The sequence below is a fragment of the Embleya sp. NBC_00888 genome (assembly GCF_045207655.1).
Taxonomy (GTDB): Bacteria; Actinomycetota; Actinomycetes; order Streptomycetales; family Streptomycetaceae; genus Embleya.
Window position 1 is genome coordinate 4,025,814 of record NZ_CP108784.1, and the last position, 115,343, is coordinate 4,141,156.

Sequence of the window (115,343 nt, forward strand, 5' to 3'; positions counted from 1 at the left end):
TCAGTTCCTCGTCGACCTCGGCCACGACGTCCATGTCGCCGGCCTTCCACTCCTTCTCCCGCTTCGCCTTGTCGGCGAGCAGCTTCTTCTCGCTGTCGCGCAGGGACGCGGCCTTCTCGAAGTCCTGCGCGTCGATCGCGGACTCCTTGTCCCGACGCACGTTGGCGATCTTCTCGTCGAACTCGCGCAGGTCCGGCGGTGCGGTCATGCGCCGGATGCGCATCCGCGAGCCAGCCTCGTCGATGAGGTCGATCGCCTTGTCCGGCAGGAACCGGTCGGAGATGTACCGGTCCGCGAGCGTCGCCGCGGCCACCAGGGCCTGGTCGGTGATCGACACGCGGTGGTGCGCCTCGTAGCGGTCGCGCAGACCCTTGAGGATCTCGATCGTGTGCGGCAGGGACGGTTCCGCGACCTGGATCGGCTGGAACCGGCGCTCCAGCGCCGCGTCCTTCTCCAGGTGCTTGCGGTACTCGTCGAGCGTGGTCGCGCCGATCGTCTGCAGCTCGCCTCGCGCCAGCATCGGCTTGAGGATGCTCGCCGCGTCGATCGCGCCTTCGGCGGCACCCGCGCCGACGAGCGTGTGCAGCTCGTCGATGAACAGGATGATGTCGCCTCGGGTGCGGATCTCCTTGAGCACCTTCTTCAGCCGCTCCTCGAAGTCGCCTCGGTAGCGGGAACCCGCCACCAGCGCGCCGAGGTCCAGCGTGTAGAGCTGCTTGTCCTTGAGCGTCTCGGGCACCTCGCCCTTGACGATCGCCTGGGCCAGGCCCTCGACGACGGCGGTCTTGCCGACGCCGGGCTCGCCGATCAGGACGGGGTTGTTCTTGGTGCGGCGGGACAGCACCTGCATGACCCGCTCGATTTCCTTCTCTCGCCCGATGACGGGGTCGAGCTTGCCCTCGCGCGCCGCCTGGGTCAGGTTGCGCCCGAACTGGTCGAGCACGAGGGACGTCGACGGAGTCCCCTCCTGGCCGCTTCCGCCCGGAGCGGCGGATTCCTTGCCGCTCGAGTAGCCGGAGAGCAGCTGGATGACCTGCTGGCGGACCCGGTTGAGGTCGGCGCCGAGCTTCACGAGGACCTGGGCGGCGACGCCCTCGCCCTCGCGGATCAGGCCCAGAAGGATGTGCTCCGTGCCGATGTAGTTGTGGCCGAGCTGGAGCGCCTCGCGAAGCGACAGCTCGAGGACCTTCTTCGCACGGGGCGTGAAGGGGATGTGACCGGACGGAGCCTGCTGGCCCTGGCCGATGATCTCCTCAACCTGCTGACGCACTGCCTCAAGCGAGATGCCGAGGCTCTCCAGGGCCTTCGCAGCGACGCCCTCACCCTCGTGGATGAGGCCGAGGAGGATGTGCTCAGTACCGATGTAGTTGTGGTTGAGCATCCGGGCCTCCTCCTGAGCCAGGACGACAACCCGCCGCGCGCGGTCGGTGAACCTCTCGAACATCGTTATCGCTCCTCAGAGCGGTCGTGCAGATCGGGGACGGTCCCCTCCCTGTCCTTCCGCATGCTAGTCCTGCACGCAGGACCGCTCGATTCGTCCGTGAAGACGTGCGACCCACGTGTTGCGGACCGCGTTGGACAACTAGTCAAACCCGATGGTGCGTGTCGGTGTTCCCGCCGGCCACGTCCTGAGGCCGATTCCGAGTACGCCAGAAGCGAACGCGGTATTTTCCGGCACCGGTCCGACCCGGCGCGAGCCCGGATTCCGCCTCCCCGCGTCCCCTCCATGTTCGGGTCATACCCCGGACGACACCTGCTGTATACCGGCAGGTCACGACCGGTGTACGGGCAACCACGCGGGCGCCGGGGAAGAGCCGGCGCGGCCACCCCTCGCATTGCGTCACTCATTGCGGTTGCCATATCACCTTTCGTAACCTCGCTGTCGTCCCGGAGTTGAACACGTTATGGCAGCCACGCTTGTTTTCGCGTCCCGTTCGGCGCCCGTCGTACCCGGCCCGTTGGACGAGGCCCTCTGGTACGCGCGCGCCCTCGGATGGCCGGCGGGTCCGGGATCGCTCGACCCGGCGCACGAGAGCGCGGCCGCGACCACCGATCCGCGCGTGCTCGCGGGCCACTGGGCGGCCGGCCCGTCGGCCCCGGTCCGGCTGGCCGCGGGGGTGCGGTTCGACGTCCTGGACGTGCCCGGCGCGGCCGGTGTCCGGGCCCTGGACCGGGCCGAGCGGCTCGGCGTCCCGATCGGGCCGGTGGCCGCGACCGGGACCGGCCGAATCCAGTTCTTCGTGGCCCCGGGGGTCGCGGGCGACCTGCCCGCGCTGCTGGACTGGCTGGACTGGGCCGATCTGGACCTCGATCTTCGCGCGTACGGCGAGGGCGACACGGTGGCCGCGCCGTCGCCGTGGCCCGCCACGTGGCGGGCACCGTGGCCGCGGTCGTGGGAGCACGCGCGCTGGTTGCGGCCACCGGTCGACCCGGGCCGGGTGTGCCCCGCCGGGGACCTCGCGGCCCTCGGCGCGGTGCTGCACGTGGACGTGCGTTTCCCGGACGTGACCCGACTGCTGAGCACGTTGGCGCACGCGTGCCAGCACGTACGGCTGTTCCCGAGGCCGCGGGCGACCGAGCCCAGGCCGCTGACCCACCACCGCCCGGCGCCGGCCTGAGGCCCGGCCGCGACGCCGGCGCCGACATCGGCGCCGGCTCCCGGAAAACGACATGAGCGGTGCCCTCCCCCGAACGAATCGGGGGAGGGCACCGCTCGATGATGGCGTCGACGATCAGGCGTGGGCCTTCTCGTAGGCGTCGCGAATGTTGCCCGGCACGCGACCGCGCTCGCTCACGTCGTAGCCGTTCTCCTTGGCCCAGGCGCGGATCTTGGCGGTGTCGCCGGAGGCGGCACCGCCCTTGACCACCTGGCGGACGCCGCGGCGAGCCGCGACCCGGCCACCGGTCTTACGGCCGGCCTCGACGTAGGTCGTCAGGGCCGCGCGGAGCTGCTCTGCGTGCGTGGCGCTCAGGTCGATCTCGTAGGAGACACCGTCGAGCGCGAACGTCACCGTCTCATCGGCCTTGCCGCCGTCGAGGTCGTCAACGAGAAGAATCTGGACCTTCTGTGCCACCAGGATTCCCTTTCATCGGGAGGGTTCACAACCAGCTCAAGAAAAGGAAACCGCTTTCTGCGGGAAAATACAAACCCACCCGCGCGGAACCCGTCGAGTCGGCAATACGTTACCGGGTTTGTGGTTGCGACTTCACCGCACACCACACCGTCACGGGCAAGAAGCGTCAAGAGGTTCGCCGGCGTGGGGCACGCGATCTCCACCACACTCGCCCGGTCTACGCGGATCGAGATCACTGCCAGAGATGGAGCAGCATCCGCGTGTTGCCAAGGGTGTTGGGTTTGACGCGTTCCAGATCCAAAAACTCGGCGACGCCCTCGTCGTACGAACGCATCAGTTCACTGTAGACATCGCCATCGATCGGTGTCTCCTCGATCTCGACGAAGCCGTGCTTCGCGAAGAAGTCGACCTCGAAGGTCAAGCAGAATATCCGCCGAACGCCGAGCCAACGCGCGGTCTCCAGGAGTTTGGTGAGCAAGAGGTGGCCCACTCCGGACCCGCGGCACACCGGATCCACCGCGAGAGTGCGTACCTCCGCCAGGTCTTCCCACATCACGTGCAGCGCCCCGCACGCGACCACCTCACTGTCCGCGTCCCGCTCCGCGACCCAAAACTCCTGTACATCCTCGAAGAGGGTGACAGTTGGTTTGTCGAGGAGGATACGCAGCCCCACGTACCCATCCACAAGGCGACGAATGGCCCGCACATCGGACGTTCTGGCACGTCGGATCGTCACTTCCATGGGCTGACGCTATCGCGATCACGATAGGCATCGCCGCTCCGCCCTGTTTACCACCGATCTGCCCGGGTGGCCGCGGAAACACCCGGACCGACAGCAGAGGTCCGGGCGGGGTTTCCCACCGCCCGGACCTCGGGTTCTTCATACATCCGGCACCGATACCGACGGACCCCGTCCACGGATCGTGGAGTGATCAGGCCGGATATGGGCGGATTCCCCCGGTCATTCCCGGGTCCCGGATTCGGCCACGCGCGTGCTCGCACAGGCCGCTTCGGCAGCGTCGCCGCACGGGTTGCCGATCACCGGCTTCGCGCCCGGTGCGCTGACGAAACTCGAACGAGCGGTCATCTCGGATCCGGCCGCGCCTTCCGGAACCTTGAACACGAGAATCAGGGTGATCGCGGAGCCGGGCTTGATCCGGCCGGTCTTCCACACTCCGGTCGCGGTGTCGAATTCACCCTGCGACGGCTTGGATTCCACCGGTTTCACGCCCGCGGGCAACGCGTTGCGCACGACCGCGGACTTCGTCTCGGCACCGCCGGAGTTCAGCACGGTCACCGTGTGGGTGACCGTGTCACCGGGCTTGGCCTGCGCGCGGTCGGCCGTGCGGCGCAGTTCCAGCCTCGCCGCCGAGGCCGGGTCGACCGGCGGGGCGGGCGGCTTGTCCGGCGTCACCGGCGGCGGATCCTTCGGGGCCTTCGGGACCGGCGGCTGGATCGGCTGCGTCACCGAGGTCGTGTCGATGCCGAGGTCGGCGAGGTCGGGCCGGCCCGGCAGGGTCACGCCCGGCGGCAGCGTCGTGCCCAGGGAACTCAGCAGGCCCGAGAGCGTGCTCTGCGGGCCCAGCCCGAGCGTCTCGCGCATCCGGTCGAGTCGGGCGCGCAGGTCGGCCATCGCGTCGTCGAGCGCGGTCGTCCCGGACGGCGGTGGCGGGGGCACCCGCGAGGACGACCACAGCGTCCACCCTTGGGATGTCCCGTACGACACGCCCGACGAGGTCGTGTACGAGGTGCCGTACGACGTCGCGACCGGTTGCGGCAGGGCTTGCGGCGCCGCGGTCGCCTGGCCGGCCGCGGCCAGGTTCGCGCCCATCGCGGCGGTCACGCCGACAGTGACCACCGCGAGGGCGTGCCTCGCCCGGGTTTTCGCTCGCACCATGTCGGTCCACTTTCCGTTCCGCTGTGCAGAAGTCCGCATTTCTCACGTAGATCATTAATACGATTACGCAGAGTTGCGCTCCACGGGCACCGCGGCTGCGCCGTACGAATTAACAAGGCCTCCGATCAGCCCAGGGAAGTCCCGAAGTCGCGGCCGATTCGACGCGGGCTCCACGCGGGTTCGACTCAGGGCAGCGCGACCCGCAACGCGTCGCGCAACGCCTCGATCTGTTCCGGCGTCATGCCCTCGACGAAGTGCACGAGAGCACCGGCACGACTGTCGCCCGCCACCCAGTCGGCGCGCATCAACTCGGCGGTATACGCGTCGCGCGAGCGCACGGCTTCGTACAGATAGGCCCGACCGGCCAACCGGCGGCGCAGCAGGCCCTTGCGGAAGAGTTTGTCGAGCACGGTCATCACGGTCGTATAAGCCGGTTCACGATCCGGCAGCAGCGCCTCCTGTACCTCGCGCACCGACGACGGGCGATTGAGCCACCAGACGCGGAGCATCACCTGGGTTTCGAGTTCACCGAGACGATTCATGGCGGGCCCTTCGTGAAACCTGGTCGCGCCGTGAACTGCGTCACGCTCGTCGCGCGATCTCCTATACGGCATCGTAGACACGGTTTCGTCCGGATTTGTCACAAAGCGATGATCCGCGCCGACCGGGAGTGGGCGGGGATTACTACGCGGCGTCGTAGTGTCCGCTCCATTACGACTTGGTCGATATGCGGCAGATTGCTACCACTGATCCCGGCCTTGTCGTCGAAACCCCGAGGTATTCGTGCCGCACTCCCCCGAAGCTCCGTCCACGACCACGCCCACGTCCGAGCCGATCGACCGCGTCGCGCGGCTCAAGGGCCTGCGCCCGAGTCGCTCGGTCACCGTGGTCTCGAGCCTCGCGCTGCCGGCCGTCGCGGTCACCACCGGCGTCCAGACCGCGGGTTCGGGGGCGGGCCGGGAGCACGCGGCCGGGTCGGCGAGCGCCGATCCCGGCACGGCACAGCGGCTCGCCGATCGTGGTGCGGACGTCGCGGCCCGTTCCCAGGAGCGCGCGGTGCTGAGCGCCACCGGGGAGCAGGCCAAGGAATCGGCGGCCTCGGACGCGGCCGCACGAGCGGAGGCGGAGCGGGCGCAGGAGTTCGAACGCGCACAGGAGGCCGAGCGGGAGACGGAGCGGGCCCGCGAGGCCGAGCAGGCCCAGGAGGCCGAGCGGCAGGCGGCGGCGCGGGCCGAGGCAGCGCAGGCCGAGGCCGAGCGCGCGAAGGCCGAGCGGGCCGCCGGATGGGTACTGCCGACCTCCGACTACACGCTGACCGGCCGCTTCGGCAACAGCGGCTCGCGCTGGGCGCACACGCACACCGGGCTGGACTTCGCGGCGCGCTCCGGTACGCCGATCAAGGCCGCCGCCGCCGGGCGGATAGCCTCCGCCGGCAGCGCGGGCGCGTTCGGCAACCGGATCGTGATCACCCACGCCGACGGCACCCGGACCTGGTACTGCCACCAGTCGCGATTCGCGAAGACCTCCGGCTCGGTGACGGCGGGCGAGGTGATCGGCTACGTCGGTACCACCGGCAACTCCACCGGCCCGCACCTGCACTTCGAGGTGCACCCCGGCGGCGGCGCCGCCGTGGACCCGGGTTCGTGGCCGGCGAAGAAGGGCGTCAAGCCCTGAGCACCGGTTCGGTCGGCCCGCTCAGTCCCTGCGGGCGAGCGAGTCCAACCAGTCCCACCAGCCGCCCTCGGCGATCAGCCCGGCGAGCTTGGCGTAGCCGACCGAGTCGCAGTGCGCCCCGTCGCCGTACGCCTCGATGCTCGCCCACCATTGCGGGTCCTCGCGCAGCACGCGCTGGAGCGGCACGAAGGTGATGCCGCGCGCGGCGCAGGTCTTCGCGTATGCCTCCTCCAGGGCGAGCGCGTCCTCGCCGTCGTTCGCCTCGCCGGGGACCGGGGGCGCGCCGACGACCAGGCAGGTCCAACGGGCGCCGGTGGCGGTGTCCAGTATCGCGTCGAGGTTGGCGACACTGTCGGCGTGCTTGACCCGGCGGCGGCCGTGCTCGACCTTGACGTCGTTGACGCCGAACGCGAACACCATGCCGGTGCCGTCGGCGTGCCGCATGCGCGGGACCGCCTCGCCGTACCAGCGCTCCGCGACGTCGGCCGAGGTCTCCAGTCGTACACCGAGGTTGTACGCGGTCAACTGGCGGCCCCGGCGACGGGACTCGGCCGCGAGGCGACCGACCCATCCGCCGCCGGAGAGGTCGCCGACGCCTTGCACGAACGAGTCGCCGGCGACGCAGATCCGCAGATCGGGGGCTGCTTCCATGCGGCCGACCCTATGCGTACGAACGGGTGACGCGCCCGGAAATGGGACAGGAGCCCCCTCGGGAGCGACGATCCGTCACCGAGAGGGCTCCGCCGCGCCGTCCGGCGGGTCAGTCGGTGGTCGGCTTCACCAGCGGGAACAGGATCGTCTCGCGGATGCCGCGGCCGGTGAAGGCCATGATCATCCGGTCGATGCCCAGGCCCAGACCGCCGCTCGGCGGCATCGCGAACTCCAGCGCGCGCAGGAAGTCCTCGTCGATCCGCATGGCCTCGACGTCACCGCCCGCCGCGAGCAGCGACTGCTCGGTGAGCCGCCGGCGCTGCTCGACCGGGTCGACCAACTCGGAGTAGGCCGTGCCCAGTTCCATGCCGAAGCCGATCAGGTCCCACTTCTCCGCGACGCCCGGCACACTGCGGTGCTGGCGGGTCAGCGGCGAGGTCTCGATCGGGAAGTCGCGCACGAAGGTCGGCTCGGCCAGGGTGTGCTCGACCAGCGCCTCGTAGATCTCCTGAACCAACTTGCCCTGGCCCCACGCCTTGTCGTACTCGATCTCGCGCGCGTCGGCGAGCTTGCGCACGGTCTCGATCGGCGTCTCGGGAGTGACCTCCTCGCCGACGGCCTCGGAGACCGAGCCGTAGACGGTGATCTCGCGCCACTCGCCGGAGATGTCCACCTCGCGGTCGCCGTAGCGGAAGGTGTGCGTCCCGAACACGGCCTGCGCGACGTGCTGGTAGACCTCGCGGGTGAGGGTCGCCATCGTGTTGTAGTCGCCGTACGCCTGGTAGGCCTCGAGCATGGTGAACTCGGGGTTGTGCGTCGAGTCCGCGCCCTCGTTGCGGAAGTTGCGGTTGATCTCGAAGACCTTCTCGGCGCCGCCGACGACCAGGCGCTTGAGGTACAGCTCCGGCGCGATGCGCAGGTAGAGGTCCATGTCGTAGGCATTGATGTGGGTGACGAACGGGCGCGCGGTGGCGCCGCCGTGCACCGGCTGCAACATCGGGGTCTCGACCTCCAGGAAGTCCCTGGTGTCGAACCACTCGCGGATCGAGCGCACGATCCGGCTGCGGGTGCGCAACATCGCGCGCGACTCGTCGTTGACGATCAGGTCGACGTAGCGCTGGCGGACCCGGGCCTCGGGGTCGGTCAGGCCCTTGTGCTTGTCCGGCAGCGGGCGCAGGCACTTGGACGTGATCGCCCACGTGTCGACCATGATCGACAGCTCGCCGCGGCGGGACGTGATCACCTGGCCCTCGACACCGACGTGGTCGCCCAGGTCGACATCGCTCTTCCAGGCGGCGAGCGACTCGGCGCCGACGCCGTCCAGCGAGACCATCACCTGGATGTCCCCGTCACCGTCGCGCAGTGTCGCGAAGCACAGCTTGCCGCCGGTGCGGTAGAGCACCACCCGGCCGGTGACGCCGACCCGGCGCCCGGTCTCCACATCCGCCTCGAGACCGTCGAACTCGGCACGCAGCGCGCCCACCGTCGTGCTGCGGGGGAACCCGACCGGGTACGGGTCGGTCCCCTCGGCCCGAAGCCGATCGAGCTTGTCGCGGCGAACCCGCATCTGCTCGGGAAGGTCGTCGATCTGCGGCTGCGCTGCGCTCTGCTCGGTCACGGGACAAGGCTACCCATGGCCAACCGACTCCCCGAACCGATATCCGCCCGGATGGGAAGTGGGGTCCCGGTCAGCCGGTGCCGGTCTGGAGGATCTCGGGGGCGGGGAGTTGGCCGAGGGGGCGACCCTGGCGGCGGTGCGGGATGACCGGCGAGAGGGCCTCGCGGATCGGGTCGACGTCCAGGGGCGGGACGGCGGCCGGCGCGGGATCGGGTGTGGGTGCGTCCGTCGCGTTCGAATTCCCGGCGTCGCGGTCGGTCGCGACCTCGGCGCCCTCGGGCTCGGGCGACGCGGGTGCGTCGGGTGCGGATCCGTGTTCGTGCTCGGCTTCGGGCTCGGCCTGGGGTTCGGGCTCGGCCTCGGGCGGGTCCTCGACGGCGCGACCGACGATCTCGTCGGTACCGTCCGTGACATCGGTACCGACAGCCGGATCCGCGCCGTTGGCGACATCCGTGCTGTCCATGGCGTCGTCCGTCGCCTCCGGACCGGTCGGGTCCGTGGCCTGCTCGACGGGTGCTTCGGCGAGGACCGGGCGGGGTTCGGGCTCGCTTGCCGGAACCGGCACCGGCACCGGTGTCGGCTCCGGGGTGCGGTCGCGCTTGTGCTCGGCCGGTGTCGGCGATGGCCGGGCGGGGCGGGGACGGGTGGGGATCAGGATGTCCAAGGGGTCGGTGCGGATGGCTCGGGTGGCTTCGGCGGTGGCTCGGCGGTGGGCTCGGGCGGCGAGACGGTGTTCGAGGTCGGCCTCGGCCAGGTGTGTGCAGCGGCGGAGCAGGGCCGCGCGGCTCGCGCGTTCGCGTTCGCCGCACGGAAGATCGAGGGTGGTGCGCAGGGCGGCCAGGTCCTCGGCCGAGGGGACGTGCGCGATCTCGTCCACCGCGTTGCGCAGGCAGGACAGGAAGCCGGCCGCGCTCCCGGGCAGCGCGGCCCGATAGCGCCGCAGTTCGGCCGTCATGAACGCGCGCAGCCGTTCGCGCTCGTCCTGCGCCTCGCCGATCGCCCGGCCGAGCAGCCAGAAGTCGACCGAGTCGCGCCCTCCGCGCAGCGCGACGGCCAGCGCGCGACGCAGCACCCGCACCTCGTGCGCGCTGAAGGCCATCCCCTGGTCACCATGTGGCGTCGGCATACCACGCACTGTATGCGGAGAGATGGACAATCCGGCTTATTTGATGCGTGTGTTTTTCCGACTTGGCGCCGACCGCGAGGCCGGCTCCGATCAGACCGCCGCGTTGCGCTCGTAGACCATCCGCAGGCCGATCAGGGTCAGCCACGGTTCGTGCACATCGATCACCGAGGCCTCCCCCAGCACCAGCGTCGCCAGTCCGCCGGTGGCCACCACGGTGACCGCGTCCGGGTCGTCCGGGGACAGTTCGGCCGCCATCCGCTTGACCACGCCGTCCACCTGGCCGGCGAAGCCGTACAGGATGCCCGCCTGCATCGCCTCGACCGTGCTCTTGCCGATCACGCTCCGCGGACGCATCAGCTCGATCTTGCGCAGTTGCGCGCCGCGCGCGCCCAGCGCGTCCACCGAGATCTCGATGCCGGGGGCGATCGCGCCGCCGACGTACTCGCCCTTGGTGCTGACCGCGTCGAAGGTGGTCGCGGTGCCGAAGTCGACCACCACGCACGGGCCGCCGTACAGCTTGACCGCCGCGAGCGCGTTGATGATCCGGTCGGTGCCGACCTCCTTGGGGTTGTCCATCAGGACCGGCACGCCGGTCTTGACCCCGGGCTCGACGACGACCGTGGGGATGTCGCCGTAGTAGCGCCGCACCATGTCGCGCATCTCGTGCAGCACGGACGGCACGGTGGAACAGATCGCGATGCCGTCGATGCCGTCGGCGCCGATCAGCGGGTGCTGGCCGAGCAATCCCGCGAGGACCACCGCGAGTTCGTCGGCGGTCCGCCGGGCCTCGGTCGAGATGCGCCAGTGCTCGACGATCTCGTCACCGTCGAACAGGCCGAGCACGGTATGCGAGTTACCGACGTCGATGGTGAGCAACATCGTGGGCGTCCTTGGTGTTCTGGCTCGGGCCGTGGGGGACGGAGCGCGGCTTCGGGAAGGAGAGGGGTGGCGAGCGGGGACGGCTGATCCGGTGAACGGTACCGGTCGCTCAGGCGCGCAGGTCCACGCCGACGTCCAGGATCGGGGCGGAGTGGGTGAGCGCGCCGACCGCGAGGTAGTCCACGCCGGTCTCGGCGACCACGCGGGCGGTCGCCAGGGTGAGGCCGCCGCTGGCTTCGAGTCGGGCCCGACCCGCGACCAAGGCCACCGCCTCGCGCATGCGTTCCGGCGTCATGTTGTCCAGCAGGATCAGGTCGGCGCCCGCGTCCAGCACCGGCGGGATCTGTTCGAGGTGGTCCACCTCGACCTCGACCGGCACGTTCGGGAAGGCCGCGCGCACCGCCTTGAACGCCTCCGCGACGCCGCCCGCGGCGACCACGTGGTTGTCCTTGACCATGGCCGCGTCGGACAGCGACATCCGGTGGTTGACCCCGCCGCCGCAGCGCACCGCGTACTTCTCCAGGGCGCGCAGGCCCGGCGTGGTCTTGCGGGTGTCGCGGACCGAGGCGCCGGTGCCCTCGATCGCGTCGGCCCACGCGCGGGTGGCGGTGGCCACGCCGGACAGCCGGGACAGCAGGTTGAGCGCGACCCGCTCGGCGGTGAGCAGCGCGCGGGTGCTCGCCTCGGCGGTGAACAACACCGTGCCGGGCGTCACCGTGTCGCCGTCCCGGACGTGCCGGGCGACCACCAGGTCGGCGCCGCAGACCAGTTCCAGGACCGCCTCGGCGACCGGGATGCCCGCGACCACGCCCGACCCGCGCGCGGCGAACTCGGCGTGGCCGCGCGCGTGCTCGGGCACGGTGGCCACCGAGGTGACATCCACCCCGCCGTCGAGGTCCTCGGCCACGGCGGCGGTCACCAGCGCGGCGACGGCGAGCGGGTCGAGCCCGGCCTCGGCCAGGCGCGACGTGAGATCGGCGGACAGCTCGACGGTGGTCACGGAGTCGACTCCTCGGGTTCGTAGGCCTGGTAGGCGACGTGCAGGGCGCCCTCGCGCAGCGACGTGACGAGATTTCCGCGCCACGCGGTGTCGTCGAGGTCGGGATGGTCCTCGCGCCAGTGGCAGCCGCGCGTCTCCTCGCGCAGCAGCGCGGCACGGGTGAGCGCGCTCGCGACCAGGTGCAGGTTGGTGGTCTCCCACGTCTGCGTGCACGGGTCGGTGCTGGTACGACCGGCCAACGCGGTCAGCTCGGCCTCGGCGCCGACCAGCCCGGCCGCGTCGCGCAGCACCCCGGCACCGGCGGTCATCGTCCGCTGCAGGGGCAGCCGCACCGCCTCGCCGAGCAGCCCGGTCGGACCGCCGGGCGCGACCGGCTCGGCGAACGGTGGCATGTCCCGGGCCAGGTCGGCCGCGATCCGCTCGGCGAAGACCAGGCCCTCCAGGAGCGAGTTGGACGCGAGCCGGTTGGCGCCGTGCACGCCGGTGCACGCCACCTCTCCGCACGCGTACAACCCCGGCACGCTGGTCCGTCCGTGCAGGTCGGTCCGTACGCCTCCACTCGCGTGGTGCGCGGCGGGCGCGACCGGAATCGGCTCGGTCACCGGGTCGATGCCGTGCGCGCGGCACGTGGCCAGGATGGTCGGGAAGCGGTGCTTCCACATGTCCGCGCCGAAGTGCCGACCGTCCAGGTACATGTGCTCGGCGCCGGTCTCGGCCATCCGGCGCAGGATGCCCTTGGCCACGACGTCGCGCGGGGCCAGTTCGCCCAGTGGATGGCGATCCGTCATGAACCGGATGCCGGCCGCGTCCACGAGATGGGCGCCCTCGCCGCGCACGGCCTCGGAGACCAGCGGCTGCTGGCCCTCGGCGCCCGCGCCGAGCCACAGCACGGTCGGGTGGAACTGGACGAACTCCAGGTCGGTGACCTCGGCCCCGCCGCGCAGCGCGAGCGCGACCCCGTCGCCGGTGGACACCGAGGGGTTCGTGGTGGACGAGAAGACCTGGCCCATACCGCCGGTGGCGAGCACGACGGCCCGCCCCACGGCGGCGCCGACCCCGTCCCGGGCGCCCTCGCCCATCACGTGCAGGGTGACCCCGCAGGCGCGCCCGGAGGCGTCCTTGAGCAGGTCGAGCACGAGCGCGTTCTCGATCACCTCGATGTCCGGCGTGGCCCGCACCGCGGCGACCAGCGCGCGCGATATCTCCGCGCCCGTCGCGTCGCCGCCCGCGTGCGCGATCCGGTTGCGCAGGTGGCCGCCCTCGCGGGTGAGCAGCACGTCCCCGTCCGGGCCCCGGTCGAATTCGGCGCCGGTGTCGATCAGTCGGCGCACCGCGTCCGGGCCCTCGGTGACCAGCACCCGGACCGCGTCCTCGGCGCACAATCCGGCACCGGCCACGAGCGTGTCGCGCAGGTGCTGTTCGGGGGTGTCGCCCTCGCCGAGCGCGGCCGCTATCCCGCCCTGCGCCCAGCGGGTGGAGCCCTCGTCGAGCTGCGCCTTGGTCACCAGCAGGACTCGGCCGGCCCGGCGCGCGCGCAGCGCGACGGTCAGGCCGGCCACCCCGGAACCGACCACGATCACATCCGCGCGCACGGTCCACCCGGGATCGGGTGCGGCCAGGCGCGCGGGCAGTACGGGCGTGTTCATTGCGCGGCCCGCGCGGGGACCACGCGGTCGCCGCGCACCGTCTCGCCGCCGGGCAGAACCTCGGCCGGGTCGTGTCCGGTGCCGGTGATCGTGTTGGCCGCGTCGACGAACACCACGCGCGGCTTCATCGCCCGCGCCTCGGCGTCGGTGACCTGCGCGTAGGCGATGACGATCACCAGGTCGCCGGTGTGCACCAGGCGTGCCGCGGCGCCGTTGATGCCGATCACGCCGGTGCCGCGCGGGCCGGCGATCGTGTACGTCTCCAGGCGCGCGCCGTTGTCGATGTCGACCACGTGCACCAGTTCGCCGGGGAGGATGTCGGCGGCTTCGAGCAGATCCTCGTCGATGGTGATCGAGCCGACGTAGTGGAGGTCCGCCTGCGTGATCGTCGCGCGGTGGATCTTGGACTTGAACATCGTGCGCATCATGACCGGGGGACTCCCGTGATCGTCAGGCGGGCGTTGTCGATGAGCCGGGTGGCGCCCACGCGGGCCGCGATCGCCAGGATCGCCGGGCCGGCGTGGTCGGCGGCCACCGGGGTGAAGTCGTCGATGTCGACCAACTCCACATAGTCGGGTTCCAGCACGGCGCGCAGCACGTCCTCGGCGGCGGCGCGCACGGCGCCCGCGCCCTCGCCGGCGCGCCGGGCGCCCGCGTCGAGCGCGCGGCTGAGCGAGAGCGCGTTCTCCCGTTCGGCCTCGGACAGGTAGCGGTTGCGGCTGGACCGGGCCAGCCCGTCGGGTTCGCGGACGGTGGGCACGCCCACGATCTCGACGGGGAAGTTCAGGTCGCGCACCATGCGCCGGATCAGCGCGAGTTGCTGGGCGTCCTTCTCGCCGAAGAAGGCGACCCTCGGCGCGGTCAGGTGCAGGAGCTTGGCGACCACGGTGAGCATGCCGTCGAAGTGGCCGGGGCGGGAGGCGCCTTCCAGGACCGCGCCGGTGGGGCCGGCAGTGATCCGCACCCGCGGCTCGCCGCCCGGGTACACCTCCTCCACCGACGGCGCGAACACCACGTCGGCGCCCGCCTCCCCGCTCAGCTCCAGGTCGGCGTCCAGGGTGCGCGGGTAGCGGTCCAGGTCCTCGCCCGCGCCGAACTGGAGCGGGTTGACGAACACGGTGACCACGACGTGGCCGCTCGGGCCGACGAACTCGCGCGCCGCGCGGATCAGCGCCGCGTGGCCCTGGTGCAGCGCGCCCATCGTCATCACCACGGCGCGCACCCCGTACGGCCGGGTGTCCTCGGTGAGTTCGACCGCGGTCCGGGCCAGGCGCACGGCGGTCACGGTCGGCCTCCCTCGGCCAGCACGCCCAGCAGCGCCTCGGCCGCCTCGGCCTTGAGCAGGCCGGCGTTCAGCGCGCGGTCGGCGGTCAGCCGGGCCATCGCCACGTAGGCGGCGAGCGCCTCCGGCGAGACCCGGCGCAGCTCGGCCACGTGCGCGGCCACCGTGCCCGCGTCGCCGCGCGCGACCGGGCCGGTCAGCGCGTGATCGCCGGATCGCAGCGCGTTGTCCAGGGCGGCGCCGAGCAGCGGTCCGAGCATCCGGCCCGGGGCCCGCACGCCGGCCGCGCCGAGCAGTTCGATCGACTGCGCGACCAGGGTGACCAGGTGGTTCGCGCCGTTGGCCAGGGCCACGTGGTAGAGCGCGCGGTCGCGCTCCTCGATCCACTCCGGCTCACCGCCCATCTCCACCACGAGCGCCTCGGCGACCGGGCGCAGTGGCTCGGGCGAGGTGACCCCGAAGGAGCAGCCGGCCAGTCGTTCGAGGTCGATCGTGCTGCCGGTGAAGGTCATCACCGGGTGCAGCGCGAGCGGCAGCGCGCCGGCGCGGGTGGCGGGCTCCAGGATGTCGACGCCGTAGCGGCCCGACGCGTGCACCAGGAGTTGGCCGGCCTTGATCGCGCCGGTCTCGGCCAGGCCGTGCACGAGCGCCTCCAGCGCGTCGTCGGGCACGGTCAGCAGGGTCAGGTCGGAGGCCGCGATCACCTCTTGCGGGGTGACCAGCGGGACGCCGGGGAGCAGGTCCTCGGCGCGGCGCCGGGAGGTCTCCGAGACCCCGGAGGCGGCCACCACCGAGTGCCCGGCGAGGGCGAGGGCGGCGGCGAGGGTCGGGCCGACACGGCCGGCGCCGACGACTCCCACGCGCAGCCGCGCGGGGCGGTCGGCGGGGTCGGGCGAGCGGCCGTGCGGATTCGGACGTGCGTTGATGTCGTTGTTCACGCGAGCGAGCCTTCCGTTCCAGTCCGCGGCGGGTACCGGACGAGTACTGGCCCGATCAGGGTACTCACGCGCCGGGCGGGCCGGTCCCCGGGTTGGTCGGCAGGCCGGTCCGCGGCACGCCGGGCGGCTGCCACCGATACCGGGAGGAGCCGGCCTGGTGGACGACCCGTCGCACGACCCGGTGGCGGATCAGCTCGGGGCCGCGCATGCCGATCGCGCCGAGCGCGGTCAGCACGAGGCCGGTCAACAACATCGTGCCGGTGACCACCCGGGCCACCCGGACGCTGCGTGGGCCGCCCTGGGTTTGCAGCGAGTAGGCGGAGGAGGACTGTCGGGCGTCGGGGGTGGTCGGTTGCGCCGACGTGGCGGCACTACTGCGCTCGGGTGACGGCGAGGAGGTGGAGCCGACGTCCAGGGCCCCGGCCGCCGCGACGATTCCGATCGCGGCGACCGCGAGCGCACAGCGTCGACCCGCGCGTATGACCAGTTGACGGCTTCCCATGGGGAGCCTCCCGGAGACCGGTGACGATTGACCAGGTGCGAGGGTTCGGCCCTCTTCTTTCCCTGAGTCGGTCGCTTATGTGTCCCCTTTTGACCGCGATCGCATGCCTCGCGGCCGGCGAAGGGTGCGAGAGCGGCCCCGTCGGACCGCTCGCGTGCCACCGCCGAGATCGGGCGCTCCGGCCGTCGGTGACCGTCGGTCACCACGAGTCACCATCCGTCCGGTCCGGCGGGTCGACTCCGCCCCCGGACCGGACCGGTCCCGGGTCCGGTACGGGTCCACACCGCCCCCGGACCGGACCCGGGACCTGGCCGGAAACCGGCCCTAGCCGAGCCGGACCGGCAATCGGGTGAGCGCGTTGTTGAGGTTCGAGCGCAACCGTTCGGGCTCGCCGGTCGCCTCGATCGTGGGATAGGTCGCGAGCAGTTCCTCGAAGAACACCCGGCCCTCCAGGCGCGCGATGTGCACGCCCAGACAGAAGTGCTCGGCGAAGCCGAACGACAGGTGCGGGTTGGGCCTGCGGGTGATGTCGAAGCGCTGCGGGTCGGCGAAGACCTCCTCGTCGCGGTTCGCCGAGGTGTAGTACATGGCCACCTTGTCGCCCGCCTTGATCGACACTCCGCGCAGCTCGGTGTCCCGGGTGGCGGTCCGGCGGAAGTAGTGCAGCGGGTTGGCCCAGCGCAGGATCTCCTCGACCGCGCCCGGCACCAGGGCCCGATCCGCGCGCAGCGCGGCGAGCTGGTCGGGATGGCTCAGCAGCGCGTGCAGTCCGGCGGACAGCATGGTCTTGGTGGTGTCGTTGCCGGCGGTGACCAGTTGCACGAAGAACTGGCCGAAGTCGAGGTCGGTCATCATCCGGCCACCGAACTCGGACTCCAGGATCAGCGAGGTGATGTCCTCGCGCGGCTCCTCGGCCCGGCGCCGCGCGGCGAAGCCGATCGCGTAGCGGGCCATCTCGATCGCCGCCCGGCCGCCCTCGCCCGCGGTGTTCCGCTCGGCCAGCTCGTGGATGTGGTCCCAGTCCGCCGCGGGCAGGCCCATCAGCTCGCCGATCACCTGGGTCGGCAGGCCGGAGGTGACGTCGTGCACGAACTCGACGTCGCCGGTGCCCACGCGCGCGAAGATCTCCCGGCAGATGGTCCGGATCCGGTCCTCCATGCCGCCGACCACCTTCGCGGTGAAGGACTTCACCAGCGGCTTGCGGTACGCGCGGTGGCGCGGCGGATCCATCGACAACAACGTGCCGCGCAGGGCTTCGAGCCGCTCGGGTTCGAGGTCCTCCAGGATGATCCCGCCGGCCTCGGCGGAGAAGATCGCCGGATTCTGCGACACGTACTCGACGTCGGCGTGCCTGAGCACGGCCCAGTAGCCCGGTTGCCCCGGGATGTCCTGCCAGTACACGGGATCGGTCCGGCGCAGCTCGGCGAACAGCGCGTGCGGCGGCCCGTCGAGATACCCCTCGGGGCTGTAGAGGTCGGGTCGGATCAGGTCGGGCGTGCTGGTCATGGCGTCTCCCTCGCAACCGCGGATCGCACGTCGTCAGCCCACGAGCACGTTCGGCCGACCGAAGCCCTGCGCCTCGCACAGGGCGTAGTAGGCGCGCAGCGTGCCGGCGCCGTCGGTGACCGAGGTGATGTTGCCCTCGGCGTCCAGGTTGAGGTTGGCGCCGTACATCTGGAACCACACTCGGGTGTCGGGCTCGACGCAGGTGAGCGTGTGCACCGAACCGGCGGGCTCGTACAGGAACGAGCCGGCCCGGTTGACGTAGTCGTACTCGGCGTACTTCCACGCGCCGGACGTGGTGTAGCCGTAGACCGGGCCGGTGTGGCGGTGCGTCTCGACGGCGAAGCCGGGCTGGAAGATGTTCTCCACGATCCAGAGGCCCTCGTCCTCCTTGACGCACAGCACCTTGAGCTTGTTGCCGTCGCCGATCTCGACGAACGGCAGGTCCTCGGCCCCGATGTGCACGGCGGGGCGGCCGGCTGCGGTGGTGGTCATGCGGGTTCCTCCCGGAGGCGATCACTGCTCCTGTAACGGCGTAACAGCATGCCTCAAGGATCGGGGAGTTTCGAGGGTCGCGTGGGATGGGCAACACCATCGATCGCACACGCGGGGGGATGGAGATGGGGAGCGGGAGATGGGACAGCTCGACGGGAAGGTCGCCGTGGTCACCGGCGGCGCCAACGGGATCGGCCGCGCGTGCTGCGAGCGGTTCGCCGAGGAGGGCGCCGACATCGTGGTCGCCGATCTTCTCGACGAAGCCGCGATGGACACCATCGAGGCGGTCGAGAAGCGTGGCCGGCGGGCCACCTACATGCACACCGACGCGAGCAGCCCGACGGACACCGGGACGGTGATGCAGCACGCGATCGACACGTTCGGCGCGATCGACGTCCTGGTCACCGCCGCGGGCATCAGTACGGCCGACTACGTCAGCGGGCGGCCGAGCAACCGGGCCGCGGTCGAACGGGACCCGATCAAACGATTCGTGGACAGCCCGCTCGCCGAGTGGCAGCGCGTGCTCGACGTGAACCTGACCGGCACGCTGCTGGCGGTCCAGGCCGCCGCGCGCTGGATGGTGGCCGGCGGCCGGCGCGGCTCGATCATCACCATCGCGTCGATCGCCGCGAAGCACCCCGAGGCCGGCTCGGCGGCCTATTCGGTGTCCAAGGCCGGCGTGTGGATGCTGACCAAGCAGGCCGCGCTCGCGCTCGGACCGGCCGGGATCCGGGTCAACGCGATCGGACCGGGCTTCATCGAGACCAACATGACGGCGGTCCTGCGCGGGATGCCCGAACTGGAGCAGCGCCTGCTCGGCAGCGTGCCGCTGGGCCGGATGGGCAGCGCCCGCGAAGTGGCCAACGCGGCGCTGTTCCTGGCGAGCGACCAGTCGTCCTACTTCACCGGCGAGATGTTGCACCCGGACGGCGGCTTCTACACCGACTGATCCACCGACACACCGACCGATCCACCGATCGACCGGCCGACGCGGGCCGGCCGGACACCGACGCGGGTCGGGCGATCGCCCGACCCGCGTTCACGATCCTGGACACCGGTGCTCGGAACAGGGCCTAGCGACCCCGGGCCTTGACCAGGCCCGTCTCGTACGCGAGCACCACGACCTGGACCCGGTCGCGCAGCCCGAGCTTCATCAGGATGCGGCCGACGTGGGTCTTGATGGTGGCCTCGGACAGGAACAGCCGCTGGGCGATCTCCGCGTTGGACAAGCCCTGGGCGACCAGCATCATCACCTCCAGCTCGCGCTCGGTGAGCGCGTCCACCACGTCCGGCCGGGGTTCGTGGTCGCTGGGCAGGATCGGCGCGAACCGGTCGAGCAGGCGCTTGGTGGTGCTCGGCGCGACCACCGCGTCACCGGAGGCCACCGCGCGGATCCCGGACAGCAGCTCCGGCGGCGGTACGTCCTTGAGCAGGAAGCCGCTGGCCCCGGCCTTGAGCGCGGCGAACGCGTACTCGTCCAGGTCGAAGGTGGTCAGCATGAGCACCTTGGGCCGGGCCCGGCCCTCCGGCAGCACCAGCGCGTTCTCACCACCCTCGGCACAGATCCGCCGACACGCCTCGACCCCGTCCATCCGGGGCATCCGCACGTCCATCAGGACCACGTCGACGTCCACGTGCCGAAGCTTGTCGAGCGCCTCGACGCCGTCGCCGGCCTCGGCGACCACGCTCATGTCCGGCTGCGCCTGCAACACCATGGTGAAGCCGGTCCGCAGCAATTCCTGGTCGTCGACCAGCATCACCTTGATGCTCACTGAGCTCCTTGAAGAGTCGTCCTGTTGGGCGTGCCGGAGGAGACGGACGAGGAGTCGGGGCGGCCCGCGTAGGGCAACATCGCGCTGACCGACCACCCGCCGCCGACGCTGGGCCCGGTCCGCAACCTGCCACCCAGCATCGCGACCCGCTCGCGCATACCGACCAGGCCGTGGCCCATCCCGTCGCCGGGAGCCGCGGCGCCCCGCCCGTCGTCGCTGATCTCCATCTCCAGTCCATCTTCCCCGTAGCCCACGCCGACCGTCGCGGTGGCATCGGGGCCGGCGTGTTTGCGGGTGTTGGTCAGCGCCTCCTGGACGATCCGGTACGCGGTCAGCGCGACGCTCTGCGGCAGTTCGACCGGTACCCCCTCGACCCGGAGCTCGACGTTGAGGCCGGTGGTGCGCACCTGCTCGACCAGTTCGCCGAGTTGGTCCACGCCCGGCTGAGGTACGTACGCGTCGGTCTCGGCCTGCGAGCGCAGCACGCCCAGCAGCCGACGCATCTCGGCCAGCGCCTCGCGCCCGGTCGCCGCGATCGTGCCCAGTGCCTCGCGGGCCCGGTCCGGCGACGAGTCGATCGCGTACGCCGCGCCGTCGGCCTGCACCACCATCACCGACACGTTGTGCGCGACCACGTCGTGCAGTTCGCGGGCGATCCGGGCCCGCTCGGCCGCCGCGGCGATCTGCGCCTGCTGGTCGCGCTCGAACTCCAGCCGGGTGGCCCGCTCCTCCAACTCGGCGTAGAACGCCCGCCGGGTGCGCATCGAATCGCCCAGCACCCACGCGATCGCGAGCAGCACCACGAGGAAGCCGAAACCGATGACGTTGTCGCGGAACGAGGAGTCGCTCGATTCCGGGAAGCGCCCGAGCAGGATCGCCGGCCCGAGCAGGACCATCGCGAGCCCGATGCGCGAGAGCCACCGCGGGCCGGACTTGGCAGCCGTGTACAGCGCGACGAGCATCGCGTAGTTGGCCGAGGTGAGCGTGCCGTCCCAGACCAACTGCATCAACCCGCCGACCACGACCATGGCGGTCGCGGTCAGGGGCCGCACCCGGTGCAGCGCCATGCCCAGGCTGAGCAGCATCACGATCACGAGCCACCACCAGCGCGGAGCGGGTGCGGTGGTGTCCTCGACGACCTGCAGCAGTGCGAGGCCGAGGATCGGAATCGTGCACACCGAGTCGACCCACAAGGGGTGCGCTCGCAGCCACGCGTAGATTCGTTGCACACTTCGACGCTACGCGGCACCGGGTCGTGCGCGCGTCAACCGACGTACCGAATCGGTCCTCCGCCACAAGTCGCACCCGGCAATGCGGCGAGCACACCCGGGGTGCCGTCCGGACGGCTCAGGCGCCCTCCCCCGGGCGTACCGGCAATCGGGCCCGAACCTGCCAGCCGCCGCCCGACCGGGGTCCGGTCTCCAGCCGACCGCCGAACAACGCGACCCGCTCGCCCATGCCGACCAGACCGTGGCCCATCCCGTCGCCCGGGGCCGCCGCGCCGCGGCCGTCGTCGCCCACGTCCAGTTCGACGTCCTCGCCCAGATAGCGCAGCCGCACCATCGCCTCGGCGTTCGGCCCACCGTGCTTGCGGGTGTTGGTCAGCGCCTCCTGGACGATTCGGTACACGGTCAACGCGACGCCCTGAGGCAGCTCGACCGGCACCCCCTCGACGGTCAGACCGACCGGCAGGCCCGCGCTGCGCACCCGCTCCAGCAGGTCCTCGAGCTGCTCGACGCCCGGTTGTGGAACGTACGCGTCGCCCTCGTTCTGCGAGCGCAGCACGCCCAGCAGTCGGCGCATCTCGGCGAGCGCCTCGCGCCCGGTGGCGGAGATCGTGCCGAGCGCCTCGCGGGTCAGCTCCGGCGCGCCGTCCAGCGCGTACGCCGCGCCGTCGGCCTGCACCACCATCACCGACACGTTGTGCGCCACCACGTCGTGCAGTTCGCGGGCGATCCGGGCCCGCTCGCTCGCCGCCGCGATCTGCGCCTGCTGGTCCCGCTCGCGCTCCAACCGGTCGGCCCGGTCCTCCAGCTCGATGTAGTACGCCCGCCGGGTGCGCATCGAGTCGCCCAGCACCCACGCGATCACGAAGGGGCCCATCAGCAGCAGCGTGAAGAAGACGATGCCGGTGGTCGGTATTTCCGGGTTGTCCCACCAGCGCAACATCGCCGCGATCGGCGCGAGCACCCCGCCCACGAGCGCCGTGCGCGAGGCCCAGCGCGGGCTGTACGCGGCGGCGCTGTAGGCGATCGCGGGCATCGCGAGGGCCTCCAGGCCCGGCGGTATGTCGTCGAAGAGCTGGAAGATCCCGATCGCGACGGTGACCACCAGCGCGAGGGTGGGATTGCGCCGACGGATCAGCAACACGATCGACATCGTGCCGAGCGCGATCAGATGCGGAACGTCGGGCGGCCCGGGCTGATCGATGATCACCTCGAACAGGCCGAACATGAGCAGCAGCAGCGCCCATGCTCCGTCCACGAGCAGGGGGCGTCCACGGAGCCAGGCGTACAGGTGATGCACACAGGCAGGGTAGACGGGCACATTCCTTCGCTCGCACTCCGGACGGACCGGCACAGAACCGACCTCGGTCGCACGGGCGCGATCCGGGGCCGGTACCGTCGGATGCGATGGAACGACGGCTGACCTGGAAGGAAGCCACCCGTCGGGCGTTGTACGGAGCCGAGGGCTTCTACCGCCGGGCCGAGGGCCCCGCCGGCCATTTCCGCACCTCGGTACACGCCTCCCCGCTGTTCGCCCGCGCGCTGGCCGACCTCGCCCGGACCGCGGGCCTGGACACCGTCGTGGACGTGGGCGCGGGGCGGGGTGAACTGCTGATCGCGCTGTGTCGGATCGCGCCGCACCTGGAGCTGATCGGCGTGGACGTCGCCGACCGGCCGGAGGCCCTGCCGCCGTCGATCGCCTGGGGGCCGGAGATCCCACCGGACCGGACCGCGCTGCTGATCGCCAACGAGTGGCTGGACAACGTGCCGGCCGACGTCGCGGAGGTGGACGGGCACGGCGTGCCCAGGCTGGTCGAGGTGGACGTGCGCTCGGGCCACGAGCGGCTCGGCGCGGCCACCGACGACCGGGACGCGCGCTGGCTGGACCGCTGGTGGCCGCTGGTCGGCGCGGAACCGGGCACGCGCGCGGAGATCGGCGACCCGCGGGACCTCGCGTGGGCGGGCGCGATCGAGCGGCTGGAGCGGGGGGTCGCGGTGGCGATCGACTATGGGCACCTGGCCGACGGGCGCCCGCCGTACGGCACACTCGCCGGGTATCGGCAGGGCCGGCAGGTGCCGCCGGTTCCGGACGGCACCTGCGATGTGACCTGCCATGTCGCGATGGACGCGGTGGCCGCGGCGGGCGAGGCGGCCGGGGCACGCGACACGCTCCTGACCACGCAGCGACACGCGCTGCGCGCGCTGGGCGTGGTCGGCCACCGACCGCCGTACGAACTGGCCCGCACCGATCCGGCCGGCTACCTCGCCGGCCTGCGCGACGCGGGCGAGGCCGGCGAACTCACCGCGAAGGGCGGCCTCGGCGACTTCCACTGGCTGGCCCAGGGCGTGGGCATGAGCGTCCCCACCCGCCTCCGCCCCTGACCGACCCGAGCCCGCCCGACTTCGACCCCGCCGACCCCTGAGCACCCACCGATCCAGCCCGACCGACACTGGAAACCAACCGCATTCAGCCCGACCGACGCTTGAGGCCACCCCTAAGCCCGGCCGGCGCTGGAAGCCAATCCCTCCAGCCCAGCCGGCGCTGGAAGCCAACCGAATCCAGCCCGGCCGGCGTTTGAGGCCACCCCTCAGCCCGGCCGGCGCTTGAGGCCAACCTCAGCTGTTCCCGAGCGCACCCGCCGCCCGAAGCTCGGCGATCCTGGCCTCGTCGTACCCGAGCAGGTCCGCCAGAACGGCCGCGCTGTGCTGCCCGACCGTCGGCGCCCGCTCCGGCACCGGCAGCGTCTCGCCGACGAACTTGAGCGGCGACGGAAGCTGCTCCGCGCCGAGCCGATCCTGGCCGATCCACGGGAACCGGTGCTGGAACTGCGGGTCCTCGGCGATCGTCTGCGGCGTGTTCACCGGCGCGATCGGCGTGTTCGCCTCGTTGCCGAACTCGATCCACTCACGCGCGGTGCGCGTCGCGAAGATGTCCCGCAGGATGCCTCGCAGCTCGACATTGCCGACCGCGTGGTCCGCGTACTTGGAGCCCGGCCAGCGCTCGAACAGGTCGGCCCGGTCCACCGCCTCGCAGAAGTTCTTCCACAACGACTGCTCGGACGCCATGAACAACACGTGCCGGTCGTCCTTGGTCGCGTAGATCTGGTAGCGCACGCCCTTCTCCATGCCCCCGGTGCCGGGCGCACGGCGCTCGTAGTCGTCCGACTTGTTGCCGGTCACCTCGGACTCCGGGCGCTCGTACGCCTTCCAGGTCTCGCTGCGCAGCCAGTCCATCGACGCGGCGGCGTCGGACTGGGCGATGTCGATCACGCTGCCCTCGCCGGTGGCCCGGGCCCGGATGATGCCCGCGAGCACACCGAGCGCGCCGAACATCGGACCGGCGTGGATGCCGATCGAGGCGTGCTCGGGCAGGTACGGGAAGCCGTCCTCGTCGATCGCGGGCTTCACGACGCCTGCCCAGGTGTCGTAGGCGACGCCGTGGCTGGGCATGTCCCGGTACGGACCGGTGGCGCCGTAGCCGGAGATCGTGCAGAACACGATCCTCGGGTTGATCTTCCTCAAGTCCTCGTAGCCGATCCCGCGCCGGGCCAGACCGCCCGGCCGCATCGCCTCGATCACCGCGTCGGCGTCCTTGACCAGGGCCTTGAACGTCTCGATCGCCTCGGGCTTGCGCAGATCCAGGACCAGGGACTTCTTGCCCCGGTTGACGTGGAGGTGCATCAGCGACGAGCCCTCCACGATCGGCCACGTCATGTCCCGGATGTAGTCGCCCTGCGGCGGCTCGATCTTGATCACCTCGGCGCCCAGGTCCACCAGCGACGAGGTGATCGCGGCCGGTCCCAGCATCGAACACTCGATGATGCGAACCCCCGCGAGCGGGGCTCCACCCTTCGACTCGACCTGACTCATCGCTGCCTCCCTGCGAATATGACGATGCGTCAGATATTAACCGGCGCCCTCTCCGAGGGAAGAGGCGGAACCTGACGAACTGTCAGATGCGTTGTGGATCCAGCGTTCCGCGCCCGCGCCGCGGCGTCCGATGCGCGAGCGCTCGGCCTGTTCGGCGACCATCGTGTGCGCCTCGGCCGCGTCCCGTCGGGCCGCCTTGACGTGCACCGGCCCCGGCGTGGAATCCAGGTGCACGGTGGCCAGGCCGAGCCGGCGCTCCCACGGCCCCTGGGTCCGCCGTACGCTCTGCACCTTCGCGTGCGGGATCACGTCCAGGATCCGGTGGAACCGACCGCTGCGGGCCACGAACACCTCGGTGTCCGCGCCGTAGGCGTACGCCGACCAGCCCACCGGGTCGTGCCAGCGGGCCCGGCGCGGGGCCGGGATCAGCTCGATCGCGTCGACGTGCACACCCGGCAGGACCTGCCCGAGCAGGCCGTGTGCGACCGCGCGCGGCGCGACCGGCAGCAGGATCGTCTCCTTGGCGTCGGCGTCCTTGCCGCCGTAGCCGGCCACGTTGATCTCGACCCGCACCCACCCGCGCAGCCGCCACAACCACGGCTGCACGATCCGCACCGCCTGGACCCGGCCCGGCGGGACCGTCTGGTGCCGCTGTTCGAGCAAGCCGTGCCGCAGCCGCAGGCCGTCCGGCGAACCGGCCACGGTGAAGTCGAAGTTCCGGATCACCCGTCCCGCGGTGAACTGCCACGCGGCCAGGAACAGCGGCACCGAGCCGAACACGAACGCGGGCGCGTGCAGCGCGAAGGCCAGCACGATCACCGCCACGCTGGGCGCGAGCGCGGCCCAGGTGCCCACCGACAGCAGCACCGAGCCGACCACCGCCGACAGCGGCACCGACACCAGCGTCTGTTCGGGCGCCTCCCCCACGTCCGGACGCACCCCCGCGGCGCGCGCGAGCAGTTCGGCGCGCAGCCGCTGCGCGTCCGCCTCGCCCAGGTAGGACAGGCTCGCCTCGGCCCGGTCCCCGCCGGCCACCTGGAGTTGCAGCTCGGCGAGACCGAACAGCCGGGCGGCCAGCGGCCGGACGATGTCGACCGCCTGGAGCCGGGACAACCGCACGTGCCGGGTGCGCCGGAACAACACGCCGGAGTCCAGCCGCAGGTCGTCGCCCTCGATCCGGAACGTGGTGAACCACCACGAGACGTATCCGTACCCGAACGCGAGCGGCACCACCACGCCCAGCCCGATCATCAGGCGGCTCGGGGTCGCCCACCCGGAGTTGACGTTGTGGACCACCACACCCAGGCAGGCCGCGATCACCACCCAACCGCGCGCGGGCGGGGTCAGCGGGTGCAGGCGGCGCGGTTCGCCGGGGCGCTCGACCGGCTGCTCGATCCCGGTGCTCACAACCCCGCCGATCGGGCTTCGCCGAGGGCCGCGAGCCGGTCGCGCAGCCGCGCGGCCTCGGCCGGCGGCAGGCCGCGCACGACCGCGTCCGAGGAGGCCGAGGCGGTGTGCAGGGTCACCGTGGCGATGCCGAACCGGCGCTCCAGCGGGCCCGCCGCGACGTCCACGAACTGCATCCGCCCGTATGGCACCACGACCAGGCGGCGAAACTGCACGCCATGCGCGATCAGCAGGTCGTCGGCCCGCTCCGCGTAGCGCCACGAGCGCTGGTTGCGCCGGATCGCCGGGAGACCCCAGGCCGCGGCCCCGACGCAGGCGAGCGCGAGCACCGCGCCGACCCACCACGCGACGAGCCACGCGAGCAGGCCGCCGACGAGGGCGAGCAGCGCGCAGGCGCCGACCAGCAGGGCGCGGCGCATCCGGTAGAGCTGTTCCGAGACGGCACGCCAGTCGAGATCGGGCGGAGCCGGGGCGTCATCGGCCGGTTTCATACGGGCAACCTTCCCAGGTGGGCATACAAGGGTGCGAAGGAGCACACCACTACTGGCAGACTCAGGGTCCATGACCGCCAGGACCGTGGGCGTGGGTATCGGCGCCGACCAGCTCGACACGACCGACATGGTGCTCAACATCGGGCCCCAACACCCCTCCACGCACGGCGTGCTGAGGCTGCGACTCGTACTCGACGGCGAGCGGATCGTCTCCGCCGAGCCGATCGTGGGCTACATGCATCGCGGCGCGGAGAAGCTCTTCGAGGTGCGCGACTACCGGCAGATCGTGATGTTGGCCAACCGGCACGACTGGTTGAGCGCGTTCGCGAACGAGCTGGGCGTGGTGCTCTCCGTGGAGCGCATGCTGGGCATGGAGGTGCCGCAGCGCGCGGTGTGGGCGCGAACCCTGCTCGCCGAGCTGAACCGGGTGCTCAATCATCTGATGTTCCTCGGTTCGTATCCGCTGGAGCTGGGCGCGATCACCCCGATCTTCCACGCGTTCCGCGAGCGTGAGGAGATCCAGGCGGTGATGGAGGAGATCTCCGGCGGCCGGATGCACTTCATGTTCAACCGGGTCGGCGGGCTCAAGGAGGATCTGCCGGCGGGCTGGACCGGGCGGGTACGGCACGCCGTGGCAACCGTGCGCACCCGGTTGGCGGGCCTGGACGCCCTGGTCTCCGGCAACGAGATCTTCCGCGCCCGCACCCGGGGCGTGGGCGTGTTGTCGCCCGCCCTGGTGGCGGCCTACGGGGTCAGCGGGCCGATCGCGCGGGCCTCCGGGGTCGACTTCGACCTGCGCCGGGACGAGCCGTACCTGGCCTACGGCGAGCTGGCCGACGTGCTGCGCGTGGTCACCCGCCGGGAGGGCGACTGTCTGGCCCGGTTCGAGTGCCTGCTGGAGCAGGTACACGTGAGCCTGGACCTGGCCGACGCGTGCTGCGACCGGCTCGACCGGCTCCCGCAGGGTCCGGTGAACCTGCGGCTGCCCAAGGTGCTCAAGGCGCCCGAGGGCCACACCTACGCGTGGACCGAGAACCCGCTCGGCCTCAACGGCTACTACCTGGTCTCCCGCGGCGAGAAGACCCCGTGGCGGCTCAAGCTGCGCTCGGCGTCCTACAACAACGTGCAGGTGCTGACCGAGCTGCTGCCGGGCTGCCTGATCGCGGACATGGTGGCGATCCTGGGGTCGCTCTTCTTCGTCGTGGGCGACATCGACAAGTGACGGCCGGGGCGCCGGTCGGCGCTCCCGGGGCCTGCCCCGGGAGCGCCGACCGGGTCAGGCGTGCTTGCGGATGTCGATCCGGGGGATCTCCTCGGTGTCGTCGTGCGCGGTGAGGTCCACCGGCAGCGGCTTGGGCCGCGGCACACCCGGACGGCTCGGGTCGGACTCGTCGGGCGCGAACCGTACGCCGTGACCGCGGTGCACCGGAGCCGGCTGTGTGGCGGGAGCCTCCTCGGCACGCACCGGGTCGGCGAGCCGATCCGCCTCGATGTCGTCCTCGACCGGGTCCGGGGCGAAGGTCGCCTCGGCCGCCTCGACCTCGTCCTCGTGCGGGCGGCCCGCGACGAGCGCGTCGTAGCGCGCGTCGGAGCCGAACAGCTCGTCGGTCAGGAAGCCGGTCGCCTCGGGCTCGGCCAGGGAGGCACGCGGCGCGAAGAAGTCGAACCGGCCGGACGCGCCGGAGTCGGCCACGCGGCGGGTCACCTCCAGCACCTTGTCCCGCACCATCCGGGTGACCTCGGCGGTCTCGGAGTCGGCCGACTCCGCCGCCTCGGCCGGCGCGGGCGCGGCGGCGACGGGCGACGCCTCGGGCACCTCGACGGCGGGTCCACTCGCCTCGGCGGGCGCGGGCGCCTCGGCCGATGCGGGCGCGGCGGCGACGGGCGAGCTCGCGGAACGGGTGGGGGCATCCTCCGTCGCGGGCGCCTCGGCGGCGACCTCGGATTCGGCCGGCGCCTCCAGCGTGCGCTCGGCGGTCCGGGTGAGCTCGGTGGGCGGCGCGATCGGCGAGGCGGGCCGCGTGACGGCGGCCGGCGCGGTCTCGGGCGCGAGGGGAGCGGAGGGGCGTACCGGGATGGGCTCCGGAGCCGCGGCGCCCGGGGCCGTCTCGATCGGCGCGACGGGGCGCACGGTCGGCACCGGCTCGCGTACCGTCGGCGCGGCCTCGCGCGGCGCCTCGGCGGCGCGCGTCGGGCTCGGCCGCACCTCGGGCGTGCGACCCTCCTCGGCGCGTACCGGCTCGTGTACCGGCGCCTGCGGCGCTTGTGGGGCCCGCGGCGGGTGCGTCGGCGCGGCGGGCCGCGGTCGCGCGGACGGGCCGAACACCGAGGCCGCGTAGGCCGGAACCAGGTCCGGCGAGGACACCGGTGGCCGGCGCACCGCCGGAACGATGGACGGAGCCGTCGGACGCGCCTCGCCCGCTCGGCGGTCCAGCAGGTCCAGGACCGCCGCACCGCGCGCGAGCAGGTCCGGGGTCAACGGCTGCGGACGCGACACCAGGTGGGCGGCGGCCGATGCGCCGGCCCGGTCCAGGGCGAGTTCGTGCTCGCCGACCCGCTCGATCGCCGCGCGTAGCTCGTCGGCCATGCGTTCCCGCTCCCGACGCCGCGCGATGGCCTCCTCGGCCGACCGCCGGTGGTGTGCGGTGCTTCCGCGAACCACCCACGCCAGGGCGCCGGCGGCGGAGGACACCCCGAGCAGCACGGCGATTCGAAGTGTGGTCGCACCTCCCGCGACGACCGCCAGGACGACGGCGACGAGCGCCGGCGCGCATATGGCGGCAAGCAGGGATATGCGTGTGGCGGTCGAGACCGAGCGATGGCGTCCACGTGGCATGCAGCAGACGTTAGCGCGCATACGGCGTTCATCTTGGTGCGGGGGTTGCCGTTGGTGCGGGTTTTTTGCTTTCCGTGGCGGGAACTTGGCCGGGTCGGCCTCGAACGCCGGTCGGGCCGAATGCACGCCGGCCTTCGGCCGAATCGACCCCAAACGCCGGCCGGGCTATTGAACTGCCCGGCCGGCGTGGAGTGTTGCGCCGATTCGCAGAATTCGCCGCGTGGATCAGATCAGGTTCTTGGACTTCAAGTAGGCCTTGGCCACATCCGCCGGCCTCTTGCGGTCCTCGTCGACCTGCTTGTTGAGTGCGGTCAGGTCCTCGGTGGTGAGGACGGGGGCGAGCTTGTCGACCAGCGGCAGGATCTTGTCGGCCTTGCCGGAATTGACCACCGAAATGACGTTGTCGGCGTTTTGCAGCTTCTTGTCGTCCGTGAGGACGACCAGGCCGAACCGGTCGAGCGTGGCGTCCGTCGAAGTGGTCAGGACCAGTTGGTCCTTGCCGTCCTTGACCGCCTGCTTGGCGGGGGTGGTGCCGACGCCGAGCGGGTCCACACCGGACACCTTGATGCCGTATGTCTTCTCCAGGCCCGGGGCGCAGAACGGGCGCGTCTTGCACTCCTCGCCCGCCGCGATCTTCACCTCGACACCGGCCCTGCCCAGATCGGAGAGGGTCTTCAGGTTGTGCTTGGCGGCGAAGTCCTTGGTCACCGCGAACGCGTTCTGGTCCACCGCCTGCGACGGCGTACCGGACTTGAGCCCGGCCGGGCCGGCCAGCGTGTTCAGCGCGGCCACCGTCGCCGCGACGTCCGGGGAGGCCACCGGCGCGGCGTCCGGGCCGTTCTTCTTCCGGTTCAGGAACTCCGCCATCGTCGCCGCGTACTCCGGCACGACCGCGATCTTGCCCTTCTCCAGCTCGGGTTCGTAGAGCTCACGGTTCTTGACCGTCTTTATGCTCGCCTTCACCCCGCCCTTGTCGAGCAACTGTTTGTACATCTGCGCCAGGATCTCGGACTCGGTGAATCCGGCCGAACCGACCACCGTCTTGTCGTCGTCCGAGGAGGAACACCCGGTCGCGCCCACCAGGAAGACCAGGGAAAGCCCCGCCGCCACGCCGACCGTCATGCCCGTCTTGCCGCGCCGCATAAGCATGCGATGCACCGCCCTTTCCGTTCTCACGAGGTCACACCGCCACGCGGCTTCCGGGCCGTGAACCGCTGCACGAGCGCGAACAGGCCCTCCACCACCAGAGCCAGCGCGGCCACGAGGATCGCCCCCGCCACCACTTGGCCGTTGTCCTGCAGGTCGAAACCGGCCGTGACGATGCGCCCGAGACCGCCCCCCGCGACCAGTGCCGCGAGTGTTGCCGTGGCGACAACCTGCACGGCACACATTCGAATTCCCGTCATGATCAACGGAAGTGCCAGGGGCAGCTCGACCCGGAACAACATCTGGCCGCCCGTCATGCCCATGCCGCGCGACGCCTCGACCACGTCCCGGTCCACCTGGCGCATACCGACGTACGCGTTGGTGAGCACCGGCGGAATCGCGAACAGCACGAGCGCGATGATCGTCGCGGTGTCGCCCATGCCGATCGGGCTCAACCCGAGCAGCACCAGCACCGCGAACGTCGGGATGGCGCGCCCGATGTTGGAGATGTTGATCGCCAGCGCGCCGCCCTTGCCCAGATGACCCAGCCACAGCGCGAACGGCAACGCGATCGCGACCGCGATCAGCACGCACACCACGGTGAGCACGATGTGCTCGGTGAGCCGATTCCACACCCCGCTCTCGCCGCTCCAGTTCGCGCCGTCGGCCAACCAGTCCCAGGCGTCCCCGAGTACGTTCACGCCGCCGCCCCCGTCCGCACATCGGCCTCGGCGGTCGGCGCGGACACGAGCGGCAGCCGCCGCTTGCGCCCACCCGCCCGCTCCCACGGGGTCAACAGCCGCTGTACGCCCAGCAACAGCAGGTCGGCCGCGATCGCCAGCGCGACGCACAACACCGACGCGGTCAGCACCTGTGCCTTGAAGAGCGTGTCGATGCCCGAATAGATCAGATTGCCCAACCCGCCCGAGCCCACGATCGCGCCGACCGTGGTGAGCGCGACGGTGGACACCGTGGCGATCCGTACGCCGGCCATGATCGCGGGGAGCGCGAGCGGCAGTTCGACCTGGAAGAGCAGGCGCCCGGGTCCGTACCCCATGCCCTTCGCCGACTCCACCACATCCGGCGGCACCGACCGCATACCGGCCAGCATGTTCCGCACCAGGATGGTCAGCGAGTACAACACCAGGCCGATGATGACCGTCGTCTCGGTCAGGCCGGTGAACGGCTGGAGGATCGCGAACATCGCGAGCGAGGGGATCGTGTACAAGATCGTGGTCGAGCCGAGCAGCACGCTGCCGGTCAGTCGCCACCGACGGGCCGCCAGCGCCATCGGGAACGCGACGAGCAGACCGATCGCCACCGAGACGACGGTCAGATAGACGTGTTCGCGCAACGCGGTGGTGATCTCCCCGGAGTACTCGTCGAGATACTTTCCGCAGACCCACGAGTTGCGCTTCAGGCAGTCACCGGAGGCCACAATCACGGGCGGACCCTACCCCAGCGCTCCGACGGGCATTCCCGTGACGGCGGACACACCCGGTGTGTGAGGGGAGGCGCCCGGGTACGTTGCCACCCCTGGGGGCCGGGAAACATCCGGGTCTCCGGACACCTGCCACGATCGCCTGCCATGCCCCCGGAGGGTCCCCATGATCCGGCTCGACCGCGTCACCAAGCGGTACCCCGACGGCACGGAGGCGGTCGCGGAACTGTCCCTTGAGGTCGCCACGGGCGAGCTGGTCACCCTGGTCGGCCCGTCCGGCTGCGGCAAGACCACCACGATGAAGATGGTCAACCGGCTGATCGAGCCCACGTCCGGGCAGATCTTCCTGGACGACGAGGACATCACCCATGCCGACCCGGTCAAGCTGCGTCGGCGGATGGGCTACGTGATCCAGTCCGGCGGCCTGTTCCCGCACCGCACCGTGCTGGAGAACACGGTCACCGTGCCGAGCCTGCTGGGCTGGGATCGCAGGAAGGCGCGGGCGCGCGGCCTCGAACTGCTCGAACTGGTCGGCCTGGACCCGGCCGGACTCGGCGACCGCTACCCGCATCAGCTCTCCGGTGGCCAGCGCCAGCGGGTCGGGGTGGCCCGCGCGCTCGCGGCCGATCCGCCCGTGCTGCTGATGGACGAGCCGTTCGGCGCGGTGGACCCGGTGGTCCGCGAACGCCTGCAGAGCGAGTTCCTCCGGCTCCAGGGCGAGTTGAAGAAGACGGTGTTGTTCGTCACGCACGACATCGAGGAGGCGGTTCGGCTCGGCGACCGGATGGCGGTCTTCTCGATGGGCGGCCACATCGAGCAGTTCGACACGCCCTCCAGCGTGCTGGGCGCGCCGGCCAACGACTACGTCGCCGACTTCGTCGGCGCCGACCGTGGGCTCAAGCGCCTGTCGGTGACCGAGATCACCCCCGAGGACCTCGAACTGCCGCCGGTCGTGCGCCTGGACGAGCCGATGTCACAGGCGCTCGCGAAGCTGCGCGCGGCCGACTCGCGCTGGGCCGTGGTGCTCGACGACGACGGCAACCTGCACGGCTGGGTCGACGATCGTGTGGTCGACGGCACGGTGCGCGACCGGGCCCGCCGGATGGAGGCCTGGGTGCCGGTGCGCGCGTCGCTCAAGCAGGCGTTCGGCGAGATGCTCCAGCACGACGCCGGGTGGATAGCGGTGGTGGACGGCGACCGATTCGTGGGCGTGCTCACGCCGGCGCGGCTGCACGAGGCGTTGCGGCGCTCGATCGGTGCCGAGGAGCGGGACATCCCGTTGGCCGACGTCGTGCTGGACACCATCGAGGGCTGACCCGGCCTTCGGCCGACGTCTCGCCCGCGCCCGCCGAGCGGGCGCGGGTTCACTTGTCCTCGGGGTCCTCGGGGACGCGCAGTATGCGCTCCAGGAACAGGCACCCGCCGACCAGCAGCACCCCCGCGCCCACCGCGAAGGCACAGCGCTGGGCCTGGGCCGAGCGCTCGGTGACCTCCAGGAAGCCGGTCAGGTAGAGCGCGTAGCCGCCGTACAGGCCCACCACCAGCGCGCCGACCAGCGAACCGGCCTTGGCGAAGACCACCGCCCGGGCGGCGACCAGCGGATCCACCGGACGCGCGGACGGCCGCCGCTCGCGCTGCGCCTTGAGCCGCGAGCGCAACGACAACGCGGTCGCCAACGCGATCGCGGCCAGGCACAGCAGCACGATCGGGGCCAGGATCGGGACCACGGGCGGCGTGCCGCGCGAGTCCCACAGGTCGATTCCGGCATACGCGATGCCGCCCGCCCCCAACGCGAGGGCGAGCAGGAGGAGCGGGCGCGTGGGCTTCATCGGTCTGCGGTCAGCTCCAGGTCGTCACGGCGATGCACCCCGTCGAGGCCCATCCGCGCGAGCAGTTCGGCGATCGGGCCGTGGCCCGGCAGGTCCGCCTCGGGGTCGATGTCGTACCACGGCGCGAGCACGAACGAACGCTCGTACGCGCGCGGATGCGGCAGGGTCAGCCGCGGGTCGTCCTGCACCACGTCCTCGAACCGGATCACGTCCACGTCCAGCGTGCGCGGCCCCCAGCGCTCGACCCGGACCCGCTGGAAGGCCTCCTCGATCGAGTTGGCCCGCTCCAGGATCAGGTCCGGGGTGAGCAGCGTGCGCACCTCGACGACGGCGTTGAAGTAGGTGCCCTGCTCGGGGCCGCCCACCGGATCGGTCTCGTAGACCGGGGACACCCGCAGCAGCGTCACACCCGGCGTGTCGGCGATCTCGTCGATGGCGCCCTGGAGAGTCTCCAGGCGATTGCCCAGGTTGCTGCCGAGGGCGAGCACGACCCGGCTCCAGGTGAGCCGCGCGCGCTGCGCGGTGGTCTCGGCGGGTGTTTCCGGGACCGGCTCGCGGACCGGTTCCCGGGCGGTGTCGGTCATCGATCCCGCCCCCGCACGATGGTCACGGTCACATCGTCGAACGGGACGGTGATCGGGGCGTCGGGCTTGTGCACGATCACTTCCACCTCCTGCACCAGCGGGCGGGCCAGGCACACGTCGGCGATCCGCTGCGCGAGCGTCTCGATCAGGTCGACCGGGTCGCCCTGCACGACGCCGACCACATCCTCGGCGACCTCGCCGTAGTGGACCGTGAGGGTGAGGTCGTCGGACCGCGCGGCCGGACGGGTGTCCACCCCGAGCACGATGTCGACCACGAAGGTCTGACCCTCTTCGCGTTCCTTCGCGAACACTCCATGGTTGCCGCGGGCCTTCAACCCCCGCAGCGAGACGCGGTCCAGCATCAGTCGCCTCCTCGGCGCGTATCCCATCCCTGCGCACCCCGAATGGTCGGTCGGACCTGTCGAGGGGCGGTCGCGCCGACGGCCGGACCACCTCTGTGCGGTACGAATGTACCCAGCGGTCCCGACAGGTTTCGTCGTCCGGGTGCCCCAAGCGGGCACGAACGACGCGCGAACGCGCCGAAGACCGGTCAGATCTCCTCTTCGGCGTCGACCTCCGCCATCACCGGGGAGGCGTGGTGCAGCCACAACCGCCAACCCGCGGGAGTGCGCCGGAAGACGTTGGTGACCACCGCGCGACCGCCCGCGAACCCGGTCTCGTCGCCGCCGTCCTCCTCGGCCATCCCGGTGAGCATGTTCGCGGTGCAGGACAACACCGCGACCTCGCCGGCCAGCTTGACCTCGACGTCGGTCAGGAAGAACTGCACGTACGCGGTGTTGGCCATGATCAGCGCGTACGAGCGCAGGATCTCCGCGCGTCCGTGCAGCGCGGGCCAGCCCGGGTGTACGCAGGTCACGCTCGGCGCGTCGGCGCCGTCGGCCCAGATCGCGCCGAGGGCGTCGATGTCGCCCTCCTCGACGGCCGTCCACAGCGCGAGGTTGACCTCGCGTACCGCGTCCGCCTCGGGCGACGTCTGGTCGTCAATCGGGTTCATCGGGCCTCCTGCCAGGCAGCCGCCACCTTGACCGCGTCGAGCGAAGCGGGCACCTCGTGCACACGGACGGCCCACGCGCCCGCGGCGGCGGCCAGCGCGGAGACCGCGGCCGTCGCGTCGTCGCGCCCGCGGGGCGGGCGCAGTGTGCCGTCCTCGGCGGCGAGCAGCCGCCCCAGGAAGGTCTTGCGGGACGCGGCCACCAGCAGCGGACGACCGAGTTCGTGCAGCGCGTCCAGGTGGGCGAGCAACGGCCAGTTGTGCTCGGCCGTCTTGGCGAAGCCCAGGCCCGGGTCGAGCACGATCGCGTCCGGGTGGACGCCGGCGGCGATCACCTTCTCCATCCGCTCGGCCAACTCGATGCGCACCTCGGCGACCACGTCGGCGTAGACCGCGCGCTGCTGCATCCCGCGCGAGTGCCCGCGCCAGTGCATGACCACCACGGGTACCCCGCTGTCGGCCACGTACGCGGCCATCGCCGGATCCGCGAGCCCGCCGCTGACGTCGTTGACCAGCCGCGCGCCCGCCTCGACGGCGGCGCTCGCCACCTCGACCCGGGTGGTGTCCACGCTGACCACCGCACCGGCCGCGGCCAACTCGCGCACCACCGGCACGACCCGGCGCAATTCCTCGTCCACATCCACCCGACCGGCCCCGGGCCGGGTCGACTCGCCGCCCACGTCGATCAGGTCGGCCCCCTGGTCCAGCAACGCGAGTCCGCGGGTGATCGCGGCCTTCGAGTCGAACCACAGGCCGCCGTCGGAGAACGAATCGGGAGTCACATTGACCACGCCCATGACCGCGCACCGGCCGAACTCGGGCAGGCCGCGCACCCCTGGTGGGCGGTCGGGAGCCCGATGTCGCGGGCCGGTCGTCGCTGTCATGGGGAACAGAGTAGGGGTTGACCGGGCGCTGCCCGGTCAACCCCCAAGTACTGCGTCGTGACTTGTTATCGGCGCCTCGCCGCCCCGCGACCGTGCGCCGTGGAAGCCGCTACCGGCTCAGGATCAGGCTCATCGCCTCGGCCCGTGTGGCGGCGTTCAGCAACTGGCCGCGCACGGCGGAGGTGAGGGTGCGCGCACCCGGCTTGCGTATGCCGCGCATCGTCATGCACAGGTGCTCGCACTCGACCACCACGATCACCCCGCGCGGGCGCAGGATGTTCACCAGCGCGTCGGCGATCTGGGTGGTCAGCCGCTCCTGCACCTGCGGACGCTTGGCGTAGACGTCCACCAGGCGCGCGAGCTTGGAGAGGCCGGTGATCTGACCGTCCTCCGACGGGATGTACCCCACGTGCGCCACCCCGTGGAAGGTCACGAGGTGGTGCTCGCACGTGCTGTAGACCTCGATGTCCTTGACCAGGACCATCTCGTCGTGGCCGAGGTCGAAGGTCGTGGTGAGCACGTCCTCGGGCTCCTGCCGCAGCCCCGCGAAGATCTCCTGATACGACCTGGCCACACGGGCCGGGGTGTCCTTGAGACCCTCGCGGTCGGGGTTCTCCCCGACCGCGAGCAACAGCTCCCGAACCGCGCGCTCGGCGCGATCCTGGTCGAACTCACCCACGGCACGACCGTCGAAGGTGACCGGGTCGATCGTCACGTTCAGTTCTCCGGAGAATCGGACGGCGGTTCGGGGTGCGCTACCGCCCCACCGGACCCCGTCGTGGTGCCCGTCGCAGAGGTCGAGCCACCGTTGAGAATCCCGTTGTCGCTGCCGCCACCGGAGAGCGTGAGCTCGCGGGGCGTCATCACGGGAGGACGGCTGGACGGCTGACGCCGACTGGAACCCGTCCACGCGGGACGGGCCGGGCGCTTGGTGACCGGTGCGAAGATCTCGGCGACCTGGGCCTTGTCCAGGGTCTCCTTCTCCAGCAGCTCCAGCACCAGGTTGTCCAGCACGTCACGGTTCTCGACGAGAATCTCCCACGCTTCGTTGTGGGCGGTCTCGATGAACCTCTTGACCTCTTCGTCGACGATAGCCGCGACCTCTTCGGAGTAGTCGCGCTGGTGACCCATTTCACGACCCAGGAACGGCTCGGCACCGTCGTTGCCGAACTTGATCGCACCCAGGCGCTCGGTCATGCCGTACTGCGTGACCATCGAGCGGGCCAGACCGGTGGCCTTCTCGATGTCGTTCGAGGCGCCCGTGGTCGGGTCGTGGAAGACCAGCTCCTCCGCCGCGCGCCCGCCCATCATGTAGGCGAGCTGGTCGAGCATCTCGTTGCGCGTGGTGGAGTACTTGTCCTCTTCGGGCAGCACCATCGTGTAGCCGAGCGCCCGGCCCCGGGACAGGATCGTGATCTTGTGCACCGGGTCGGTGTTCGGCAGCGCGTGCGCCACCAGGGCGTGGCCGCCCTCGTGGTACGCGGTGATCTTCTTTTCCTTGTCGCTCATGATCCGGGTGCGCTTCTGCGGCCCGGCCACGACCCGGTCGATCGCCTCGTCCATCGACTTCGCGTCGATCAGCTTGGCGTCCGAGCGGGCGGTCAGCAGCGCGGCCTCGTTGAGCACGTTCGCGAGGTCGGCGCCGGTGAACCCGGGGGTACGCCGGGCGACCGCCTTGAGGTCGATGTCGTCGGTGACCGGCTTGCCCTTGGCGTGCACCTTGAGGATGTCCCAGCGGCCCTGCATGTCGGGACGGTCGACCGCGATCTGCCGGTCGAAGCGGCCCGGGCGCAGCAGCGCCGGGTCCAGGATGTCCGGCCGGTTGGTCGCCGCGATCAGGATCACGCCGCCCTTGACGTCGAAGCCGTCCATCTCGACCAGGAGCTGGTTGAGCGTCTGCTCGCGTTCGTCGTGACCGCCGCCCATGCCCGCGCCGCGGTGCCGGCCGACCGCGTCGATCTCGTCGACGAAGACGATCGCCGGCGCGTTGGCCTTGGCCTGCTCGAACAGGTCGCGGACCCGGGAGGCGCCGACACCGACGAACATCTCGACGAAGTCCGAACCGGAGATCGAGTAGAACGGCACGCCGGCCTCACCCGCGACCGCGCGGGCGAGCAGGGTCTTGCCTGTTCCGGGCGGACCGTAGAGCAGCACGCCCTTGGGGATCTTCGCGCCGACCGCCTGGAACTTGGCCGGCTCCTGGAGGAACTCCTTGATCTCGTGGAGTTCCTCGACCGCCTCGTCCGCACCGGCCACGTCGGAGAAGGTCGTCTTCGGCGTGTCCTTGGAGATCAGCTTGGCCTTGGACTTCCCGAAGTTCATGACCCGGGAGCCGCCGCCCTGCATCTGATTCATCAGGAACAGGAAGACCACGACGATGAGCACGAACGGCAGCAGGGAGAACAGGATGCTGACGATCGTGCTCTGCTTGCTGAGCTTGACCGTGTAGGAGTCCTGGATCTTGCCCTGCTCGTACTTGGACTGGAGCAGGCGCTGGATCTCCACGCCCTGCTCGTCGATGTACGAGGTCTTGATCTTGTTGTGCTTGTCGATCTTCACCCCGGGGATCAGGGTGAGCTCAAGTGACTGGTCGTTACCGCCGATGAGCTTGGCTGACTTGACCTGGTCGTTTTGGATCGCCTGGATCGCCTTGCCGGTGTCGACACCCTTGAAGCCGCTCGAAGAGGAGACGAGCTGCATCAGGAGGATCACAGCAATGACGGCCAGCGCGATCCACATGACCGGCCCGCGGAAATAGCGCTTGACGTCCATCGATGCGGGGCAGCAGACGCCCCGTCCCTCCTGCCGACTTTTGACCCGGACGCCTTATGGCCCCCGGGTACGTTGCCTGTCCGGTATCGCCCGGCACGGTCGCCCGTGCTGATCGGATGTCACTGCGTTAGACGGTACACCGGGCGTCCGCACGTCAACGCGCCGCGCGTTCACTCACGTTGCGCGCCTTCGTGGATCGACCCCCGACGCATCCTCCAACGAGGGGAAACGTTCCCCTTGTTCCCGGATGCTGTTACAGGATGTCGATCGCGCAAACCCGAAGCCATGATCCATGCGCCCGAGCGGGTCAGGTCGGCTTCGAACCGCCGTACACGTGCTCGGCCAGTGTGCCCACGAACGGCAGGTTGCGGTAGCGCTCGGCGTAGTCGAGGCCGTAGCCCACCACGAACTCGTTGGGGATGTCGAAGCCCACGTACTTGACCGGGATGTCGACCTTGGCGGCCTCCGGCTTGCGGAAGAACGCGCACACCTCGAGCGAGGCGGGGCCTCGCGAGGTGAGGTTGGCGAGCATCCACGACAGGGTCAGGCCCGAGTCGATGATGTCCTCGACGACCAGGACGTGCCGACCGGCGATGTCCGCGTCGAGGTCCTTGAGGATGCGCACGACGCCCGAGGACTTGGTGCCGGAGCCGTAGGACGACACCGCCATCCAGTCCATCTTGACCGGCGAGTGCACCGCCCGGGCGAGGTCGGCCATGACCATGACGGCGCCCTTGAGCACGCCGACGAGCAGCAGGTCCTGACCCTGGTAGTCCTCGTCGATCCGCTCGGCGAGCTCGACGAGCTTCGCCTCGATCTCCTCCTGCGTGACGAGGACCCTTTCGAGGTCGGCGCCCATGTCCTTCTCGTCCACCACATGCCTTACTACGAAGTTTTCGACAGAGCCCCGCGGTCACCGGTCAGGATTGAGCCGGCCGGTGAAAGAGAAGCCTGCCACACCGCCTGCGTATCTCGACGCCCCCGGGCAGGTGGATGGGCCCCTGGCCGTGCCACGAGATGACCAGCTTCTCCACCGCCTCCACGTGCCGGGCGAACAACGCGCCGGGGGGACTGCCCGCGCCGACGGCGGTCCGGCGCAGCACCCGGCGGCGCACCGCCGCGGGCAGTTCGGCCAGCCCGGCGACCTCCAGCTCCCCGTCGTCGTGCGTGACGTCCGCCTGGGCCCGGTCGGCCCACTGGTCGAGTGCCTCGGCGTCGTCGCGGAACAGTCGCGCGGTGCGGGCCAGCGCCTCGGACACCCCGGGGCCCAGCGCCTTCTCCAGCACCGGGAGCACCTCGTGCCGCACCCGCGCCCTGGTGTACGCCGGGTCGGCGTTGTGCGGGTCCTCCCAGGGCAGCAGGTCCTGCGCGACGCACGCCTGGCGGGTGATGTCGCGGCCCAGCTCCAGGAACGGGCGCTGGTAGTGGCCGGTCAGCGGCGGCATGCCGGCGAGCGAGCGGGCGCCGGAGCCTCGGGCGAGCCCGAGCAGGACGGTCTCGGCCTGGTCCTCCAGGGTGTGTCCGAGCAGCACCAGCGCGGCGCCGTGCGTCTTGGCGGCGGTGTCCAGGGCGGTGTAGCGGGCCAGCCGCGCGGCGCCCTCGGGGCCGCCCCGGGTGCCGACCGTGACGCCGAGCGCGTCGACCGGGCCCAGGCCCAGGTCGCGCAGCCGGGCGACCAGGTCCACGGCTCGGCGGGTGGAGCCGGCCTGGAGACCGTGGTCGACGGTGATGGCTCCGGCGCGCAGACCCGCGCGGGGAGCCTCGAACGCGGTGGCCGCTGCGAGCGCCAACGAGTCCGCGCCACCACTGCAGGCCACCAGGACGAGATCACCCGGTTGCAGCTCGCGCAGGGTCTTGCGGACGGCCAGCCTGGTGGCGGCCACGGCGGGATGGGGTCCCACGGCTCGACGACACCTCCTTGCACGTCCGGTTCGGCCGGTTCGCGGAGGTCGCGGCCTCCGCGAGAAATGCCGAAGAGAATTGGTTTGCCCACGCTACGTCACCCGAAGCGCGCCGGGCCGCAGACACCACCGGATGTCGCCCGGATGAGGACGCGGGCGGGCCGGCGCCGGCCCGCCGCGGCCCGAGACGGCGCCGCGTCGGGTCTCGCGCGTCGGCTCACGCGGGGTCGGTGGGGCCCTCGGTCGGGGCGGGCCCGGTGCCGGCCTTGCCGTGCACCCGGTCCACCCACGTGCCCGGCTCGGCCACCTCGGCCTTGGTGGGCAGCGTGTTCGGGGAGGTCCACACCCGGTTGAAGCCCTCCATGCCGACCCGACCGACGACCTCGCGCACGAACCGCTCGCCGTCGCGGTACTGGCGCAGTTTGGCGTCCATGCCCAGCAGCTTGCGCAGTGCCTGGTCGAGTCGCCCGGTGCCCTGGGCGCGACGCTCGGCGAACTTCTCCCGGATCTCCGCCACGGTGGGGATCACCTGCGGCCCGACCCCGTCCATCACGAAGTCGGCGTGCCCCTCCAGGAGCGACATCACCGCGGTGATCCGGCCCAGGATCTCGCGCTGTTCCGGCGTCTGCACGAGTTCGACCAGCGAGCCGCCGTCACCGTCGCCCTCGCCGCCGCCCCGGCGCGCGCCGGCGAACGTGGAGACCGCCTCGCGCAGCCGGCCGAGCACCGCCGACGGGTCGACCTCGGTCTGCCCCAGGAAGCCGTGGATCTCCTGTTCGAGGTGGTCGCGCAGCCACGGCACGGCGGTGAACTGGGTCCGGTGGGTCTCCTCGTGCAGGCACACCCACAGCCGGAAGTCGTGCGGGTCCACCCCGAGCTCGCGCTCGACCTGGACGATGTTGGGCGCGACCAGGAGCAGCCGCCCGGGGCCGTGCCCGCTCGCGCCCGGGGTCTGCGGCGCGAAGGTCTCGTACTGGCCGAGCACGCGCGAGGACAGGAACGCGAGCAGCGTGCCCAGCTCCAGGCCGGTGACCTTGCCGCCCACGGTGCCCAGCGCGGCACCGCCCGGCATGTTCTCGCGGCGCTGTTCCACCTTGTCCAGGAGCGGGCGCAACACGTGCCGGAAGCCCTGCACGTTGGCGCGCGCCCAGCCCGGTCGGTCCACCACCAGGACCGGGGTGTCGTTGTCGCCCGAATCGAGTCCCGTGAACGCCCGTACGTGCCCCTCGGACGTCTTGGCGTGCGCGCGCAGCTCCGCCACGACCGCCCGCGCCTCGTCCCGTCCGACGTCGGGTCCCGGCCGCACGAGCCGGTTCGCCGTCGCCACGGCCAGGTCCCAATCGATCATGTCCGCACCGTTGCCGCTCGTCATACCGCCACGGTACGTGCTCGGCGCGGCCTCGAAAGAGGAACCGGGGCCCGCGACTTGTGCGGATCGCGGATTCGGCGGACCCGCGAGGCGGCTCGGCCCGCGGCGCGAACCGGGTCGAACGCCGGGAGCGGCACGCTTCAGCCGGCGCAGCCGCAGTCGGCCAGCGCGGCGGCCATCCGGTCGATCGCCGCACGGGCCGGGTCGGGGTCGCCGGTGAACCTGTCGGCCAGGATCGCGAACGCGAGCAGTCGGCCGTCCTTGTCCCGGACCAGCCCGGACAGCGTGCTGACCCCGGTCAGCGAGCCGGTCTTGGCGCGGACCACGCCGGCCGCGTCGGCGGAGCCGCTGGTGGCCCCGTACCGGTCGGTCAGGGTGCCGGTGAAGCCCGCGATGGGCAGGCCGGTGAGCGCCCAGCGCAGTTCGGGGTGCGCCGTGGACGCGGCCACCGCGAGGGTCCGCACGAGGGTCTGCGGGGTGAGCTTGTCCTCCTTGTCCAACCCGCTGCCGTCCTTGAGGTTGGACGCGCCGTAGGGGACGCCCAGGCCCTCCAGGACCTGGCGCGCCGCGACGGTGCCGCCCTGGAAGCTCGCGGGCTGCCCCTTGGCGATCGCGACCTGCCGCAGCAGCGCCTCGGCCAGGTCGTTGTCGCTGAACGTCAACATCTGCTCGACCATCGCGGACAGCGGCGGGGACTGCACGGAGGCGAGTTCGGGCGCGCCGGAGGCGGGCGCGGTGCCCGGGGCGGGCGTGCCGTCGACGGTGATGCCCGCGGTCTTGAGCTGGGCGGCGAACTTCTTCGCGGCGTCGATGCCCGGGGAGGCCACCCGGTTGCTCTCCTTGCCGACCACGCCCGGGTCCACCCGGCCCTCGTCGACCATCAGCGACACCACCGGCGCGATGTTCTCGTTGACGCCGATCGCGTGCAGGGCCGGACCGGTGTAGAGCGTGGTGTCGTACTGGAGTTTGACCTGAGTGGTGCCGCTCGCCTTGAGCGCGGCCGCCGTCGCCGTCGCCAGGTCGGACAGCCGGGCGGGTCGGTAGCCGGGGCCGAACTGCCCGCCGTCGAGGGCGGTCAGCGTCGGGTCCCCGCCGCCGACCAGCACGATGGTGCCGGGCGTCGCGCCGGGCACCACCCGGGTCGCGATCCGGTGGTTCGGGCCCGGCGCGGTGAGCGCGGCCACCGCCGTGGTGATCTTGGTGGTGGACGCCGGCGTCGCCGCGCGCTCCTGGTTGGCGCCGTACAGCGGGCGCCCGGTCAGCGCGTCGACCACGGCGACCGCGGGCGGTGCGCCGAGCGCGGTCGCCTTGGCCAACGGTTCCAGCGCGGCCCGGATGCCGGCCTCGGTCGGGGTGGCCCCGGTCGCATCGCCGGACACCGGCGCGAGCACCGGCGGCGCGGCGGCGCTCGCCACCCGCTTGGTGTCCTCGTCGGCTCGGGCCAGGCGTTCGCCCTTCCACGACCCGTGCACGAGCGTCACGAGCACGGCCAGCACGATGGCCGCCACCACCGCGGCGATCGCTTTGCTCCTGGTGCCGGCCACGCGAGACCATCCCCTTCCGCCGGACCACCGGCCATGCGAGACACTGAGACGAGATCAGGTTCTGTCCGGGACCTGTGCCGGGTTCGGCCTCGCGGACAGAACGACCCTAACGGTCCCGGCAACGGTCCCGGCGCAGCACTATGGAGGAGCCTTGGAGTTCGACGTCACCATCGAGATCCCCCGGGGATCGCGCAACAAGTACGAGGTGGACCACGAGACGGGCCGCATCCGGCTCGACCGGATGTTGTTCACGTCGACGCGCTACCCGGCGGACTACGGCTTCATCGAGGACACCCTCGGTGAGGACGGTGACCCGCTGGACGCGCTGGTGCTGCTGGACGAGCCGACCTTCCCGGGCGTGCAGGTCAAGTGCCGGGCGATCGGCATGTTCCGGATGACGGACGAGGCCGGCGGCGACGACAAGGTTCTGTGCGTGCCGGCCACGGACCCGCGCGTGGAGCACCTGCGTGACATCCACCACGTCTCGGAGTTCGACCGGCTCGAGATCCAGCACTTCTTCGAGGTCTACAAGGACCTGGAGCCGGGCAAGTCGGTCGAGGGCGCCAACTGGGTCGGCCGCGACGAGGCCGAGGCCGAGGTCGAGGCCTCGCGCAAGCGGCTCACCGAGCAGGGTCACCACTGACCCGGTAGCACGACACGCGAACGCCGGTCGGCGACGGGCACCCCACAACCGGGGTGGCCGCCGCCGACCGGCGTTCGTCGTCCCGGGCACCGGGGAGCCGATCCGCAGGGCTCGGGACGCGGTCAGGACGGGCGGGCGTAGTAGTCCGGGGTGCCCATGTAGAACATGTTGCTGATCTTGACCACGTCGCCGGTGCGCGGCGCGTGGATCATCCGGCCGCCGCCCAGGTACATCGCGACGTGGTGGATGTCGGACGCGTTCTTGGTCCCGCTCCAGAAGATCAGGTCGCCCGGACGCAGGTTCCGGTAGGACACGGGCGTGCTCTCGACGTACTGCGTGGCGGCGAAGTGGGTCATGTTCACGCCCGCCTCGCGCCACGCCCGCATCACCAGGCCCGAGCAGTCGTAGCCGCGCGGGCCCTCGCCGCCCCACACGTAGGGCTTGCCGAGTTGGGCCTTGGCGTAGGCGATCGCGGCGGACACGCCGGCGGCGGCCGGGGCCTTGCCCGAGGTGTCGGGCCGGGTCGCGGCGGCCGGGTCGGTGCCCTTGGCCGGCTTGGCGGGCTCGCTCGTACTGCCGGCCTTGCTCGCCGCCTGTTCGCGGGCTTCCCGGGCCTCCCGGGCCGCCTCGGCCTGCCGGTCGGCCTCCTGTCGGGCCTGTTCGCGGGCCGCTTCGGCCTCGGCCCGGGCGCGCGCCTCCTCCTCGGCGCGACGCTGAGCCTCGGCCGCCAGGTCGTCCCGACGCTGCGTCTCCAGGGCGACCGAGGTCTGCTTCAGCTCGGCCAGTTCGCTCAGCAGCGCGGTGCGCCGAGCCGCGATCTCGCCGACGCGGCGCTGCTGTGCCGCGAGTTCGGCCTCGACCCGGTCCTTGGCCGCGCGTACCGCCTCGGTCGCGCGGGCGGCAGCCTCCGCCGTGTGCACGGCGTCGGCCTTGGCGGTCGCCGCGTCGCGGACGGCGGTGGTGCCGCGCCGCACGGTGTCGTCGCCGTCCTGTGAGATCCGGCGCAGGCTCTCCGTCCGGGTGACCAGGTCGGCGGGCGAGTCGGCGCCCAGGACCGCCTGGAAGGTGCCGAGCCGGGCACCGCCGCCCATCCGGTAGGTCTGCGCGGCGAGCCGGCCGAGTTCGTCCCGGGCCAGGCCCAGTTGCGCGTCGGCCGCACGCAGGTGTCCGTCGGCGACGACGGCCCGGTCCCGGGTCTGCTCCCGCAGCACCACGGCCCCGTTGTACGCCTCGACGGCGACGCCGGCGCGGATGTCGAGCCGCTCGAGGTCGCTCGCCTCACGATCGAGTTCGGCCTCGATCAGGCCGACGTCCGAGACCTTGCCGGTGACCGCGTCCTGCGCCCGGCGGACCTGGTCGGTCCCCGGGTGGCCGGAGCCGGCCGGGTCGTCGGCGAAGGCCCCGGGGGTGATCGTGAGGACGAGGACGGCGGCGAGTCCGGCAGGGACTGCGGCATGGATGAACGATCGAGGCATGCGGTCTCCCTCCAAGCGGCGGGCACCGAGGGGAACCGGACGTTCCGATTCCGGGCAGGCCTTCTCACGCTAACGAGCCGTAGTCACAACCGCACCATAAGCCACATATTTCCCGCTAATGGGCTTATCCCTCAGCGGTCGACCCGAACACCGGTACGCACGCGGGTCCCGCCGACCACACACCCGCGCCCGGCCCCGTCGGGCCGGCGCTCGGTTCAGCCGGTCGCCATCGACTGCTCCAGGGACCACGTGCACACCGTGCCCGACTCCGAGTCGGCGGTGAGCCACACGCCGTCGGAGCGCACCACGAGCCATTCGCGCGGCGCGTCCTCGGGGTACTCGACCTCGGCGATCGCCCGCAGGTCCGGCACCGAGAACAGCACGTGCCGCTCGCCCGAGGAGGCGGCGAGCACCAGGTCGCGGCGGACGAAGCCCGCGTAGATGTCGAACACCTCGTCCTGGTCCGGGAAGACCTGCTCGCCCGGTCGGGCCGCTATCACCGCGCCGTCCGGGAAGCGCACCAGCCCCAGTGGACCGGCCTCGATCGGCGTGGTCAGCATCATCCGGCCGGAGCCGTGGATGTCGTTGAGCACCCGGCTGTCCCCCGGCGGCACCTGGGCGACCGTGCCCGGGGCGTCCGCGCGGAGCACGAAGATCCGGTACGCGTCGTCGGCGTGCGACGCGGCCAGGCCCACATGCACGCCGTCGGGATGCGGAAGCAGTTCGGAGCCGACGGTGGTCGGGTCCAGCGGCCAGGTCGCCAGCGCGGAGCCGTCCGCGCCGTCGAGCAGCACACACCGGTCCCCCTCCGCGGTCCGCACCACCGCCCAGACCCCGGCCGAGGTGACCGCGCTCGAGCCGGCCTCCTCGGCCTCCCACGGCACGTGCGGGTGTGCCCACACCTCGCGTCCGTCCGGATCCAGCACGACGACCCGATCCGGTGCCGAGGCGACGAAGTGCCCGAGGTCCGGGGTGACCGAGTGGCCGCCCCGCCAGTCCTCGGGCAGTCGTACCTCGCGCACGGTGGTCAGCGAGTCGTCGAGCACGACGAGCGAGCCGTCCACACCGTGCGCGAGCCAGGCCGCCGCGCCGGGGATGCGGTCGAGACTCCACAGGGACGGCAGGGTCGCCCGGGCCAGAAGTTGAGCGCGCATGGCGTGAACTCTATTGGCGCCCGGCACCGACCCGTACGGCTCAGCGCCGGCGATCCGTCTCCGCGTCCGGCCGGTCGTCGCCCGCGCGGTGCCGGCCCCGCCCCGGGACGGAGGACGGCTCCGGGTCCGCCTCGGCCCGCCTGCGCGACGCCGAGCGGGCGCGCAGGAGTTCGATCGCGACCGGGAGCACCGAGATCAGCACGATCCCGACCAGGATGAACTCGATGTTGTCCCGGACGAATTGCACCTGCCCCAGCGAGTGGCCGAGCAGCGTGACGCCCACCGCCCACAGGAACCCGCCGATCACGTTGTAGACCACGAACGTGCGGTACTTCATCCGGGCCACGCCCGCGACGATCGGCGTGAAGGTGCGCACGATCGGCACGAACCGGGCCAGCACGATCGAGCGCGGGCCGTACTTCTCGAAGAACGCGTGCGCCTTCTCCACGTTCTCCCGCTTGAACACCCGCGAATCGGGCCGGTTGAACAGGGACGGCCCCACCTTGCGGCCGAACAGGAAGCCGACCTGGTCGCCCACCACCGCCGCGACCCACAGGAGCAGGCACACCAGCCACAGCGGCTGCGAGAACTTGCCGTCCGAGACCAGCAGGCCGGTGGTGAACAGCAACGAGTCGCCCGGCAGGAAGAAACCGATCAACAGGCCCGACTCGGCGAAGACGATCACCAGGATGCCGATCAGGCCGAACGTGGAGATCAGCTTGTCGGGGTCCAGGAACGATGGACCCAGGGCGATGGTGTTCACGGCGCGAGCCTCCTGGAACGGGTGATGGCGGACGTCGGAAGTCCCCCGACCAGGTCATGATTAGGCAAAGAGAATTCCTTCCGAAGGTAACGTCCGCAGCGTGGGACCGGTTCCCCGGGGGTGCGGTGGAGGAATTCGCCGGATCGGGTCAGGCGCGCTCGGGCCGGGTCAGCGCGACCAGCGCGCCGTCCTCGTCCATGGTCAGTTCGATCGCCAGGGCGCGCAGTTCGCCGAGCCGGCCCAGGTGCGAACCGCCGCACGGGATGTGCGCGTCGCCGTCCGGCAGTCCGCAGTGCCAGACCCGGCGGGCGGTGAGCGCCGGGCCGGGCACCTCGATCCGCACCTCGGCGTCGGTTTTGAGCCATTGTTCGAGCAGCGCCTCGACCTCGTCGCGCACGCCGGGCAGGTCCTGGGCCAGGCCGTCCGCGGTGAAGCCCTTCTTCCGCAGCGACTTGCCGATCCGGTAGTCGTCGCGGCTGCCGCCCACGTCCATCCGGGACGAGGTGATCGCCAGGTTGTCGAAGTCCGGGCGGCCGAGGCTGTCGGTACGAACCTCCTTGCGCCAGCGCGGCGCGAGTACCGCGTTGAGCGCGAAGGCCAACAGGTGGCAGGAGGTGTGCGCGGCGCTCAGCGCGGCCCGGCGCTCGGCGTCCACGATCAGTTCGGCGCTCGCCCCGACCAGGTCGCCCGGATCGCCGAGAGCCTGCGCGAGCACGTGCAGCACCAGCCAGGACCAGTCCTCGTCGCCGCGCCGGACCGGGATCGCCTCGCCCACCGCGAACTCCCCGTCCGGGCCGACCGCGCCGGTCACGCAGTCCGCCACGGCCAACTCCGCGCCCGCCACCCGGATCACCCCGGTGTCGGCGGGCTGGTCCGGCCAGGTGTGGTCCAGCGGGTGGAACGGGGTGCGCGCGACCACCAGCGCGGTCCGCCCGTCCGGCAGCACGGGCGCGGCCAGGATCGGTGCGGTGCCGGTTCCGGCGCCCGCCGGGAAGGTCACCTCGGTGGAAGTCGTGGGGAGGGCCATGCGCGTCCTAACCTCGATTCGATCCGGTCGCCGTCGCACCGGTGCGGCGGTGGCGCCGTTCGGTCCATTCGATCATGGACAATCCTCCTCACACGGGAATCGCGAGCAGGGACGGGTCTGTGCACGACCAAGGCTGGATCTCGACCACGACGGGGCTGGCGGGCGACGCCGAGGCCGGGCCACACGGCGTCGGCTGGATGCTCGTCGCGTTCATCTTCACCTTCGCCGTGACGCGACTGATCACCCGGCTGATCCGGGCGGGCAAGGGCCCGTTCCGGAACATGGTGGTGGGCAGGGTGCACGTGCACCACCAGGTGTACGGGATCTTCCTGATGCTGATCGCGGGCGCGCTGGAGTTCGCCTACGAGCCGGGCGGCGCGCTGCGGCAGGTGCTCGCCGGGTTCTTCGGGATGGGCGCCGCACTCACGCTGGACGAGTTCGCGCTGCTCGTGCACCTGGACGACGTGTACTGGGCGGCGGACGGCCGCAAGTCGGTGGACGCGGTGCTGATCACCGCCGCGATGGGACTGCTGCTGTTCGTCGGCGCCAACCCGCTCGGCCTCGGCGACGGCGACAGCAAGCCGGTGGCCGCGACGGTGGTCGTGTTCAACCTGGCCTTCGCGCTGTGCGCGCTGGCCAAGGGGAAGGTGGCCACCGGTCTGATCGGTGTGTTCGTGCCGTTCGTCGCGATGGTGTCGGCGATGCGCATCGCCAAGCCCGAGTCGCCGTGGGCACGTTGGCGGTACAAGGAGGGTCCGGGGCGCACCTCGCCGCACGCGGACACCAAGCTGGCCCGCTCGTTGCGCCGCTTCCCGCCCGACCGCCGCACGTGGTGGGACCACACCAAGGACTTCGTGGCGGGCGCGCCGCACCGCTAGGGCGGGGCGGCCCGGCGGGCCGCCCCGACGCGTCACCGGTCCTACAGGTTGGGCAGCACCTCGTTCTCGAACAGGCGCAGGCTCTCCCACGCCAGCTCGGGCGGGATGCCGCCCATCATCGGGTGCAGGATCGCGAACGCCGCGTCGCCCTGGGCCTTGAGCTCGGCCACCAGGGTCTGTGGCGTGATCACCCGGTACTGGCCGCCCGCGCGCAGTTCGTCGGCGTCGGTGACGCTCGCGTAGCCGCCCACACCCGAGGTGCCCGCCTTCGCCATCGTCTCGCCGTAGGCGTTGACCTCGTGCAGCGCGTGCGGCGCGATCCTGTCCCAGTCCCGGTCGGGATCGTTCGAGAGGTGGAAGAAGCTGGTGTCGCCGCCGAAGTACGGGCCCGGGTCCTCCTCGCCGAGCTTGACCTTCTCGTCCCGGTAGAACTCCCAGATCGCCGGGTTCGAGGGCATGAACCCGTCGGCGATCCGCGCGGCGCGGCGCGCGGCGGCCTCGACGCTGCCGCCGAGGATGATCGGCGGTCCGCCCTTCTGGAACGGCTCCGGGGTCACCCGCACGGTCCGGCCGCGGAAGTCGAACTCCTCGCCCGTCCACGCCTTGCGCAGCGTCTCGACGGTCTCCACGGTGCGCTTGACCCGCTCGCGCATCGGCACGTCGTACATCGCGAACTCGGCGTCGACGTAGCCGTTGGTGAGCACCACGTTGACCCGGCCCTGGCTGAGCAGGTCGAGCACCGCGAGCTCCTCGGCCAGGTGCAGCGGGTCGTGCAGCGGCGCGGGGATCGCCGCGATGGTCACGCCCATGTTCCGGCTCCGCGCGGTGATCGCGGCGGCGAACTGGAGCGGGGCGGGCAGGTATCCGTCGGCGAAGCCGTGGTGCTCGGACAACGTCACCATGAAGAACCCGTGCCGGTCGGCCCACTCGACCATGTCGAGTGCCGCCGCGTAGCGCTCCCCCATGCTCGTCCCGGCGAAAGCCGGATTGCGGAAGTCGAAACGCAGCGCGAACACAGCCATGCCGTTCTCCTGTCCTCGGCGCCACCGCCGAGGTGATCGGCGCCGCACTCTCTGATGGGGCGTCAGGTTAGTCGCGCGGGTCGAGGAGAACCAGGGGCGGCGCGAACGAGCACCGGCGGCGATCGACCGATGCGGCCGGTCAGCCCCCGCGCAGCGCCCGGTCCAGCAGGACCCGCAGCGCGCGCCGGTCGGCGTCCGGCAGGCCGGTCAGCGGCGGGTCCTGGGCGAGGCCGGCGAACAGGCGCTCGCGCAGGTCGGCGCCGGCCGGGGTGAGCGCGATCAGCTTCGCGCGGCGGTCGCCGGGATGCGGTCGGCGCTCGACCAGGCCGCGCTCCGCCAGCCGGTCCACCACGAAGGTCACGTTGGGCGGCTCGCAGCACATCCGCCGACCCAGTTCGCGCATGCCCAGCGGTTCGGCGAGTTCGTGCACCGCGTTCGCCTGGGACGCGGTCAGGCCGACCGCGCCGGCACACGCGGCGAAGTGCGCGTCCAGCCGTGCGGTGGCCGCGTAGAGCAGCGCGGTCAGTCCCGGCAGCTCGCCTTCCCCCGTGGTCATGGCCACACTCTAGCCGAACTTCGTTACAGCTCGAATGATTCGAGGTGTAACGTCGACACGGAACTGACATGCCGTCAGTTCCCTTGGTCGCCCCGGGAGGACCCCGTCCATGTCCGCAATCCTGGCCGGCCGGATGGCCCTGGTCACCGGTGGCAGCGGCGGCATCGGCTCCGCGTGCGCGGCGCGGCTGTTGCGCGACGGCTGCTCGGTCACGCTCACCGCCCGCCGGGCCGACGCGCTCGCCGAGACCGCCGAACGACTGCGCGCGCAGGCCCCGGCCGGCACCGAGGTGCGCGTCGTCGCGGCGGACGTGTGCGGCACCGACGGGATCCGTACGGCGGTCCGCGCGGCGGGCCCCGAACTCGCCATCTGTGTGGCCACGGTGGGCGGCGGGAGCACCGCGCCGATCCTGGCCGTGGACGACGACGCGTTCCTGGCCGACCTGCGCCGCAACACGTACAGCGCGTTCCTGGCGATCAAGTACGCCGCGCCCGTGATCGCCGCGCGCGGCGGCGGCGCCATCGTGTGCGTGTCCTCGACCGCGGCCAAGCTGACCATGCCGTTCCTGAGCGGCTACGCGGCCGGGAAGGCGGGCCTGGAGGCCCTGGTCCGAGCCGCCGCGGACGAGCTGGGCGCGGCCGGCGTCCGGGTCAACGCGGTCCGCCCCGGCCTGGTGCGCTCGCAGGAGGACGCCCGGATCTTCCGCGACGAGGAGATGCTCGCGCGCTTCCTGGCGAACAAGCCGCTGGGCCGAACCGGCCTGCCCGAGGACATCGCCGAGACGGTCCGCCACCTGGCCGGCCCGGAATCGTCCTGGACCACCGGTCAGAGCCTGGCCGTGGACGGCGGCAACGAACTGCGCCGGGCGCCGTCCTTCGAGAAGTACGCCCGGGCCGCGCTCGGCGACGCGGTGATCGACGCGGCGATCGCGGGACGCGACCCGTACGTCGCTTCGCCCTGAACCATCCCCCGAAACCCCTGACCTGCCCCCGCCCCACTTCGAACGCGACGGAGCATCCGGATGACCATCGACGTGCAACTCTCCATCGGTCTGCCGAACTTCGGCACCTGGCCCGCCGACGACTGGCGCGGCTTCGTGGACGTCGGCCGGGCCGCCGACGACGCGGGCATCGACCGGATCGTCCTGGTCGACCACGTGGTGATGGGCCCCAACACGCAGAACTACACGTGGGGTCGCTTCCCCACGCCGCCCGAGGCGGCCTGGCCCGAACCGCTCACGCTGCTCGCCGCGATCGCCGCGGTCACCTCGAACGTGCGCCTGGCCACCGGCATTTTGGTCGCCCCCTTGCGCGGCGCGACGCTGCTCGCCAAGACGGCGGCGACGCTGGACCGAATCTCCGGCGGGCGGCTGGAACTGGGCGTGGCCACGGGGTGGCAGCGCGAGGAGTACGACGCGGCCGGGATCGACTGGGACGCCCGCGGACAACTGCTCACCGACACCCTCGCGGCGTGCAAGGCGCTGTGGACGAACCTGCCCGCGTCCTTCGCCTCCCCGACGGTGAACTTCACCGACGCCTACTGCGCGCCGCTGCCGGCGCAGCCCGGCGGTGTGCCGCTGTGGATCGGCGGCACACTGAACAAGCGCAACCTGGACCGCATCGTGCGCAGCGGCGACGGCTGGATTCCGATCATGGGCCTGTCCACCGCCGACATGGCCCGGGACGTGGTCCGGATCCGCGAGGCACTCGCCGCGGCCGGTCGCGACCCGCGGGCGCTGGGTGTGCAGGGCCCGCTGCCGATGGTCAAGGACGACGCGGGACGCTTCGACCTGGCCCGCACGATGGCCGGGGCTGCCGAGGTGATCGCCGCCGGCGCGACCGCCGTGCACCTGCCCATCCAGGTGTTCTGTACCGGACCCGAGGGCGCGCCCGCGTTCTTCGCCGAGGCCAGGGAGCTGTTCGACAAGGTGCTGTCCGGGCGCTGAGCCACCCGCGGATGGGGCCGACCACCTGGGGCTTTACCCCGGCTTGGGGAAAGTTCGAGGTTTGCGGAACGTCGTCGGTGGGAGGGTCGTTGCCCTGATCAGGGCGCGATACGGCGCCTTTGTCCAACGCGGGAGGGCCCTCCATGTCCGACGTCACGCTGCCCACCGGGGCCAACGCGCCCCTGACCGGCGACCGCGCCGAGGTCTCGATCGGGTGGGGCTCGGCCGACGTCGTGGACGTGTCCGCCGTGCTCCTGACCGACGCGCACAAGGTGCGCACCGACGAGGACCTGGTCTTCTTCAACAATCCCGTCGGCGGCGACGGGGCGGTGCGCACCGCGCCCGGGCCCTCGGGCACCACCCACGTCAGCGTCGAATTGGCCAAGCTGCCCGCCGAGATCGCCCGGGTGGTGGTCGTGGTCAGCTCGGACGCGGACCGCCCCGGGGCGACCCTGGGCCAGGTGCCGGGCCTGGGCGCGACCACCGTGTCCGGGGACGCGCGGATCGCCTACACGCCGGACGCCTTCGCCGGCGGCGAGACGGTCGCGGTCCTGGTCGAGTTGTACCGCCGCGGCGACGCGTGGAAGGTGCGCGCGGTGGGTCAGGGCTACGCGAGCGGACTCGCCGGGCTGGCCACCGACTTCGGCATCTCGGTCGAGGACGAGCCGGAGCCCGAGCCGGCCCCCGCACCCGCCGTGCCGGCCCACGTGATGGTCAAGGAGCCCGCCGCGGCTCCCGCGCCGGCCGCGCCCGCGCCGATCTCGATGGCCAAGGAGCCGCTCGGCCGGGTCGACCTGGCCAAGGGCGGCCGCGCGACGATCAGCATGGACAAGGGCGACCGCTCGGTCACCGTCACCGCGTCCCTGGTCTGGGACGGCGGCAACGACGCGCGCCGCAAGACGGGCGCAGACCTGGACCTGTACGCGCTGTTCGTGCCCAGGTCGAAGGTGGGCGCCAAGAAGGGCGGCGACGGGGTGATCTACTACCGCGAGCTCGGCAGCCTGACCTCGGCGCCGTACATCCAACTGGACGGCGACTCGCGCGTCCCCGGCCGCGAGACGGTCCGGATCACCCGGCCGGACGAGCAGGGCTACGTGCTCATCTGCGCGTACAGCGCGGTCGAGAACGGCTTCGGCAGCTTCAAGTCCTACGGCGCGCACGCCGAGGTCACCGACGGCCAGGGTTCGACGGTGAACGTGCCGCTGTTCAACAACAAGCGCGCGGTGTTCTGGGTGGCCATCGCGCTGGTCGACTTCACCGACCCCGACGGTGTGTCGATCCAGCACGTGGAGAAGTACTCGAAGCTGATGCAGGAGCGTCGCCCGATGCTCTACGCGGACGGCACCTTCGAAATGGGCGCGGGTCCGGCGGAGTTCAAGACGGTGCGCTCGCCGCGCGAGCGCTGATCCCGCACCCGGCGGCGCGCTACCGCTCGGTCGTCGTGGCCGAGCGGTAGTCGGACCGGCCGGGCATCGGGCCCCGGCCGGTCGTGCGGCCTACTTGGCCGAGCGGTAGACGATCACCTTGTCGCCGACGCGCGTCTCGTTGAACAGCCGCTGCACGAGACCCTTGTCCCGCACGTTCACGCAGCCGTGCGAGGCCCCGTTGTAGCCGTGGGCGGCGAAGTCGGCCGAGTAGTGCACGGCCTGGCCGCCGGAGAAGAACATCGCGAACGGCATCGGCGTGTGGTACAGCGTCGAAACGTGGTCGCGGCTCTTGAAGTTGATGCTGAACGCGCCCTCGCGGGTCGGCGTCTCGGCCGAGCCGAAGCGCACGTCGGTCGAGTACTGGGCCTTGCCGTCGATCACCCAGGTGAGGCGGTCGGTGCGCTTGTCGATGCAGATCGCCCGGCCGGTCAGGCACCGATCGTCCAGTCCGGCCTGCGGCTTGGGCGGGGCGGGCTTGGTGGTCGGCGGCTTGCTCGTCGGCGGCTTGGTGGTCGACGGCTTGCTGCTGGTGGTGGGCTTGGCCGTGCTCTGGCTCGCCGACGGCGTGGCGCTGCTCGGCGCGCTGCTCGTGGGCGGGGCCGAGGTCGGGGCGGTGCTCTCGGGCGCCGGCGTCACCGGTGCGGAGGAGGAGGTCACGGGCAGCGGCGACTGCGCACCGGCCTTCGCGGTCGAATCGCTCGACGAGCCGGAGTTGCAGGCCGACAAGGCCAGGATCGCGGTCACGGTGACCGCGAGGGATATACGAGTCTTCTTCATCGAGTGGTGCCTCTCCCGACCCAAACCCAAATGTGGAGTGTTCCCCGAGTCGTGCTCCCTTGTAGACGCGGATGGGGCCCCAGAGGTTGCGTCCCTAGTTTGACCCATTCGGGTGAATGTTCAGCCGGACATGTCCTGCCGTGACCACCTCGGGATCGACCGGACGCAGGTCCGCGGCCCACGCGTCCAACGCGGCGCCGATCTCGCCCCCGACCAGGGCCGCACCGATGCCCAGGCAACGCATCCCGGCCGCCTCGGCCGCCCGCACACCGCTCTCCGCGTCCTCCACCACCAGGCAGCGGTCCGGTCGTACGCCGAGCAGACCGGCCGCGCGCAGGTAGCCCTCCGGAGCCGGCTTGCCCTCGCGAACGTCCTCCGCGGTGACCATGTACACCGGTGCGGGCAGTTCCGCCGCGCGCAGTCGCCCACTCGCCACCTTGCGGGTGCCCGACGTGACGATGGCCCAGCGCGCCGCGGGCAGTGCGGCGAGCAGCCCGGCCGCACCGGGGATCGGGATGATGCCGGTGAATTCGCGCTCCTCGCGCTCGACGATCCACGCGGCCTCGACCTCGGCGTCCAGCGTGGGGGCGACCACGCGCACCAGGTCGATGTCGCGACGGCCGTACGACGCCGCGACCGCCGCGTCCGGGTCCACGCCGCGATCGGCCGCCCACGCCCGCAGGATGCGTTCGATCAGCGGATGGGAGTCCACCAACACACCGTCGAGATCGAACAGGATCGCGTCACAGTCGAGCGTGGTGCCGTCGTTCGCCATCCGAACAGGCTGTCAGGAACCGCGGCGGAGCGTCGATGCCTTCCCCGCTCATGAGCACGTTGGCTTGATCGATCACCCACATGGCTCAGCTATTGATCGAAATCGATCATCTTCGGACCTGGGTCAACGCCCTTCGTTGCCTAACCGTCACGTTTGCGCCGATCGTCACCGGCTAGGTGCTCACTACGGCCCGGACGCGCTCACCCCCAGGCGGCAATCATGTACTTGGTCCTCGCTCTGCTTGCACCGATCGTGATGTTCCTGCTGATACCCGGGCTCTCCTGGCTCGAGGACCGCATGTTGGGCTCGCTGACCCCACCGCCGCCGACCCCGTTGCCCGTGCCGTCCACCGCGCGACCGGCGATCGAACCCGCCGCGCCCACCCCGACCCCGGTCGCGCTGCCCACCGTGCCCCGGCCGGCCGGACACACCGTGCGATCGGGTCGACCGCGGCACGCTCGTCGCTCGACCTCGCTGCTCGCCTACCGGCATCACATCGGCCGCCGGCGGCCGCCCCGAGCCCCGGTCTTCCGTTGACCGCCGGTCCACCGTCCCGGAGCCGACCCTGAGTGAGTCCGCCGTGCCGCCGCCGGTGCGCATCGAGTCCGTACCGCCCGAACTGGGCTCCCCGCTGGGCGCCACGCCGCTGTCCACACACGCCGACGTGTGGCACGTGCTGGGCAGCCGTACGGACGCGGTGCTCAAGCTCGCGACACCGGACGGCACGGCGGCGGCCAATCCGCGCTACTGGGCCCGGGAGGTCGAGGCGTACGAGAGCGGCTTCGCGCACACCGTCTACGGCGACTTCGGGCTGACCGCGCCCCGGCGACTGCGCGCGGATCCGCGCGAGGACGGGTCGGTCGCGTTGTGGCTGGACTTCGTACGCGGGCGGTCCGGAACCACGTGGGACGTCCCCCGGTGGGCCGATTTCGCCCGGCGGCTCGGCGCCGCGCAGGCCGTCCCCCGACCGGCCGGGCCGTCCTGGCTGTTCGAGCGCCCGCCCCCGGTCGGACCACTGGCCGCCCGGACCGTCGAACTGCCGTACGTGCCTTGCCATCTGAACCTGCGGCCGGTGGATCTGATCGCGCGCGACGAGGACGTCGTGCTGCTCGACTGGTCGCACGCGGGCTATGGGCTGCCGGGTGAGGATCTGACCGGGTTGATCCTGGCGCACGCGGCCGAGCCCGAACTGGCCGCGACCCTGGACGCCACGCTGCCGGCCGAGTACGCGCGGGGCGCGGAACGGGCCGAGGCCGACGTGCGACTCGCGATCGCGGCGACGGCGCCCGCGAAGTACGGACCCGGTGCGGACGCGGCGACCCGGCGGATGTTGCGGAGGTGGACCGAGGACGCGGTGGGCCGTTGAGCCGGGTTCCCGGCCGCGCCCGGCGCACCGGCCCGAGGGTCGGCGCGGCCGGGGTGGCGGGTGCGGTCGGGCCGTCGGCGCGGTCGATTCAGCGGCGCGACCTGCGGATCGCCCAGATCAGGACGAGCACGGTCGCGACCGCGGCGGCAGCGGCCGGCACCGGGCGTCGGCGGATCTCCGCCGAGCCGGTGAGGGTCGCGTGCCGGAGCGGGTCCGGGGTGTGGTCGAAGAGTTGGTTGCCGGCCGTGTGTCCGACCTCGACGGTGCGATCCTTGGCGTGTCCGACCCGGTCACCGGCCGACTCGCGGGCCTGACCGACCTTGTGCACGGCCGCGTCCTTGAGCTCCTCGGCGCGGTGCCCGGCTGCTTCCTTGAGCTCTCCGGCCCGGTGCTCGACGGCTTCCTTGGCCTGCTCGGCGCGGTGTCCGGCCGCCTCGATGAGCTCTTCGGTGCGGTGGCCGACCGCCTCCTTGGCCTTCGCGGTCTTGTGCCGGGCCGTCTCCTTGGCCTGCTCGACACGCTGCCGCGCGGCGTCCTTGGCGTGCTCGGTGCGGTCCTGGACGGCGTCCTTGGCCTGCTCGGCCCGGTCCCGGGCGGCCTTTTTGGCCTGCCCGGCACCCTCCCGCGCGGCGTCCTTCGCTTGCCCGGCCCGGTCCCGGGCGGCGTCCTTGGCCTGCCCGGCCCGGTCGCGGACGGTGCCCGCGGCCTGTTCGGCGGCTTCGCCGGCCGCCGCTTCGAGCCGTTCGGCCCGGCGTCGGGCCCGCCCCGCGGCACGGTCGGTTCCTCGGCCGACCTGCTCGGCGGCCTCGCCCACCTTGCGGTGCACCGTCTCGGGCGGCTCGGCCTGGGTCAACTCCTCCACCGCGTGATCCAGTTGCTCACGTTTGCGGCTCAGCGTCGGCTCCTGCTGCGGGAGTGCGCTCTGCGTGGGTGATTCGACGGCGGGGGGAAGGACGGTCGGGAACGCGGCGATCTCGTCGGGATCGCGCGACGCGGACCTGCCGCCGGAGTCTCGGCCTGGGGTACTCATCGGTGCGTACTCCTCTTCACGGTCTCGATGTCCTCGCGTCACCGCCGAGGACCGCGCCTGGCGCCTGCCCCGCGGGCGCCCGGTCATTCGTCCTCGGCGGGCCTTCGACGGCCGGGGCCGTCTCCCCGATCCTGCCGGGGGCGCAGACCCGGCAGGACCGAGGACACGGCCACGGCGTTCGGGTTCGTCGATGCCGGAGTCGGTGTCTCGAGGCCGAGGCTAGAAACAACCGGGCCGAGGATCCGGGAATGTCACCCGAATGCGCGGCTCGGCGTGTCCGACCGATTCACCCGGTCGGCCGCTCCGCGCGGGACCCGACACACGGTTCCCGGTGCCCGGAGCGAACCGAACGCGCAGGCCGGGAATGCTCAGCCCGCGCTGCCCCGACCCGGTGCCGACGACCCGATCCGGGTCCGGGCCGGGCGCGGCGGCTTGTCGTGGAAGACGCAGTCGCCGCACGTACCGCCTCCGGGGATCCGGTAGTACAGGCAGCACGTGGTGCGGCGGAACGCGCCGAGCGCACCGTGCAGGCCGGTTCCGCGCAACCGGCCGGCGGCCAACAGGCCGTCGGCGAACACGCGTGTGGTCGCGACGAGTTCCGGCTCGGCCGGAGCCAGGTGCCGGTGCAACACGCGGGCCGCGCCGACCAGGGCCGACGCGGCGTTGCCCCACAGCAGTCGCTCGGCGACCGGCACCACCGCTCGGGTCGCCCCGGCGAGCGGCACCAGATGCCCGAGCAACACCGCGTCGTGAAGTTGCTCGATCCCCGAACGGTCGTCCGACACCGGCACCGGCGCCGGATCGGGCGCCCACAACTCGACCGGCCCGGCGTCCGGGAAGCGCCAGTACGTCCGGGCCGGATCCAGGTCGGGCACCACCCGGCCGAGCACCGCCGCGCCCAGTGCCACCGACCACAACCGTGAGGCCACGCCCAGGTACAGGATCGACGCGGCGACCCGCGGTTCCTCGGTCCGCAGCCGGGCCCGTACGTGCTCCACCCGGTCCGCCCACGCGGCGGGCGCGGCCCGGTCGTACAGCTCGGCCAACGGCCGAAAGCCCGCGCCGTCGGTGATCGGTCCGGTCCGCAGCTCGAAGTAGGGCCCCACGTCGGCGAGCCGGCGCAGCGGCCCGCCGACGTGGGACCGCGACCGCGCGCCGGTCAGCGGCTGTCGCCCGGACGCCACAACACATCACCCGCACCGCCGGCGTTGGCCCGCCGGGCGAGGACGAACAGCAGGTCGGACAACCGGTTGAGGTAGCGCGCGGTGAGCGGGTTGACGGTCGCGGCCCCGCCCGCCGTCGCCCGCTCGTCCGCCTCGATCAGCGCCCAGGTCGAGCGCTCGGCGCGGCGGGCCGAGGTGCGGGCCACGTGCAGCAGGGCCGCGGCCGGGCTGCCGCCGGGCAGTACGAAGGAACGCAGCGCGGTCAGTTCCGCGTTGAACGCGTCGCAGTGCTCCTCCAGCCGGGCCACGTCCGCCTCGGTGATCCGCAGCCGGGTGTCCCCCTCGGCGATCGGCGCGCACAGGTCCGCGCCGACGTCGAACAGGTCGTGCTGCAGTTGCGCCAATACCGCGCGTGTCTGCGGTTGCGGGTCGCCGAGCGCGAGCACGACCCCGATCGCCGCGTTGGTCTCGTCCGTGTCGGCGTACGCCGCCAACCTCGGATCGGTCTTGCGCGTCCGGGAGTTGTCGCCCAGCGCGGTCGTGCCGGCATCGCCGGTACGGGTGTAGATCCGGCTCAGAACCAAGGACATGGTCGGCACCGGCCTCTCTCGGGGAAATCCGCCCCGGTTGGTGAGGTGGCGACGACGTGAGTCTCCTGGCTCTCGGATCATCGCTCCTCCCGGCCTTCCGACCCGTCTGGGGGCCGTGGCCGGTTCGGGAGTCGCTCCCCGATCACAGTGGCGGGACCGCGCCGGATTCACACCGGCTTCCTCGTACCGCCGTCGCCTTGCGCCTCCCACCATGACACGCCCGACGGGCCCGGTCCACCGTCGGATCCGGACCACGCGTGCGGGTGAAGCTTGCCGCCGGTCCGCGCGCCGAGCCCCGGACCGGCGCGGGCGAAGCCCAGGATCGGATTCCGAGAGCGGCTCCCTCGGCCGGCGTCGGCCCGGCGGTATCGGCGCCGAAGGGTGCCGGCGAGCGCCGGTGAGTCGATCCGAGATCCGGCCGTGCCGGGAAATCAGTGCCGGAGGTATGCGTGTCCACGGTGTCCGGAACACCTGAACCAGCCGGTCCGACGCGTCGGGTGGGTCAGGCATGTCGGGTGGGTCGGGTACCTCGAGCGGGCGTGGTCCTGGCTTGTTGTGCTTCGCTGTTCGGAGCGGGGTCGGGGCATCCCGCCGCCTGCGCGGGGTGGTTCGGCGCCGAGGGACGGCATCTCGCCTCCTCCGTGCGGCTCTTCGATGCCGGTTCGGCGCGGCCGACCCCTTCCGCGGCGGACTTCGGCGCCGGGTCGGGACACGCCACCCCACCCGCCGGGCCCCTTGGCGCGGGAACGGGAGGCCCCACCCCGTCCGCCGCGCTGTTGACCGCCGGCGCCGGGCGCCCCGTCGGGTCCGGCGACCGGGTGCGGCCGAGGGACGAGCCCGAGGCGATCCTGCCGCCCGTCCCGCGTGCCGTCGCCGATCGGGCGGGCACTCGCGCCGGGCAGTCGGTGGACGTCCCGGTCCTGGCCGGCGACTCCGGCGAAGGGCTGGTCGTGCTGTCGTACACCAATCCCGAACACGGCCTGGTGCTCCAGCGGGACGAGGCGGATTCGGTGCTGCGGTACACGCCGGGGCCGGGCTTCACCGGACGCGACAGCTTTCGCTACACGATCGTCGACCGGCTCGGCCGCGAGGCCACCGCGAGCGTGCGGATCGAGGTGGTGGCCGGCCCCGGTGCGTCCGGCCGGCCGGTCGAGACCCGGGCGGGCAAGCTCGGCGTCCATCGCGGCGTCGACGAACTCCGCGCACCCTCGGCCGCGTCGGCGGCGCGTCCGCGCGCCGGGGTCGATCCGGGCGGCGGGTCGCTGCTCGTGGCGTTCCTCGGCTCGGCCGTGCTCGGGGCGGGTGTCCTGGCGTTCGTCGCCCACCGTCGGCCGGGCCGGCGGCGGCTCGGCTGAGCGGGCCCGGGTCGGTTCGATCGGCTGTTCGAGGTTGCGCCCCGAACGGCGGCTGTTCCGGGGGTTCTTCGGTCTGATCGGCCTTTCGGGGCTCGTCCCCCGACCGACTGCTCCGACGTTTCTTCGGTCCGATCGGCCCTTCCCAGGCTCGTCCCCCGATCGGCCCTTCCGGGCTTCCTCGGTCCGGCCGGTGTCGCCCCGGTCAGCCCTTCCGGGCCTCCTGGGTGAGCTGGTAGAGCCCGTACAGCAGCTCGGCGATGCCGACGATGAGCAACACGACGCCGATCTTCCCGAGCGCGACCACCGGTGTGTCCACGTCGTCCGCGAACAGCTTCAGGGCTCCGCCCACCACCGCGCTCAACAGGCCGGCCGTCAACGAACCGCGTGCCTTCGCCACGGTCTTCCTCCTCCACTCGACCTGCGGGTACGGCTATGAGGCTAGGTCCGGGCCCCGGCCCGGCACGCCCTCCGCGGGAACGAACCGGCGTACACACTTCGGCCTAGAACCGCGCCCGGGTTCGCCGCGGCCGGTGGGTTCGGCGGGGCTTCGGGAATGGGGCCGGCCCCACCCCCGAAGGGTGGCCAGCCCCATGGGCACGCCCGTTTCACGCTCCTAGCGTGGATCCGGTGCCGTGAACGGGGAGCGGCCGGAACGGCGGAGGGACGACAGTGAGCGGGCGACCGACACGGCCACGACACACGATCGGGGACGAACCGGAGGGTGTCGGGGCGCCGGCCGTCCGGCTCGACGCGGTGCGCAAGGTGTACGGCAAGGGCTCGGCCTCGGTCGCCGCCCTCGACGGGGTCACCCTCGCCTTCGGACACGGCTCGTTCACCGCCGTGATGGGTCCGTCCGGCTCCGGCAAGAGCACCTTCCTGCACTGCGCGGCCGGCCTGGATCGGCCCACGTCGGGCACGGTCGCGGTGGCCGGCCGGGACCTCGCCGAGCTCAACGAGAACGCGCTGACCAGGCTCCGTCGGGAGCGGATCGGTTTCGTCTTCCAGGCGTTCAACCTGCTGCCCACCCTCACGGTGGAGCAGAACATCACGCTGCCGCTGCGGTTCGCGGGCAAGCGCGCCGACCGCCGGCGGATCGCCGAGGTGATCGCGCGCGTCGGCCTGACCGACCGCGCCCGGCACCGGCCGCACGAGTTGTCCGGCGGCCAGCAACAACGGGTGGCGATCGCCCGCGCGCTGGCCGTGCGCCCCGCCGTGCTGTTCGCGGACGAGCCGACCGGTGCGTTGGACACCCGGACGGCGGCCGAGGTGCTGGGTCTGCTGCGGGAGTCCGTGCGGACCGACGGCCGGACCATCGTGATGGTCACGCACGATCCGATCGCCGCGTCCTTCGCCGACCACGTGGTCTTCCTCGCCGACGGTCGGATCGCCGACCGGCTGGACGCGCCGACGGTGGACGCGATCGCCGAACGCATGACCCACCTGGGCGCGTTCGCGAACGCTCCGCTCCCGGGTGGGCGGCCGACGGTCGACGGGATCCGCTGATGTGGGGGCTCGCGCTGCGCACGCTGCGCTTCCGGGCCGGTGGCTTCGTCGCCACCTTCGTCGCGCTGTGTTTCGGCGCGACGGTGGTGATGGCCTGCGGCGGGCTGCTCGAGACCGGGGTACGCAACAACGCGCCGCCGCAACGCCTGGCCCAGGCCTCGCTGTTGGTGATCGGCGATCCCACCTTCACCGGCCCACGCGACGGATCCGGGGACCGGGAGCGGGACTTCGCCCTGGCCGAGCGGGTGCCGTTGGACGCGCGGCTCGTGGATCGGGTGCGGGGCCTGGAGGGTGTGCGCGCGGCGGTCGGCGAACGCACCTTCGAGACCGCGCTGACCAGCGCCGGTGGCGGTCGCAAGGCACAGGGGCACGCCTGGGAGTCGGCGGCGCTGACGCCGTACGCCCTCACCCGAGGGGCCGCGCCGGTCGGGCCCGACGAGGTGGTCCTGGATGCCGCGCTCGCGCGCCGCGCGGGCGTCGCCGTGGGCGACCGGGTCGAGATCGCCGCACACGGCGGCTCGGCCGCGTACCGGGTCACCGGCATCGCGCAGCCGGCGCGTACCGTCCCGCAGGCCACCATGTTCTTCGCGGCGGCCGAGGCGGAGCGGCTCGCGGCACCCGCCGGCACCATCGCCGACATCGCAATCGTGGCCGACCCGGGCGCCGATCTCGGCGCGCTGCGCAAGCGGGTCGCCGGCGCGCTGAACGAGGACCGGGCCAGGATCCTCGCCGGCGACGATCGCGGCGCGGTCGAGCACCCCGAGATCCTGGCGGACAAGTCCGACCTGATCTCGCTGGCGGGCGTCTTCGGCGGGCTGGCGGTCGCGGTCGCGGTGTTCGTGGTGGCCGGCACGATCGGGCTGTCCGTACAGCAGCGCCGCCGCGAGTTCGCGTTGATGCGCGCGATCGGCGCGACGCCGCGTCAGTTGCGCCGGATGTTGCTCGGCGAGACGTTCCTGGTGACCGTGCTCGCGGCGGGTGTCGCGTGGTTCACCGGACCCGCCGCCGGTCGGGTGCTCTTCGACCGGCTGGTGACCTCCGGCATGGTCGCCGAGACGGTGCGGTTCGAGCAGGGCTGGATCCCGGCGGTCGCGGCGGCGGGCGCGGTGCTGCTGACCGCACTGGTCGGCGGCTTCATCGGCGCGCGACGCACGGTGACCGCGAAGCCGACCGAGGCGCTCGCCGAATCCGCGCTCCAGCAGCGCTGGTTCAACTGGTTCCGATGCGTGGTCGCGCTGATCGCGCTGGCCGGCGCCACCGCGCTGGGCCTGGTCACCGTGCTCGTCCTGGAGGGCCCGATCGCCGGGAGTACGGCGGGCCCGGCGGTGATCTGCGCCGCGATCGGCCTGGCCCTGCTCGCCCCCGGCCTGACCAAGCTGCTCACCTGGGTGTTGTCCCTTCCGCTCGGCGCGCTGACCGGCGAGTCCGGCCGGATCGCGATGCTCGGCTCACGGGCCACCTCGGTGCGGACGGCCGCCGTGGTGACGCCGATCATGCTCGCGGTGGCGATCAGCACCGGCCAGTTGTACCTGCAGACCACCACGACCACGCACGCTGAGCGGGTGTACACGGAAAGCCTGCGCGCCGACGCGGTGTTGACCGGTGCGGGTGGCGGTCTCGACCCGGCTCTGGTCGAGCGGGTGCGGGGCATTCCCGGCGTCGCGAGCGCGAGCGCGTACGCCGCGAGCGAGGGCTTCATCGAGCAGCCGCGGACCGCGCCGGACGGTCGGCACGGCCTGCAACTCCAGGGGGTGGATGCCGAGTTCGGTCTGCCCGCCACGGCGGTGACGGCCACCTCCGGGTCGTTGTCCGAGTTGCGCGGCAATACCGTGGCGATCCCTCGGGGTCTGGCCCGGTCGATCCATCGCGGGCCGGGTGACACGGTCCGCGTGCGGCTGGGCGACGGCGCTTCGGTGGACGTGCGCGTGGTCGCGCTGTTCGAGAGCCGGCCGGGCTACGACTCGCTGCTGCTGCCGGTGTCCCTGCTCGCGCCGCACACCACGAACGGGCTGCCCGCGCAGATCCTGGTGCGCGCGGCCGAGGGCACCGACCCCGACCGGCTGATCGCCTCGCTCGGGGCATGGGCCAAGGAGCATCCGGGCGTTCGGGCCGCCTCCAGGAACGCACTGCTGGAGACGCACGCCGAGGAATCCAAGACCCAGGCGTGGGTCAACTACCTGATCATCGGCATGCTGACCCTCTACACCGCGCTGGCCCTGATCAACTCGCTGATCCTGGCCACGCACAACCGGCGCCGCGAGTTCGGCCTGCAACGCCTGAACGGCGCGACCCGCGGCCAGATCATGCGCATGGCCGCGGTCGAGGCCACGCTCACCACGCTGATCGGCGTGATCCTGGGCACGGCCGCGGCGGCCGCGGCGGTGATCCCGTTCAGCCTGTCCCTCACCGACTCGTGGCTGCCGACCGGCCCGATCACCATCTACGCGACCGTGGTCGCCACAGCGACGACACTCACCTTCACGGCAACCCTCCTGCCCACCTGGAACGCACTCCGAACGAGCCCGGTCACGGCGGCCCAGGCCTGACGGGGACGATGGCTCGGTCGCGAGCCGGCTCCCCCGCCACCACCCGGGCGGCCCCATCGATGCGACGCCCCCCGCGAGCCACCTCCGAACATGACAAAGGCCCAGGTCACCATAAAGTGACCTGGGCCTTTGTGATGGAGCCGCCTAAGGGAGTCGAACCCTTGACCTACGCATTACGAGCACCGTAGCAGCAGTCCCTTGTGATGCCGGGCAAGATCACATAGGAACGTTTGGACTGGTCAGAGGCAGTAGACCTCCCGGCCCTACCCAAGCGATGCCGGTGCGTGCCAAGGCATCCGGACACATCGGGGACACATCCGGATGCCCTCCCCACCTGCACAAACGTGTTCCCCGGCCGCGAGCGCAACTCTGCGCTCACGGCCGGGGAACTCGGGCCACGAGCCGCCGGGGGCCTTGATCGAATCACCCACGATCGGGGAGCCCGACGATGGCCGTCACGTGACACCCCGGCCAGCCGGTTCCACACCTAGAATCACGGGCGTGAGCACACCGTGACGGTCTGCCCCGGGCGAACCACGTTGCCATCGGCGCAGATCATGCACTGATCCAGAAAGGCCGTTCTTTGTGGATGTAGCCAAGGACGACCGGCTCCTCATTGATGGGGAGTTGGTGGTGGTCGTGGCGGCAGAACCCGTAAGCGCTGGCTTCGAGTGCATCGTCAGATCCCAAGGCCGTGGGTTACTTGAGGTTTTCGTACGTTCAGAGGATGTTGCCGGATGCAAAGTAGCCGCGTCCGATGGCAGCGGCGATAGCCAGAGGGCTACCACGGCGGTCTGGGCCCACTGGATGCGTTGGGCGATTCCAAGGATTCGATCTGCAGTTCTGGCAACCCGCCCCATCCGCCCGTACGCCCACCAGGACGACGCGGTGTTCGGCGTCATGCTCTCCCAGCCGCGGTTGCGATTCTTGCTGGCGGATGAACCTGGCACGGGTAAGACACTGATGACGGGCATGTACCTCGCTGAGGGACGTCGGCAGCAGTTGATCCCCGGCAAGACGGTGATCGTTGTGCCCGCCCACCTCGTAGGCAAGTGGATCCAGGAGCTGAAGCGCTTCTTTGGTATCGACGCGCAACGGATCACCGCCGAGATCGGCAGGGACCCGCTCGACCTTCGCAATGATGTGGACGTGTGGGTGGTCTCCCTCGACCTTTACACCTACAACGCCGACGTCCGCCGCAAGGTTGTCGGCAGCAGGGCGTCATGGTCGCTCGCGGTGTTCGACGAGGCCCACCGCCTCACGCCTACCTCGCAGTACCTGGGTGCCGCCCGGCAGCTCTCTGATGCCACCCATCACCTGTTGCTGTTGACCGCAACCCCGCACCGCGGGAAGGAACACTTCTTCCGCGCCCTCCTGCATCTGCTCGATCCAGCGATCTACCCGTGGGACGAGTCGGCGAAGGACTACGACAGCGTTTTGCGGCCGGGTAGAGACAACTTCTTGCGCCGGATGAAGGAAGATCTCCGAGACCTAGACGGCGCGCCGCTGTTTCGCCCTCGCTACGCCGAGACCCGCCAGGTGCATCTCACTCCGGCCGAGGCCGACGCGTACGAGGCCGTGATGCGCTATGTCGATACGTGGTACTCCTCGGACTCGGTGCTCGCCCGCTCCATCTACGGCAAACGCGCCGCCTCGTCTGTCACCTCAGCTCTGGAGACTCTGCGGCGACGGCGGGCCGCCTTGACGGGCAGTCAGACAAGCCGCGTCGACCCAGTCCCGCCCGACGGGTTCGACAGCGCCGACTTCTCCCGCGCCGACCTGGATTCCGATGAGGCATGGCGAGATGCCGAGCAAGCCGTTCTGCAGGCTCGGAGCAAGGATCGGCGAGCCGAGTTCGATGCGGTAAAGGGTGTGATTGGCCAACTCGAACGCACACTGACCTCCAAGGACGACCCCGCCAAGTGGCGAACCGCTGTCGAAATCATGGCCCACCACGGCATTGCCCCGGGGACCGGGCAGCTGTTGGTCTTCACCGAGTTCACCGACACCGCGCGCTGGCTCGCTGGCCTGTTCCGCACTGCGGGATTCAGTACCGAGATCCTTGAGGGCAGCGTCGATCAGCTCAGTCGTGAGGAGATGCAGCTGCGCTTCCTCAACGACCGGTTTCAAGTTCTCGTGTCTACCGACGCTGGCGGCGAGGGGATCGACCTGCAATCCGCTCACGTAATGATCGACTGGGACATCCCCTGGAGCCTCGTCCGTCTCGAACAGCGGGCCGGGCGTCTGCACCGCATCGGTCAGAACCGTGATGTATTCGTGTACCACCTGGTCGCGCCCAACACCCGCGAGGGACGCGTTCAGCAGGTCATGCTCGACAACCTAACCGCAGCATCCCGCGCGCTGGATGGACGCCTATACGACCTTCTCGACGCAACGGTCGACCGTTCGGGGTTCAATTTCGGTGCAGCGATGGCTGCAGCCCACCGTGATCCGGCTGCGGTAGGCCACGTAATCGCGGCTGTCCCCGACACACAGACCCTGGTCGCCCGCGCGAAGGAGATCGTCGCCGATGAGGATCGACTGAAGACACCCGTCGATCCCAACGAAGCGATGCAACGGCTGGCGGCCGACCGTCTCCAGGCGATCAACCCAGTCATCGTGTCGGCGTTCATCGATCAAGCTGCACGTGTGGAAGGTTGGACCGTTGCGACGGGCCCGGCACCGGGCATTCGTATCCTGCGCGCCAACGACACCCCGCTGCCGTCATCACTCGGCGGGCAGACCGAGTGCCTGATCGCTGCAGACGCCGCAGCAGTTGCGAAAGCGCAGGAGGAACAGTTCCGACGGGTGCAGGACGTGATCGTCTTCGGCCCAACTGAGGAGCCGTTCCAGGACTTGGTTGAGCGCGCGGTCCGTCGCTGTGAAGGTGACCTGCTCGCTGGCGCAGCCACGGTCGATCTCGCATCGCTCACCAGTTACGTCTTGTTCGTCTACGCCGCCGACCTTGAGCACCACGACGGGATCCGGCGCGTCCGCCGCACCGTGCCATTTCTCATCCGCTTCTCCGGATCAGGCGCCTTCCCCACGGCCTGGGAGTCGGTCATGAACCTCGCGACGGCCTCCGCCGCGCCCGAGCCGCCGGTGCCCGCTGCCCGCTTCGAAGCCGATGCCGCCGCTCGAACCGCCGTTGCCAACGAGGCAGCGCATCTGGAACGACAGCAGCGCACAATCACAGCCAAGACCCGCGCCGACATCGGTGATATCGAGCGCCGCTACAAGCGCCAAGCACGTGGCTTGCCCCCTGCGGCCAAGCGGGAAGCGCTCGACAGGTTCGCCATCATCAAGGCCGAGCGGCTAACCCAGCTAGATCTGATCGATGCTGTCACCCACACCAATCCGACACTGCTCGGTTGGATTCGGGTTGCTGGCGGAGCCCGAGCCGAAGACCTCGGCCGCGACCCCGACTCCGAAAAGGTGGCGATCACCAAGGTTGTCGCCGAGCTGGAAGCACTCGGTTGGGTCGTGGACGATCGTCAAACGGCTGGCCTGGGATACGACCTCCTCGCCCGCAGGCCAGGAACGACGAACCAGCGACTAATCGAGGTCAAGGGTTTCGCCGCCGGCGTCCGGCCAGTCGTGCTCGAACAGCACGAATGGGCACAAGCTCAACAGCGTGGCAACGACTACTGGCTCTACGTGGTCCTGCACTGCGCAACCGAGCCTAGGGTCGTGATCCGATGCCAGGATCCTGCTGGAACACTGGCCGGGCCTAAGCTGATCCAGCGATTCAAGATCCCCGTTTCTCAGCTCCGCCGTCTGATGGAGACCGCATGACCCCCGCCGCCAGCCGCAAGTTGATTGATTCGTGGTTTCCTTGCGCGACGGTCGACGACGCATGCGGTAACAGCACAGGATCGGGCCAAATCGAGAAGGCCATTTTCACCTGGTTCGCGTCTCGACCCATCGCTCAGGCCCGTGCCGCCGTGGCCACCGCACTGTTGCCCGACGAACCGGATAGTCGCCCGTTGGTAGACGCCGCCATCCGCGGAGAACGAGGCGCTATCGACAAACTGGCCAGTGTCATAGAAGACCTGTATCCAGCTGGTCGGCCCGTCGTCCTCGATGTCTTCTCCGGGCGCGGCATGATTCCGTTGGAGGCCGCCCGGTTGGGCGCAACCTCAGTCGGCCTTGATCTCAGTCCGGTAGCAACCCTTGCTGGCCGGATTCTCGCCGACTACCCGCTGCGCGACTGGTCGTCCGAACCGCCACTGCCCTGGGCCCCCACACGCAAGGCAGTCGGTTCGCTGTTCGAAGGGGACGGCCGACCCCGGCTGATCTCAGACCTGGAGGTGTTCCTCGCAGAGGTGGGGTATCGGCTCCGAACTGCCGTGGAGCCTTACTACCCCAAGAACCCCGATGGCACGTTCCCGTGGGGGTACTTGTGGGCGATCAGCATTCCGTGCGACGGATGCGGTCGCCGATTCCCCCTGCTTGGCAGCCTCGCCCTGCGCCATCCATACGGACGAACCAACGATGCTGGCCAGGCATTGCGACTGGTAGTAGACGGCGACGACTGGCGTGTCGAGGTGATAGACGGAACCCCCGAACAACCCCCCACCTACTCCTCCACTGATCTGGGAGACGGAAGAAAACGCAAGGGAAAGAGCGCTCGATGCCCGTTTCCCTGCGGTCACGTCCACAGCTTGGAAACCGTCAAGGCCAAGGGGTTCGCTGGTGAATATCGCGACGAGCTCCTTCTCGGCGTCGATACCGAGGGCGAAGCCAAGCGCGTCTTCAGAACGCTGCGGCTTGATGAACGAGCAGCCGCCCGGTCCGTAGACCTCGCCGCGCTCGAAGGTCTGGGTTCACTCAGTGCAGTGCCCGACGAGCCGATTCCTGACGGCAACGTTCATACCGTCATGGCCAGCGGATACGGCTACCGAACTTTCGGCGAGCTCATGTGCAACCGGCAAGCGCTTCAGTTCGCAGAGACAGCGCGCGCCATTCGAACTTGCCATGGTGAGGTGCTCTCCGCAGGCGTCTCGCCGGACTACGCAGGCGCGCTGGCTTCTTTCGCCGCCGCGACGCTAGCCCGACGTCTTCGGTACTCGACCCGAGGATGCCGCGTTCAGGCTATGGGCAAGCCCGACGGCTCGGCGCAGAATCGAACCAAAGTATCTGACCTCTTCGCCAACGAAGCGAGTCTGAACTTCCAGTTCGACTGGGTGGAGACCGGGCTAGGGGTAGGACCAGGTACATGGGCATCCGTCGGAAATACAGGGCTACGTCCGTATTTGACCCACACTCAGAACGCACGCGGCTCCGCTGCCCGTTTCCGGCGAACTAACGCTATGGCGCTGCCGTACCGCGATGACAGCGTGGACGCGATCGTCACCGACCCCCCCTACTACGACATGATCGAGTACGCGGACGCGTCTGATCTCATGCATGTCTGGTTGAAGCGGATCCTCTTCGATATCGAGCCGGACCTCTTCGGTCCGAAGGCTGTGCGCAGCCGTGACGGGTTGCAGAACAAAGACGACGAGATCATCGTCCGACGGGTCCACGAGCCCGGCCGGATCCGCCACGACAAGGACTTCTACGAGTCATCACTATCCAAGGCGTTCCAAGAGTGTCGCCGTGTACTCCGTCCCGATGGCCACCTCGTCGTCGTCTTCGGCCATTCAGACCCAGATGCCTGGAAACGGTTGCTCGCAGCTCTGCAAAACGCAGGATTTGTGGTCACCAGCGCGTGGCCGAGCCGCACCGAATCCGCCAATACTGGGGTGGCCTCTATCAAGGTCACCATCACGATCGGGTGTCGGGTGGCCCGTCCCGACCGGGAACCAGCAACAGCGGCCCAGGTAGACAAGGAAGTTTCCGTCGCGATCAGCGAGCGTGTGCGGGGTTGGACCCATGAAGGGCTCGCGTTGAGCGACCAAATGATGGCCGCTTACGGACCAGCCATGGAGGTCTACGGACGGTACTCCAAGGTGATCCAACCCGATGGTGAAACCGCACCGCTGGAGCGTTATCTGACGCTGGCCCGGCGCTGTGTCCGGGAAGCGACAGCACTTCGCCTCGATGAGATCCCGATCGAAACGTTCGACGCGATCACCAGGTTCGCTGTGTTCTGGATGCGCATGTACGGGCGCACCATCGTCCCCAAGGGTGAGGCCCGTTTCCTCGCCCAGGTCGACAACCTGCGCCTTGAGGACGTTCGCGGCGATCTCCTGGCCGAGTCCGGCAAGGGATTTCGGCTGGTACTCGACCCACCCGCCAGCGTGGGTCCGGACAGCGCCGAGGTCGACGTCGCACGTGCTCTCGCTGGCGCGTACACCGCTGGCGGCACCGAGGCCGCATCTGCCGTACTGGCCGTGTGGGAGCGCCCCGTCGACGACGAACATCTATGGGCTGTCATCGGCGACTTGGCCGCGCAACTCCCACCCAGCGACGATGTCGCGAAGGCGTTGACAGCCGTACAGCGCAACACCAGCACGATCATGAACGTCGCTCGTGGAATCGCCGAAGCCCACGCCGAGACACGCCCCGACCGCCGCCCGACCCTGTTCGATGTCGAGGAATCCTGATGATGCCCCGTTACCAGCACTGGGCCGATTTGCTCACGCTGCGCAAGGAAATCACCAACGCCGCAGGGCAGATCACCGATTTGCAGATGTCACTGTATAGCGCGGTATACAGCGATCGGGATGTCCCATACACCGACCCGGGTTACTACGCCGACATCACCGAGCCAACCGTTGGGCTAGTTCGATTCATGGGATCGGTTGCCCGCCGCCTGGGCACCCGCGGGCTCGGCGGCAAGGCACTCTTCCATCTCGATCAGGGCATGGGCGGTGGCAAGAGCCATGCCTTGGTCGGCTTGTACCATCTGGCCAATGCCGCCGAAGCATTTCTGGGCACCGGGCTTGGGCAGCTCATCAAGACTGAGGCGGAGCAGGCCGGTGGCTCCATCGACCTGTCCAGAGCGCGTGTGGTGGTGCTGTCGGCCGACAATATGACCCCTGGGGCCACCAGCCCAGAGTTCGGCCCCGCCACCAACCTGTACGAGCGGTTTCTCTGGTCATTGCTGCGCGGCGACAAGGATCTCTACAAGCGTCATCTCGCTGAGGGACCGAACAAGGCTGCGCTGGCGCGAGCACTCACCGCTGCCGACGGACCGGTGCTGATCCTCCTGGATGAGCTCATGGACTACGCCATGTTGCTGTCGGACGAGAAGCACATCGCGTCCGCGCCCGGCGAGAAGGCGTTCTTGAGTAACCTGATGGACGCTGTCGATGAGGTCGACCAAGTGGCGTTCGTCGTCGTGATGATCCGATCGGACCTCGACGAACGCGGCTACACCGTCGAATCCGAGGACCTCCGCGCCTACGTGGCCACGCGCCTGGAGCGCAACGGCATCACAGTTTCGGTCACCGAAGCACAGGATTTCTCGGCCATCATCCGGCGACGGCTCTTCGAAATGCGGGACGGCCTGCCGACCCAGGTAGTCGCTGCCGAGTGGTCAACCCGCGCTCAAGGCACATGGCAAGAGCAAGTCTTCGACCGGCTCGGAGCTCGTCGCAGTTTGACCGGGCTCGAAGACCGGTTGGCGAAGAGCTACCCATTCTCTCCGGACCTGATGACGTTGGTGCGCGAGGACTGGGCCCGGCACGCAGGCTTTCAACGCGTTCGCTCGACTGTCGAGATCTTCGCCTCCACTGCCTACCACTGGATGCGCGAGCACGCCGCAGGGCGGTGGGCACCTGATCTGATCGGCGTCGGAGACCTGCCGCTGCAGGTTGTCATCGAAAGCGTTCTGTCCTCGGGGTTGCTGCACGGCAACGAACGGGCGATTCAGGGGTACCGCCAGGTCGCTGCCACCGACGTGGTAACCAAGGACGGTATCCACGGCCGTGCCCGCGAACTCGACGAACTCATGGCCGAGCGGGGAGTCGATGCTGGCCAGCCCCAGCCAGCGCTGCGCATGGCGACCGCCCTGTTCTGCTACTCGCTGGTACCACGCGCCCAGGCAAAACGGGGCGCGACCAAACCCGAACTGCTCGCCGGTGTCTACGGGCCAGCCACAGGCTTTCAAGCCGCCGAAGAAGTGTTCAACGCCCTCATACACGACGATGAAGGGCTCGGCTCCCTCGACGTAACCGGCACAACGGCTGGCCGTGGTGTGCCCCGCTACTCCCTCGAAACCATCCACAACCTGCGCATGTTCTACAAACAGGCCAGGCACGCGGTCCAATCGGTCGAACGCGATGCGTACCTCTGGGACCGCGCCAAGACACTGGCGCAGGCCAACCAGGGATATTTCGACCAGATCATGCCCATAGCTCGACCCGACGTCACCGAAACACCACTTGTACAGATCTTCGGAGACGTCGACCAGAACAGCAAGACGCGTCTGGTGGTTCTCGACCCCCGACGGTGGGCCCTGCACAATGGTCGAGATACACCGACACGCGCCGACGTCGCTGCTCTTTTCGGAGTCGGAGAGCAAGCTCTACCCGTCGACAACGCCGCCTCCTGCGTCGTCGCCTGCGTCAACACTCAGCGACGCGACACTGTTCGCAAGCGTGCCACCGAGGTGCTCGCGTGGCGAACCGTCGTTAATCAGCTCGACCCCGATGACGAGAGGCGGCGTGAGGCTCAGGCCGAACTGCGGGCGGCTATCGAACGGGTAGACACCGACCTTCTCAGAGCCTTTCAGCACTTCGCGTATCTGACCCGGACCGACCGGATCGAGGTCGATTGGCAGCGATTCGACGACGACGCCAAGAGTGCACTCAAGGGCGGGCATGTGTGGGACGCGCTCGTAAACCACGGCCGTGCCGTTTACCCGGGCAAGCTCTCCGGCGACTACGTCAAGACCCTGTTGGGAAAGATGCCTCGGCAGCTCACTCTCAAGGAGATCGCCCAGCAGTTCCACAAGAACCCGGCGTTCCCGATGGTCCCTTCAGCCGATGACATCCGGCACGCCATCTACCAGACGCTTGGCGGACCGGAGCCCTATGAGGTTGTGGACGGTAAGGGCACTCCCCTCAGTATCTCCTCTGCCGACGACCTCTCCATCGGCTCGATGGATCTGTCACTGCGCAAGGCAGTCGCAGCCCCGCAAGTAGAGCCCGCGACCCCTGACATGCTGGGTCCCACAAGCGGCGGCGATACGCGACAAGGCCATAACGCGGACCTTGAGCGCCCTGGCCAGAGAACCGAGACAACCGACGACCCGACCCCAACTCCGGTCTACCGCCGATACCGGCTTGAGGTGCCCAACCGCAGCCTGGCCGACCCCGAGATTCGGCGAAATGTAGCCAACCTTCTGCAAGCCGTACTTGACGTCGTCGATCCCGAGACCGGCGGCGACCTTCAACTCCTGGATCTCCAAATCAACCTCACGGCCGATCCCGCTGCGGTTGAAGAAATCGAGGCGCACGCCGACGAAGTCCGCGCCACGTGGGCAGAGGAAGAGCTAGATTTCTAGTCCTCGCTGCCCGGTGTTCACCCTGATACACGAGCAGGTTGCCAACAATCCAAACGCTTGCGCCGAACATGGGAACCGCAGGTCCGATCGGCGCGGGGCCTGGGGTCAATGTGCCGCCCCTGAGTGGACCCATGCTCGCTGGAACCCCCTTGGCACTTCCCTCAGATTAAGCGGACAAGGCTCAAAGCTCCCCCAGCTGCGGGTGGAAGGAGCCCAGTGTGGATGGGATGGAGCCAGGTGATGGTGGGTCCGATCGGTGCGCGGGTCGCCATGTGGCGTGGCTGGCGTGGCCTCAGTGCTGCGGCGTTGGCTGAGGCTTCCGGCGAGGAGTATTCACCCATCGACGCCATCGAGAACGGCGACGAGTGGGTGGATCGGCGCGGAATGCTTGCCGGTTGGGCCGATGTGCTTCGGCTGGACCCGGTGGAGCTCACCGGGCAGCCGTATCCCCCGGCGGGAGCGGAGCACGCAGCGGTTCGTGCGGCCGCCTATCAACTTCGGCGGATGCTGGCCGAATCGGGCCCGGTCGTCGAGCCGATCGAGATGGATCACACCATCACCCTGGCCGACGAGATCCGACTGGCTGAGCATCGCGGAGACGAGTTGAGGGTGGCGCAGGATCTCCCCTCGGTGATCGCGAGCCTGGATCACCTCACAGCCGAAGCGCCAGGAGGAGCAGCGGCCGAGCGATTGGAGGGTGTGCGTGTAGACATACACGTCGCCGCATCCGGGTTGTTGCGACGGCTGGGATACCGGGACCTGGCGTGGCTGCTTCTGCATCGGGCGGCACCTGGACGGGCCGAGCCTGTGACGGTGCTGGCCGAGGAGGTTCGCTTGCTGCTCGATCTTGGCTGGCCGGAGTACGCTCTTGCTCGTGCCGCGCGAGTTCCAGCCAACGGCGAGCTGAGCCTGTTGATGGCTTCTGCTCACGCGATGGCCGGTCGCGTCGAATTCGCCCATGAGTTGCTGGACGCATGCGCCATGGACGCGGCAACCCCACCGTGCCAAGCCGCAGTCGCCGGATTGCGAGTGACGGTTGCTGTGGAGACCGGAGAGTTCGAGCGCGCGGCCTTGCTCTACGACGATGTCGAGATGGACGCTCTCGACCCGGCCGATCGGGTCGGGTTGTCGGTCTCGGCCTCTTCGGCGTTCGCCAGGGGCGGTGACATGCGTCGCGCGGTGGAGTTGTTGGTCGGAGCCCACGAACAGACCCCCCTACGCCTGGCGTTGGACCCGTTCGCGCGGGAGTTGCTTACTGTCCTTCCCGGGCGCATCACAGACCTGGCAGTAGCCGGGAAATTGCGCGCTATCGCCGTGCTGGCCGGGGTGTCGTGACCGTCGTGTGGTTTGGGCAACCTCACCTCAAGGGGCGGCCTTTCGTCCTACGCTTCAACGTGGCCACGACTCAGGGGGCGCGATGAACGACGGGTCGCCGCAGCAGGTCGGCAAGCGGCTGAAGGCCGTGCGACTTCAACGTGGACTGTCCCTGCGGACGTTGGCCGGGCTTGCCGGGATCTCGATCGGCATGTTGTCGATGCTGGAAAACGGACAGCGCAAGCTGGAGCGCACCGGTCACATCCTCGCGCTCGCCTCCGCGCTCCAGGTCGCCCCCGCGGAGTTGACCGGGCAGCCGTTCGCGCCCGTCGATCCCCGCGCAACCACCGCCCACGAGGCGATTCCGGCACTGCGACTCGCACTCCTGGGAGTTCATCTCGCCGCCCCGCCCGATCGTCCCGCGCCGCCGACGAGGCTCCTGGCCGCACGTGTGGTCGAGGCGAACCGGATGTACCACGCGTGCGAGTACGACGTCTTGGCTCAGCGACTGCCAGCGCTTCTCGGCGACCTGCACGCCGCAGCAGAAGCCGCCGACGGTGGTCATCGGACCGATCTCCTGAGACTCCTCGCCGATGCCTACCACCCGGCCTGCACGCTCCTGTTGAAGACCCTCGGGTATACCGACCTGGCGTTCATCGCGGTAACGCGGGCAGCCGACGCAATCGAGCAGCTCGACGACCCCGTCTATCACGCGTTGTCCGGCTTCTTCCACACCCACGTCCTGATGGCCGCCGGGAGTCCGGATCAAGCTCTGACCCGCGCAACGCGGGCGGCCGACGAGGTAGAGCGCCACCTCTCCGGAGCCGATGGGCACGCTTTACTCGGGGAACTGCACCTGATCCGCGCCACCTGCCTGACACAGGACACGAAACGATCCGGCCGCGACCAGACCCGAGAGGTCCAGGCGCACCTGGCCGAGGCCGCAGACCTGGCCGCACGCACCGGCGAGACAAAGGCGTGGCACCTGAACTTCGGGCCGACCAACGTCGGCATCCACCGGGTCAGCCTGAACACCGACCTCGGACGCCACGGCCAAGCGGTGTCCGCCGGTGCAGCCGTCACCCCGCAGGTGCTCGCGGCACCGGGGCGACAGGCCGCGTTCCACGGCGACCTCGGCCGTTCGCTGTCCCACCTGCGCGGGCGCGCCGCGGACGCAGTGGTCGAACTCCTGACCGCCGAACGGATCGCCCCTCAGCGCGTCCACGCGAACGTGCTGGTCCGCGAAGCCATCACCGACCTGATGGGCCGCCAACTCCCCACTCACGCCGCGCGCGACCTGCGTGGCCTCGCCCACCGCATGGGGCTCGCTCCATAACCTGATCCGATTCATCCGAAACAAGCTGATTCGCAGGGTTCACCACAGTGAACACCTCTCTGCCCGCCCTTCCCTACGGTCTGTAATCAGATCGCAACGGGCCCGGGAGGCAGACAGCCATGACGACCACCACAAGCCACATCTTCCAGGTGGCCGCCACGCCCGAACGCGTCCCCTGGGCTCGCCACGAGACGGCGAAGGTGCTCGACCAGTGGGCCGTGCACGGCGAAGTCGCCGACGCCGTGCACCTGGTGGTCACGGAACTCGTCACCAACGTCGCCCGCCACGCGGCCCTGATCTCGCCGAACGCCACCGTACGCCTCGAACTCGACGCCGAGGCCCTCGTCGTAGGCGTGGCCGACGCTCATCCGTTCCGACCCCGCGCCCTGCCGGTCGCCCATCCCAACGGTGGCCGGGGCCTGCTGCTCATCCGCGGCCTCGTCGAGGAACTCGGCGGCACCCACTGGGTCGCGGCCGACACCACCACCGGCGGCAAGGAGATCGTCGTCCGCCTGCCTCTGACCGCACCTGGCGCCTAAAGGACCCGCACTCGCGCCATCTCGGCGCATCGCTCCACCACAGGGGGTTCGCGCCGCTGCGCCGTGCCCTGCCTTCCATGCGAAAGGACCACGAGATGCTCACTTCGCTCCGCCACCTCGACGAGGTGGCCCAACAGTGGCGGATCAACACCGAGGACGTGATGCTGATCGCGCTCAACGCCTGCGGGGCCAGGTCGCCCCTCGACAAGCCGCGCATGCGCTTCCGGCTCCGGCTGACGTCGCGGCCCGAGGAGCCGCTGTTCCTGATCCTGTCGCTGGGGCGCGAGGAATCCCCCTTCGAGATCGATGAGACCGACCTACGCCTGCACGGCGTCAAGGTCGGCGAGGTCGAAGGGATCGAGGACGACGACGCCGTACTCGGCTACTGGCGCAACGGGCACCGCATGCTCACGCTCAACTCCAACGCCCGCTCCCAGTGCACCGGCTGCGTGTTCTGCCCCAACACCCTTGAGGGTGCCTCGGATCCGACCATCCGTGCCCTCGACCTGACCGGCTACCTCGGTGCCCTCGCCACCGAATCCGGGCTCGACGACTTAGCCGCCGTGGACACGGTCACCGTATGCACGGGGTGCTTCCTGTACGAGCGACTCGCCCTTGAGCACCTCACCGAGGTACGCGCGGCCATGGCCGACAACGGGTGCTCCGGCACGCTGCACTTCCTTTCGTCCGTGATCGCGACGAACGAGGGCCTGGACGCCGCCGCCGCTCTCGGGGACTTCCACCTCACCCTCACCGCCGAGTGTTTCACTCGTCGGCCACTGATCCTCAAGGAGTCCAAGGCCCGCCTGTCCCCGCCCGACATGGTGCGCGTCCTGGGTGCCGCCAAAGAGCGCGGCATCACGACGGACTTCACCTACATCGTGGGCCTGGATGAGATCGAGCCCGCCATCGAGCATCTGCGCGACTTCGTGCCGGTCACCACGACGTTCCCGCGCTTCCAGACCTACCAGGCGCACAACCCGTTCATGGACGTCTATCGCGCGAAGGGCTCCGACTCGATCGAGTGGCATCTGACAATGCGTCGCAGGGTCGAGAAGCTGTTCGTCAGCACCGACTTCCGACCGCGCTGGTGGCAGAACTACCGCAGCCCGTGGTGCTTCACCTTCGCCGGCGAAGAACTCGTCGGGCCGAGGATCTGACATGGCGACCCGAAGCCCCGGACTCGAACAGGGCGCCTCACTCACCACGTCCGTCGTACGCCGCGTGCGTGCATGGAGCCTGCCGCCTCAGCCGGTCGGCCTTCCTGCGGGACTCGCGCCCGAGGTCGCCGCGGTCGCCACCGAACCGGCCGGGCCGCGCTGGGCCGAGCACCACACGCGCTTCGCGCTCGAACTGGTCGCCGACGAACACTCCGGCTGGGCCGGGCCCATCAGCGAGGTCGGCATGCACCTCATCCTCGACGACCACGCCTCCGGACTCATCGGCCTTGACACGGCGCAACCCCGACGACTGCCGTATCGGCCGACGACCGGACGTCATCACCAGGGCGCACACGCTCGCATCGCAGCCTCCACCATCGAACTCGCCTGCTGGGACCTGGCATCGAAAGCATGCGGTCGCCCGGTCACCAACCTTCTCGGCGGCATGGTGCGGCCCTGTGTGCCCGCCTACGCCTCCGCCCTGGCGCTCGATCCGGAACACCCCGACGCACCATCCGCAGCCGCCGCAATCAAGGCTGGTGGCTACTGGGGACAGAAGTGGCCGCTCCCGAAGAGCCTCATCATCGCCGGCCCCAAGGCGGTCGAGCGCACGTACGCCCGCCTGCGCGAGGCAGCCGGCGGAGATCGCTTCATGATCGACGCGGCCGGACGCTGTCACATGGACGAAGCAATGCGGCTGCTGCCCGTCTTCGCGGACCTGGGCATCGAATGGGTCGAGGAGCTCGCGCCGCCCACGTCGTGGATCTGGCACCGGTTACGCGCTTGCGACAGTGGTGTGCCTTTCGCCGCCGGCGAGCACGCGGTGGACCCGGCGGAGCAGGTACGGCTCCTGGCCCAAGGCGGAGTCGACGTCTGGCAGACCGATCCCGGTTGGTGCGGCGGATTGGCCCGATCGCTGCACACCGTGGAGCTGGCCGCCGACCTGGGCCTTCGTTCTTTCACACACGGCGCCCATCTCGCAGCCGCAGTCGCCCTGGCCGGCGCGTGCTGCCGCGACAAGGTCCCGGCGGTCGAGTACCACCTGACGGTCGAACCACTGCGCCAGCAGGTCTACACCCGCCCGTTGAGCGTCATGGACGGATGGATCGAGGTACCGCAAGCCCCCGGCTTGACCGAGTCGTTCGTCCTCGACGAAGACAAGCCTCGCGCCGAGGTGACCGCATGACCTCCCTTCCCATCACCGCGAAGGCAGGAACCGAGCCCCGGCACGCCGGCGGATTCGCCGACGTCGCGGCAGTGAGTTTCGACTTCGGCGGAACCCTCGTGCGCCCGGATACGCGCCCGACGACCGGGCAGATCGCGGACGTCCTCGGTATCACCCTCGACGACGCTCGCGCCCAGATGGGCAAGATCGCCAAGCGCCGCCTCATCAGCCCCGGCGACTTGGCCGCCGAGATCGCACTTCTGCACCACCACCATGCCTTGGTCGGACCGCTGGTGCAGGTGCTCCAAGGCGCTCGACAACGGGCTGCCACGCCGGACCTGTTCGAGGACGCCGTCCCAATCCTGAAGCTGCTTCGAGCGCGCGGGTTCGCCCTGTACGGGATGACCAACGCGCTCGGATCGTCCATCCCGAACGAGCCGCCGGCCTTCCAGGCTCTGCTGGACGACGTCTTCGCTTCCGCCGAGACCGGCGCATGCAAGCCGGAGCGCGAGGCGTTCGCCGTTGTCGAACGCGCCGTCGGGCTCGCCCCGAACCGACTGCTGCATGTCGGCGACTCGGTCCGCGCGGATGTCACCGGGGCCTTGGCCGCAGGATGGCACGCGGCCTACGTCCAGCGGTCAGGGGATACCGACGCGCCCGCGATCCCGAGCCACGTGCCCCGAATCCGGACGCTGGCTGCCCTCGCACATCTCTTGCCCACACACGCCTGACTCGCCCGGGGAGGTCCGCCATGGACCCGAGCACCAAGAGCACGCACATTCCCCTGACCAGCTCGATTCCCCTGTTCGACTCGTCGCGTCTGCCGCTGCGCACCTGGTGCGCCGATAGCCGCGAGGACCCGCTGACCGGCCTTGTCGCGTTCCCCGACTTCCACTCCAACATCCCTCGGGAGTTGGCGGGGGTCCTCGTCGCGGATGGGCTGGTCGCGCTCGCCATCGGCGACGTGGACGGCCTGAAGGAGCATGTGGAGACCACGAACGCGTCGGACCCGGCCTGCTACGGGCACCTCGCCGGTAACCGCGTCATGGCCCGTCTGGGCGCCGTCTCCCGCGAGTGGTTCGCCGAGCAGACATGGGAGGCCGCATGCGTGGCGACTTTCGGGGGTGACGAGGTGATCATCGCTGCCGCAATCGAGGACCCCGACACCTTCCACCGCGCTATCGGCGTCTTACGGGATCGCCTTGCGGCGGCTTTGCCAACGCCCGTCTCGTTCGCGCTGACCGTCGCGGGCAAGGAGCACCTGCCGCCCGAGCGGAACGGCAACGGCTGGAAGCACACATTCACCGACTCCTTGCTCGGCGGAGTCGATCGCTGTCTGTTCACCTACAAAGCCGCCCGCCGCACCGATACCACTCTCGGTGGCGGCACAATCGCGGTCGCGGAGCCACCGACCGGATGGCACCACCCCACCTCCCGCACCCTGTTGTCGCTGCCCGAGCGCGACGAGACCTTGCACGTGATCGCCCGCCCCGCCGCAGACCGACGCCCACCGGCACTTCTCCTGCCCTGCAACGGCCCGGCAGGACTGCGAGGGCGACGTTTCCGGGTCACCCGTGTCGGGTTGGACCCGACGACGGAAGTGGTGGTGTCTCTCGACGGGCAGGCCGCGCTGCCCTTCCTTCGCGACGACGACGCCGGCGGGGTCGCAGTGGTCCTGCGCCCCATGCGCGATGGCAGCAGGCAGCGCAGGCCGTTGGACCTCATCGCGCGCCTGGCCGAAGCGGGCCTCGACTGGTCGATCCTGCCGCTTCACGAACAGGCCCAGATGCTCCACCTCATTCGCGAATCGGCAGATGCGGATATTCGCGACGCACGCATCGCTGCCGCTGTCCAAGCCGTCCGCGCTCGGAGGCCACGTTGACCACAACCGTTCCGAAGCGGGTCGCCCCAGACTTCCCCGACTGGGGAACGTGCGCGCGGGAAGCATCCGACGCCGTCGAGGACGCCTCGATCGAGGCGTATTGGCGCGCTCTGAACTACCTATGTGCGGCACAGCTCTACCTCGCCGCCAACCCCCGCCTCGCCGAGCACCTCCGGTCGGAGCACCTCAAGGCCGTTCCGCGTGGACACTGGGGCGTGTGCCCGCCGGTCAACCTCGTGCTGGCGGCCCTCGGACCGCTCATTGCGCGGTCCCCGGGCGGCTCCGAGGTCCTCGTCCTGCACGGGGCCGGCCACGCGGGGCCCTCCGCACTGGCCAACGCGTACCTGAACAACACGCTCAACCTCACCGCGCACGGACCGGGCTGGTCGATGGCCGAACTGCGGGCGCTCGTCTCCGGGTTCCCGCATCCGACCCGCTTCGGCGGCGAGATCACCCCGCTCATCCCCGGGGTTCGCCACACCGGTGGGCAACTCGGCCCGGCGCTGGCGATCGCGCAAGGCATGGCGCTCGACGCACCTCGCCGCCTGGTCGTGCCGCTCATCGGAGACGGTGAACTCGAAACCGGTCTCACCGCGGCTGCCTGGCTCGGCCGTCGGGCGCTACTCGGGACGGGTGAGCATGGCGCGGTACTACCGGTCGTTCTGGCCAACGGTCTGCGGATGGGCGGCCCGTCGCTATTGGCCGGACTGACCCCAGACGAGATTCACGATTACTTCGCCGGTCTCGGCTACTTCCCACTCATCCACGACGGCAGCGACATCCGAGGCTTTCGTGAGATGTTGGCGGACGCGTTCGGGCTGCTTCGACCGCTCGGCGAGGCGGGGCACCCACCGGTCGTGGTGCTCACGATGCCCAAGGGCGCGACCGGGCCTGAGGAGGTGTCAGGGCGGCAGATAGCCGGTACGCCAGCTGTCCACAAGACGCCGCTGTCCGACCCGATGACGAATACGGCAGAGTTCGAGGCCCTCGCCCGTTGGCTCGCTTCGTACGGACCAACCGAGCTGCTCGACACGCACGGCCGCCCAGCCGCCCTCGTCCGTCAGGCACTGCCCGGGGCGCAACCGACCCCTGGACCTTCGGTGACGCCTCCGCCGCAAGGCGTCCGCGGCCAAGCGGTGCCCGGGGTGTCGGCAGTCATCCGGGCGCGAGCCGCGCATCACGGGTTTCGCCTGTTCAGCCCGGACGAGATTGGGTCCAACCGGCTGCGGCTCGCCGACAAGCCCTCGCCGCTTCCGCCTTGGGCGGTCGAGGTGCTCAACGAGGAGCTGTGCCACGCGTGGCTCCAGGGCTATACCGAGACCGGCCGCGATGCGCTCCTCGCCACCTACGAGGCGTTCGCACCGCTCAACACGAGCCTGCTGACGCAGCACCTGAAGCACCGACTCCTGCGCTACCGCACAGGTGATGCCGGGCTCCCGAGCATCAACTACCTCATCACGTCGCTGGGTTGGTTCAACTCGTACACGCACCAAAACCCCGGCCTGGCCTCGGCCATGCTCGAACTCGAAGACGGCTTCGTACACCTGTACACCCCGGCCGACTCATCCCGCGCCGCCGCCAACCTGTCCGCGATGCTCGCCAGCCGCGACCGCGTCAACCTCCTGATCACCGACAAGCACCCTGGACCCGGCTTCGCCCCCGACACATTCCGCGACGAACTCATCCACGGCGCGGCGGTATGGCCACACATGGGCAACGGAATGGGCCGCCCACCCGACATCGTGCTCGCCTCCGCCGGCGACGTGCCCGCCCGTAACCTCACGCATGCCGCCGGGTACCTGCGCCGCACCCACCCTCGAACCGTCCTCCAGTACGTACACATCAACGACCTGACAATCCTCGGTGATCCTGCGGACCGTCCGTACGCGCTCGCCGACGAGCCATTCGCTCACCTATTCGGAACTCGGTGTCCGGTCCTCCTGGCCGTACCCACGTACCGACCCGCAGTTCACGCGCTGCTGGCAAGTCGGAGTGAGGCCAATCGCTTCCACGTCGTCGGCTACCGGGATCCCGGCGGCCCGACAACACCGCAAGACCTCCTGACCCACTGCGGAATGTCTGCCGAAGCACTGGCCACCACCGCAACCGAGCTGATCGAGGAGGCCGGATCGTGACGCCCACGCCACTGCCGACCTGCGACCCAACCGTGGTCGAATCCTTCTCTCGCGATGGGTTCGCCGTCCTGCGCAACATCCTGGCCAAAGACCGCCGCGACATGCTCCGGCACGCGGCCGATCGGCTCCTCGCCTCTGCAATCACCACCGGCCGCGACCGGGGCACCGACGGCAAAGACGGATTCCGCGGCGTGGTTGCGTTGGACAGCGCGTTCCTGCCCCTGGTCGCCGAGCCCACCGTGCTCACCGTCGTGGCCACGCTCCTCGGCCCCAACCTGCACCTATTGTCGAGCCACCTGATCGCGCTCCCGTCGATCCCGCCCGACGGTCCCCGCACGATCCGCACCCCGGAGCGCCCCGGCTGGCACCGCGACATGTACGGGGTCAGCCGCGACCTCGGCTCGGCCTCCATCCCCCGTCTGGCCATCAAGGCCGCCTACTTCCTGACCGATCCCACCCCGACCGCCGGCGTCACGATGTTCGTCCCCGGCAGCCATCTTCGTACCGACGAGGTGCAGGTCCCCGCCGGCTCCATCAACCCACCGGATGCAGTCGTCCCACCCATCGGCCCGTACGACGTCGTCCTCTTCGAGAACCGCACGTGGCACGCCGGAGGGCTGAACACCTCCGGCAGCCCGCGCCTGGCCGTGATGATGCAGTACGGCTACCGCTGGCTCGCTCCGGTGGACGATCCTGCTGCCGAACTCCTGCGCCGAGCCGACCTGACCGACGTCGAACGCCAACTCCTGGGAGCCGCGGACCGCGACCCGGACGGCTCACTCGCCAAGGGTGCAGGCGCTCGACCACTCACGCGATGGCTGGAACACCGCGAGCAGGTCGCGGTCGTTGCACAGGAGGCCAACCCCACCCAGGCTCAACGAAAGGCCCCGGCATGACGTACAAGCCCGACGAACTGTTCGCCTCCACCGCCCCGTTCTACGCCCGCTACCGTCCCGGATACGACCCCGCCATGTACGAACTGCTCGTCGACCGTTTCGCCCTGACCGGCACCGAACGCGTCCTCGACCTGGGCACCGGAACCGGCATCATCGCCCTCGAACTCGCGGCCCACGTCGGACAAGTGATCGCGATCGACCCCGAGCCCGGCATGCTCGTCGAGGCCCGCCGACTCGCCACCGAACGCGACATCGACAACATCGACTGGCGTCAAGGCGACTCCACCACCCTGCCCGACATGGACCTCGATCCGCTCCGCCTGGTCACCATGGGCGCGGCCTTCCACTGGATGGACCGCGACCAAGTGCTACGCGACCTGGACGCGCTGATCGATCCCGAAGGCGCGGTCGTCCTGGCCTCCGGCGGAGCACCCGGCGACATCGACCCACCCGACTGGCAAGCCGTCGTCGCGGACGTCCGCACCTGCTACCTGGGCCCGGAACGCCGCGCCGGCGCCGGCACCTACTCCCACCCCAAGGAACGCCACCAAGACGTCCTCGCCCGCTCCGCGTTCTCCGACATCGAAACAGCCCGCTGGGATCGCACCCTCGTACGCACCATCGACGAGGTCGTGGGCTACCAGTACAGCCTCAGCTACAGCAGCCACGCCCAACTGGGCGACACCCGCGCGGCGTTCGAGGCCGACCTGCGCCACGAACTGTCCGCCTTCCAACCCGACGGCCGATTCGCAGAACTCATTCGCACGGAAGCCATCATCGCGACTCGCCCTTGATCCGACGGTCAGAAAAACGCGAGCAGCAACGAGTCCGAGAGTGCACCGCGATTTCGTGCCACTGAACGCCCCGACGAGTACTGATGGCAGTGAGGCCATGAAACCTACGTGGGACTAATGGGACCGTCCAGCGCGCGCACGCGCGCGCGTGCCCGGTTCCACCGCCTTGCGTCCAGCCCTGTCCGCCACTGCCGAGCCTCCAAAGTCATACCGTCTGACCAGCATGTTTGCTCACTCGGCGAGGCCGGCGATCCCTTCGAAGGACGCTGGACCAACCGTGGGACCGCGCCCGACACACCGGTCCCACGGTCGGCACCGGCCAGCGTCACGAACCCGTGGACGCCTCAACGCGCTGCTTCAACGCAAGCTGCTCTTGGTGTGCTCTCTGCATGTTCCGGGTAACCCGCTCGGCCAGGACCGTAACGTCCACACCAGAACCCGGCTGCACAACAGCAGCCTGCTCCGCCTGTCGCTCACGTAGACGGTTGACCGCGAACTCGTCAGGAGAGATCCGCACCAGCAACCACGCAGCGGCCTTCCAGTCGGCGGGCCGCTTGACCTGCTTCGTCTCGGTGACGGGGTTGCCGTGTTCGCCAACGGTGGTGCGGGTCCACTCACTGACGATCTCCCCCTCGGCAGCCCGCCCGATGAGACGCACCGCCCGTACGACGGCCACGCTCCGGGCGTGATCGACCAACGTCACCAGCTCCATGTGCGGCACCAACCGCGGATCCGGTTCGCCGCCCTCGTCCTCGACCCGCTCGGCTTCGGCCCGCCCGAGCGCGAGCCACTTCCGCATGGTCGAAGGCGCGGCGCCCGCCCACCGTGACGCGATCTCCAACGGCACGCCGTTCTGAAGCGCGGGAACCAGGCGGGCAACGACCTCGGGGGTCAGGAGCGTGGGGCGGCCGACACGCGGCTTGCGACGAGACATGTGGCGGACCATAGAGAGTCCGCAGGTCAACGTCGCGTCCTTCAGAACATTTTGAGAGGGTCCTACGCGCGCCTGCGTGAGGGCAACGGCCCTCATGAAAGGGCACACCACTCAAAGGCCCTCGGCCGCCCAACTCTGTCCGGCCGCAACTGCGAGCCCCCTACCTCGATGTCGAGACGCCGGACCACGGCCAGTGCCTCCCGCGCCCACGCGCAGAGGCGTTGTAGAGAGGAACGGAATCCAGCACCCACAGCGCCCGGCATCCCTTGCCTGTGCAGACATGCCTTCAGGAAGGCGGGCGCTGTAGGGACCTCCAGAACCCGAAGCAGCCACTGGTCACACGCATGTGCAGAAGACATGCCTTTGCCCGGTCACCCAACGTCGAACAGCAGGCCCTGTTCCGGCTTCGCGTGAACCGGTGCGATGCGAACGATCGACGCTGCTGCGATCTTTCTGGGTTCGGTGAGCACGTGGCCGTTGTCGCGCATGGCTTGCACCGTCCTGATGACCTGAGTCGGCTTGTACACCGTCTCCAGCAATGTGTAGTCCCTCAGTTCACTGATAGTGATCCCCCGCGGAGAAGCGGAGATTCGAGTCAGGAGAAGGCTTCGCAACCCACACGTGTCCGGCTCCATCTGCAAATCCAAGAGGCACTGCGACGGGTCACGCTGGTCGCGATAGCGAAGTCCGTAGACCGGGTCGACCGCCCACATGGCTTCCTTCATCTTTTCCACGCCCCGGGTGTCCCCAGTACCGAAGATCAGATGCAGGGGGCGACCACCCTCATCAACCATTTCGAAGGACAGGGTAAATTTGAAGCCGGCTCGCTTCAGGGCCTCTCGGTACTGGTTGACGAGGAACCCGGCCTTCCTGTTGGCGGGTTGATCGTTCACGGCCTGCCAGTCGGAGCTGCCGAACATGCGGTCGCCACTTTCGCGATGCGCAGGCTGCTTGCCGAACCTGGCGAGAAACGTTCCGAAGGTCACCAGAACCTCACCACACGGCATGTTCGCAACCCGTTGGACCAGGCTGAAGGGAATGTTCGGCCCTCCAAAACTATCCAGTAGAGCGAAGATCGGATTGCGTGAGATGACGTCCCTTGCCAACGCTGGCAGGAGCGCAGCGCCGCAATCGCCTTGGTAGTACGAGGTCAGGGGCACTCTCGCCTGACCGCTTGGCGCTGGCGCCCAAACAGCAAGAGCCTTCCCCATCTCTTCGCGCAAACGATCCACACGTCGAGAGTCCTCGTCCATGAGAATCATCTGCACGGCCTTGCCGGGTCGGCTGGACAGCGCCGCTGAGAACACCTGGAAGGCCACGACCGGAGACCCAGGCTCTCCGCCGTTGTAGACGCCTGGTCCGGCGAAGCCGTCCACGTATGTGACACGAGGCCACCTGGACAACAGGATTGGCGTCCAGGCTTGAAGGTAGCGCCGGATGATGTCGTGCTTAGCGGCCGTATGTTGATCAAGATCCCACGTGACATCCGTCGGCACAGCCATGCGACCTCCCGCATGCCCAGCGCCCATCTGGCCAATGGACGCGACTCCGGAAATAGTCACATAAGAATCATGATCAGCGACATACCAGGCATGGGGATGGGTGAGTTCTCGCTACCAAGCAACACGGTCCGGATGCTTCTCAGGCATCTGACTCCACTCCGCGCCGTCGAGTTGCCGGCCGCCGGTCTTCGGATTGCGGCCTCCCCACTGCTTGAAGAAGAACGGCACTTGCGCTGCCGAGCAGGCATCACGGACGCCTTGAACCCAAGCTTCCTCAACTGGCCGGAACCCGGGTCCGGACTCGCCTCCGGCGATGACCCAATCGATGCGCTCCAGGTTCAGGCCACCGAGCGGCCCCAACAGGGGTTCACAGGAAAGAAAGCGAACCGCTGCGGGAACGGGACGTAGATCTTCGATCCGATGCATGGCCTTCACGTTCTCGACCGACACCCCGATCCAAACGTTCTTTGGCCAGTTCAGCACTTCAGCCATCTGCCGCAAGCGTCGGGATCGTTTGGTCAAGATCTGGTACGTGTGCTGCGGAGTTTGCGTCATCACTTCGAAAACGTCTCGAATGAACCCCAAGGGAACGCGCGCATGGAACAGATCCGACATGCTATTCACGAAAACCATGCGGGGTCGCTTCCATCCTCGGGGGACGTCCAAGGACGCTGGGTGGATCGCCAGGCCGAAGCCCGGTCCACTTGTCCTTGGATCACCATCTGTCTGGTACTTGGAAGCGCCCATGATCTTTAGCCGGCGCGCCATCGACAAGGCATAGCAGTGGTCACACCCAGAAGAGATCCGATCACACCCGGTTGTTGGATTCCAGGTGGCTTCTGTCCACTCGATTGGTGATCGGTCGCTCATGAATCCTCCTGCCGCCGTTGACTCGACTGACAGTCCACAACGGGTGCCGTTTTGGATGACTCAGGTCCAACGAGCAGAACCCGGATTCGATACCGGCTCATCCAATCAGCCGCCCCCTTCGCCGGCTATCGAATCGGAGATTCCGGTTTCCGCAACGACTCCAAACCGCGAATCATCTTCTGTCCAATCGCGAGAGCGACGTCCGTGCAGCACCCGCAGCGCCCGTAGCACCCTGTGTCTCGCTTCTTCGCAGGTCGGCGCCTTGCGCAGAGTCAGAGAGAGCCCTGGGTCCAGAACCCGAAGCAGCGCCCGCCTTGGCCGTTCGCGGGCGCTGCTCTAGGGTGCTCCGAGGCTGCACGGGTGCTACCGCAGCAGGCATTCGTACAGGTCAAAAGCCTCTTCGGGTGCTACGGGCGCTGCGGGTGCTCACTTACGTGGGGTCTCGCACGTGAGCGTGTACAGACGCGACCGGTTGCCGGACGGCTGCTTCTTGGTGTCGTCGACCGTGATGCCGACTGACCTCAAGAGCGGAGCAAGCCGCTTGATCCTGCCTCCGGCCCGAGTGGCGTCCACCGGCCAATTGCGCGGGCGCGGGTCAGGAGGGGGGACGCACGCCAGCATGTCGAGGGCTGTCCCAGTCCACGATCCGGACCGGTACGCCAGGTCCCTGACCGCTTGGCCGAACGGGTCACCGTCGAGGGCGTCGGCGGCGATGTTCACCGAGGCCGACATATACACGTCGAACGTGTTCCACTCGGTGATCCGGTCGATCGCTGCCAGGATCCGGGCGAAGTCGGCCATCCGCGGCAAGCGTTCGACGTGCACTGTGGGCAGCTCGGCCAGGACATGGCCCAGGAGGTCCAAGAGCGCGCCAAGGATAGCCGGTTGGGCCTTCTCGTACCGCTCGTTGACCTCCGCATCCGTCTTCCGAAGCTCCGGTGGGACCGGCTGGAGTTCGAGCAGCAGCAGGCGTTCGGCGAGGTCGCCGGCCAAGGCTCCGGCGTCGATGCTCGTCATCGCGATCACACGGCGGAACGACATGACCGTCACGTCGTCGTCGGTGAACAACGCCCGTTCGACCACGCCGTCCCCGGTGACCGCCTTGCACAGGGTGTCGGACAGCCACGGCTGAATGGAGCTGATGTTGTCCAGGCACACCGTCCATGACGCGGATGCGGTCACACCCCACTGCTTGATGTCCCGAGGAGCCGAGCGCAGCGGCGCCGGGGACGGGTCCACCAGGTTGACCGCCATGCGAGCCGCGGTGGACTTCCCCGTGCCCTGTTCCCCCTTGAAGGCCAGCACCGGATGCGGGATGTCCGGGAAGCACGCCGCCACCAGCCAGGCGACCAGCGTCCGGAAGCCGTCCTCATCGATGTTGAGCAGTCCCCGGAGCAGATCGAAGCCGTGCCCGGCCGACGACTTGACCGGGGTGACCATCGGGGACGTCAGGCCCGATCGGCGAAAGAGGACCGGAGACTTCGCCTCGATCCGCCACTCGCGGGGCCTGACCACCACACAGCGGCCGTCCGCCGTGCCGAGGTCGATGACGATCGACTCCCCGTGCCGCGCCACGCGAAGACCCACCGGGACCGGATCGCCTGACTGGGCGATGCCCATCAAGACGGTTACCGCAGAGGCCAACGCGCCCTGCGACGGGACGGACCCTTTCGTCTCCTCGTTGTAGAGCTTGGCCAGGCGTGCTCGCAGACCCCCTTCACCACGCAAGGACTGAACCACGTTCGGCCCGTCGACGGGTACTCCGTACAGACGCCCATCCGTCGAGGCCACCAAGTGGTACCGCTCGCGGGCGATGGCTACCAGTTGAGCAGCCTGCGTAGGCCGCTTCTCCTCTTCCGAGTCACGTTCGGGCTCGACTACGCCTGCCTCGCGCACGATCTCGGCGGCCTGGTCGGCGGTGGTGCTCACCTCCCCCTCCCCGGCTTGCGGAGGGCGCCGGTGATCGCCCTCGCGGCCTCACCGTCGGGCAACCCGATGGCACGCGCCGCTGCGAGCAGGGCTGCTTCAGCTTCTCTCTCGGAGAACTTGCCTGCCCCGACGTGTTCGGCCGCCCGGCGAGCTGCCCAATAGAGACGAGAGTTCCGCTCTCCTTCGACGGCTTCGAGGACCACGCGCACCAAACCGGTGAGGCTGGCGAAGCCGGAGGCATCCGCCCCGACCCGCAGTCGATACGGGCGGACCACCGGCTGAGGTGGCATCAGGAAGTCCGGCCACGGCTGGAGTTCGTGATCGAACCGCCCATCCCCCGCCCACCAGTAGGGCTGACCGGTATCGGGGTGCAACGACGGCGGGGCGACGATGTAGCCGTTCGCCTTGACGTCGAGCCCCGCACCCAGCTTGCCCGGGAGCGCGCAACCGGGGTCGGCATAGACGATGTGCAGTCCGCACGAGCCGGTCACCGACGTCAGCGTGCGGGGCAGCGGTCCGTGCTTGTGCTCGATCTCGCGCAGCGTGACCCGTCCGCCGTTGCGAGGGTCGACGTCCACCACGGCGAGCCCGTTCGGGCGGCAGGCAAGACCGATGTTGGCGTTGGGGAAGCGGCGCCACCACTGCTCGATCGTCTGCTGATCGGTGGTCGCGTCGTGGTAGCCGTGCCCGTGCTGCCCACACTCTCCGCGGCACGGGCTTCCAGCACCGTGGGCACTCGGAATCGCCGGGATCTTCCCCTTGAGCGGGAAGACCTTCCATCCGTGATGGGCATACGCCACCGCGGTGGCGAACAGACTGGATGCGACACGCTTCACACCGTCGACCCCAGGTGCGAGATGAACCGGAATGCGGTGTTTCTCAGCCTGTTCGGCTGACGTACTATCCATTTCAGGTGTCCCTTCGGGGCGACCCCGGGGCAGGGCCGCAAACCTGATCGCCCCGGAGTCGCTGTTCTCGTCGTGAATGAGTCCTCGGGGGCGCCGTCAGACCCTGGCCGGTGTTAGCGCACCGGCTGGGGTCTTTTCGCGCCCGGCCATCAGTGGCTCGAAGCGGTGATCCGGACCGCCACCGCACCCTCGGCGGTGAGACCGAGGTGAGCGAACAAGTCGTACCGGGTGACCCGATACCGGCTCCCCTTCTCCAGAAGCCGCACCGGGTATCGCCCCGACTTGGCCAGCGCGTAGCCGTGCGTCCGCCCATATCCGAGGGCCCGGTTGGCGGTCTCCAGGTCGAAGCTCACCGGAAGAGCCAGAAGCTCGGCGTGAGTCATGACGCGGCGTTCGGACGTGCTCATGAGAACCTCCATGCATGTCGAAATGAACTTCCTGAAGTGCAGGAAGGACTGTACGTCGACGAACCTAGCGACATGCACTGGCACAGTGCAACACAACGCGCTATCTTGTCGAAATGAACTCCAGCCCGAGCAGCGTCATCGCCGACCAGGTGCGGCACCACCGCAACCGCCTCGGAATGACCCGCGAGCAGCTCGCCGCGGAGTGCGCCAAGCTCGGTGCGCCCGAGCTGACGTACGCCGCCATCACGAACATCGAGACCGGCCGCAACGACCCCAAGACCGGCAAGCGTCGGCGTGAGGTCACCGTCGAGGAGCTCCTGCTTCTCGGTACCGCCCTCGGTGTACCGCCGCTCCTCCTGTTCCTGCCATTGGGCGAGCGCGACACGGTCCCGGTTCTTCCGGACCAACCCGAGCAGCACCCGCACGCAGTCTGGAAGTGGATGACAGGCGAAGGCGAGCCGTGCATGGTCGGGCCGGACGGACGCCTCTACGCGGACACGCGCTCGCTCGGCGACACCGGCAAGTCCCGCGTGCAAGCGACCCTTGCAGCCGGACACGCCGCTCGGCTGTATCGCGAACTCCAGATGACGACCGACTACTTCAACAGCGCCCACGGCCGTTACGTATTCAGCCTGAACCGGTTCGGACCCGACGCCGAGCAGACCCGAGACCTGCGGTCGGACCGGCTTGGTCAGATGGATGCCCTGGCCGGTGTGCTCAACCGGATGACCGAAGCCGGAGTTCGACCGCCTGCGCAGTCGCTCACTCTCGTGACCGAGATGCGGGGGCTGGAGTTGCTGACCACACCCGACGCCATCGAGACCATCGACGACGTGGAGAGGATGAGTGATAACGGCCAATGAGCGGTTCTCTGACCCGACGCTGTGGCTGTAAGGACCCTGAGACCGGCAAGCAGTACAACGCAAAGTGCCCCGACCGACGCAAGAAGTCGCACGGTTCCTGGATGCTCGCCACGGCCCTACCGGACGACGCCGAAGGCAACCAGCGGAAGTTCCGGCGGATGGGCTACGGGCTGAAGGAGGAGGCACAGACCGACCTCGACAAGGTCTCCGGGCTGCTCCTGCTGGGCAAGGACGACCCCGAGCTGATGGAACAGGTCGTCGAACTCCTCCTGAAGATCGCCAAGGAGCGCGCACCGATCCCCGACTACGAGGAGACGGCCAAGCGACTGCGGAGCGGGGTGTCGCTGACCAAGCACGTGTTCGTCGGGGACTACCTCGACGAGTGGCTCGCCGGGAAGCGTGTCCGCAAGGGCACGGTCACCCGGTACGAGTGCGACATCCGCGTGCACCTCAAGCCACGGATCGGCGACATCCGCCTGGACCGCCTCCGCATACGCCACCTCTCCGAGATGTTCACGGCCATCGCCGATGCCAACGAAGAGGTCCTAGAGAACAACGCGGAGCGGCGCCGGCGAATAACCGAGCTGAAGGAGATCCCCTGGAAGGGCCTGGAGAACCGCGCCAAACGGAAGGCCCTCAAGGACTCCATCGACGCCATGCCGCCCTTCCGGCGGATCACCGGGCCCGCGACCCGAGCCCGCATCCGAGGAACGCTCAGAGCGGCGCTCAACGACGCGATCCCGCGTGAGTTGATCACCCTGAACCCGGCGGCCCACGTCGAACTCGACCCGGTCAAGAAGCCCAAGCCGCTGGTCTGGACGCCCGAGCGCGTCGCCAAATGGCGCGAGACCGGCATCAAGCCGAGCCCGGTCATGGTGTGGACCCCGGAGCAGACCGGCAAGTTCCTCGACCACGTGGCCGACGATGCGCTTTACGCGTTCTGGGACCTGCTCACCTTCCGGGGCCTGCGACGCGGTGAGGGGTGCGGCCTCCGGCTCGAAGACCTACACCTCGAATCCCAGTCCATCTCGGTCCTCAAGCAACTCGTCCAGGACGGCTGGACGGTCGTCGAGGACGACCCGAAGACCGACGAGAGCGCTGCCGAGGTCGCGTTGGACACGGGCAACGTCAAGGCCCTGGAAGCGCACCTCAAGCGCCGCAACGCACAGCGCGAGAAGTGGGGCGAAGCCTGGGTCGAGAGCGGCCGGGTCTTCACGCAGGCGAACGGCGAGTGGCTGCACCCGGGGTGGGTGTCCGCTCGGTTCACGTACCTGGTCGAGGAAGCCGACCTGCCGCCCATCCGGCTGCACGACCTTCGGCACTGTGCCGCGACCCTCGCGCACGCCGCCGGCGCGGACATCAAGACGATCTCGGCGATGCTGCGGCACTCGTCGATCAAGATCACGGGCGACATCTACACGAGCGTCCTGTCCGAGGCGGCCCGCGCGGCGGCCGAAGCGACCATGCTCACCGTCCCCCGAGCCGCCAACGCCAAGGCGCCGAAAAAGCGGCAACTGGTGCGGATCAAAACCGCCGGACACACCCTGGACACATCCAAGGTTCCGGAAAGCAGAAGGCTCCGATTGGTGTGAACCAATCGGAGCCTAAAACCCCAGGTCAGCGAAGTTCTGACCGCAGAAAAACGGAGCCGCCTAAGGGAGTCGAACCCTTGACCTACGCATTACGAGTGCGTCGCTCTAGCCGACTGAGCTAAGGCGGCTTGTCCGCCCACCTTGAAGGTGGCGACAGGGAATGAGTGTACACACCCGTCGGGGTGCTCCACACGCGCGTTTGTCGGGGGTCAGAGGCAGGTCTTGGGCTTGGTGGGGACGGTGCCCTGGGTGAGGTAGTCGACGACCGTGCGGTCGACGCAGTCGCTGCCTCGGCCGAAGGCGGTGTGGCCGTCGCCGTCGTAGGTCAGCAGGTTGCCGGAGGCCAGTTGGGCGGCCAGGGATTGGGACCACACGTACGGGGTGGCCGGGTCGCGGGTGGTGCCCACCACCAGGATCGGGGCGGCGCCCTCGGCCTTGATCGGGTGTGGCTTGCCGGTCGGCGGGACCGGCCAGGCGGCGCAGGTCAGGCCCGCCCAGGCCAGATTGCGGCCGAAGGTCGGGGAGTCGGCGAGGTAGCCGGGCAGGTCGCGTTCGACGTCCTCGCGGGACGTGGCCGCGGGTGGGGCGTCCAGGCAGTTCACCGCCGCGTTGGCGGACATCAGGTTGCTGTACTTCCCGTCCTGGCCGCGCTCGTAGTACTGGTCGTTGAGTTCGAGCAGCGGCTCCCCGTCGCCGCGCTGTGCCGCGTCGAGCGCTTGGCGCAAGGCCGGCCACTGTTCCCTGGAGTACAGCGGCGACAGGATGCCGGTGGTCGCGATCGACTCGGTGACCTTGCGGGTCGCGTCGCCCGGCAAGGGGCGTGCGTCGAGCTGTTGCAGCAGGCCCCGGATCTTGGCCAGCCCGGCCTCGCGGGTCGCGCCCAGCGAGCACGAGCCGCCGTCGACGCAGTTGTCCAGGAACGCCGCCAGCGCGGTCTCGAAGCCGCCGCCCTGCACCTTGTTGGCGGCCGTCGCCGACTGGCTGGGGTCCATCGCGCCGTCCAGGACCAGCCGGCCGACCCGGTTCGGGTACAGCTCGGCGTAGGTCGCGCCGAGGAACGTCCCGTAGGACGCGCCCAGGTAGTTGAGCTTGGCGTCGCCCAGCGACGCGCGGAGCAGGTCCAGGTCGCGCGCCGCGTCGACGGTGCTCACGTGGCCGAGCAGATCGGTCGACTTGTCGGCGCAGGCCTGCGCGTAGGAACGGGTGCCGTCCACCCACGCCTGTTCCTCGGCGGGAGTGTCCGGTGTCGCGTCGAGCTGGGTGAACGCGTCCATCGCGTTGTCGGTCAGGCAGCCGATCGCGGTGCTGCGGCCCACCCCGCGCGGGTCGAAGCCGACGATGTCGAACCGTTTGCGCAGGTCGGCCGGATACCGCGTGGCCGCGTACTGCGCGAAGTCCAGGCCCGAGCCGCCAGGGCCGCCCGGGTTCAGGACCAGCGAACCGATCCGATTCGGGCCGGTGGCGGGCTTCCGCATCACCGCGAGCTTGATCTTCGGGCCGTCGGGCTTGGCATGGTCCAGCGGCACCTGGAGCGTGCCGCACTGGAAGCCGCCGGTACACGCCGTCCACCCGATCGGCTCGGCCGCCGCGGTCGGCGGCGCCTTCTCGCCGACCCTGCCGTCCGGGTCACCGGTCACCGGCGCCTTGCCCGTGTCCGCGATCCGGTCCGGCGACTTCGACGACGAGCCCGAATCGCACCCGGCCAGCAACAACAGGCCGACCGCCGCCGCGGCGATCCTCGCGCACGAACCCCGCAGCATGCGACCCGCTCCTCCGCTAGACCGGTACGACCTTCGGCCCGGTACACCGTGCGCCTCCTGGGGAGGGTAACCACGCAGCCGAGCGATACTCCCCAACGACGCGGCCACGCGGCCACGCGGCCCCCGACCACCGGCCGGGGACCACCGACCGCCGATCACCGGCCGCCGATCAACTACACCGCTTCCCCTTCGCCGGCATCGTCCCGCGCAGCAGGAAGCCCTCCACCGCCCCGTCCACGCACGTGCTGTTGCCGCCGTACGCGGTGTGCCCCTCACCCTCGAAGGTCAACAACGTCGCGTCGGCCAACTGGCTCGCCAGCTTCTCGGCCGAGGCGTACGGCGTCGCCGGGTCGCCCGTCGTACCGACCACCAGGATCGGCGCGCTCCCCGGCGCCCGGATCGCGTGCGGCTTGGTCGGCGACTTGAACGGCCAGTCCTCACAGCTCTGCCCGGTCAGGTCCTCGGCCGTGACGTCGCGCGACAACAACGGGGCCTCGGCCCTGAGCCGGGCCAGTGCCGTCTGCACCTGCTGCGGCGTCGGCGCGTCCCCGCTCCCGTCCGCGCAGCCGATCGCCACGAACGCGTCCGAGCTGTTGTCGTACCGCCCCTGCTCGTCCCGCCCGTTGTAGTTGTCGGCGTAGAACAGCAACCCCTCCGGCGACCGCCGCACCATCGCGTCGGTGAGCGCGTCGCGCAGGTACTTCCAGGCGGTGTCCTTGTCGCCGTACAGCAGGCTGATCACGCCGATCCAACCCAGGCTGGAGGTGAGCTTGCGCCCGCTCCGGCCGGCGAGCGGCTGGTCCTGGAGCCCGTCCAGGAAGTCGGCGGCCCTGGTCGCCGCGGTCTTCGGGTCGTTGCCCAGCGGGCAACCGACGCGGCCCGCGCAGTCCTCGGCGAACCGGCGCAGCGACCGCTCGAAGCCCACCTGCTGCTCGACCGACGCGCTCAGGTTGTCCGCGGCCGGGTCCACCGCGCCGTCCAGGACGAGCCGACCGGTACGGGCCGGGAAACGTTCCGCGTAGGTGGCGCCCAGGTAGGTGCCGTACGAGAAGCCGATGTAGTTGAGCTTCGCGTCGCCCAGGGCCGCGCGCAGGATGTCCATGTCGCGCGCGGCGTTGTCGGTGCCGACGAAGGGCAGCAGTTCGCCGGATCGGCTCTGGCACTCCGCCGCGTACGACCTGTCCCGCTCCTTGGACCGGGCCTCCGCCTGTACCGGGTCGTCGGGCAGGTCCTCGGCCACGTACTCGTCCCGCTCGGCGTCGGTCATGCAGCGCACCGGCGCGCTGCGATCGACCCCACGCGGGTCGAAGCCGACCAGGTCGTAGGCGTCCTGGAGCGGTTTGCCGATGTTGTCCTCGGCCATCCACCACGCCGCCTCGACCCCGGAGCCGCCCGGGCCGCCGGGGTTGAGCAGCAACGAGCCGAGCCGCTGCCCGGGCTTGCCCGCGCTCTTGCGGGTCACCGCGATGTCGATGGTCTTCCCGGTCGGTTGGGAGTAGTCGAGCGGCACGGTGAAGTTCGCGCAGCGGAACGCCTTGGCCTGGCTGCGCTGGTCGGCGTCCTCGGTCTCGCAGTCCTTCCAGGTCGGCCGCTGGGTGTAGAAGCGCGCCAGCGCGGGATTGGGGTCCCCGGGCGTGCCCGGCGCCCCGGCACCCGCCGACGTGGGCGGGGCGGGCGCCGTTCGCCCGCCGCCCGCGGCGTCGCCGAGATCGGACGCGACCGTACAGCCCGCGACTACCGCGACGGCGAGCACGACCGGGATCGCACGGCCGAGGAGTCCCACCCTGGATATTCGTTTCACGCGTACTGCCTACCATCGAACGCATACCGGCGCACGGGCGGTACGCGGTGCGGTCGGACCGATACGCCCCCTCCGCGCACCGCCGGGCCGCGCCGGGTCACGCCGCCGGGTTCCTGGTGTTCTTGCCCAGGAAGACCAGCGCCTCGGGCACCTGACGCGCTATGTCACCCGAGGTCCCGCCCGCGCCCGCGATCGCCTTGACCGTGGTCGGCGCCTTCGCCTTCGCGGCGAATTCGCTGCCCGTGCCGCCGGTGTGGCCGGACAGCAGGATCTGAACGTCGGGCTTCGCGTCGAGCAGCTTGGCCGGGTCGTTCGCCGTCCTCGCCGCCTTCGTCGCCGAATCGGCGTCCCACAGCGGGGACTTGAGCGTGGTGCGGCCGGACAGGCTGACCGCGGCGGCGTAGTACTGCGGGTACTGCAACGCGTACTTGACCGCGCACAGGCCACCCGAGCCGTCCCCGATCAGCGCCCACGAGGCGCGGTCGGGGGTGGCGCGATAGGTGGACAGCACCGCCTCGCGCACATCGTCGTTGTGGAAGGTGGCCATCTTCGGCCGGTTCGGGACGTCGCTGCACTCGGTGTCCTTGGCCGCCGTCTGACCGGCGTCCGCCTCCTGTTTCGAGTACGGCAGCAGTTCGGGCGCGACCACGATGTACGGCGGGACGGTGCCGGCCTCGATGGCCGCCGCGAGCTTGGGCAGGAACGCCACCGAATCGTCCACGAAGCTGTTCGACTCGACGCCCGGCAGCGCCGACTGGGCGACCAGTACGGGGTAGCTGCGGGCCTGGTTGGCGGCGGTGTCGTAGCCCGGCGGCAGCCACACCCACACGTCGGCGGTGACCCCGGAGCGGCGGCCCGCGACGGTCGTCTTGGTCAGCGTGCCACCGGACTTGCTGCCGACCTTGGTGAACTTCTGTGGCGCGGGCTTGGGTTGGCCCGACGTCGCGACCGGCTCGGCGGACGGTTCGACCTTGGTGGCGGAGGCGACGTTCTGCTTGTCGTCGTCGGCCATCCCCTTGTAGGCGAAGGTGCCGCCGACGCCGGCCGCGACCACGGCCAGCACGAGCAGGCCGACGCCCAGCGGCGAGCGCACACCGCGCCTGCGGCGAACGGGCGCCGGATCGGCCCCGATCACCACGGGCTCGACGACGCGCACCGGCTCCGGCCCGGCGGGCACCGCGGAGGCGACCTCGACCGGCGCGAACGGCATCGGCGTCTCGGCTCGCGCGGGCGCCGACCGCGACGTGCCGGTCGACCGCGCCGACCCGGTCGACGTCGACCCGCCCGTCGAACCCGCGGCGCCCGTCGAACCCGCCGACCGCGCCGCGCTCTTCGAACCCGCCGCGCCGATCCGCTCGGCCGGCTCGGTGTGCCCCGGCCCACCGGCCCGCGCCGGCGTCCGCACCTGCTCCCGGGCCGGCACCGACACCGCCGCCGGCAACTCGGCCGCACGGGGCCCGGGTTCGACCTTCGATTCGGCCTCGGATTCGGATTCGGCCGCCGGGTCGGCCGACGAGCCGGCCTCGGCCGCATCGGCCGCGCGCGACGTGCGCGCCCTCAGCACAAGAACGACAATCGCCCCGAGGGTCACCGCGATCAGCAGACCTTTGAGCGTCCTGGTCACGGAACGCAACCCCGCACCGTCCTTCCGAACCTCACCAGCCACAATGTTCCCGCGAACTCTCCCACGATGACGTCCGAGTGGGGGCTCCGGGTTCCGCTCGACGGGCACCTCCGCTCCAAGGAGTGAAGGAGTCGGCCCGGGGCGGGTCTTCGATCCCCCGTCGGGCTCCGACGGGAGATCGAAGACCCGCCCCGGCACCCGCGCAAACGCCGCGACGACCACACGCCCGCGTGCGCGAACCTCGGCGGAACCGCCCCGCGAACCGGCCCGCCGGCGGCGATCCGCGCCCCCGCCGAGCCCGACGCTCAGCCGGTCCGCAGCGTCAGCACCATCGCCTCGACCGCGAGCAGCGGCGCGACGTTCGTGTCGATCGCCCGCCGACAGGCCAGGATCGCCTCGATCCGGCGCAGCGTCGCCTCCGGCGTGGAGGTACGGGCCACCGTGTCCAGGTCCGCGCGCAACACGTCGTTGGCCAACGGCACGGCGGCGCGCAGTTGCAGCGCCAGCACGTCCCGATAGAACGCGGTCAGATCCACCAGCGCGCGGTCCAGGCAGTCCCGCTGGGTGCGGGTGGCCCGCTTCTTCTGCTTGTTCTCCAGTTCCTTCATCACGCCGGCCGTGCCGCTGGGCATGCGACCGCCGCCGACCGCGCCCAGCGCGGCCCGCAGATCCTCGGTCTCGCGGCCGTCCAGATCCGCCGCGACCTGCTTCGCGTCCTCGGCCGCCGCGTCCACCAGACGCTGTGCGGCGGCCATCGCCAGGCCGATGTCACCGACCACCATCGGGATCCGCAACACGTCCGAGCGGCGCCCGCGCGCCTGCTCGTCCAGGGCCAGCCGGCGCGCGCTCTTGATGTCGCCGCCGGAGGCGGCCGCGGCGAACGCGGCCATCGCCGGTTCGATCCCGTCCCGGCGCATCAACAGATCGGCGACCGCCCCGGCGGGCGGCGTGCGCAGCGCCACGTTGCGACAACGCGAGCGGATCGTGGGCAGCGCGTCCTCCAGCGACGGCGCGCACAGCAGCCACACGGTGCGGTCCGCGGGCTCCTCGATCGCCTTGAGCAGTACGTTGCCCGCGCCCTCGGTGAGCCGGCCCGCGTCCTCCAGGATGATCACCTGCCAGCGCCCGCCCGCCGGCGTCATGGCCGCGCGCCGGACCAGGTCGCGGGTCTCCTTGACGCCGATCGAGAGCAGCTCGGTGGCGACCACGTCGACGTCGGCGTGCGTCCCGGTGAGCGCGGTGTGGCAACCGTCGCAGTGTCCGCAGCCGGGCTCGGCGCCCAGCGCCAGATCCGGGCTGACGCACTGCAGCGCCGCCGCGAACGCCCGCGCGGCGGTCGCGGTGCCGACGCCGGGCGGGCCGGTGAACAGCCACGCGTGGGTCATCCCGCCGACGCCCTCGCCCGCGAGGACCGCGCGGGCGGCGCCGGCCGCGGTGCGCAACTGCTCGGCGACGCGATCCTGCCCGACGAGGTCGTCCCAGACGGTCACGCGCTCTTGTCTCCTCGTTCCGGTGTGCCCCGAGTACGACCGTACCGGGGTGACGTGACAATCGAGGCCACGTCACCCCGCGGCCGGGTGTGCCCGGTGCGGTCCGGCGTCAGGACTTGTTGCGCCGCCACCGCCGCTTGCGCTCCGGCTCGGCCGGCTCGTCGTCCGCGTCCGCGTCCGCCCCCGCCTCGTCCGCGGCCGGATCACCCGTCCACGGCCCGAGCAGGTCGTCGGCCAGCGAGTGATCGCCCGGCGCGGCCGGCGGCGGCAGCACCGGCAGCGCGTGCGTCTCGTCCAGGTTCAGTTTCGGGATCTCCCGGGTGTCCTCGGCCGCCTCGCGCAGCTTTATCTGCCGCAACTCGGTGGTGTCGGCGTCGTCCGCGGACACCTTGGGAACGCCGTGTACGGGCGTCTCCCCCAGCGCCGGGTCCGGCCGCCGGATCCCGTGCACCGGAGTCTCGACCATGTCGGCGTCCGTCGAGGGACCCGCCTCCGCGGCGAGTGCGGCGGCCTCCTGCGCGGCGCGTGTCCGCGCGGACGCCGCGGCCTCCGCCGCGCGCGAGGCCTCCCGCTCGGCCCGGCGACGATCGGCCTCGGCCCGGCGCAGCGCGTCCTCCGCCCGACGGCGCTCCTCGGTGGCCCGGCGCTCGTCGGCGACCCGGACCGCCTCCTCGGCGCGCATGCGCTCGACGTCGCGGGCCGCCTCGGCCTGCAACCGGTCGCGCTCCTCCTCGGCCAACCGCTGCCGCTCCAGAGCCGCCTCGCGCTCCTCCTCGGCACTGGCCCGAGCCTGCTCGGCCTGGAGCGCGGACGCCTCCTCGAGCCGGCGGCGCTGCTCGTCGCGGCGCTCGGCCTCCTCCTCGGCGCGCACCCGGGCCTCCTCGGCCCTGGCCTTGGCCTCCTCGGCGACCCGCTGCTGCTCCTGGGCCCGGCGCTCGGCCTCGGCGGCGAGCCGGCGGCGCTCGGCCTCGGCGTGCAGCCGGGCCTCCTCCGCCGCCTCGGCCGCGGTGCGGGCCCGCTCGTCCGCCTCGGCGGCGATCCGACGGGCCTCCTCCTCGGCGTAGCGCTGCTCCTCCTCGGCCAGCCGGGCCGACTCCTCCTCCAGCCGGGCCTGTTCGGCCTGGCGCTGGCGCTCCTCGCTCTCCGCCCGCAGCCGGGCGATCAGCGCGGCCTTCTCGGCGTCCCGCGCGGCCTGCTCGGCCTTGCGCCGGGCGTCCTCCTCGCGCATGCGCTTGGCCAACTCCAGCGCCTGGCGCTTCTCCTGCTCGGACAGCGGCAGTTCGCGGTCGAGCCGGTGCCGGATCGGCGTGGTGACCGCGTCCGGCTCCTGGTCGGCGTCCACGACCAGGTAGCGGTCGGGGTCGTGCGCGGCCAGGTCCAGGAACGCGTGCCGCACCCGCAGGTGGAACTCGCGCGGCTCGGACTCCAGACGGTCCGGTGCCTCGGTGAAGCGGCCGTGACCCACCGCGGGGTCCAGGTCGAGCAGGATGGTCAAGTCGGGCAGCAGCCCATCGCCGGCCCAGCGCGAGACCCGGCCGATCTCGCGCGCGCCCAGGCCGCGCCCGGCACCCTGGTAGGCGATCGAGGAGTCGATGTAGCGGTCGCTGATCACGATCGCGCCGCGCCGCAGCGCGGGCAGGATCACGGTCTGCACGTGCTCGGCCCGGTCCGCCGCGTACAGCAGCGCCTCGGTGCGCGGGTCGATCGGAGCGCCGTCCAGGTCGAGCAGCATCGCGCGCAGGCGCTTGCCGACCTCGGTCGCACCGGGCTCGCGGGTGACCACGACCTCGTGGCCCTTGGCCCGGATCCACGCCGCGATCGCGTTGGCCTGGGTCGACTTGCCCGCTCCCTCGCCGCCCTCCAGGGCGATGAAGAAGCCGGTGGCCCCGGCCGGTCGGCCGGTGATGTGGTCCTCGTTGCGGGTCGCGGCGGCCAGGTCGCGCAGGATCGGCACGCCGCGCCGGTCGTCCACGCTCAGCAGCGCGATCCAGCCCAGAATCACCACGAACGCGCCGGTGCCGGCCAGGATCAGCGCGGCACCGCTGTAGTCGAAGGTGAACCGGTCCGCGATCACCCACGAGCGCACGCCCACGTAGCCCGCGCCGATCGGCGCGGCGACCAGCGCCACGAACAGCACGATCCGCACGATCAGTTGGGCGAACGCGAAGGCCCGGGCCCGCAGGTCCTCACCGAAGTCGAGGCCGTACATCGTGTATCCGGTGACCCACGCGACGCCCGCGAACACGCCGAGCACGGCGGCGAGTACGGCGGCCACCACCACGTTGGCGACCGCGGCCAGGATCAGCAGGGTCAGACCGGCGAACATCACCGCCACGCCGTACAGCCGCCGCCGGCTGAACGCCGGCACCACCCGCGGACCCCACAACATGCCCGCGCTGACGCCGGCGATGAGCATCAGGAACACCGTGCCGTAGGCCGCGTTGCCCGCGTGCAGACCGACCACCAGCAGCGGCGCGGTGGCCACCAGCGCGCCGCCCGCCAGGAACAGCGCGATCATCCCGACGATCAGGCCGCGCGCGGTCCGGCCGTGGCCGAACACCTTGCGCCCGTCGGCGAGCACCTTGAACGGGTTGGGCCGCCGGGTGCTGACCGAACGTCCACGCGTGGGCATCCGGATCAGGAAGGCGAACACCGAGGCGGCCAGGAACACCGCGCCCGCGGTGTAGCAGGCCAGGTTCGAGGGGTGCTCGACGAACATCGACACATCGTGCGAGAAGGCGGTGCCGATCAGCGCGCCGAGGATGAACAACAGCGCCGCCGCCGGGGCCGCGCCGTAGGAGGTCACGAGGTTGAACTGGTTGGCGGTGCCCAGCCGTTGCCGCGGCACCAGGTTCGGCACGGTGGCGTCCCGAGCGGGTCCGGCGAGCGCGCCGACCACACCGACCGCCGCGGTCGCGCCCCACACCCACCACATCTCGTCCACCAACGGCACGGACACGAGCACCAGGGCCCGGATCACGTCGCACGTCACCAACGTCCAGCGCCGGTCGAGGTGGTCCACGATCGCGCCCGCCACCGAGGCGACCAGGGCGGCCGGCAGCATCCGCAACGCGAACACCACCGCGACCGCCGTGGCGTGCTCGCGGTAGTCGCCCTCGACCGTCCACAGCGCTGCGGAGGTCAAGGCGAGCAGCGCGAGCCAATCGCCCAGCGCGGACGCCGCGACCGCGAACCAGAAGCGGCGGAAGGGGCGGATGCTCAGCACGCCCCCGATGCCCTCTGTCGGTTCGACCTGACGGGGCGGTATCGCCGAATCCGGCGCTTGCTGCTCCGCGTGCGTCATACGGAGAACCCTAACGTCGTCACCTGACGGGAAACGGCAACCTCGACCGATCCCCCGTGCTCCGGCGGCGGACCGTAGCACAGGGCCCGATGTCGTCGCCGGAACCGACCGAGGCGGCGCCGGATCCCGCCGGCGCCGCCTGATCGAAACGTACCGAGATATCCCTACCTCGACACCGAGATATCCCTACCTCGGTCCTGTCGCCTCACGCCTCGTCGGCCGCGTTCTTCGCGCCGGCGTTGGCCGTCGCCTTCGCCGCCGCCGACTTGGTGGTCTTGCCGTCGGCCGCGGGCTTCTTCGCCGCCGTCTTCTTCGCGGCGGTCTTCGTGGCCGTCGTCTTCTTCGCCGGGGCCTTCTTGGCCGCCGCCTTCTTCGTCGTCTTTTTCGCCGGGCCCTTGGCCCGCTTGTCCGCGAGCAACTCGTAGCCGCGCTCGGGGGTGATCGTCTCCACCGAGTCGTCCGCGCGCAGCGTCGCGTTGGTCTCGCCGTCGGTCACGTACGGCCCGAACCGGCCGTCCTTGACCGTGACCGCCTTGCCGCTGACCGGGTCGGTGCCCAGCTCCTTCAGCGGCGGCTTGGCCGCGGCCCGGCCGCGCGCCTTGGGCTGGGCGTAGATCGCCAGCGCCTCGTCGAGGGTCACCGTGAACAACTGGTCCTCGGTCTCCAGCGAGCGCGAGTCGGTGTCCATCTTGAGGTACGGGCCGTAGCGGCCGTTCTGCGCGGTGATCTCGGTACCGGTCTCCGGGTGCTTGCCCACCACGCGCGGTAGCGTGAACAGCTTGAGCGCGTCCTCCAGAGTGACCGTGTCCAGCGCCATCGACTTGAACAGCGACGCGGTGCGCGGCTTGGGGCCGTTCTTCGCGGTGGCCTTCTTCGCGGTCTTCTTGGCCGGCTTGGCACCGTCCGCGGCCGGGGCCGGGGCCGGGGCGGCGGGCGCCTCGGGCTCCGGCAGCACCTCGGTCACGTACGGGCCGTAGCGGCCGTCCTTGGCCACGATCATGTGCCCGCTGACCGGGTCGATGCCCAGCTCGTGGTCGCCGCTGGGCTTGTCGAGCAGTTCCTCGGCCTTGGCCACGGTCAGCTCGTCCGGCGGCAGGTCGTCCGGCACGTCCGCGCGCCGCTCGCCGCGCTCGACGTAGGGACCGTACCGGCCCACGCGCAGCACGATGCCCTCGCCGACCGGGAACGAGTTGACCTCGCGGGCGTCGATCGAGCTGAGGTCGGTGACCAGCGCCTTGAGGCCGCCGAGGTGGTCCTCGTCGGGCCGGCTCTCGTCGCCGAAGTAGAACTTGCGCAGCCACGGCACGGCCGCGGTCTCGCCGCGCGCGATCCGGTCGAGGTCGTCCTCCATCTTCGCGGTGAAGTCGTAGTCGACCAGCGTGGCGAAGTGCCCCTCGAGCAGCCCGACCACGGCGAACGCGAGGAAGGACGGCACCAGCGCGGTGCCCTTCTTGAACGTGTAGCCGCGGTCCAGGATGGTGCCGACGATCGACGCGAACGTCGAGGGCCGACCGATCTCCCGGTCCTCCAGCTCCTTGATCAGCGACGCCTCGGTGTAGCGGGCCGGCGGCTTGGTCGCGTGGCCCTCCGGGGTGAGCTCGTCGGCGCTGAGCGCGTCGCCCTCGGTGACCATCGGCAGCCGCCGCTCGCGGTCGTCCAGCTCCGCGTCGGGGTCGTCCGAGCCCTCCACGTAGGCCTTGAGGAAGCCGTGGAAGGTGATGATCTTGCCGCTCGCGGTGAACTCGGCGTCGCGCCCGGGCAGGTCCGCGCCCTGGGCGATGCCGCCGATGCGCACGGTCACCGACTGGCCGACCGCGTCCTTCATCTGCGACGCGACGGTACGCATCCAGATCAGCTCGTACAGCCGGAACTCGTCGCCGGCCAATCCGGTCTCGGCCGGCGTGCGGAAGCTCTCGCCCGAGGGTCGGATCGCCTCGTGCGCCTCCTGCGCGTTCTTCACCTTGCCCGCGTACACCCGCGGCGCGTCCGGCACGTACTCGGCGCCGTACAGCTCGCGCACCTGCGCCCGGGCGGCCGTGACGGCCGTCTCGGACAGCGTGGTGGAGTCCGTACGCATGTAGGTGATGAAGCCGTTCTCGTACAGCTTCTGCGCGATCTGCATCGTGCGCTTGGCGCCGTAGCCGAGCTTGCGCGAGGCCTCCTGCTGGAGGGTGGTGGTGCGGAACGGCGCGTACGGGGAGCGACGGTAGGGCTTGCGCTCGACGGCGCGCACCGTGAACGACGCGGACTCCAGCGCGGCGCTCAGCGCGCGCGCACCGGCCTCCTCCAACTGGAGCACACCGGCGTTCTTGAGCTTGCCGTCCTGGCCGAAGTCGCGACCGGAGGCGACCCGCTTGCCGTCCAGCGAGACCAGGCGCGCGTTCATCGTGCTCGGGTCGGTGGGGTCGCCCGCCCGCCCGGTGCCGAAGACGCCGAGCAGGTCCCAGTACGAGGCCGAGGTGAACGCGCGGCGCTCCCGCTCGCGCTCGACCACCAGGCGGGTGGCCACCGACTGCACACGGCCGGCCGACAGGCGCGGACCGACCTTCTTCCACAGGACCGGCGAGACCTCGTAGCCGTAGAGGCGGTCGAGGATGCGGCGGGTCTCCTGCGCGTCGACCAGTCGCTGGTTGAGCTCACGCGGGTTGTTCACCGCGGTGCGGATCGCGTCCTTGGTGATCTCGTGGAACACCATCCGGTGCACCGGCACCTTGGGCTTGAGCACTTCGAGCAGGTGCCACGCGATGGCCTCGCCCTCGCGGTCCTCATCGGTCGCGAGGAAGAGTTCATCGGCGTCCTTGAGGAGCTTCTTGAGCTTGGCGACCTGGGATTTCTTGTCCGCGTTGACCACGTAGATCGGCTCGAAGTCGGCGTCGACGTCGACCCCGAGACGGGCCCACGGCTTGCCGGCGTACTCGGCCGGGACCTCGGCGGCGCCGTTGGGCAGGTCGCGGATGTGTCCCACGCTCGCCTCGACCACGTAACCGGGGCCGAGATAGCCCTTGATCGTTTTCGCCTTGGCCGGGGACTCGACAATGACGAGTCTCAGGCCGTCGCGCGCGGTCTCGCTGCTCGGGGACACCTTCGCTTCTCTCTCCATCGTCGTCGGCAGCGGCCGTGCCCAGTTGGGCAAGGCCGTACTCGGGGGTTCGTATTCACATTGCGGTTGCCGGGTGGCGGAGCGTGACCGGGGGTCGGCCCCGTGTGTCAAACCGGTTCTGCTCGGCTTGCGTCACGGAGTCGTCCCGGCGCCGCTGTCCGGCCGGACCGTCCCCCGGATCCGGCGAATGCTCCGACGGCCGGGTCCCATGCCCCTCGAACGGTAACGCGCGCATCGCGGTTCCCGCCTCCCGACCCCGTTGGTTCGTGGCCGAACGGGAGGCCGCCGCCTCCATACAACACATTTTCTTGGCAACGGCAAGGAGTATCCGGTGGGGACAACACCTGCGACTGTACAGGCGTGTCGCCCCGGATCACGGTGCACCGGCCCAAGCCGCGCTCAGTCGGTGGTGTCGGACTCCGCCGGGAGAGCCTCCCCGACCTCGGGGAACAGCAGGAATCCGTCGGCAACCAAACCGCGCAGTTCGCCGGGTACGGCGTCGCGCAACCGGGCCGGGTCCTCCTCGAGCAGCTCGGCGATCGCGTCCACGATGACGCCGGCCGGAAGCCGCCCGTCGCTGGCCCCGGCCAGGGCCGCGCCGACGGTGTCCACCCGGTCCGCGCGACACATGCCGCGCCGCTGCCGCAGCACGACCGCCTCGGGATCCTCGGCGCCCGGGGCGCCGGTCTGCTCCTGGATCACGTGGTCGGCGAGCCGGAAGGGGACGTCGAGCAGGCCGTCGTCGTCCGTCCCGGCCAGCCGGTCCTGCCGGCCGAACCACGCGTGCACCTCCGAACCGAGCGGTTGTTCGATCGCGTGCGGCCAGTCCTCGATGTGCACGTTCGGCGTGTCGGCGCCCGACGCGCGCAGCGTGATCCAGCCGAACCCGATCCCCTCCACGCCGTCCCGCTCGAACGCGGACAGCCACGCGTCGTAGCGTTCGGCGTAGGCGGCCCCGCGATGGTCACCCGAATCGCGCAACCACAGCTCGGCGTACTGCGCCGGGTCCTGCACGTCGCGCTGGACCACCCACGCGTCGCAGCCGGTGGGCGCGAGCCAGGCGGCCAGCCGGTCCTGCCAGTCCTGCCCGCGCAGGTGCTGCCAATTGGCCAGTAGCTGGCAGTAGCCGCCGTCGTTCAGGAAGCGCGGCGCCTGCGCCACCAGGAGTCGGCACACCTCGTCGCCGGGCAGGCCCGCGTCGCGGTAGGTGAACCGTTCACCCACCGGAGTGATCACGAACGGCGGGTTGGACACGATCAGGTCGAACCGCTCGCCCTCGACCGGCTCGAACAGGCTGCCCTCGGCCAGGCCGACGTTGCCCACCCCGGACAGCGCCATGGTCAGCCGGGTCAGGTCCAGCGCCCGCTTGTTGACGTCGGTCGCCAGCACCGAGTCGGCGTGTCGCGACGCGTGCAGCGCCTGCACGCCGCATCCGGTGCCCAGGTCCAGCGCGCGGCCCACCCGCTCACGCACGGTGATCCCGGCGAGCGTGGTGGACGCCCCGCCGATGCCGAGCACGTGGTCCGCCCGGACCGGGCCGTTCACGCCGCCGATGCCCGCGCCCAGGTCGGACACCACCCACCAGTCGGTGTCCGCCTCGCCGTAGGGCCGGATGTCCACGAGCGGGCGCACGTCCTCGCCGTCCTGCTCCAGCAGCCCGCCGGCCAGCGCCTCGGCCAGCGGCAGGGCCCGTCGCACGTGCGCCTCGGGCGCCGAGGTCTGCAGCAGGAACAGCCGGATCAGCACGGCCCGCGGGCTCGCCGCGTCCGCCCGCAGGGCACGCAGCGCCGGCACGGTCTCACCGCGCGACAGCGCCGCGTACGCCTGCGGTCCGAGGGCGTCGAGGCAGCCGTCGACGGTGTAGTCGGCCGCGATCAGGGCCTCGCGAAGTCGGGCCACCTGGGAGGTGTCGTTCATGGTCACGCGCACCATCCTGCCTCGTGCACGAGGCCCGGCGGGTCAGCCGGTGGCTGCCGTGCCGGTCGGCGGCGCCGAGGAGGACGACGTGCCGCCGCTCGGCGGCGGGCCGCTCGGCGTGGTGGACGCGCTCGAGGAAGCGCTCGGCGACTTGGACGCGCTCGGCGCGGCGCCCGAGGCGCCGGCACTGGGAGTACCGCCCGGCGCGGCGCTCGTCGGCGCCGAGGTGACCGGCGCGGTGGGGAGCGCGTCCGGCTTGCCCGCCGCGCATCCCGGCACCGCCGCGAGCGCCTTGCCCGGCTCGCCGCGGTGCAGCTTGTCCAGCGCCGTGTGCGCGGACGCGCGCAGCCCGTCGATCTCCGGGTTCAGCGAGCGCAGTCCGTCGGCGAACACGTTCTGCTTGTCGGTGGCCAGGCTCTCCACCTTGGCCTGGATCCCGGCCCAGCCCTTGGCCGCGTTGCGCAGTTCCGCGACCACCGACGTGCGCAGCGTGGCGCCGTCCGCGACGGCGGGTATGCCCGCCCGGTCGATCGCGTCGGCCAGCGCGTTGTCCGCGTCGGCGAGTCGGGAGATGTCGGCGGCCAGCCGGGTGCGCAGAGTCGCGGGCTGCTCGTTGGGGATCACCGTGCCCACGTCGGCCAGCGCCACCCGCGCCTCGTCGATGCGCGCCGTCACATCCACCGCGCAGACCTTCGCGGCCCACGCCCGCAGTTCGGCCTGCGTCTTCTTTTTCTCGTCGTTCTTGTCGTCGTCGCCGCCACCACACGCGGTCAAGGCCGATGCCAGGACCAGCGCGGAGACCACCAGGAACTTCCTCGACACGCTTTCCACCTTTGCTCGGAGCCGGACGCAGACTCGCACAGCGCAAAGGTGTTCGGCCAAACGCGCACCTCGGACGTGGCACGGGCGCGGTACCGGATTCCCCGGTTCCGCGCCCGTGCGCACCTCGGATCGGATCAGGCGGCCGCCTTGGTCGTCCGCTCCTCGTGGTCGTCCTCGTCCTCGCCGACGACCACCGACTTGCGCTTGCTGTACCAGACCGCGCCCACGATCACCACGACCGAGAAGGCCGCCGCGAGGGCCCGCAACGCGCCGCTCTCGTCCGCGCCGATGCTCAGCTTGACCACGGCCGGCGCGATCAGCAGCGACACCAGGTTCATCACCTTGAGCAGCGGGTTGATCGCCGGTCCGGCGGTGTCCTTGAACGGGTCGCCGACCGTGTCGCCGATGATCGTGGCCTCGTGCGCGGCCGAGCCCTTGCCGCCGTAACTGCCGTCCTCGACCATCTTCTTGGCGTTGTCCCACGCGCCGCCGGAGTTGGCCAGGAACACCGCCATCAGCGTGCCGGTGCCGATCGCACCGGCGAGGAACGCCGCGAGCGGGCCGATGCCCAGGGTGAAGCCGACCGCTATCGGAGCCATCACCGCGAGCAGCCCGGGAGTGGCCAACTCGCGCAGCGAGTCGCGGGTGCAGATGTCCACCACTCGGCCGTATTCGGGCAGTTCGGTGCCGTCCATGATCCCGGGACGGGTGCGGAACTGGTTGCGCACCTCGAACACCACCGCACCCGCCGCCCGGGAGACCGCGTTGATCGCCAGGCCGCTGAACAGGAACACCACGGCCGCGCCCAGGATCAGCCCGACCAGGTTGTTCGGCTGGGTGATGTCGGTGGCGAACGCGAACGAGGTGAGCTTGGAGGCGTCGGCCAGTCCGCCCGCCTCCTCCACGGCCGTGCGCACGGCGTCGCGATAGGACCCGTACAGCGCGGTCGCCGCGAGCACGGCGGTCGCGATGGCGATGCCCTTGGTGATCGCCTTGGTCGTGTTGCCCACCGCGTCGAGCTCGGTGAGCACCTGGGCGCCCTCGCCCTCGACGTCGCCGGACATCTCGGCGATGCCCTGCGCGTTGTCGGAGACCGGTCCGAAGGTGTCCATGGCCACGATCACGCCGACCGTGGTCAACAGCCCGGTACCCGCGAGCGCGACCGCGAACAGCGCGAGCATGATGATCCCGGCGCCGAGCAGGTACGCGCCCAGCACCGCCACCGAGATCAGCACCGCGGCGTACACCGCGGACTCCAGGCCCAGCGCGATGCCGGACAGGATCACCGTGGCCGGGCCGGTCAGCGAGGTCTTGGTGACGTCGCGCACCGGTCGCCGGCTGGTCTCGGTGAAGTAGCCGGTCAACTGTTGGATGACCGCCGCGAGCACGATCCCGATCAGCACCGCCACCAGCGCGAACACGCGCGGGTCGGCGTCGTGCGCGAGGATCTCCTGATCGGTCAGCCCGTCCAGGTCCGAGAACTTGCTCGGCAGGTACAGGAACGCCGCGCCCGCGACCAGGATCAGCGAGATGACCGCCGAGACGAAGAAGCCCCGGTTGATCGCGGTCATGCCGCTGCGGTCGCCCGGCCGAGGCGCGACCGTGTAGATGCCCACGATCGCGGTCAGCACGCCGATCGCGGGCACGATGAGCGGGAAGACCAGGCCCGCGTCGCCGAAGGCGGCCTTGCCCAGGATCAGCGCGGCGACCAGGGTGACCGCGTACGACTCGAACAGGTCCGCGGCCATGCCCGCGCAGTCGCCCACGTTGTCCCCGACGTTGTCGGCGATCGTCGCGGCGTTGCGCGGGTCGTCCTCGGGGATGCCCTGTTCGACCTTGCCGACCAGGTCCGCGCCGACGTCGGCGGCCTTGGTGAAGATGCCGCCGCCCACGCGCATGAACATCGCGAGCAGCGCGGCGCCGAAGCCGAAGCCCTCGAGCACCTTGGGGGCGTTCTCGCGGTAGAGGATCACCACGAGGGCCGCCCCGAACAGGCCCAGGCCGACCGTGAACATGCCCGCGACGCCGCCGGTGCGGAAGGCGATCCGCATCGCGGCGTCCCGACCGGCGTTGCCGGAGCGGGCCGCGGCGGCGACCCGCACGTTGCTGCGCACCGCGAGCCACATGCCCACGTACCCGGTGACGGCCGAGAAGACCGCGCCCACCAGGAAGAAGATCGAGCGGCCGATCCGCTCGTTCCAGTCGTCCGCGGGCAGCAGCATGAGCAGGAAGAAGACGCCCACCGCGAACACCGCGAGCGTGCGGAACTGGCGGGCCAGGTAGGCGGCCGCGCCCTCTTGGATGGCGCCGGCGATCCGGCGCATGGATTCGGTGCCCTCGTCTGCCGCGAGCACTTGACGCACGAGTCCGGCGGCGACGCCCAGGGCACCAAGGGCGATCACCGCGACGATGACGACGTAGGTGAGGTTGCCGCCGGTGACGGAGACGTCCGCGGCGACGGTGAGTTCGGAGGGGTGGATCCCGGACATTCGTCCTCCTTGGCTAGGAGCACTTTCAGATCGGGACTTCTCAATGCGAAAGGAGTGTATGCAAATGATCAAGATCAGACCATGGGAATCGCCATGATCAGATCAAATTACCGATGAAATCCGGGCGCGATTCCCAAAAATGGCCTATCGATCCGGAATCAGGTTTTACGACCCGGAAAAGGGGATACACGAGAACGCCGAAATCGCCCCCGGGCGTCCCGGGGGCGATGAGGTGGTACGGGGTGGGGCTCGGTCAGCCCACGGTCTCGGCGGACTTCGCGCCGGAGGGCCACGACATGCGGATCACGCCGCCCTCGGCGCCGGTCCGCACGTCGAGATCGTCGACCAGGCCGAGAATCACGGCGAGGCCCATCTCGTTCTCGATCAGATCGAGGCCGGAGCCGTTCGTGGACAGGTCGGGCATCAGCCCGGCACCCTCCGCGAGGCCCGCCTCGGTCAACGCCGGCTGTGGGACGCCGTCGTTGACCTCGATACAGAAGCGGCCGTCACCGTCGTCCAGGGTGACCGTGACCGGGCGGTCGTCGTCCACCCGGTCCTGGTGCATCCCGACGGCGCGGGAACACGCCTCGCCGACGGCGAGGCGCACCTCGTCGAGCACCGTCTCAGCAACCCCCGCGCGCCGCGCCACGGCGGCGGCGACGAGCCGCGCCGTGCGGACGTGTTCGGGCAGCGCGCTGAAGCGCAGCTCGACGATGGCCATGGTTCCCCCAGCCGTGCGAGCACCCGCCCGGGCCGGCGCGGGTGCGGTGTGCGTCCGGTCAGGACGTACGTCGGTCAGTCGGACGAGGCGATGGCCACGGCCACCGACGGATGAATCGGGAAGACCTTGGTCAGGCCGGTGATGCGGAAGATCTTCAGGATGCGCTCCTGAGTGCACACCAACTGCAGCGACCCTTCGTGGGCACGCACCCGCTTCAGGCCACCCACCAGCACACCGAGCCCGGTCGAGTCCAGGAAGTCGACGGCTT

98 protein-coding genes, 1 tRNA gene and 1 riboswitch (2 of these 100 cut by a window edge) are annotated in these 115,343 nt (G+C 70.5%); of the genes, 31 read left to right on the plus strand and 68 right to left on the minus strand.

Features of this window, described 5'->3' with window-relative positions; translation table 11 throughout:
- A protein-coding gene (locus tag OG948_RS16685; RefSeq protein WP_395866841.1) for an ATP-dependent Clp protease ATP-binding subunit crosses the window boundary here: on the minus strand, positions 1–1,444 show its 5' portion. The gene continues 1,079 nt to the left of window position 1, outside the view; the window shows 1,444 of its 2,523 coding nt (coding positions 1–1,444); its start codon is at positions 1,442–1,444; its stop codon lies beyond the left edge, outside the window.
- Between the two features lie 460 nt (positions 1,445–1,904).
- Here OG948_RS16685 and OG948_RS16690 point away from each other — a divergent pair, with 460 nt between their 5' ends.
- The gene (locus OG948_RS16690; protein WP_406297324.1) at positions 1,905–2,618 is read left to right on the plus strand and encodes an SCO3374 family protein; all 714 of its coding nucleotides are present in this window, start codon (positions 1,905–1,907) and stop codon (positions 2,616–2,618) included.
- Positions 2,619–2,732: 114 nt separating this feature from the next.
- Here OG948_RS16690 and OG948_RS16695 read toward each other — a convergent pair whose 3' ends face one another.
- The 4 genes from OG948_RS16695 to OG948_RS16710 all read right to left on the minus strand — a co-directional run bounded on the left by OG948_RS16695 (position 2,733) and on the right by OG948_RS16710 (position 5,513).
- Complete coding sequence (locus tag OG948_RS16695; protein ID WP_355542767.1) at positions 2,733–3,074, minus strand: Lsr2 family protein; 342 nt, start codon at positions 3,072–3,074, stop codon at positions 2,733–2,735.
- A gap of 232 nt (positions 3,075–3,306) precedes the next feature.
- Positions 3,307–3,816, minus strand: a complete 510-nt coding sequence (locus OG948_RS16700) for an amino-acid N-acetyltransferase (RefSeq protein WP_395866837.1) — start codon at positions 3,814–3,816, stop codon at positions 3,307–3,309.
- A gap of 219 nt (positions 3,817–4,035) precedes the next feature.
- On the minus strand, positions 4,036–4,971 hold the full coding sequence (locus tag OG948_RS16705; RefSeq protein ID WP_406297325.1) for a DUF11 domain-containing protein: 936 nt from the start codon (positions 4,969–4,971) through the stop codon (positions 4,036–4,038).
- Positions 4,972–5,156: 185 nt separating this feature from the next.
- Positions 5,157–5,513: a BlaI/MecI/CopY family transcriptional regulator gene (locus tag OG948_RS16710; RefSeq protein ID WP_406297326.1), complete on the minus strand. Its 357-nt coding sequence runs from the start codon at positions 5,511–5,513 to the stop codon at positions 5,157–5,159.
- Positions 5,514–5,754: 241 nt separating this feature from the next.
- Here OG948_RS16710 and OG948_RS16715 point away from each other — a divergent pair, with 241 nt between their 5' ends.
- Positions 5,755–6,645, plus strand: a complete 891-nt coding sequence (locus OG948_RS16715) for a M23 family metallopeptidase (protein WP_406297327.1) — start codon at positions 5,755–5,757, stop codon at positions 6,643–6,645.
- A gap of 21 nt (positions 6,646–6,666) precedes the next feature.
- Here the strand turns inward: OG948_RS16715 and OG948_RS16720 are convergent, their stop codons facing one another.
- The 12 genes from OG948_RS16720 to OG948_RS16775 all read right to left on the minus strand — a co-directional run bounded on the left by OG948_RS16720 (position 6,667) and on the right by OG948_RS16775 (position 18,285).
- Entirely contained in the window at positions 6,667–7,296 is a 630-nt protein-coding gene (locus OG948_RS16720) for a GDSL-type esterase/lipase family protein (protein ID WP_406297328.1), read from the minus strand.
- Positions 7,297–7,405: 109 nt separating this feature from the next.
- Positions 7,406–8,914 (minus strand): bifunctional lysylphosphatidylglycerol synthetase/lysine--tRNA ligase LysX, encoded by a 1,509-nt coding sequence (lysX, locus tag OG948_RS16725; protein ID WP_395866828.1) that lies wholly within the window; start codon positions 8,912–8,914, stop codon positions 7,406–7,408.
- A 70-nt stretch (positions 8,915–8,984) separates the two neighbouring features.
- Entirely contained in the window at positions 8,985–10,040 is a 1,056-nt protein-coding gene (locus OG948_RS16730) for a hypothetical protein (protein ID WP_406297329.1), read from the minus strand.
- Between the two features lie 90 nt (positions 10,041–10,130).
- Positions 10,131–10,919 (minus strand): type III pantothenate kinase, encoded by a 789-nt coding sequence (locus tag OG948_RS16735; RefSeq protein WP_020549599.1) that lies wholly within the window; start codon positions 10,917–10,919, stop codon positions 10,131–10,133.
- A gap of 109 nt (positions 10,920–11,028) precedes the next feature.
- Complete coding sequence (nadC, locus tag OG948_RS16740; protein ID WP_406297330.1) at positions 11,029–11,919, minus strand: carboxylating nicotinate-nucleotide diphosphorylase; 891 nt, start codon at positions 11,917–11,919, stop codon at positions 11,029–11,031.
- Entirely contained in the window at positions 11,916–13,565 is a 1,650-nt protein-coding gene (locus OG948_RS16745; RefSeq protein WP_406297331.1) for an L-aspartate oxidase, read from the minus strand. The genes nadC and OG948_RS16745 overlap by 4 nt, the downstream gene beginning before the upstream one ends.
- Complete coding sequence (gene panD / locus OG948_RS16750; RefSeq protein WP_406297332.1) at positions 13,562–13,993, minus strand: aspartate 1-decarboxylase; 432 nt, start codon at positions 13,991–13,993, stop codon at positions 13,562–13,564. Before panD ends, OG948_RS16745 begins: the two co-directional genes overlap by 4 nt.
- Complete coding sequence (gene panC, locus OG948_RS16755; protein WP_406297333.1) at positions 13,990–14,850, minus strand: pantoate--beta-alanine ligase; 861 nt, start codon at positions 14,848–14,850, stop codon at positions 13,990–13,992. The genes panD and panC overlap by 4 nt, the downstream gene beginning before the upstream one ends.
- Positions 14,847–15,785 (minus strand): Rossmann-like and DUF2520 domain-containing protein, encoded by a 939-nt coding sequence (locus OG948_RS16760; protein ID WP_406297334.1) that lies wholly within the window; start codon positions 15,783–15,785, stop codon positions 14,847–14,849. The genes panC and OG948_RS16760 overlap by 4 nt, the downstream gene beginning before the upstream one ends.
- A 64-nt stretch (positions 15,786–15,849) precedes the next feature.
- Positions 15,850–16,287 (minus strand): hypothetical protein, encoded by a 438-nt coding sequence (locus tag OG948_RS16765; protein ID WP_406297335.1) that lies wholly within the window; start codon positions 16,285–16,287, stop codon positions 15,850–15,852.
- Between the two features lie 324 nt (positions 16,288–16,611).
- Positions 16,612–17,793 carry a cytochrome P450 gene (locus OG948_RS16770; RefSeq protein ID WP_395866812.1) on the minus strand — a complete coding sequence of 394 codons (1,182 nt, stop codon included), beginning with the start codon at positions 17,791–17,793 and terminating at the stop codon, positions 16,612–16,614.
- A 33-nt stretch (positions 17,794–17,826) separates the two neighbouring features.
- A complete protein-coding gene (locus tag OG948_RS16775; RefSeq protein ID WP_406297336.1) occupies positions 17,827–18,285 on the minus strand; it encodes a 2,4'-dihydroxyacetophenone dioxygenase family protein in 459 nt (152 codons plus the stop codon).
- 139 nt (positions 18,286–18,424) lie between these two features.
- Here OG948_RS16775 and OG948_RS16780 point away from each other — a divergent pair, with 139 nt between their 5' ends.
- Positions 18,425–19,234 carry an SDR family NAD(P)-dependent oxidoreductase gene (locus tag OG948_RS16780; RefSeq protein WP_406297337.1) on the plus strand — a complete coding sequence of 270 codons (810 nt, stop codon included), beginning with the start codon at positions 18,425–18,427 and terminating at the stop codon, positions 19,232–19,234.
- Between the two features lie 124 nt (positions 19,235–19,358).
- Here OG948_RS16780 and OG948_RS16785 read toward each other — a convergent pair whose 3' ends face one another.
- From OG948_RS16785 to OG948_RS16795, 3 genes are all read right to left on the minus strand, one after another.
- The gene (locus OG948_RS16785) at positions 19,359–20,057 is read right to left on the minus strand and encodes a response regulator (RefSeq protein WP_402234511.1); all 699 of its coding nucleotides are present in this window, start codon (positions 20,055–20,057) and stop codon (positions 19,359–19,361) included.
- A complete protein-coding gene (locus OG948_RS16790; protein WP_406297338.1) occupies positions 20,054–21,286 on the minus strand; it encodes a histidine kinase in 1,233 nt (410 codons plus the stop codon). Before OG948_RS16790 ends, OG948_RS16785 begins: the two co-directional genes overlap by 4 nt.
- A 118-nt stretch (positions 21,287–21,404) precedes the next feature.
- A complete protein-coding gene (locus OG948_RS16795; protein ID WP_406297339.1) occupies positions 21,405–22,583 on the minus strand; it encodes a sensor histidine kinase in 1,179 nt (392 codons plus the stop codon).
- Positions 22,584–22,690: 107 nt separating this feature from the next.
- On the opposite strand from OG948_RS16795, the gene OG948_RS16800 reads away from it, so the two are divergent.
- Positions 22,691–23,665 (plus strand): SAM-dependent methyltransferase, encoded by a 975-nt coding sequence (locus OG948_RS16800; RefSeq protein WP_406297340.1) that lies wholly within the window; start codon positions 22,691–22,693, stop codon positions 23,663–23,665.
- 234 nt (positions 23,666–23,899) lie between these two features.
- Here OG948_RS16800 and OG948_RS16805 read toward each other — a convergent pair whose 3' ends face one another.
- Genes OG948_RS16805 through OG948_RS16815 form a run of 3 tightly spaced genes read right to left on the minus strand, consistent with a single transcriptional unit; the run spans position 23,900 to position 27,051 of the window.
- Positions 23,900–25,153 carry a CaiB/BaiF CoA transferase family protein gene (locus OG948_RS16805; protein WP_406297341.1) on the minus strand — a complete coding sequence of 418 codons (1,254 nt, stop codon included), beginning with the start codon at positions 25,151–25,153 and terminating at the stop codon, positions 23,900–23,902.
- 36 nt (positions 25,154–25,189) lie between these two features.
- Positions 25,190–26,560 carry a PH domain-containing protein gene (locus OG948_RS16810; RefSeq protein WP_406297342.1) on the minus strand — a complete coding sequence of 457 codons (1,371 nt, stop codon included), beginning with the start codon at positions 26,558–26,560 and terminating at the stop codon, positions 25,190–25,192.
- Positions 26,557–27,051 carry a PH domain-containing protein gene (locus OG948_RS16815; protein WP_406297343.1) on the minus strand — a complete coding sequence of 165 codons (495 nt, stop codon included), beginning with the start codon at positions 27,049–27,051 and terminating at the stop codon, positions 26,557–26,559. Before OG948_RS16815 ends, OG948_RS16810 begins: the two co-directional genes overlap by 4 nt.
- A 70-nt stretch (positions 27,052–27,121) precedes the next feature.
- On the opposite strand from OG948_RS16815, the gene OG948_RS16820 reads away from it, so the two are divergent.
- Positions 27,122–28,273, plus strand: coding sequence for an NADH-quinone oxidoreductase subunit D (locus tag OG948_RS16820; RefSeq protein ID WP_406297344.1), 1,152 nt, complete (start codon positions 27,122–27,124; stop codon positions 28,271–28,273).
- A gap of 54 nt (positions 28,274–28,327) precedes the next feature.
- On the opposite strand, the gene OG948_RS16825 is transcribed toward OG948_RS16820, so the two are convergent.
- The 4 genes from OG948_RS16825 to OG948_RS16840 form a co-directional block, all read right to left on the minus strand.
- Positions 28,328–29,887 (minus strand): hypothetical protein, encoded by a 1,560-nt coding sequence (locus tag OG948_RS16825; protein WP_406297345.1) that lies wholly within the window; start codon positions 29,885–29,887, stop codon positions 28,328–28,330.
- Between the two features lie 225 nt (positions 29,888–30,112).
- A complete protein-coding gene (locus tag OG948_RS16830; RefSeq protein WP_406300276.1) occupies positions 30,113–31,036 on the minus strand; it encodes an ABC transporter substrate-binding protein in 924 nt (307 codons plus the stop codon).
- A gap of 23 nt (positions 31,037–31,059) precedes the next feature.
- Positions 31,060–31,734, minus strand: coding sequence for an ABC transporter permease (locus OG948_RS16835; RefSeq protein WP_406297346.1), 675 nt, complete (start codon positions 31,732–31,734; stop codon positions 31,060–31,062).
- Positions 31,731–32,471, minus strand: a complete 741-nt coding sequence (locus OG948_RS16840; protein ID WP_406300277.1) for an ABC transporter permease — start codon at positions 32,469–32,471, stop codon at positions 31,731–31,733. Before OG948_RS16840 ends, OG948_RS16835 begins: the two co-directional genes overlap by 4 nt.
- Positions 32,472–32,640: 169 nt before the next feature.
- Here OG948_RS16840 and OG948_RS16845 point away from each other — a divergent pair, with 169 nt between their 5' ends.
- A complete protein-coding gene (locus OG948_RS16845) occupies positions 32,641–33,789 on the plus strand; it encodes an ABC transporter ATP-binding protein (protein ID WP_406297347.1) in 1,149 nt (382 codons plus the stop codon).
- Positions 33,790–33,838: 49 nt separating this feature from the next.
- Here OG948_RS16845 and OG948_RS16850 read toward each other — a convergent pair whose 3' ends face one another.
- The 11 genes from OG948_RS16850 to dacB form a co-directional block, all read right to left on the minus strand.
- Complete coding sequence (locus OG948_RS16850; RefSeq protein ID WP_395866784.1) at positions 33,839–34,303, minus strand: DUF3180 domain-containing protein; 465 nt, start codon at positions 34,301–34,303, stop codon at positions 33,839–33,841.
- On the minus strand, positions 34,300–34,887 hold the full coding sequence (folK, locus tag OG948_RS16855) for a 2-amino-4-hydroxy-6-hydroxymethyldihydropteridine diphosphokinase (RefSeq protein ID WP_406297348.1): 588 nt from the start codon (positions 34,885–34,887) through the stop codon (positions 34,300–34,302). Before folK ends, OG948_RS16850 begins: the two co-directional genes overlap by 4 nt.
- Entirely contained in the window at positions 34,884–35,246 is a 363-nt protein-coding gene (folB, locus tag OG948_RS16860) for a dihydroneopterin aldolase (protein ID WP_406300278.1), read from the minus strand. The genes folK and folB overlap by 4 nt, the downstream gene beginning before the upstream one ends.
- Positions 35,247–35,437: 191 nt before the next feature.
- Positions 35,438–35,902 (minus strand): nuclear transport factor 2 family protein, encoded by a 465-nt coding sequence (locus tag OG948_RS16865; RefSeq protein WP_078976561.1) that lies wholly within the window; start codon positions 35,900–35,902, stop codon positions 35,438–35,440.
- Positions 35,899–36,783, minus strand: coding sequence for a dihydropteroate synthase (gene folP / locus OG948_RS16870; protein ID WP_406297349.1), 885 nt, complete (start codon positions 36,781–36,783; stop codon positions 35,899–35,901). Before folP ends, OG948_RS16865 begins: the two co-directional genes overlap by 4 nt.
- A 109-nt stretch (positions 36,784–36,892) precedes the next feature.
- The gene (gene folE / locus OG948_RS16875; RefSeq protein ID WP_406297350.1) at positions 36,893–37,498 is read right to left on the minus strand and encodes a GTP cyclohydrolase I FolE; all 606 of its coding nucleotides are present in this window, start codon (positions 37,496–37,498) and stop codon (positions 36,893–36,895) included.
- A 2-nt stretch (positions 37,499–37,500) separates the two neighbouring features.
- Positions 37,501–39,555, minus strand: a complete 2,055-nt coding sequence (gene ftsH, locus OG948_RS16880; protein WP_406297351.1) for an ATP-dependent zinc metalloprotease FtsH — start codon at positions 39,553–39,555, stop codon at positions 37,501–37,503.
- 307 nt (positions 39,556–39,862) lie between these two features.
- Complete coding sequence (gene hpt / locus OG948_RS16885) at positions 39,863–40,429, minus strand: hypoxanthine phosphoribosyltransferase (protein ID WP_395866775.1); 567 nt, start codon at positions 40,427–40,429, stop codon at positions 39,863–39,865.
- Positions 40,430–40,475: 46 nt separating this feature from the next.
- Complete coding sequence (tilS, locus tag OG948_RS16890) at positions 40,476–41,456, minus strand: tRNA lysidine(34) synthetase TilS (RefSeq protein WP_406297352.1); 981 nt, start codon at positions 41,454–41,456, stop codon at positions 40,476–40,478.
- Positions 41,457–41,673: 217 nt separating this feature from the next.
- On the minus strand, positions 41,674–42,828 hold the full coding sequence (locus tag OG948_RS16895; protein ID WP_406297353.1) for a zinc-dependent metalloprotease: 1,155 nt from the start codon (positions 42,826–42,828) through the stop codon (positions 41,674–41,676).
- Between the two features lie 137 nt (positions 42,829–42,965).
- Positions 42,966–44,369 (minus strand): D-alanyl-D-alanine carboxypeptidase/D-alanyl-D-alanine-endopeptidase, encoded by a 1,404-nt coding sequence (gene dacB / locus OG948_RS16900; protein WP_406297354.1) that lies wholly within the window; start codon positions 44,367–44,369, stop codon positions 42,966–42,968.
- 151 nt (positions 44,370–44,520) lie between these two features.
- On the opposite strand from dacB, the gene OG948_RS16905 reads away from it, so the two are divergent.
- Positions 44,521–45,012 (plus strand): inorganic diphosphatase, encoded by a 492-nt coding sequence (locus OG948_RS16905; RefSeq protein ID WP_395866767.1) that lies wholly within the window; start codon positions 44,521–44,523, stop codon positions 45,010–45,012.
- Positions 45,013–45,134: 122 nt separating this feature from the next.
- Here OG948_RS16905 and OG948_RS16910 read toward each other — a convergent pair whose 3' ends face one another.
- From OG948_RS16910 to OG948_RS16925, 4 genes are all read right to left on the minus strand, one after another.
- A complete protein-coding gene (locus OG948_RS16910; protein WP_406297355.1) occupies positions 45,135–46,487 on the minus strand; it encodes an NlpC/P60 family protein in 1,353 nt (450 codons plus the stop codon).
- Positions 46,488–46,702: 215 nt separating this feature from the next.
- Positions 46,703–47,641, minus strand: coding sequence for a hypothetical protein (locus OG948_RS16915; protein WP_406297356.1), 939 nt, complete (start codon positions 47,639–47,641; stop codon positions 46,703–46,705).
- A gap of 40 nt (positions 47,642–47,681) precedes the next feature.
- Positions 47,682–48,404: a DedA family protein gene (locus OG948_RS16920; protein WP_406297357.1), complete on the minus strand. Its 723-nt coding sequence runs from the start codon at positions 48,402–48,404 to the stop codon at positions 47,682–47,684.
- A gap of 148 nt (positions 48,405–48,552) precedes the next feature.
- Entirely contained in the window at positions 48,553–49,431 is an 879-nt protein-coding gene (locus OG948_RS16925; RefSeq protein ID WP_406297358.1) for a metal-dependent hydrolase, read from the minus strand.
- Positions 49,432–49,550: 119 nt separating this feature from the next.
- Here OG948_RS16925 and OG948_RS16930 point away from each other — a divergent pair, with 119 nt between their 5' ends.
- Positions 49,551–50,309 carry a hypothetical protein gene (locus tag OG948_RS16930; protein WP_406297359.1) on the plus strand — a complete coding sequence of 253 codons (759 nt, stop codon included), beginning with the start codon at positions 49,551–49,553 and terminating at the stop codon, positions 50,307–50,309.
- A gap of 41 nt (positions 50,310–50,350) precedes the next feature.
- Here OG948_RS16930 and OG948_RS16935 read toward each other — a convergent pair whose 3' ends face one another.
- Both OG948_RS16935 and OG948_RS16940 read right to left on the minus strand, forming a co-directional pair.
- Positions 50,351–51,331, minus strand: a complete 981-nt coding sequence (locus OG948_RS16935) for an LLM class flavin-dependent oxidoreductase (protein WP_406297360.1) — start codon at positions 51,329–51,331, stop codon at positions 50,351–50,353.
- Between the two features lie 139 nt (positions 51,332–51,470).
- Positions 51,471–51,887 carry a MarR family winged helix-turn-helix transcriptional regulator gene (locus OG948_RS16940; protein ID WP_406297361.1) on the minus strand — a complete coding sequence of 139 codons (417 nt, stop codon included), beginning with the start codon at positions 51,885–51,887 and terminating at the stop codon, positions 51,471–51,473.
- A gap of 109 nt (positions 51,888–51,996) precedes the next feature.
- Between OG948_RS16940 and OG948_RS16945 the strand changes: the two genes are divergently transcribed.
- The 3 genes from OG948_RS16945 to OG948_RS16955 all read left to right on the plus strand — a co-directional run bounded on the left by OG948_RS16945 (position 51,997) and on the right by OG948_RS16955 (position 55,238).
- On the plus strand, positions 51,997–52,848 hold the full coding sequence (locus tag OG948_RS16945; protein ID WP_406297362.1) for an SDR family NAD(P)-dependent oxidoreductase: 852 nt from the start codon (positions 51,997–51,999) through the stop codon (positions 52,846–52,848).
- A 60-nt stretch (positions 52,849–52,908) separates the two neighbouring features.
- Positions 52,909–53,832, plus strand: a complete 924-nt coding sequence (locus tag OG948_RS16950; protein WP_406297363.1) for a TIGR03619 family F420-dependent LLM class oxidoreductase — start codon at positions 52,909–52,911, stop codon at positions 53,830–53,832.
- Positions 53,833–53,975: 143 nt separating this feature from the next.
- Entirely contained in the window at positions 53,976–55,238 is a 1,263-nt protein-coding gene (locus tag OG948_RS16955; RefSeq protein ID WP_406297364.1) for a TerD family protein, read from the plus strand.
- 90 nt (positions 55,239–55,328) lie between these two features.
- On the opposite strand, the gene OG948_RS16960 is transcribed toward OG948_RS16955, so the two are convergent.
- Together OG948_RS16960 and OG948_RS16965 are read right to left on the minus strand one after the other, a co-directional pair.
- Positions 55,329–56,036 carry a L,D-transpeptidase gene (locus OG948_RS16960; protein WP_406297365.1) on the minus strand — a complete coding sequence of 236 codons (708 nt, stop codon included), beginning with the start codon at positions 56,034–56,036 and terminating at the stop codon, positions 55,329–55,331.
- A 94-nt stretch (positions 56,037–56,130) separates the two neighbouring features.
- A complete protein-coding gene (locus tag OG948_RS16965; protein ID WP_406297366.1) occupies positions 56,131–56,811 on the minus strand; it encodes an HAD-IA family hydrolase in 681 nt (226 codons plus the stop codon).
- Positions 56,812–57,030: 219 nt separating this feature from the next.
- Here OG948_RS16965 and OG948_RS16970 point away from each other — a divergent pair, with 219 nt between their 5' ends.
- Together OG948_RS16970 and OG948_RS16975 are read left to right on the plus strand one after the other, a co-directional pair.
- A complete protein-coding gene (locus OG948_RS16970; protein ID WP_406297367.1) occupies positions 57,031–57,348 on the plus strand; it encodes a hypothetical protein in 318 nt (105 codons plus the stop codon).
- Positions 57,349–57,391: 43 nt separating this feature from the next.
- Positions 57,392–58,177 (plus strand): hypothetical protein, encoded by a 786-nt coding sequence (locus OG948_RS16975; RefSeq protein ID WP_406297368.1) that lies wholly within the window; start codon positions 57,392–57,394, stop codon positions 58,175–58,177.
- 88 nt (positions 58,178–58,265) lie between these two features.
- On the opposite strand, the gene OG948_RS16980 is transcribed toward OG948_RS16975, so the two are convergent.
- The 3 genes from OG948_RS16980 to OG948_RS16990 all read right to left on the minus strand — a co-directional run bounded on the left by OG948_RS16980 (position 58,266) and on the right by OG948_RS16990 (position 60,960).
- Positions 58,266–59,207 (minus strand): hypothetical protein, encoded by a 942-nt coding sequence (locus OG948_RS16980; protein WP_406297369.1) that lies wholly within the window; start codon positions 59,205–59,207, stop codon positions 58,266–58,268.
- Positions 59,208–59,575: 368 nt separating this feature from the next.
- Positions 59,576–60,391 carry a (2Fe-2S)-binding protein gene (locus OG948_RS16985; protein WP_406297370.1) on the minus strand — a complete coding sequence of 272 codons (816 nt, stop codon included), beginning with the start codon at positions 60,389–60,391 and terminating at the stop codon, positions 59,576–59,578.
- On the minus strand, positions 60,367–60,960 hold the full coding sequence (locus OG948_RS16990; RefSeq protein WP_406297371.1) for a cob(I)yrinic acid a,c-diamide adenosyltransferase: 594 nt from the start codon (positions 60,958–60,960) through the stop codon (positions 60,367–60,369). The genes OG948_RS16985 and OG948_RS16990 overlap by 25 nt, the downstream gene beginning before the upstream one ends.
- 58 nt (positions 60,961–61,018) lie before the next feature.
- A riboswitch (cobalamin riboswitch) is annotated at positions 61,019–61,145 on the minus strand.
- A gap of 456 nt (positions 61,146–61,601) precedes the next feature.
- On the opposite strand from OG948_RS16990, the gene OG948_RS16995 reads away from it, so the two are divergent.
- Positions 61,602–62,315 carry an Ig-like domain-containing protein gene (locus OG948_RS16995; protein ID WP_406297372.1) on the plus strand — a complete coding sequence of 238 codons (714 nt, stop codon included), beginning with the start codon at positions 61,602–61,604 and terminating at the stop codon, positions 62,313–62,315.
- Between the two features lie 202 nt (positions 62,316–62,517).
- Here OG948_RS16995 and OG948_RS17000 read toward each other — a convergent pair whose 3' ends face one another.
- Positions 62,518–62,712, minus strand: a complete 195-nt coding sequence (locus tag OG948_RS17000; protein ID WP_395866729.1) for a DUF5708 family protein — start codon at positions 62,710–62,712, stop codon at positions 62,518–62,520.
- Between the two features lie 272 nt (positions 62,713–62,984).
- On the opposite strand from OG948_RS17000, the gene OG948_RS17005 reads away from it, so the two are divergent.
- The 15 genes from OG948_RS17005 to OG948_RS17075 all read left to right on the plus strand — a co-directional run bounded on the left by OG948_RS17005 (position 62,985) and on the right by OG948_RS17075 (position 87,042).
- Positions 62,985–63,818: an ABC transporter ATP-binding protein gene (locus tag OG948_RS17005; protein ID WP_406297373.1), complete on the plus strand. Its 834-nt coding sequence runs from the start codon at positions 62,985–62,987 to the stop codon at positions 63,816–63,818.
- The gene (locus OG948_RS17010) at positions 63,818–66,364 is read left to right on the plus strand and encodes an ABC transporter permease (protein ID WP_406297374.1); all 2,547 of its coding nucleotides are present in this window, start codon (positions 63,818–63,820) and stop codon (positions 66,362–66,364) included. The genes OG948_RS17005 and OG948_RS17010 overlap by 1 nt, the downstream gene beginning before the upstream one ends.
- Positions 66,365–67,171: 807 nt before the next feature.
- The gene (locus OG948_RS17015; RefSeq protein ID WP_406300279.1) at positions 67,172–70,159 is read left to right on the plus strand and encodes a helicase-related protein; all 2,988 of its coding nucleotides are present in this window, start codon (positions 67,172–67,174) and stop codon (positions 70,157–70,159) included.
- Positions 70,156–72,915: a DUF1156 domain-containing protein gene (locus OG948_RS17020; protein ID WP_406297375.1), complete on the plus strand. Its 2,760-nt coding sequence runs from the start codon at positions 70,156–70,158 to the stop codon at positions 72,913–72,915. Before OG948_RS17015 ends, OG948_RS17020 begins: the two co-directional genes overlap by 4 nt.
- Positions 72,915–75,821: a DUF499 domain-containing protein gene (locus OG948_RS17025; protein ID WP_406297376.1), complete on the plus strand. Its 2,907-nt coding sequence runs from the start codon at positions 72,915–72,917 to the stop codon at positions 75,819–75,821. Before OG948_RS17020 ends, OG948_RS17025 begins: the two co-directional genes overlap by 1 nt.
- Before the next feature lie 222 nt (positions 75,822–76,043).
- Entirely contained in the window at positions 76,044–77,156 is a 1,113-nt protein-coding gene (locus OG948_RS17030; protein ID WP_406297377.1) for a DNA-binding protein, read from the plus strand.
- Between the two features lie 82 nt (positions 77,157–77,238).
- The gene (locus tag OG948_RS17035; protein ID WP_406297378.1) at positions 77,239–78,471 is read left to right on the plus strand and encodes a helix-turn-helix domain-containing protein; all 1,233 of its coding nucleotides are present in this window, start codon (positions 77,239–77,241) and stop codon (positions 78,469–78,471) included.
- Between the two features lie 119 nt (positions 78,472–78,590).
- Complete coding sequence (locus OG948_RS17040) at positions 78,591–79,010, plus strand: ATP-binding protein (protein ID WP_406297379.1); 420 nt, start codon at positions 78,591–78,593, stop codon at positions 79,008–79,010.
- A 95-nt stretch (positions 79,011–79,105) separates the two neighbouring features.
- Positions 79,106–80,170: a radical SAM protein gene (locus tag OG948_RS17045; protein ID WP_406297380.1), complete on the plus strand. Its 1,065-nt coding sequence runs from the start codon at positions 79,106–79,108 to the stop codon at positions 80,168–80,170.
- Position 80,171: 1 nt separating this feature from the next.
- Positions 80,172–81,356, plus strand: a complete 1,185-nt coding sequence (locus tag OG948_RS17050; RefSeq protein WP_406297381.1) for an enolase C-terminal domain-like protein — start codon at positions 80,172–80,174, stop codon at positions 81,354–81,356.
- Positions 81,353–82,066, plus strand: coding sequence for an HAD family hydrolase (locus OG948_RS17055; protein ID WP_406297382.1), 714 nt, complete (start codon positions 81,353–81,355; stop codon positions 82,064–82,066). The genes OG948_RS17050 and OG948_RS17055 overlap by 4 nt, the downstream gene beginning before the upstream one ends.
- Positions 82,067–82,086: 20 nt before the next feature.
- Positions 82,087–83,217, plus strand: a complete 1,131-nt coding sequence (locus OG948_RS17060; protein ID WP_406297383.1) for a hypothetical protein — start codon at positions 82,087–82,089, stop codon at positions 83,215–83,217.
- The gene (locus OG948_RS17065; protein WP_406297384.1) at positions 83,214–85,352 is read left to right on the plus strand and encodes a phosphoketolase; all 2,139 of its coding nucleotides are present in this window, start codon (positions 83,214–83,216) and stop codon (positions 85,350–85,352) included. The genes OG948_RS17060 and OG948_RS17065 overlap by 4 nt, the downstream gene beginning before the upstream one ends.
- Positions 85,349–86,248 carry a phytanoyl-CoA dioxygenase family protein gene (locus tag OG948_RS17070; protein WP_406297385.1) on the plus strand — a complete coding sequence of 300 codons (900 nt, stop codon included), beginning with the start codon at positions 85,349–85,351 and terminating at the stop codon, positions 86,246–86,248. The genes OG948_RS17065 and OG948_RS17070 overlap by 4 nt, the downstream gene beginning before the upstream one ends.
- Positions 86,245–87,042 carry a class I SAM-dependent methyltransferase gene (locus tag OG948_RS17075; protein WP_406297386.1) on the plus strand — a complete coding sequence of 266 codons (798 nt, stop codon included), beginning with the start codon at positions 86,245–86,247 and terminating at the stop codon, positions 87,040–87,042. Before OG948_RS17070 ends, OG948_RS17075 begins: the two co-directional genes overlap by 4 nt.
- Positions 87,043–87,367: 325 nt before the next feature.
- Here OG948_RS17075 and OG948_RS17080 read toward each other — a convergent pair whose 3' ends face one another.
- The 6 genes from OG948_RS17080 to OG948_RS17105 form a co-directional block, all read right to left on the minus strand.
- Complete coding sequence (locus OG948_RS17080) at positions 87,368–87,976, minus strand: hypothetical protein (RefSeq protein WP_406297387.1); 609 nt, start codon at positions 87,974–87,976, stop codon at positions 87,368–87,370.
- A 371-nt stretch (positions 87,977–88,347) separates the two neighbouring features.
- Complete coding sequence (locus OG948_RS17085; RefSeq protein ID WP_406297388.1) at positions 88,348–89,478, minus strand: three-Cys-motif partner protein TcmP; 1,131 nt, start codon at positions 89,476–89,478, stop codon at positions 88,348–88,350.
- 111 nt (positions 89,479–89,589) lie between these two features.
- Positions 89,590–90,348 (minus strand): DUF5131 family protein, encoded by a 759-nt coding sequence (locus OG948_RS17090; protein ID WP_406297389.1) that lies wholly within the window; start codon positions 90,346–90,348, stop codon positions 89,590–89,592.
- 426 nt (positions 90,349–90,774) lie between these two features.
- Positions 90,775–92,277 carry an ATP-binding protein gene (locus tag OG948_RS17095; RefSeq protein ID WP_406297390.1) on the minus strand — a complete coding sequence of 501 codons (1,503 nt, stop codon included), beginning with the start codon at positions 92,275–92,277 and terminating at the stop codon, positions 90,775–90,777.
- Positions 92,274–93,113 (minus strand): bifunctional DNA primase/polymerase, encoded by an 840-nt coding sequence (locus OG948_RS17100; RefSeq protein ID WP_406297391.1) that lies wholly within the window; start codon positions 93,111–93,113, stop codon positions 92,274–92,276. Before OG948_RS17100 ends, OG948_RS17095 begins: the two co-directional genes overlap by 4 nt.
- A 221-nt stretch (positions 93,114–93,334) precedes the next feature.
- Positions 93,335–93,592, minus strand: coding sequence for a hypothetical protein (locus tag OG948_RS17105; RefSeq protein ID WP_406297392.1), 258 nt, complete (start codon positions 93,590–93,592; stop codon positions 93,335–93,337).
- 113 nt (positions 93,593–93,705) lie between these two features.
- Here OG948_RS17105 and OG948_RS17110 point away from each other — a divergent pair, with 113 nt between their 5' ends.
- Positions 93,706–94,455: a helix-turn-helix domain-containing protein gene (locus OG948_RS17110; protein WP_406297393.1), complete on the plus strand. Its 750-nt coding sequence runs from the start codon at positions 93,706–93,708 to the stop codon at positions 94,453–94,455.
- A 101-nt stretch (positions 94,456–94,556) separates the two neighbouring features.
- Entirely contained in the window at positions 94,557–96,047 is a 1,491-nt protein-coding gene (gene xerC / locus OG948_RS17115; protein ID WP_406297394.1) for a tyrosine recombinase XerC, read from the plus strand.
- A gap of 54 nt (positions 96,048–96,101) precedes the next feature.
- Here the strand turns inward: xerC and OG948_RS17120 are convergent.
- The 12 genes from OG948_RS17120 to OG948_RS17175 all read right to left on the minus strand — a co-directional run.
- Positions 96,102–96,175, minus strand: a tRNA-Thr gene (locus OG948_RS17120).
- 81 nt (positions 96,176–96,256) lie between these two features.
- Complete coding sequence (locus OG948_RS17125; RefSeq protein WP_406297395.1) at positions 96,257–97,807, minus strand: alpha/beta hydrolase; 1,551 nt, start codon at positions 97,805–97,807, stop codon at positions 96,257–96,259.
- Positions 97,808–97,976: 169 nt separating this feature from the next.
- The gene (locus OG948_RS17130; RefSeq protein ID WP_406297396.1) at positions 97,977–99,608 is read right to left on the minus strand and encodes an alpha/beta hydrolase; all 1,632 of its coding nucleotides are present in this window, start codon (positions 99,606–99,608) and stop codon (positions 97,977–97,979) included.
- A gap of 97 nt (positions 99,609–99,705) precedes the next feature.
- Positions 99,706–101,232, minus strand: a complete 1,527-nt coding sequence (locus OG948_RS17135) for an alpha/beta hydrolase (RefSeq protein WP_406297397.1) — start codon at positions 101,230–101,232, stop codon at positions 99,706–99,708.
- Between the two features lie 305 nt (positions 101,233–101,537).
- On the minus strand, positions 101,538–102,722 hold the full coding sequence (locus OG948_RS17140; protein WP_406297398.1) for a DNA polymerase III subunit delta': 1,185 nt from the start codon (positions 102,720–102,722) through the stop codon (positions 101,538–101,540).
- A 109-nt stretch (positions 102,723–102,831) separates the two neighbouring features.
- The gene (gene tmk, locus OG948_RS17145) at positions 102,832–106,026 is read right to left on the minus strand and encodes a dTMP kinase (protein ID WP_406297399.1); all 3,195 of its coding nucleotides are present in this window, start codon (positions 106,024–106,026) and stop codon (positions 102,832–102,834) included.
- Positions 106,027–106,231: 205 nt separating this feature from the next.
- Positions 106,232–109,108, minus strand: a complete 2,877-nt coding sequence (gene topA, locus OG948_RS17150; protein WP_406297400.1) for a type I DNA topoisomerase — start codon at positions 109,106–109,108, stop codon at positions 106,232–106,234.
- Positions 109,109–109,525: 417 nt separating this feature from the next.
- Entirely contained in the window at positions 109,526–111,058 is a 1,533-nt protein-coding gene (locus OG948_RS17155) for a methyltransferase (RefSeq protein WP_406297401.1), read from the minus strand.
- A 27-nt stretch (positions 111,059–111,085) separates the two neighbouring features.
- Complete coding sequence (locus tag OG948_RS17160) at positions 111,086–111,865, minus strand: hypothetical protein (protein ID WP_406297402.1); 780 nt, start codon at positions 111,863–111,865, stop codon at positions 111,086–111,088.
- A gap of 134 nt (positions 111,866–111,999) precedes the next feature.
- Positions 112,000–114,354 (minus strand): sodium-translocating pyrophosphatase, encoded by a 2,355-nt coding sequence (locus OG948_RS17165; protein WP_406297403.1) that lies wholly within the window; start codon positions 114,352–114,354, stop codon positions 112,000–112,002.
- Between the two features lie 253 nt (positions 114,355–114,607).
- A complete protein-coding gene (locus tag OG948_RS17170; protein ID WP_406297404.1) occupies positions 114,608–115,075 on the minus strand; it encodes an ATP-binding protein in 468 nt (155 codons plus the stop codon).
- Between the two features lie 74 nt (positions 115,076–115,149).
- Positions 115,150–115,343: the 3' portion of an STAS domain-containing protein gene (locus OG948_RS17175; RefSeq protein ID WP_020549531.1), read on the minus strand. Its footprint extends 148 nt past the window's final position; 194 of the gene's 342 nt are visible here — the last part of the coding sequence; its start codon lies beyond the right edge, outside the window; the stop codon is at positions 115,150–115,152.

Bases quoted from the DNA above. Each gene is read 5' to 3' on its own strand.
- OG948_RS16690 (WP_406297324.1), top strand. From the start codon at position 1,905: ATGGCAGCCACGCTTGTTTTCGCGTCCCGTTCGGCGCCCGTCGTACCC.
- OG948_RS16700 (WP_395866837.1), bottom strand. From the start codon at position 3,816: ATGGAAGTGACGATCCGACGTGCCAGAACGTCCGATGTGCGGGCCATT.
- OG948_RS16705 (WP_406297325.1), bottom strand. From the start codon at position 4,971: ATGGTGCGAGCGAAAACCCGGGCGAGGCACGCCCTCGCGGTGGTCACT.
- OG948_RS16710 (WP_406297326.1), bottom strand. From the start codon at position 5,513: ATGAATCGTCTCGGTGAACTCGAAACCCAGGTGATGCTCCGCGTCTGG.
- OG948_RS16720 (WP_406297328.1), bottom strand. From the start codon at position 7,296: ATGGAAGCAGCCCCCGATCTGCGGATCTGCGTCGCCGGCGACTCGTTC.
- OG948_RS16730 (WP_406297329.1), bottom strand. From the start codon at position 10,040: ATGCCGACGCCACATGGTGACCAGGGGATGGCCTTCAGCGCGCACGAG.
- OG948_RS16735 (WP_020549599.1), bottom strand. From the start codon at position 10,919: ATGTTGCTCACCATCGACGTCGGTAACTCGCATACCGTGCTCGGCCTG.
- OG948_RS16745 (WP_406297331.1), bottom strand. From the start codon at position 13,565: ATGAACACGCCCGTACTGCCCGCGCGCCTGGCCGCACCCGATCCCGGG.
- panD (WP_406297332.1), bottom strand. From the start codon at position 13,993: ATGATGCGCACGATGTTCAAGTCCAAGATCCACCGCGCGACGATCACG.
- OG948_RS16765 (WP_406297335.1), bottom strand. From the start codon at position 16,287: ATGGGAAGCCGTCAACTGGTCATACGCGCGGGTCGACGCTGTGCGCTC.
- OG948_RS16770 (WP_395866812.1), bottom strand. From the start codon at position 17,793: ATGACCAGCACGCCCGACCTGATCCGACCCGACCTCTACAGCCCCGAG.
- OG948_RS16775 (WP_406297336.1), bottom strand. From the start codon at position 18,285: ATGACCACCACCGCAGCCGGCCGCCCCGCCGTGCACATCGGGGCCGAG.
- OG948_RS16780 (WP_406297337.1), top strand. From the start codon at position 18,425: ATGGGACAGCTCGACGGGAAGGTCGCCGTGGTCACCGGCGGCGCCAAC.
- OG948_RS16800 (WP_406297340.1), top strand. From the start codon at position 22,691: ATGGAACGACGGCTGACCTGGAAGGAAGCCACCCGTCGGGCGTTGTAC.
- OG948_RS16805 (WP_406297341.1), bottom strand. From the start codon at position 25,153: ATGAGTCAGGTCGAGTCGAAGGGTGGAGCCCCGCTCGCGGGGGTTCGC.
- OG948_RS16815 (WP_406297343.1), bottom strand. From the start codon at position 27,051: ATGAAACCGGCCGATGACGCCCCGGCTCCGCCCGATCTCGACTGGCGT.
- OG948_RS16820 (WP_406297344.1), top strand. From the start codon at position 27,122: ATGACCGCCAGGACCGTGGGCGTGGGTATCGGCGCCGACCAGCTCGAC.
- OG948_RS16825 (WP_406297345.1), bottom strand. From the start codon at position 29,887: ATGCCACGTGGACGCCATCGCTCGGTCTCGACCGCCACACGCATATCC.
- OG948_RS16830 (WP_406300276.1), bottom strand. From the start codon at position 31,036: ATGCTTATGCGGCGCGGCAAGACGGGCATGACGGTCGGCGTGGCGGCG.
- OG948_RS16845 (WP_406297347.1), top strand. From the start codon at position 32,641: ATGATCCGGCTCGACCGCGTCACCAAGCGGTACCCCGACGGCACGGAG.
- OG948_RS16850 (WP_395866784.1), bottom strand. From the start codon at position 34,303: ATGAAGCCCACGCGCCCGCTCCTCCTGCTCGCCCTCGCGTTGGGGGCG.
- folK (WP_406297348.1), bottom strand. From the start codon at position 34,887: ATGACCGACACCGCCCGGGAACCGGTCCGCGAGCCGGTCCCGGAAACA.
- OG948_RS16865 (WP_078976561.1), bottom strand. From the start codon at position 35,902: ATGAACCCGATTGACGACCAGACGTCGCCCGAGGCGGACGCGGTACGC.
- folP (WP_406297349.1), bottom strand. From the start codon at position 36,783: ATGACAGCGACGACCGGCCCGCGACATCGGGCTCCCGACCGCCCACCA.
- ftsH (WP_406297351.1), bottom strand. From the start codon at position 39,555: ATGGACGTCAAGCGCTATTTCCGCGGGCCGGTCATGTGGATCGCGCTG.
- OG948_RS16895 (WP_406297353.1), bottom strand. From the start codon at position 42,828: ATGACGAGCGGCAACGGTGCGGACATGATCGATTGGGACCTGGCCGTG.
- OG948_RS16910 (WP_406297355.1), bottom strand. From the start codon at position 46,487: ATGCCTCGATCGTTCATCCATGCCGCAGTCCCTGCCGGACTCGCCGCC.
- OG948_RS16915 (WP_406297356.1), bottom strand. From the start codon at position 47,641: ATGCGCGCTCAACTTCTGGCCCGGGCGACCCTGCCGTCCCTGTGGAGT.
- OG948_RS16925 (WP_406297358.1), bottom strand. From the start codon at position 49,431: ATGGCCCTCCCCACGACTTCCACCGAGGTGACCTTCCCGGCGGGCGCC.
- OG948_RS16935 (WP_406297360.1), bottom strand. From the start codon at position 51,331: ATGGCTGTGTTCGCGCTGCGTTTCGACTTCCGCAATCCGGCTTTCGCC.
- OG948_RS16940 (WP_406297361.1), bottom strand. From the start codon at position 51,887: ATGACCACGGGGGAAGGCGAGCTGCCGGGACTGACCGCGCTGCTCTAC.
- OG948_RS16945 (WP_406297362.1), top strand. From the start codon at position 51,997: ATGTCCGCAATCCTGGCCGGCCGGATGGCCCTGGTCACCGGTGGCAGC.
- OG948_RS16950 (WP_406297363.1), top strand. From the start codon at position 52,909: ATGACCATCGACGTGCAACTCTCCATCGGTCTGCCGAACTTCGGCACC.
- OG948_RS16955 (WP_406297364.1), top strand. From the start codon at position 53,976: ATGTCCGACGTCACGCTGCCCACCGGGGCCAACGCGCCCCTGACCGGC.
- OG948_RS16960 (WP_406297365.1), bottom strand. From the start codon at position 56,036: ATGAAGAAGACTCGTATATCCCTCGCGGTCACCGTGACCGCGATCCTG.
- OG948_RS16965 (WP_406297366.1), bottom strand. From the start codon at position 56,811: ATGGCGAACGACGGCACCACGCTCGACTGTGACGCGATCCTGTTCGAT.
- OG948_RS16970 (WP_406297367.1), top strand. From the start codon at position 57,031: ATGTACTTGGTCCTCGCTCTGCTTGCACCGATCGTGATGTTCCTGCTG.
- OG948_RS16980 (WP_406297369.1), bottom strand. From the start codon at position 59,207: ATGAGTACCCCAGGCCGAGACTCCGGCGGCAGGTCCGCGTCGCGCGAT.
- OG948_RS16990 (WP_406297371.1), bottom strand. From the start codon at position 60,960: ATGTCCTTGGTTCTGAGCCGGATCTACACCCGTACCGGCGATGCCGGC.
- OG948_RS17010 (WP_406297374.1), top strand. From the start codon at position 63,818: ATGTGGGGGCTCGCGCTGCGCACGCTGCGCTTCCGGGCCGGTGGCTTC.
- OG948_RS17015 (WP_406300279.1), top strand. From the start codon at position 67,172: ATGCGTTGGGCGATTCCAAGGATTCGATCTGCAGTTCTGGCAACCCGC.
- OG948_RS17020 (WP_406297375.1), top strand. From the start codon at position 70,156: ATGACCCCCGCCGCCAGCCGCAAGTTGATTGATTCGTGGTTTCCTTGC.
- OG948_RS17025 (WP_406297376.1), top strand. From the start codon at position 72,915: ATGATGCCCCGTTACCAGCACTGGGCCGATTTGCTCACGCTGCGCAAG.
- OG948_RS17030 (WP_406297377.1), top strand. From the start codon at position 76,044: ATGGGATGGAGCCAGGTGATGGTGGGTCCGATCGGTGCGCGGGTCGCC.
- OG948_RS17035 (WP_406297378.1), top strand. From the start codon at position 77,239: ATGAACGACGGGTCGCCGCAGCAGGTCGGCAAGCGGCTGAAGGCCGTG.
- OG948_RS17040 (WP_406297379.1), top strand. From the start codon at position 78,591: ATGACGACCACCACAAGCCACATCTTCCAGGTGGCCGCCACGCCCGAA.
- OG948_RS17045 (WP_406297380.1), top strand. From the start codon at position 79,106: ATGCTCACTTCGCTCCGCCACCTCGACGAGGTGGCCCAACAGTGGCGG.
- OG948_RS17050 (WP_406297381.1), top strand. From the start codon at position 80,172: ATGGCGACCCGAAGCCCCGGACTCGAACAGGGCGCCTCACTCACCACG.
- OG948_RS17055 (WP_406297382.1), top strand. From the start codon at position 81,353: ATGACCTCCCTTCCCATCACCGCGAAGGCAGGAACCGAGCCCCGGCAC.
- OG948_RS17060 (WP_406297383.1), top strand. From the start codon at position 82,087: ATGGACCCGAGCACCAAGAGCACGCACATTCCCCTGACCAGCTCGATT.
- OG948_RS17075 (WP_406297386.1), top strand. From the start codon at position 86,245: ATGACGTACAAGCCCGACGAACTGTTCGCCTCCACCGCCCCGTTCTAC.
- OG948_RS17080 (WP_406297387.1), bottom strand. From the start codon at position 87,976: ATGTCTCGTCGCAAGCCGCGTGTCGGCCGCCCCACGCTCCTGACCCCC.
- OG948_RS17085 (WP_406297388.1), bottom strand. From the start codon at position 89,478: ATGGCTGTGCCGACGGATGTCACGTGGGATCTTGATCAACATACGGCC.
- OG948_RS17090 (WP_406297389.1), bottom strand. From the start codon at position 90,348: ATGAGCGACCGATCACCAATCGAGTGGACAGAAGCCACCTGGAATCCA.
- OG948_RS17105 (WP_406297392.1), bottom strand. From the start codon at position 93,592: ATGAGCACGTCCGAACGCCGCGTCATGACTCACGCCGAGCTTCTGGCT.
- OG948_RS17110 (WP_406297393.1), top strand. From the start codon at position 93,706: ATGAACTCCAGCCCGAGCAGCGTCATCGCCGACCAGGTGCGGCACCAC.
- xerC (WP_406297394.1), top strand. From the start codon at position 94,557: ATGCTCGCCACGGCCCTACCGGACGACGCCGAAGGCAACCAGCGGAAG.
- OG948_RS17125 (WP_406297395.1), bottom strand. From the start codon at position 97,807: ATGCTGCGGGGTTCGTGCGCGAGGATCGCCGCGGCGGCGGTCGGCCTG.
- tmk (WP_406297399.1), bottom strand. From the start codon at position 106,026: ATGACGCACGCGGAGCAGCAAGCGCCGGATTCGGCGATACCGCCCCGT.
- OG948_RS17155 (WP_406297401.1), bottom strand. From the start codon at position 111,058: ATGGTGCGCGTGACCATGAACGACACCTCCCAGGTGGCCCGACTTCGC.
- OG948_RS17165 (WP_406297403.1), bottom strand. From the start codon at position 114,354: ATGTCCGGGATCCACCCCTCCGAACTCACCGTCGCCGCGGACGTCTCC.
- OG948_RS17170 (WP_406297404.1), bottom strand. From the start codon at position 115,075: ATGGCCATCGTCGAGCTGCGCTTCAGCGCGCTGCCCGAACACGTCCGC.